This is a genomic window from Bacillus sp. PDNC022 (assembly GCF_016919285.1).
GTDB lineage: Bacteria > Bacillota > Bacilli > Bacillales > Bacillaceae > Bacillus > Bacillus safensis.
This window is the reverse complement of record NZ_CP070345.1, coordinates 1,440,575-1,555,917: the sequence shown is the minus strand read 5'-3', so window position 1 is coordinate 1,555,917 and position 115,343 is coordinate 1,440,575. Positions and strand designations below refer to the sequence as shown.

The window sequence follows — 115,343 nt, the reverse complement described above, 5'->3', positions numbered from 1 at the left end:
AACAGGCAAAATCCTGAAGCAAGAATGGGATGATTAAGCCATGACCAAACCTTACACTTTCATGTGTAAGGTTTTTTCATTGGGACAAACTACGGGAAAGGAGGCGAGAGAATATGAAGAAAAAAGAAGAAGAGCAGACAATGGATCACGCGGAATACGTTCCGCATCCTGATGGAGAAGGATATGCTTTGTTTTTGCATGATTCCTTTCATCTCCTCTCCCAAGAGGATATGAATCAGCCGGAAGAGGAATAAAAAGACATGAAAGGGCGATGACTGAGCTGTCCATCGCTCTTTTTTTAAAAAGTAAGCGAATACATAAGGATACTGGGCATCTTGCTTATTGACATCATTCCGCTTTTTCTGTAATCTCAGTGTGTTAACAATATGAGACTTCGTTAGGTGAGGCTCCTGTATGGAGATACGCTGCTGCCCAAAAATGTCCAAAGACGCCAATGGGTCAACAGAAATCATCGACATAAGGTGATTTTTAATGCAGCTGGATTTTATCCTATGCCATACAGTGCTAAAGCTCTACGATTGAAGGAGCAAGTGTTTATTTTGTCATGCTTACAAAGCGCCTTCATTCGGTTGAAGGTGCTTTTTTATGAGAAAAGGAGGTGTGGGGATGGATCATCCCGATTCGAGACACATAGAGAGTATGTCAAAAGATCAGATTGACGCATCAGATAGAGGAGATCCTGACCCCCGCACATTCTAAGGGATTCGGGCATCTCCTGACTTTGGGGAGGTAACAGCGATGATACAGAACATTACGTACGATGAACTCATTTTAAGAATCATTATTTTATTAAGAGATGGCAAACGCAAAGAATTTAAAAACATTATGGAAGAACTTCAGCCATATGATATGGCCTATTTATTTAAAGAACTTCCAGAAAAACACCGCGGCCGTTTCCTCAGCTTTTTAACAGTCGATAATGTGACGGAAATGATGGGTGAGCTTGAGCGCGAATACCAAGAAATTGTGCTTGAAAAAGTAGGGAAAGACAAAGCCACCTTCGTCACAAACAAGATGGATAACGATGATCTAGCCAACTTGTTTGATGAAATGGATGATGAGCTAAAAGATCAGCTTTTATCAAACATGGAGGCAGAGGAATCAAAGGCCGTCCAGCTTCTCATGAATTATCCTGCTGAGACAGCAGGGCGGATCATGACCAACCGGTACGTATGGATTCCTCAGCATTATACAGTTCAGGACGCAGTTGTAAAGCTGAAAAGCTTTGCTGAAATTGCAGAATCGATCAACTATTTATATGTCATTAACGATCAAAAGCAGCTTGTAGGGGTTCTGTCGTACCGGGATCTCATCTTAGGTGAACCAGATGAAAAAGTGCAGGATCTTATGTTTACAAGAGTTATTGCGGTTGGTGCCTTTCAGGATCAGGAAGAAATCGCAAAGCTGATTGAACGGTATGATTTTCTTGCCATTCCTGTTGTGGAAGAGAACAATGTCCTAGTCGGAATCGTCACAGTCGATGATATCATTGATGTCGTCATTCAAGAGGCAGGAGAAGACTATGAGAAGTTCGCTGCCTCTGGTAAAGATATTACGTTCGACACGCCCGCTTTTGTTGCGGCATACCGCCGTCTCCCATGGCTCATTTTGCTCTTATTCATTGGGCTGATTTCAGGCAGTATTTTAAATTACTTTGAAGATACCCTCCAGCAAGTCGTCGCCTTAGCCTTCTTCATGCCGATGATTGCTGGGATGACAGGGAATACAGGGACACAGTCGCTTGCGGTCGTCATTAGAGGTCTTTCAAAAGAGGAATTAACGAAAAAAACCATTGTGCGCCTGATTTTTAGAGAGCTCCGAACAAGTATTTACATTGGGATTGTTTGTTCCATCATTATTACAGTCGTCGCAATGGTGTGGCAGGGCAATATGATTTTAGGGTTTGTTGTCGGGTCCTCACTTCTTGCTACACTGATTATTGGAACGATGGCAGGTACGATCGTGCCTATTATTTTACACAGATTAAACGTGGATCCGGCTATTGCATCTGGGCCGCTGATTACAACATTGAATGATATTTTATCACTGCTCATCTATTTTGGAATCGCGACAGCGTTCCTCCATACACTTATGTAGCAAGAAGACTGTAAAACATGACGTTTTACAGTCTCAGCGCGCTGACAAACCCTTGCATTCGTTGGTTGTCAGTCCTTGCGTGCCGGTGCTCACGAATGTTCAATTCGCTCCGCTCCGGTACTCATCCTTCCTAGACTTCAAAGGTTTTCAGATCGCGCTGAAAGGTAGACAAAGGACTAAAATAAACATCATTTTACCCTTTTGTCCACAATCTATGACTGTAAAACATGACGTTTTACAGTCTTTTTTTGTATAAAGATTGCATATAGCGCTTCCATCCTTTACATTTTAAGGAGAAGGTGGGAGAGAAACATGAAGAAATTCTTATTCATTTTGATGTGTATGTTTTTGCTGAGTGCATGTCAAAGGGAGGACGAGGGGAAAGACCGGAGGCTAGTGGCTGCAGAGCATATGCTTGAAGCCATCACTGAAGGAAATAAAAGAAAAATGGAAGACGTCTACGTCGAAGGTGCGGTCCCGAGCCCAAATGACATTCTGAAATTGAAAAAAGAATGGGGCATAGACACGCTTTCTTATGAGGACTTTCAATTGGAAGAAGCCAGCATTCACGTGTTCCATGCGAATTATGAAGATGACAATACCGGGAAGAAAAAGGCACTTGCCCTGCGGGTGAAAGAAGATCCAGAAAGAGGCGGTGTGCTAATTGACTTTGTAGGGGTTGTTGAAGGATCTGAGGCATCCTCTAAATAAAAGTCAAAGTATATTTAAAAGGGTAGAAGAGCTGACAGAAATTCGCTCTATCTATCCTCTTTTTATTAATTTACAAAAAATTATCTGTACCGATTACACATTAGTTATACCCATTAACTCCATAAAGTGTGAGAGAGCACTGGTCATATAAGAATCGCGGCGCCTTATAAACACAGTGGGCACTATTCTATGTGGCTCTGGTAATGGGTGACAGGTAAAGCCGCCTTGCATCCGAGATTCAACCATAGATTTTGGTAATACGGTAACTCCCAGCCCGTTTTCGACGCATTTAAGCACGCCCTCTAAAGTACCATATTCCATTACCTTCATAGGAGGATAGCCATTGCTCTCTAGCCATTGCTGCCAACGGGCCAAATAGATGCAATGCGCGAATGACGAGAGCAATGGTTCATGTAAAATTGATTCTACCTGGAATTCCTCTGAGGAGTAGCTTGTAATCAGGACCAGAGATTCGTCCAATACAGGATACTCAATAATTTCCGGATGAAGAATGGGCCCATCTACCAATGCGCCGTCTACCTTGTAGTTGAGAATAGCACTAACCTGATCTACTGTAGGTGCCATATACATACTCAATTCTACTTGTGGAAAATTCTTATGATATTCGGAAAAAATTTTTGGCAATCTTGTAGAAGCGGTTGACTCTATAGATCCAATGTGTAAAGTTCCCCGCGGAGTAGAGGAAAGCTTTACTGCCTCTATTGCTTCTTCGAAATCGTAGAGTAATTTGTTTACATAGGGCAATAGTTCTCGTCCTGCAGGTGTTAACGATATCTTCTTATGATATCGATAGAGAAGGGGAACACCTAATTCTTGTTCGAGACGTTGGATTCGTGCCGTAACATTGGACTGCACATAATTTAACTTCTGTGCAGCTTTTGTGATGCTTTGTTCAATTGCAACGGCTTTAAAAACTTCCAAAGATTTAATATCCAAAATAACTCTCCTTTTTTGCATCACAAATTGTGATTAACTATACACTATTTTTTGATTTTACGTGATCCAATGGAATAAGTAAACTTAATGATATAAGAGGTTGATGCTAAGGAGGATGGTGAGGTAGAGAATTTTATCTAGGAAAAGATAAAACAGACGTTACCAATGAATGAGGAGGGAATCTATTGATTTCAAAGACGAATATTCAAGAGAAATTTTTGCAAATAAATGATTATTGGAATCCTAGAATAAGCGGGGAATTGAACGATTCATACATTAAAATGGTGAAAATTAAAGGTGAATTCATTTGGCATCACCATGATGACGAGGATGAAATGTTTTTTGTATGTAATGGGAAGCTGGTCATCCGCTTCAGGGATAGTGAAGTAGCTCTTAATGAAGGAGAGTTTATTGTGATTCCTAAAGGAGTTGAACATCAGCCAATTGCTGAAGAAGAAGTTCATTTGCTATTAATTGAACCCAAAACGACTCTAAACACGGGGAATGTGATCAATGAACGAACCGTTTCGATTCCTGAACGAATCGATGAACACTAAATCGTTGCACTTAACAGGTGCGTTAGTTAAAAAAGAGGCAGCAATTGCTGTCTCTTTTTCATTAAGCAATTGCAACAATCAATACGAACAAAGCTTTTTTAAAGAGTAAGCGATTCGTTATTTGTTTATCGATTTTTATACCGAAAGTGTGCGTTAATCTGGCCTTCCAGCATTTTTTTCTTAAATTGTCCGCTTTTTAGCGCTTGTTCTTTTTTCTTCATGTCTTTTAAAATTTCAGCTGTCTGCACACCGTCTTCCCGTTTGTTGGCGATGTCCATTAAACGTTCAACATCTGCAAAAGAATATTTCCGTGTGCCTCTTGTTGAGCGCTGGGGGTAGATGAGTTTACGTTCCTCATAATATCGGATTTGCCTGACGGAAAGCCCTGTTAATTCACTGACAATCCCGATTGAAATGACTTTTTTATCTTTATAAGATACATCTTCCTGCGTCATACACTCACCCCTGCAAGTCTTTTCTTCATATTATATAGAACGAGAAGTAAAAAAACCTATCGTTTGTTAGAAAATATAACACAAAAACGAAAAAAATGAAAAAACATGGGAGGAAAGATGACAGGAAGTGTGCAACACACCTTACGACAACATATAATCATGGTGAGTTGACATAGGAGGAGGAGCATATGATGGAGAAAGCACAGATCATACGTATGGCAAAAGAAATCATCGCATTAGATGTGAAGAGGGATGAATTGCTCGAGCAATTCATGCAGGCTGCAGGTCAGAATGCACATGCGCTTCTAAGAGCCATGCAAAATGATTTGTATAAGAAGTCTTCATAAGCACCCGATCCAAATCACTTGATAGGAGGGGATAATCGGTGCGGCGTATATTAAAAGAAGCTTTAGCAAAAGAAAGACATTATTATACGAAGCAGCTATGCTCATTGGGGGTTTACAGCCCTGATACAGCCAAGAACATGACAATTAGTGACTTAAAAAAAGAGTATCATTTCTTTTTCAACAAAACAGAGCGCTATCTGTAAAAATCCCTTGGAATGTGCGTATGTCACATAAAGGGTTCTTTTTTTGTGTTTAATATTATAGCAATATTGAATTTTGTAGAAATTTGGCGAATGAAGTGCAAGAAACTATAGATTCTTTACAGATTATGTTAAAGTGTGTCGCATCTTGATGGTTTGCTGAAAAAGCTTTTTTTCGAGATGATTGTGAAAAATAAGAAGGATTTTAAAAGTTTATATCGAAAACTTATACATAACACGAATGGAGTCACTTATGTGGTTGAAAGGGTTTTCAAAAACGTACTTCTATTTTTTACGAAAGGCTCCAACTGCACCGCAAGACAGCCTTGAAGTTAAAAAAATATTATAAGAGGTAGATATGTGATGAGACTATCGTTTAATGAAGAAGAAGTAGAACGCTCAATGACGCTTTACAAGGTTTTTGCAAGAGCATTTAAAAGCGTTTCAGAACACAGTATTAGAGACAGCAAAGAGCATGGGTTTAATCCAACTGAATTTGCCGTTCTTGAATTACTGTACACAAGAGGTGCTCAAAAGCTTCAGCAAATCGGCTCAAGACTCCTGCTTGTCAGCGGGAATGTGACGTACGTAATTGACAAATTAGAACGAAATGGTTTCATTGAAAGAGAACAGGACCCCAAGGATAAACGGTCGGTTTATGCCCATTTAACGGATAAAGGGCGAAGTTATCTTGACAAGATTTATCCGATCCACTCTCTTCGGATTGCGCGTGCATTCTCTGGTCTGACACGTGAAGAACAAGAGCAATTGATTAGTCTATTGAAAAAAGCAGGTATTCACAGTCAGCATTTATTATTTAGATAAAACGAAAAGGTGCCATTATTGGCACCTTTTTAATTGTTGACAAAGGGCTAAAGTGATCTTAATTTTAGCCCTTTGTCTTCTTCTCAGCTCAGCGTGACAGAAAACCTTTGAAGTCTAGGAAGGACGAGTACCGGAGCGAAGCGAATTAAGCATTCGTGAGCACCGGCACGCAGGACTGACACCGAATGCGAGGGTTTGTCTGCACGCTGGAAGGTGCCATTATTGGCACCTTTTTTATGTGTCCAGATGCGCCGGATAGGCGATGAATTTTTCAATATCGCTTGCTGGCAGCGGCTTGGCATAATAAAACCCTTGCAGGTCGTCACAGCCCTGGGCAGATAATAGCTGGGCCTGTGCAAATGTTTCAACACCTTCTGCTATCACTTCGAGAGATAATTGGTGTCCCATCGCTATAATCGCCCCTGTAATCTGTTCAGACTTTGAATCACTTAAAATATCCTCAATAAAGGATTTATCAATTTTCAGTCGATGAATAGGTAAATCCTTTAAATAGCTTAAGGAGCTGTGGCCTGTGCCGAAATCATCAATACTAATGCGGACGCCAAGCTGTTTCAGCGACGTTAACACCTGTTTGGATTGCTTGATATTGTCCATTGTCATACTTTCTGTGACTTCAAGCTCCAAGAGTGACGGTTTCAGATCGTATTTTTTGAGTGTCAGCTTGATCAAATCAATTAAGTCTTCAGAATTGAATTGTTTCGCAGATAAATTGACAGCCACAGGGATCTTTAGCCCAGCGTCATACCACATTTTTGCCTGCTTTCCAGCTGTATCAATGACCCATCTGCCAATATCGATGATCAGTCCCGATTCCTCTGCCAGCTCAATAAAAGCCTCAGGTGACTTTAAGGAACCATCGGGTCCCTTCATTCTTAAAAGGGCTTCAACCCCAGTCATTTTTCTTGTTTTGGCACTGACTTGCGGCTGGTAGTGAAGGACAAATTGTTCTCTTTGAATAGCATCCCTCAGCTCCAGCTCCCGGTTTAACCTGTCCTCACTCAATCTTTCCATGGATTCGGTAAAGAACTCATATCGGCTTTGCTTATGTTTTTTGGATAAATACATGGCCATATCGGCTTTTCTCATCAGCTCCATCCCGTTTTTGCCATTTTGCGGAGAGATGGCGATCCCAATGCTGATTGATGTAATGAGCTGATGGTTCTGGATGAAAAAAGGACGTTCAAATTGATGGATGATATTTTTAGAAAATTGTTCGATTTTATATGTATCATGATCCATGTGAGGAAAGATCATTAAAAATTCATCACCGCCAAGTCTTGCGATAAAGCCATTGTCCGGTAAACATTGCGTCAGTCTGTTTGCGGCAGCTTTCAGCAGTAAGTCTCCTATGTTATGACCAAGTGCATCATTAATAATTTTAAAACGATTTAAATCCAGAAACAGAACTGCTGTTGATGTTTTTGACTTTTCTTGAGCGGAGAGAACATCATTTAAATGATTGATGCCGTGGCGGCGGTTAGGAAGCTCTGTTAATGCATCATAATGTGCCATCACATGAATTTCTTTTTCTGCAATCCGCTGCTGCGTTAAATCTTTTAAAACAAGATAAATGCTGTCGAGTGAATTGTTCACATGAACAGGTATGTAAGTGACATGGTAATAATAAAAACGATCTGCTGCTTTCAGTTCTGCTTCGCGTGTGGTGGCTTTTTTTGACTGAGAAATAAATTCTTCCCACAAATCAGTCGGCATGACATATTGGCTGACATCATCACCAATCTTAGAATTGCACAACTCTAAGATTTGTTTACCAGAGTCATTTGCAGAAAGAACCTTTCGATCGACAGATAACACGATAATGCCGTCTATATTATGTTTGATGAGTGATTGAAACCGCTGTTCATTTTCTTTCAGCTGATCTGACTGCGTCATGATCCGGTGATCAATATAGGCACCAAAGATCATTAGCGTTTGGACAATAAGTGTCATCAATCCGATGAAAATCGACAGACTGAATGGTGACATTTCAAGAAAACCACCTGCAGCGGCCTGTCCATTTGAATGATAAAACATGGTAGAGGCAGCCATACCAGTATAATGCATGCCTGCTATAGCACCACCCATCAAGATTGAACCAAGGCTCTTTAAAAGATAATTCTTCCGTTTACTTTTAATACGCTCAACACGAAAGAAGAGCATCAATGAAAAGTAGGAGGCAATGGCAGCAATGAAAAATGAAAGAAAAAAGAGGACTGGATCATAGCTGATTGAGACATTGGCCATTGATTCCATTCCAAGATAATGCATGCTGCAAATCGCTGTCCCCATGGTGATTGAACTAATGAGCAGCCGTCTTCTAGAGACCTGCTTTTGAATGCATATTGAAAAAGCAATCAAGGATCCGATAAATGAGGCCAAAATTGATAAAATCAGTAATGATGTATCATATGTAATGCCAACACGCATTTGAAATGCCATCATGCCAATAAAATGCATCGACCATATCCCCATTCCCATGATCATTGCACCAATGACCAGCCATACCTTTTTCTTTGCACCGCTTGACTGTGCTACCCTGCTGGCTATATGAAGAGCTGAGTAGGAGGCGACAGCGGCGACAGCGATTGACAGAAAGACAAGCCATCCATTGTAGCTTCCTGTTAAATGGGTCATGTAAGAAAACCTCCTGTATCTTAAAACAGACATATACTTAATATATCGGATCGAATCGCTTCTGTGTTCACCTTTCCTTCATTTAAATAGAACAATCAACGTTTTTTTCATCCTTCTTTTATAGTAAAATCAAATTTAATGTAAAAAAACGACGAAAAGCGAATCGTTTCTTCGGTTTTATTCGTTTAATATATGGTGTGATTCTAAAAGAGATAGAATCACTCAAATGATTATGTGTGAAAGGGATTGATAAACATCGAAGATTTTATTATTTCTTTAGCTGATGCCTTTAAGAACTTGTCATACTTTGGCATCTTCCTCGCATTATGCATTGAATTTGTACCTGCTGAAGTGGTTTTGCCTCTTGCGGGTTACTGGGTCTCAGAAGGGGACATGGCCTTTATCGGAGTTGTGGCGGCCGGCTCCATTGGCGGCGTGGCTGGCCCTTTGACCTTGTACTGGTTAGGACGTTACGGCGGCAGACCCTTTTTAAATAAATATGGAAAGTACTTTTTTATAAAACCTGAGTCGCTTGATAAATCCGATGCATTCTTTGAGAAGCATGGCGGATTCGTCGCATTCAGCGGCCGGTTTATACCAGGGGTTAGGACGCTTATCTCCATCCCGTGCGGTATTGCCAAGATGAATGTGTGGGTCTTTTGCTTGTATACGTTTTTGGCAATTACACCAATTACGTTTGTGTATGTGTATCTTGGATTTATGCTCGGAGAGAACTGGAAAGAGGTTGGCGCCATCTTAGATCCATATCTTTTACCAATTGGTATCGGTGTTGTGTTATTGTTTGTTCTCTACTTATTGCTAAAACGAAGAAAAAGAAAAACAGAAACGCCAACTGCCTAATCAATGGATCGAAGTGAAAGTCACCTGTTGACAATCGAGTGTCTATTGATTATGATATAAGTAATCTAAATATTCTAAATCCCGCCAAAGGGGAGTAGCGTCCGGTTTTTACCGGAAACAAAGTCGTCATTACATGGACTGATGTTCATCGGCTTTGTTGGCATGATTCTACATATCACATGTCTAGCAAGACCTTTGCCATTACAGGCAAAGGTCTTTTTTGCATTCATAAGCCTTTGTCTGTTGTGGGACAATAGATAAAAACAAGGAGGAATGATGATGGATGCAGCTATAATTTTAGAGTACGGGTGGGTTCTGCTCGTACTGATTGGATTAGAAGGGATTTTAGCAGCTGATAACGCGCTGGTCATGGCAGTGATGGTCAAACACCTTCCGGAAAAACAAAGGAAAAAGGCACTGTTTTACGGACTTGCAGGTGCGTTTGTCATGCGATTTGGTTCTCTGTTTCTTATTTCGTTTTTAGTGGATGTATGGCAAGTTCAAGCCATTGGCGCAATTTATCTTCTTTATATTTCCATTCACCATATTTTAAAATCGCACGTATTTAAGAAAAAGGAAGCTGAAACAAACGTAAAACAAAGCGGCTTCTGGGCAACAGTCGTGAAAGTAGAGCTTGCCGACATTGCTTTTGCTGTAGATTCCATTTTAGCGGCAGTCGCTTTAGCTGTGACACTGCCGGCAACAAGTCTTCCGCAAATCGGTGGACTTGATGGGGGTCAATTTATTGTCATTCTTTTAGGCGGTATCATTGGTCTTGTCATTATGCGATTTGCAGCAACTGTCTTTGTGAAACTGCTCAAAACAAGACCGAGCCTAGAAACAGCAGCATTTGTCATTGTCGGATGGGTAGGGGTGAAGCTTACGCTTTATACACTGTCACATCCAGCCATTGGGGTCGTATCGTCTCATTTTATCCATTCAACATTATGGAAAGTCATTTTCTGGACAGTGCTTCTCGCAATTGCAGCATTTGGCTGGTTTTTATCAAGTCCATCAAGAAAAGGCGGACAGGAAAACGAGGAGAAACAGGAGGTACGCCTAGGAGAGTAGGTTTTTTGAAAGAAATATCATTTCATTTTCATAACACGTATATTACAAATAAGGGGGAGATACCCCCTTATTTCTTTGCTTTTAGACGAAACATTGTAAAGTAGATGGTGACATACATGTCATAATTGAGTAACAGGAAATGAATTCCTCATTTCTTCCTTTGCGCTTCCCTCATAAATTAGCTATCATAAATGAGTAATATAGGGAGAACTGAGGTGAAACCATTGCTTAGCCTTTTGTTTAAAAAAGGAAAGAAAAAGCAAACATTAGAGCAGTCGGCTATCAGTATCCAACAAGGTGATACCGAGCTGCAAAATGCATTAATAGAGCAATACAAACCATTTGTCGCTAAGACGGTTTCATCCGTTTGTAAACGATATATAGATGAAAAAGATGATGAATTCAGCATAGGCTTAATTGCCTTTAATGAAGCGATAGAAAAATACTCTGCCGAAAAAGGAAACTCTCTGCTTGCTTTCGCAGAATTAATTATTAAAAGAAAAGTGATCGATTATATTCGAAAAGAAGCGAGAAATGCGCCAACGGTTCAAATGGACCTGCAAGAAAGTGAGAATGGCGAATACTCTCAAAGCATGATCGAAGCAGAGCTCTCTGCAAATGAATATAGGCGTTTAATTGAACAAGAACATAGAAGAGAAGAGATTGAACATTTTAAAGAACGGTTGAAAGTATACGGTCTCACGTTTCAAGAGCTGCTTGAGCATTCACCAAAGCATGCAGATGCCAGGCAGAATGCCATTAAAGTAGCCCATACACTCGTTGAACACGATGAGCTGAGAACCATTTTATTTCAGAAAAAACAATTGCCCGTCAAACAGCTGGAAAAGCTAGTGGAAGTCAGCCGCAAAACGATTGAGAGAAATAGAAAATATATCATTGCGATGGCGATTATTATGACAGGTGATTATGTGTATTTGAAAGATTACCTTAAAGGGGTGCTTAATTCATGAGAAGAGGCATTATAGTAGAGAAAAACAAAAAATATGTCACGCTGCTGACCCCTGATGGACAATTTCTGCGGACAAAATATGAACAGCAACACTATGAAATCGGCCAAGAAGTGACATTTCCGAATGAATCACGTCTCGAAAGAAAAAGAGCCGGTTTTTTTGACCTGCTTCGTTTACGTCCATTAAATGCAGGAATTTTATCAATTGCAGCGATTATTGTCGTAATTTTTACTATGATGCCATCTTTCTCAAGTCAAAAAGCATATGCATATATGACAATTGACATTAATCCAAGCTTTGAGCTGAAGCTTGATCACAATTATCAAGTGATCGGTGTCACACCGCTGAATAAAGATGCGAAGCAAGTACTGGCGAGTATGAAGGATTTAGAAAAAAACGACATGACCAAAGTCGTGCAGGAAATTATAGATGACTGTGACAAAAAAGGATATGTGAACGACTCTAAAAGTATTTATATTTCAACCGTTTATGAAAACAAGCAGGACAATACATATAAAACAAACGTAAAAAGCAAAATTAACACCATTTCTGGTGAATATCAAAAACGCAATTATAAGCTGGAAACTGTGGAAAGTGACCTGGAAACGAGAGAAAAAGCTCAAAAGGCAGGCATTTCAACAGGAACATATATTAGAAATCAAGAAATGCAAGACAAAGAACATGAAGACATCAAAAAGGATGAAGACGCAGCAGAGGATGATGCTGTGAAGGAAGAAGATCCTAAGAATGATGAAGAACAAGCAGATAAAGACAAACAAGAAGAAGTAAAGACAGACGATAGCGAAGAGATGCAGCCAGATCAAGAGGCTCCTGAAGCTGAGGACAAAGAGCAGAAGGAGGCAGAGAGGGAAGAGCAAGGATCTGTTCAAAAGCCTCAAAAACCTGATGATGAAAGCAAAGACAAAAAGATAAAGGAAGAAAAGGATCCTTCTTTCGATAAAGAGCAAAAAAAAATCACTCAACTGACCCTGACGAAAGAAGAAACTGGAACGGCACATCACGTGGTGATGCAGAAAAACATGCAAAAAAAAACGGCAGGGATCAGAACAATCCGGCCGCTGAACGAAAAAGAGAACATGCAAAGGAAAAAGGGAAAGGTGCACCGTTTCCTTATCGCGAGAACCGGCATGAGCACACATATGAACAATAAAAAACGCCAGAATAGCTCCGGCGTATTTCACCATGTCATTATTTAGATTGATTGCCCATTTGTGATTGAGCCTGTTGAACGAGTCTTTTTGTAATTTCACCGCCAACAGAACCGTTTGCACGTGAGACTGTATCTGAACCGAGAGTGACGCCAAATTCTTGCGCGATCTCGTATTTAAATTGATCTAAAGCTTGTTCTACTCCAGGAACAAGAAGTTGATTTCGATTTGCCATGTCATATTCCTCCTTTCACCTCATGTTTGTTGCGCCTTCTTATTTTGAAAAAAACGGCGTGCAATTATGCTGGCAATTGCTGTACAAAAAAACCAAGGTGATGGAAGTCACCTCGGTTCTTATTTATCCCTTATTCAGCTGCAGCGTATTAAACATCATTTCTTGTGCGGTACTTTGCAAATGAGAAGTAAAGACAGAGAAGACGGTAGAACTGATAATGCCTTTAATCAAATTCCATTGGCTCTTCGTCAATTCTGAAAACTTGTCATGGAGCTTATCTGTCTGCTCTTCGGTTATTTCTCGTAAATTTGTTTCCTTTAATGGAAATTGAGTATGGTGATAAATAAAATCAAGGACGTGCGCATAAGCTTCATAAAAACGGATTGGACTAATAATATCATCTGTTCGATCTGTGATGGTGTTAAATAAGGCAGATAAGATCATACGAATGGCATCGAAGTCAAAAACTGATTTTAAATCCCTGACAATTAATAAAATAACGACCTGATCAATAGAGTACTTCTTGCCAAGCTCCGGATGGCCAATCATATCTTTAATATCACGTTTGATCCAATTTTGAATCGCGGTCGATTTAAGAGAAGTCAGCTCACACAAGTTGCCAAGCTCAACAATTTCATTTGTAGAAAGTCCATGCTCTGATTTTTGCTTCCGTCGTTCAAGCTTCTCAAAAAAAGAAGGGATCTTTATTTCATCATAGTCATGATCCTTGCCATTTTTTACAGATAGTTTTAAAAGCTGAAGCGGAGTCAGATCTCCCTCTCCTTTTAGAGAATACAGAAGTCTTGTCATGTCAATTCTCGTTAATTTAAAAGTAACCATGTTCCACCTCATTTGTACGTCAAAAACGTGATTATTGATCTAATTCAACATCATAGTCTCTTTTTGATGAAAATGCAAAATAAACTAAAAATCAGGCCGGTGCGTCACAATTTGTTCACTTTTCTGCTGGTGCAAATGTCGTAAATATTGAAGTGGCGGGGCTTTAGCCGTTAAGATATACAGAGAAAATGATTCCTTTTTCCTTGCAATTTGAGACGTTTATTTTTATAATTTTATTAATAAGTTCATTTGAACTTAATATGACAGCGGAGGTTATGTATGGGTAAGAGAATATTTCTGTTTATATTAACGAACATTCTTGTTATCACTACGATTGGTATTGTACTGTCGGTTATTAGTGCAGCAACTGGTGTTGGTTCTTATATAGGAGCAGATGGAAGACTTAATATCCTTTATCTTCTTGTATTCAGTGCAGTTGTCGGTTTTGTTGGCTCGTTTATGTCACTTGCAATGTCTCGCTGGATGGCAAAAATGATGATGGGTGTGCGTGTGTTAAATCCTGAAAAGGATTCATTAACATATGATGAGCAGCAGCTTGTTGACCGCGTGCACAGACTTTCAAGAGCAGCAGGCCTTTCTAAAATGCCTGAGGTTGGTATTTATCAATCATCTGAAGTAAATGCATTTGCAACAGGTCCTTCTAAGAGAAGATCACTTGTTGCGGTATCAACTGGATTGCTTCATGAAATGGATGATGCAGCAGTTGAAGGCGTAATCGCCCACGAAGTCGCTCACGTTGCAAATGGTGACATGGTGACGATGACGCTGCTTCAAGGAATTGTCAACACGTTTGTTGTGTTCCTTTCAAGAATTGCGGCATGGATCGCAAGCCGTTTTGTTTCACGTGAAGAGCTTGTGCCGATTGTGCACTTTATCGCTGTGATTGTCTTCCAAATCATTTTCTCTATCCTAGGAAGCCTTGTCGTGTTTGCATATTCTAGACACCGTGAATTCCATGCAGACCGCGGCGGAGCCGACCTTGCGGGTAAAGACAAAATGATTCATGCACTTCGTTCACTTGAGGCGTACACGTCAAGAATCAAAGATGATGATCAAACAGCAGTGGCTACGCTGAAAATCAGCGGTAAACGAAAAGCTTCTCTTTTCTCAACACACCCTGATTTAAACGAAAGAATCAGAAGACTAGAAGCAAAATAAGAAAGAGGAAAAGACATTCTTTTACAGGATGTCTTTTTCTTTTTGATGAAAAAGAAAATAAAGCATAAAATAGCTTTAAAATCATGTCTCTTTTCATTAAAATGATAAAGGTATTCGAAAAGATAGATAAAAGAAGGAATGACAATGAATCCTATAAAAAAGCTAATTGACCGGCTGTCAGCGTTTCAGTTGATTGCCCTTTATTATTTTCTTGCTGTGACCGTATCGTTTATTCTTCTCAGCCTTCCAGTGGCTCATCAAGAGGGAGTCAAATGGACATTCATTGATGCGTTATTCACAGCGGTGAGTGCTGTAAGTGTCACAGGACTGACTGTTGTCGACACCTCACAAACATTTAGTGTGACAGGGATGTGGATCCTTGCGTTTGTTCTGCAAATTGGAGGCATCGGCATTATGACGCTCGGTACCTTCGTATGGCTTGTCATGCGAAAAAGAATTGGAATTAAAGAAAGAAAGCTCATCATGGCAGATCAAAATCAAAGCAATTTATCAGGAATTGTGAAACTAATGAAGCAGGTTTTATATTTAATTTTGCTGATTGAGTTTGTCGGCGGGCTGATTTTAAGCATGTATTTTCTCAAATATTACGATGTGCAAGGAGCTTTCTTACATGGCTTCTTCTCGAGTATTAGTGCGACAACCAATGGAGGTTTCGATATTACAGGGAGCTCTCTTATCCCTTACAAAGATGATTATTTCGTTCAGTTTATTACGATGCTGCTGATTATCTTTGGAGCGATTGGTTTTCCTGTGCTCGTGGAAGTGAAGGATTATTTGTTCAATCAGGACCGAAAGCACGCATCGTTCTCATTGTTTACAAAAATCACAACGCTCACGTTCGGCTGCCTTGTCGTTGTTGGAGCGATTGGAATCTATGCACTTGAAGCCGGGTTTAGCTTTGTAGGGAAAAGCTGGCATGAAATTTTGTTTTATTCTTTGTTTCAATCGACTGCAACAAGAAGCGGGGGGCTGACAACGTTAGATATTACACAGCTGACCGAACCGACGCTTTTATTCTTATGTATGCTCATGTTTATCGGGGCTTCCCCAAGCTCTGTGGGGGGCGGAATTCGGACAACTACTTTTGCCCTTAATTTACTCGCATTGTTTCATTATGCTAGGGGAAATAAGTCCATAAAAATCTTCAAGAGGGAGCTTCATCAAGCGGATATTAATAAATCCCTTATGGTGACCATGATGGCCTTTATTTTGGTTTTTGGCGCTACGTTCCTGTTATCCTTAACAGAGCATAATACACTTCTTGAAAATTTATTTGAAGTTTGCTCTGCTTTCGGAACAACGGGGCTGTCGCTTGGGATCACCTCAGATCTCACTGTCTTTGGTAAATGTATCATCATGGTTGTCATGTTTATTGGACGGATCGGCATTCCAAGCTTTTTATATTTAATAGGCCGAAGAGAAAGCGAAGCAAATTATCATTATCCGAAAGAGCGCGTCATCATCGGCTAAACAGCATTCCATTTGAATGCTGTTTTTTTATTTCCATTATCTAACTGGCTAAATTTTATGCGATGTTCGCAATCTATAGGTAAGAGGTGAACGAGACGTGCTGGATGTGTTATGGAAAGCAATTGTCATGCTGTTAGTTGGTACCTTGCTGCTGAGAATAGCAGGGCCTAAATCCATTAGTCAATTAACTGTACAACAAACAGTGATTATGATTTCAATCGGATCGATTATTATCCAACCCTTTATTGAGCATAATTTACTTGAAACCATATATGCAGCTACCATCTTTATTGTGGCACTTGTCATTATGGAGAAGCTGTCGATACAATCGGATTTTTTTGAAAAATTGCTTTCAGGCAAATCGGTCGTGATTTTACAGGATGGCGAAATGCTTGATCATAAGCTGAAGAAAACAAGGCTCACAAGGGATCAATTTAAAATGCGTTTAAAGCAGCAAGGCATCACTGACATCAGCAGTCTCAAAAAAGCCACGCTAGAAGCCAATGGACAAATTGGCTTTGAGTTAAAACCTGAGGAAAAGCCAGTGACGGTCAAGCAAATGAAGGAACTCCTTGACCAATTAAGAGAAGAACTAAACCTGTCAAAAAAGGACTGAGTGCAGATGAAAAGAAAAGCAGCGAAAAATGAAGCATTAACAAATAATATGACGCCGACAGAAAGCATGGCTCATGATCAAGGACAAACCCAATTTGATGAACAATCAAGAGATCGTCAGGCAAACCGAAATTCTCATAAAGGGAAACAAGGGGGAGCATCTCGTGACTAAGAAGCATATGAAGAGCAAAGAAATGAAGGACCATAAAAAGCCAATGGACCCAGATATTTTAGAAGAGGAATTTGGCAGTGAGCTTGGAGATATTAACAGCAGCAAATGGATTGATACGTTGGTGAAGCCAAAGAAAGATGCTGCATGTCAGCAGAATAAGAAATAGAAAAAAACGATCCAATAAGGATCGTTTTCAGCGTGTAGACAAACCCTCGCATTCGGTGTCAGGTCTGCGCTCCGGTGCTCACGAATGTCAAATTCGCTCTGCTCCGGTACTCGCCCTTCCTAGGGCTGCAAAGGTTTTCTATCACGCTGAAAGGAAGACAAAGGGCTAAAATAAAGATTATTTTAGCCCTTTGTCAACAATCTGAAACGATCCAATAAGGATCGTTTTTTATTTGATATAACTGCTTTGCCTGCCGGTGATCGTTCGCATGAAGTTGTTCATTTTGATTTCAATTACTGGCTGTGCAACGGTTTTGACAAAAGTGCTAGACAGGGTAAAGGTTAACAAAATGGTCAGCAGCAATAAAATGAGTACACTTGCTGCATTTAGTGCCCAGTCATCAAACCAAGTGGTTCTTAGCAGCTTGATCACAAAGCCATGTAATAAATAAACATATAACGTTCTTGTTCCCCATTTTGTAAAGAAGAAACGGCGTGTTGGAACTAATGCAAAGAAGCTGAATGTAGCGCCAAATGCAAGCAAATACCATGCCATTCGTTTCATCGCCGCAATCATTCCTTCATCTCCAAGAGAAGCATACGACTTTGAGCCAAATAAGAAGGAATAATCGAATTCGTAGAAGTAGCAAAACAGGAACACAGCCATTAATACAATAAGTGCTGCAAGTTTTCCTTTGCTTGTACGGATGAATTCAAAATGCTGCTTTTTTAAATAGAATCCAGCTAAAAACATAGGCAAAAAGACAAACGTACGTGATAAGCTGAGTGTATCGCTGATGCTGTCCACATAACCGACAAGTAAAGCAATCGATAAACTGACGATCATCGCCCAGTGGAACGGCAGCTTTGAAAAAGGAATAAGCAGCAAATTCCAAAAGAATAAACTAATTAAAAACCATAAAGACCATTGTGGATCAATTGGATTTAAATTGGTGATGCTTTGATCCTGCAAGACATAATAGTAAACCGAATAGATTACCTGAAAGATTAAATATGGGATGATCAGCTTAACGGCGACTTTTTTCATAAAGCCCGGTTTTCTAAACCCTTTTGCAAAAAAGCCAGAAACTAAAATAAAGGCGGGCATGTGAAAGGTATAAATAAACTTGTATAAATAGAGCATCCAGTCATTATCATGAATGAATGATCGTAACAAATGACCAAAAACAACTAGAAAAATCAGAAGGAATTTCGCATTATCAAAATAACTATCTCGTGAAGATGCCATAACATCACCTTTCCTGCTCGATTTCGAACATAAATGTTCTAAGTGCACTGTTCCCTTATTTGCCTCATTCTAAAATACATTTTTGCTCAATTCGCTATTTGATGTGAAATTGTAGAATGGTTGTAAAAGAAGCGTAAGAAAAGTGAACCGTTATACAATCCTGTCATCCAAATGAAATAAATGAGACAGTCTTCGTGTAAAAAGTTATCTTTTTTTATGAGTCGAATGAAGGAACTATGAAAATATTGTAGAAATATTGTAGAGGAATGAGGCTGGAAAAGGAGTGTAAGAGAATGACTGAAACGCTCGATGGCAATAGGTTAACCCCTGCGGGAGATATCAGAAAATTAGAAAAAGAGAACGAATATTTGCGAACTGAGTTAATGCAGCAAAAAATGCTGTTAAATAAGACGCTCGATGCCATTTTTATATTTGATCAGCACCTCAACATCATCCAAGCCAACGAAGCAACATGCAGGCTTGTACAGACACCGAAAGAAGACCTCCTCAATAAATCCGTTCTAGATTTCCTTTACGGCATCCCGAAAGATAAAATTGAATGCTCACTCGATCTATTTTTTCGAAAAGGTACGTTAAAAAGAGAAATCTCCATTCAGCTGGAAAATGGTGAAACAAAATACATTGAATTTGTCGCAGAGCACGACACCATGAAGCAGCAATATATTGTGGTCATGCGAGATATTTCCTCAAAGAAAATATTAGAACGAGAACGCTCCATGAATGAGCAGCTGTTCAAAGATTTGTTTGATCGAGCCATTGACGGAATGGTCATTTTTGATCAGGATGGCTGCATGATTGATGCGAATCATTCTTTTTGTCAGAGCTTTGAGCTGCAAAAGACTGATTTAACCGATCGCTATTTACATGAATTTGTCGAAGAAGAAAATCTTCCCGCCTTGCAGCACCTTTTAACGTCACTTAAAGAAACAGGAAAAGCAAAAGGAGAGCTTCCTGTTACTCTACAATCTGGCCAGCATAAATTATTCGAACTCACCATTACATCAAATGTGATGAGTGGTTTTTATATGTCCATCATGCGGGATATTACAGAAAAAAGGCTGATGGAAGAGAAGCTGTTAAAAAGTGAAGAACGCTTTAGAGAAATTTTCGAAAATGCAATGGATGCCATCATCATATGGGCGGACGATGGAGAGATTGTGAGAGCCAATGAATCAGCCTGCCGAATTTTTGAATTACCTATGCACTCACTGATTGGCAAAAAACTCACCGACTTTCTCGTCAAATCTGATAAGAGATATAGACCAACAAGAAGACGTTATATCCGGAATCATGAAATAAGGGAAGAGCTTTTGTTCAGAATGGCTAATGGACAGTATAAAGAACTTGAGTTTACATCAAAGCATGCGGTATTAGAAGGGCAGCACTTAACCATTTTACGTAATGTAAGTGATCGAAAAAGAATGGAGCAGGAGCTGCGCGAAAGTGAGCTCAAATTCCGTAAAGTATTTAATGGGTCAATGGACGGTGTTGTTCTTTTTGATAATCAATACCGAATCATTGAAGTCAACCCACCTGCCAGCGAGCTGCTCCAATTGAAGGACGATCATTTAACAGAAATGAATCTTTTCCACATCCTTGCCCCTTATCAAATTGAAAATTTGGCTCAGCCTGCCGAGGCGATGTCATTAGATGAAATGGACAATGAGGTTCCGTTTGTACTGAACCACCCAGATCAGCGTATACTGGAATTCTCTTTTAAACGAAACATTATCCATAATATGAATTTGGCGATCTTTAGAGATGTGACAGAGCGGAAGGAATTAGAAGAGCGGGTGAGAAAATCAGATACCCTTCATGTGGTCGGAGAGCTTGCTGCTGGAATTGCTCATGAAATTAGAAACCCGATGACAGCATTAAAAGGCTTCATTCAGTTGTTAAAAGGAAATATAGAAGGGGAGTATTCGCTCTATTTCAATGTCATCACATCAGAGCTGAAAAGAATTGAATCCATCATCACCGAATTTTTGATTTTAGCGAAACCGCAAGCTATTGTATATGAAGAAAAAAATGTGGTGCAAATTGTGAAAGACACGATGGATCTTCTGCACGCACAGGCGAATCTTGGCAATGTTCAAATGCATCTCAATGTGCTGGATGAGATTCCGCTCATTTATTGTGAACAAAACCAATTAAAACAGGTCTTTATTAACATTTTAAAAAATGCAATTGAAGTCATGCCACGCAAAGGAAATGTCTATGTGAGCATTCAGCGGAAGGGCGAGGAGCATATTGTCATTTCACTGCGTGATGAAGGCTGCGGAATGGCAGAGGATAAGCTAAAGCGTCTAGGTGAACCTTTTTATACAACGAAAGAAAGAGGAACTGGACTTGGCTTAATGGTTAGTTATAAAATTATTGAAGAGCATCAAGGAACCATTGAGGTAGAAAGTGAGGAAGGCGTGGGAACCGTCTTCCATCTCACGCTGCCACTAAGGCAGCAGAAACAAGAAGGAGAGCAGTAACGTGTATTATACCGTCTATCACGCACCCATCGGGGCATTATACATACTAGAAAAGGACGGTGCCATTATCGAGGTGATGTTTGATGATGAACCGTTTTTAGCAAAAAAGCAGGCAGCCAATCTAGAGCAAGCAGATACGCCTGTCTTAAAAGAAGCGAAAAAGCAGCTGGATGAATATTTCAAGGGTGAGCGTCAAGTATTCGATCTCCCGCTCAAGCAAACGGGTTCTCCGTTCCAAGAGCAGGTGTGGGAAGCATTGTCGGCCATTCCATATGGTCAATCAAAAAGCTATGCAGACATTGCAGAAGCGATTGGCAATCCCAAGGCTGTGAGAGCCATCGGACAAGCTAACAGAAGGAATGCATTACCTATTTTTATCCCGTGTCACAGGGTCATTGGAAAAGACCGGTCTCTAACAGGCTATGCAGGATCGAAGACAGACATGAAAGCGGTTCTGCTTGAATTAGAAGGCATCCCATTTGTTCAAAAATAAATCGATTGACCTGTTCCAAATGTTTGTCAAGCGACATATCCTTTTATTAAGCTAAAAAAGTTGGTTGAGGGAAAAAGGAGGGCGCTGGCATGTTTTGGGGCAAAAAAAATAAAATGTATGCCGTTACGTCACTATGTGTCAAAATGAATGTTTTGACGGAAGAACAAAAAAAAGAAATCTTAACAAAAACGAATCAAGAAACAAAAAAGCGCGGTGCTCTTAAATGACAAGAACACGGCGCTTTTTTGCGATCAATGGGAGATGTTTTCGGCGAAAAGAGCATCAATCTCTTCTGCATAGTTTGATGTGATAATTCCCTTTTCTGTAATGATGCCTGAAATGAGATGATGAGGAGTGACATCAAAGGCGGGATTGAATACCTGAACATCGGGCGGTGCAATGGGGACGCCGTTTAATTCCTTTACTTCCAGCGGGTCGCGCTCTTCAATTGGAATATCTGACCCGTCGCGGGTGGATACATCAAAGGTTGAAAGCGGTGCTGCTACAAAAAACGGAATGTTAAAATGTTTGGCTAGAACGGCAAGACCTAACGTTCCAATCTTATTCGCTGTATCTCCATTACGGGCGATACGGTCAGCTCCAACAATGACAGCAGAAATTTGCTTTTCTTTCATCGTATGGGCTGCCATGTTATCTGTAATGAGTGTCACATCCACGCCGCCTTGCATGAGCTCCCATGTTGTCAGACGAGCCCCTTGAAGAACAGGTCGTGTTTCGCATGCATAAATGTGAAGATCAAGATTTTTCTTTTTGGCTAAATAAAAGGGAGCAAGGGCTGTTCCGTACCGACTCGTTGCGATGGAGCCTGCATTACAAATGGTCATGATACGGTCACCTGATTTAAAGAGCTGAAGTGCATTTTGACCGATCTGTCTGCATGTCTCTTCATCTTCAATTTGAATTTGAATGGCTTCATGGACAAGGTCTGTTTTGGCTGCATTCACTGATGCTGCACGTTTAATGCGCTGCAGCAGCCGGTCTAATGCCCAGGCAAGGTTCACAGCGGTTGGACGAGCACTGTTTAAATATTCTTTTATTCGAGTGACTTCTTGTTTAAAAACATCCATTTCTTCTGTCTCAATGGCTTGCGCACTAAGCGCCAGTCCAAAAGCTGCTGTAATGCCAATCGCAGGCGCTCCACGTACTTTTAATGTCACAATCGCATCATACACATCTTCTTTCGTATATAAATGCTCAAATACGGTTTCGGTTGGTAATTTTTGCTGATTTAAAATGTTAATACGGTTTTCTTCCCATTCGACAGAACGGGGGACTTCAAATTCTTTTGACAAAACCCGTCACTCCTTTACAGATGGCTGGAATAATGCGACGAGGTCAGACGCTGTTTCCACTGCATGATATTGTTTGATAAATGTTTTTCCGAGTGTTAGTGCTGCTTTTTTCTGCTGAATTCGTCTAGTTGGTGATGGAATCGCATCAAGATCAGCGGCATGAGCAAGACCAATTGTTCGGCGGACAAGCTCACAGCCGGCAAAGCCTGTCGCTTCTTTTAAAATCCGGTCAAATGTTGTTTCTAAAAAGCTGTCCGATACACTAAATGCTTCAATGCTGTCCTCTTTCCAAGCTTTTGTGAACACTTCTTTGAATGTTGCCCATACATTGACGACATGGTCAAAAAGGTGCTGCTGCTCGTGTTCAATCTCGCGAGATAAAGCATTCAGGAATAGATTGGCGATAAAGTGGCCGATATCGAATCCAAAGGGACCGTAAAACGCGAATTCTGGATCAATGATTTTCGTTTCAGTCTCATTTGCAAAAATACTGCCTGTATGAAGATCTCCATGAACCAACGTTTCAGCTGATGTTAGGAAGATACGCTTCAATTCTGCTGCTTTCGCCTGCACTTCAAGATCTGTCCAAAGCGCTTCTGCTGATTCTCTTAATTCTTCTTCGAAGTCATTTGTTTCACTATCAAAGAAAGGGTCTGTGAAGACGAGTTTTTCTGTGATATCACACAGGTCAGGGTTCGTAAATTGCTTCACAAATTGTTTTTTGATTTTCGGATTTGTAGCAAAGTCAGATGTGTAAAAAAGTGTTTTTCCTAAAAATTCGCCGACATGATCGGATAAATGCGGATATTGTTTTCCGGCAATTAGCCCTTTTCTGACGATTTCTAAGTGTGAGAGATCCTCCATGGCTGTCACTGCAAGAGCTGTATCTGAATAATAGACTGCTGGTACGAGGTGAGGCGTATATTCTGACTGCTTGATCAGGGCGGCACTTTCAATTCTTGCTCTGTCTAATGTAAGCGGCCAGCTCTCCCCAACCACCTTTGCATAAGGCAGGGCTTGCTTGATGATCAATCCTTTTTCTTGTTTGTGATCAAAAATATGAAAGACGTAATTTAAATTCCCGTCACCGATTTCAGTACATGTTAAATGACTGCTTTCTTGGATCAAGCCAAGTCTAATTGCGAGTGCAACTGCCGAGCTTTCTGTTAGTTCTTCATATGATGCCGTAAGTGTAACCAATTGCTTCCCCTCCAAATCATATAAAAAAGCCTCTTTCTCCTGAGAGAAAGAGGCTTGATGGTGTGTATGCTCAAAGCCTCTCTTATCTCTCAGCACATACGTCTGATGGAATTAGCACCGTGCCCTATAAGACAATTGTCTTGGCGCTTTACTTGCTGCGCCCCACTTCACAGTGGTATTAACGGTCGGTTGCTGTTGGGGTCAAAAGGCCAAATCCCTCGCCCAACTCTCGATAAGAGAAATCAATATGTAATTGTTTCGTGTCTATTTGCATTTCTTAATTCAAGATATTATCAGAGCTGCGCTTAACATGTCAATCTTTTTTCAAAATTGCTTTACAATTCATAAAACAATCCATTACAGTGATTGTATTGTCACGTAACTTGAATAGAAGGTGAAGAAATGGAATTCCAGCAATCAGATGTGTTGAAACAATTACCGAAGCAATTTTTTGCGTCCCTTGTCCAAAAAGTGCAGAAAAAAGTGAAGGAAGGGGCAGATATCATTAATTTGGGGCAGGGAAATCCTGATCAGCCAACCCCTCCGCATATTGTAAAAGCCATGCAGGAAGCGGTAGCAAAACCTGAAAATCATCAATACTCCTCATTCCGTGGAACAGCGAAATTAAAAAAGGCTGCTGCCGCCTTTTATGAAAGAGAATATGGCGTTACGCTTGATTCAGAGACGGAGATTGCGATTTTATTTGGCGGAAAAGCAGGGCTTGTTGAGCTGCCGCAATGCCTGCTGAATCCGGGTGATACGCTTCTTGTCCCTGATCCTGGTTATCCTGATTATTGGTCAGGCGCTGTGCTTGCTGGAGCTCAAATGGTAACCATGCCACTTCTTGAAAAAAATGATTTTTTACCTGACTACGATTTGCTGCCTGAGGATGATAAGAAAAAGGCAAAATTAATGTACTTAAATTACCCCAACAATCCGACGGGGGCTACGGCAAGCCGTTCATTTTTTGAAGAAACCGTTAAATTTGCGAAAGATCACAAGCTATGTGTTGTCCATGATTTTGCATATGGCGGCATTGGATTTGATGGAGAAAAGCCGCTCAGCTTTCTGCAAGTAGAGGGAGCGAAAGAGACGGGAATAGAAATTTACACATTGTCTAAAACATACAATATGGCAGGGTGGAGAGTAGGGTTTGCAGCAGGGAATCCGTCTGTTATTGAAGCCATTGAGCTTTATCAGGATCATCTGTTTGTCTCCCTGTTTAAAGCCACTCAAGATGCAGCAGCGGAAGCCCTATTAAGCGATCAAACGTGCGTACAGGTGCAAAATGATCGATATGAGAAAAGGCGAAATGTGTGGATTGCTGCCTGCAAAGAAATTGGCTGGGAAGTTAGTGCACCAAAGGGATCATTTTTTGCTTGGTTAAAGGTGCCAGAAGGATATACATCTGAAGCTTTTTCTGACTTATTATTAGAGAAGGCACATGTTGTTGTAGCGCCAGGTAATGGCTTTGGTCCTCACGGTGAAGGGTACGTGCGAGTAGGACTTCTAACAAGTGAGGAGCGGTTACAAGAAGCTGCTCAGCGCATCGCTGCTTTGAAGCTGTTTGAAAAAAAGCCATTGACAACATAAAAAAATGGTGCGATAATTCAGGCAATATTTAAGAAAATTGAATATTCTTATCAAGAGTAGGCAGAGGGACTAGCCCAATGAAGCCCGGCAACCGACTTCCATGAAGCACGGTGCTAATTCTTGCAGCAAGCGCTGAGAGATAAGATTCGGATGAATGACACGAAACAACCTCTTTAAGGCGCTCATGAAGCACTTGAAGAGGTTTTTTTATTGAATATATGCATGAATGACGCAATCGAAAGGGGATTCCTAGTGAGTGAATTACTGGCAACATACGTATTAACACATCGAGAGGATGAACAAATAAATCGAAAAGCGGAGCAGATCGCGCTTGGTTTAACAGTTGGATCATGGACGGATTTGCCGCAGCTCAAAAAGGAGCAGCTTCATAAGCATAAAGGCAGAGTTGAAAAAGTATCAGAAAAGGCTGCTCCAGCCGAGAATGGTCTTTATCAATCAGAGGTGACCATTGCTTATCCTGAGGCAAACTTTTCAGCTGATTTACCAGCTGTTTTCACGACGATTTTTGGAAAGCTTTCACTAGATGGAAAAGTGAAACTAGTCGATATCCAATTTTCTGAAGGATTTAAAAAAAGCCTGCCAGGACCGGTATTTGGAATTGATGGCATACGCAAAAAGGTGGGCGTGTTTGATCGTCCATTATTGATGAGTATTTTTAAAGGCGTGATCGGCCGTGATATGCAGGATTTAAAAGAGCAGCTCCGTTTACAGGCATTAGGCGGGGTTGACCTCATCAAAGACGATGAAATTTTATTTGAAAGTCCATTAGCTCCGTTTGAAGAGCGAATCAAAGAAGGAAAAGAGATTTTAAAAGAAACTTATGAAGAGACAGGACACCGCACGCTGTATGCTGTCAATTTAACGGGCAGAACCTTTGACCTGAAGGATCGAGCGAGAAAGGCCGCTGAACTTGGGGCAGATGCGCTCTTATTCAATGTCTTTGCTTACGGCCTTGATGTCATGCAAAGCTTAGCTGAGGACCCAGATATTCCACTGCCTATTATGGCGCATCCCGCTGTGAGTGGTGCTTTGACATCCTCTCCTGAATATGGATTCTCGCCTTCTCTTCTTTTAGGCAAATTAAATCGATATGCTGGTGCTGATTTGAGCCTCTTTCCCTCACCTTATGGGTCGGTTGCACTTTCGAAAAAAGATGCCCTTGGAATCTATGAAGCTTGCGTGAAAGAGGATGCGGTTCAAAAAACATTCCCTGTCCCGTCAGCAGGCATTCATCCAGGAATGGTTCCAGTATTGATCAAAGATTTTGGAATTGATCATGTGATAAATGCAGGTGGAGGCATTCACGGACATCCGCGGGGAGCTATCGGCGGAGGGAAGGCCTTTCGATCGATCATTGATGCAGTGATACATGAAGAGTCCATCCAAGATAAGGCGGCTTCCTGCCAAGACTTACAAGCGGCACTTGATCTTTGGGGAAGGGTAGCAGAATAATGAAAAAACCAATTGTCTGTTGTGATTTTGATGGAACGATTACAAAAAATGATAATATCATCCGCATCATGAAACAATTTGCACCGAGTGAATGGGTGAAGCTGAAGGATGGTGTCCTGTCAAAGGAAATCACCATTCAAGAAGGCGTCGGGCAGATGTTTCAATTACTGACAAGTGATCAGAAGGATGCCATTCAATCATTTATTTTAGAGGATACAGAGATTCGAGAAGGATTTAAGCAATTTGTAGATGAGGTAAAAAAAGCAGATATTCCTTTCTATGTACTTAGCGGGGGGATGGACTTTTTTGTCTACCCTATCCTCGAAGGCATTGTCGATCGAGACGATATATATTGCAATCATGCATCATTTGAGGAAGACCATATTCAGATTGAATGGCCGCATGCCTGCGATACGCAATGTCAAAATGGCTGCGGATGCTGCAAGCCCTCAATCATTCGAAAGCTGACTCATAAGAATGACTTCATCATCATGATCGGAGATTCAGTGACCGATGTGGAGGCGGCGAAGCATGCGGATCTTACGTTTGCACGCGACTACTTGCTCAATGAATGTCAAGAACTCGGGCTCGTACATAAGGAGTATGACACATTTATTGATCTACACACGCAATTTGTTCAAATAAAGGAAGTGAAGGAATGGCAGACGCAAAGAGCAAACGCTGGCAGGAACTAGCAGACGTTAAACGGGAACTAGCACAAAGAGACTGGTTTTTCGGAACAAGCGGTAATTTATCGATCAAGGTGTCGGATGATCCAATCACATTTTTGGTGACGGCAAGCGGCAAAGATAAACGAAAAGAAACAAATGAAGATTTTGTGCTAGTGAATGCGGCAGGCCAGCCTCATGATCCGAACGAGCCGCTTAGACCATCAGCTGAAACACTGCTTCACAAGTACGTGTATGAACAGACGAAAGCAGGCTGCTGCCTCCATGTCCATACAATCGATAATAATGTGATGTCAGAGCTGTATGGAGATAAGGGAGAGATTCGTTTTAAAGGCAACGAAATCATCAAAGCGCTTGGTTATTGGGAAGAGGATGCAGAAGTATCGATTCCAATTATTGAAAATCCAGCTCATATTCCGCATCTTGCAGAGCAATTTGCAAAACATTTGACACTAGAGGCGTCATCTGGTGCTGTACTCATTCGCAATCATGGCATCACGGTCTGGGGAAAAACAGCCTTTGAAGCAAAACGAGTATTAGAAGCATATGAATTTTTATTTAGCTATCACTTAAAATTAGCGCTTTATCAACAGCAGCTTGTGAGATAAAAAGGAGGAAAAACATATGGCGACGATTTTGATTCATAACGAAGAGAACACATTACTTGAGAACGAGCAAGAGGTAGCATCATATTTAGAAAACCAAGGGGTCATTTATGAGCATTGGGATATTGAAAAGCTGCCAAACCGTTTATCAGAAAAGTATGATTTAACCGATGAGGAAAAAGACGAGATTTTGACTGTATTCCAAAAGGAAATCAAAAGTATTTCTGAGAAAAGAGGGTACAAAGCGCAGGATGTGATTTCATTATCTGATGCTACACCAAATCTTGATGAGCTGCTCCAAAACTTTAAACGTGAGCATCATCATACAGATGACGAAGTACGTTTTATTGTAAGCGGGCACGGAATCTTTGCTATTCAAGGCAAGGATGGCGTCTTTTTTGATGTGAGACTGAATCCAGGTGATTTAATTTCTGTGCCGCCAAACATTCGTCATTACTTTACACTTCAAGAGGATCGCAAAGTGGTCGCAGTTCGCATATTTGTCACAACTGAGGGCTGGGTGCCAATTTACGAGGAAGAAACGGTTTAATGTTAGAGCTGATCATTCCGCATGAGGCGGAAGATTAGCTTTTTTTTAGGAAATTAGACATAAAATGAGAAAGAAAATAGTTGATTTTGATCTTCTGCATAGGATAAAATTCTGTTTAATCAATGTGTCAGTCCTGTCCAAATTTGAAGTTTACCCCCAAATTTGATTGGGTAAAAGGTCTTTAGGCTGTAAAAAATTAAATAAAATAAGCATATTTAATTTAATTTACAAATAAAGTATAATTTTGGTGTCGGATCATTTTGAGCATAGACAGTCGAAATCATTGCGGGAGCTGAGATCATGAATATTTATGTAAGGAAAGAACAATTGCTGATGTCCATTGATGAGAAGAGAAAACAAATGGTAGAAGCTGCTCAAGTTGAAGGGTACACTGGTGAGACGACAATTAAATATAGTCAAGAACTGGACAACCTGATGAATGAATATCAGCATCTTCTTTTTCATGAGAAACAATCTGCCCCCTCCTTTCATGATCTTGTGTCTCAAATGAGTCTTCTATCTGTGAACCGTCCCTCTTATTGACATAAAAAACCGGTCTTGCATAAGCAAAACCGGCTGGCATCTTCAGCTAGGATGAGTGAGCAGAAGGAAGCATGATCATGACAGTCGTTCCTTTATTCACTTCGCTATGAATATCAATTGTTCCGCCATACATTGAAATGATCCGTTTACACACGACAAGCCCAAGACCTGTGCCTTTTTCCTTCGACGTAATAAAGGGAAGGAAGATGTGTTTTAACATCTCTTCTGGTATGCCTTCACCTGTATCTTTCACTTTAATGATGACATGTTCTTTTTCTGCCTCGATCACAATCTTCAAATGACCGCCGTTTGGCATCGCTTCTAAAGAGTTCTTCGCTACATTTAAAACGACTTGTTTAATATGATCCTTCGTGCAATAAACACCAACATCTTGAATCGTATTGATCTGCAAATCCACTTCAACATTATAAAGGTTCGCCTCAGAGAAAACGATCGGCATGATTTCACTTACAATTTCTTTTACAGAGTTGTTCTGCCATTTTTCTGCCGTTGGTTTTCCTAGTACAAGAAATTCACTGACGATTTGGTTGATCCGTTTAATTTCTTCCTCGATGACAGAAAAATAGAGCTGATCTTCTTCTGAATGATACTTCTTTTGCAAAAGCTGGATAAATCCGCTAATCCCTGTTAATGGGTTGCGAATTTCATGTGCCGTACTTGCTGCGAGGGTTCCGATCAATTCAAGCTTCTGCGCTTCGTTTTGATGACGCTCCTGCTGAGTCTGCCGCCTTAACACGATGTATTGGACAAGTGTGAATAAAATATTTAATAAAATAAAAGCACTGGATAAAGGGATCAGCATCACAGACAGCACTTCACTTGTTGAAGCACGCTGCGGAAAGACCTCCAGCTTCCAGCTGTTTTCATCTAAATATGTAGACACGGTGCTGCCGTTTTCGGATACTGGCTGTGGACCGCTTGTAAACACGACATGTCCATTTTGATTCAGCATCTTAAAATGAAGATCAGGATTCAATACATTCATTATATTTCTTAAATAATCAATTTGAATGGCGGCAACCAGCACATTGGTGACTTCATCGTTTTCATCCAGAACAGGCACACAAATGGAGAGAATCCGCTGTTTAGTAATTCGGCTCACATAGTTGTCTGTGATCACGGTCTGTTTGGTCACTTGAATGCGTTTAAAGTAATCTCTGAATGATAGGTTGATTTTTTCTTTTAACGGGGTGGTGCTTGCTGTTACATTTCCTTTTTTGTCTAGGAGATACAGACCTGAAAAACGAGGTTCTTGTTTATAGATTTTCTCTAGGATGTTTTGTACTTTTTTCGTCTCAAGCGGCTGGTCAAATCCCATGGCAAGGGAAGTTAATCTCGCTTCTGTTTCACTTATTAAATAATTCATTTGATTTTTGTGAATATTTAACATAAGTGTAGCGGTTTGTTTGTTCTTTAAATCAATTTTTTCAGTTTCTTTCTCGTAGATAAAATAACTAATGATTAGGGTTGGAAGCATGACCAAAATAAGGTAAAGCCTGATCTTCTTCCAAAACCCTTTCAGTATACTCATCATTCATCGCTCCAACGTATTACCTAATAGACTTATTATAGCATTGAACCTATCTTTATTACGATGACTTGTGTGATTTTTAAAAAATTAGGTGATTCGTTCTGGTCTCATTTTCGTGCTAAAGATGGATCAAAATGTTGACATTTTACTTATTGTTTATTAATGTCACATTAGTGGGTTGCATTTCATAAAGGATGATAAAAAATGGAAAATTATAATGTTGAAAAATCTTTGAAATTATTTATTGTATTATCACGTGCCTATCGCTCAATTAATCATCACATGAACAAACATATTGTGAAGCACGGGCTGAATCCAACTGAATTTGCTGTGCTAGAATTGCTGTATCATAAAGGTGATCAGCCGCTTCAGCAAATCGGTGATAAGATTTTGCTTGCAAGCGGCAGCATCACGTATGTGGTCGATAAATTGGAGAAGAAAGAACTCCTCAGTCGCAAGGCTTGTGCAGAAGACCGCAGGGTGACATTTGCGCATATTACCAAGCAGGGACGAGCTTTGCTTGATGACATCTTCCCAGATCATGCGAAAGAAATTCATGAGATGATCAGCGTCCTGAGCGAAGAAGAAAAGGATGCCTGCATTGATATGCTCAAACATGTGGGACTGCGTGCAAAGCATTTATATGATCATCAAGAATAAATAAAAAGGAAGCCGCTGGCTTCCTTTTCAGCGCGCAGGCAATCCTTCGCATTCGGTGTCAGTCCTGCGTGCCGGTGCTCACGAATATCGAATTCGCTCTGCTCCGGTACTCGTCCTTCCTAGACTGCAAAGGTTTTCAATCATGCTGAAAAGAAGACAAAGGACTAAAATAGAAATCATTTTAGCCCTTTGTCAACAATCTGTAAAGGAAGCCGCTGGCTTCCTTTTTTATTTCGCTTTTTTCTCAATCGGTAAAATGAGTACTTCTACACGCCGGTTTTTACTTCTGCCTTCTGCTGTATCATTTGAGGCAATCGGTTTGAATTCGCCGTATCCTTTTGTACTAAAGTTCTCTTGGTTTAGATTGCTGTTTTCAAGAAGAATATTTAAAAAGTTTACAGCACGAATGGCGCTTAAATACCAGTTTGATTCAAATTCTGAATTTCTGATCGGTACATTATCCGTATGTCCGCTAATGACAATGTCACGAGCAGGATTAATGACGAGAAGCTTTGAGATTTCTTTTGCTAACGGGACATCCTGAGAGCGAATAACTGCCCGCCCAGAATCAAAGAAGATACTGTCCTCAATCGTAATAAGAAGACCTTCATCTGTAAGCTTTGTTTCGAGCTTGGCACCAAGTTTTTTATTTGCAATGAATGAATCGACCTGCTTTTTGACCTTTGTGAGAACCGCTTGGTCCCTAGCCTTTGCTTTGGCTTCTTCATCTTCTTCCTCGGCTGCTTTTTTTGTCTGGTTGCTGTGCTCAGTTTCTTCCGTGCTTTGCATGCTGGATTGATCCATGACACCAGTACCGCCAGTAAAAACTACATTAAAAGACTTGGCCATTTGTTCATACTTTGCCGCATCAATCGAACTAGATGCAAAAAGCACAATGAATAGGGCGACAAGAAGCGTCAGAAGATCGGCATAAGGGAGGAGCCAAGACTCGTCTACATGGTCCTCATGATCATGTTTTTTCCGTTTCCTAGCCATTTTGCTTTTCTCCTTCTTCAATGACAAGATTTGCACGTTCTTTTGCTGGTAAGTACATGAGAAGTTTTTGTTCAATCACTTTTGGAGATTGACCTTCAAGAACAGAAAGAATACCTTCAATCATAATTAGACGAAGCTTTACTTCTTCCTTTGACTTACGCTTCAGCTTGTTGGCAAATGGATGCCATAATACATACCCAGTAAAAATCCCAAGCAGTGTGGCAACAAAGGCAGCACTGATCGCGTGTCCAAGCTGCTCAATATCTCCCATATTGGCTAGTGCGGCAATGAGCCCGACAACGGCCCCAAGTACACCAAGTGATGGAGCGTATGTGCCTGCTTGTGTAAAGATTAATGCGCCTGATTGATGTCGTTCAGTCATGGCGTCAACTTCTTCTGTTAAGATGTCCCGAATAAATTCGGCGCTTTGGCCATCAACTGCCATGCTTAAGCCATTCTTAAGAAAATCATCATCGACCTCCTCAATGCTAGCTTCTAATGCCAAAAGACCTTCACGACGCGCGATTTGTGCCCAGTTTGAAAATAGTGGGATCATTTCTTGAATCGTTGGAAGTTGATTCTCTTTGAAGATTATACCGAACAATTTTGGTGTTTTTTTAATTTCACTAGATGGGAATGCAATGACAACAGCTGAAATTGTCCCAGCAATAATGATTAATATAGCTGCCGGGTTGATAAGAGCGGTTAGACTCACACCTTTCAAAACCATACCTACACCAAGTGCAATTATTGCTAAAATAATACCTATTAACGATGTTTTGTCCATTATCTCACCAAATCCTTTAACTAACTTTTTCTATAGTTAATATCGGTGTCTTCTAGAAGGGTTTTAGTCTGAATATCAAATTAAGGCAGTTTCTGTGAAGAAATTTTGACGAAAGCGCTTTCTATCTGCGTAAAAAGAAACTCCCTTTCATATAAAGGGAGTCTCCATTTAATCGTTTTGAGCTGGTTCATCTAAATGAAGCAGCTCTTTTAATTTTTCTTCATACATGATTTTGACAAGATCGTAGCTCCAATTCATCATGTGATTCACCTCTTTTTCTTTTATCGTAAAGGAAAAGAGGCGGGGGAGCGTCGGTGTTCAGATGGAACTTAGACGCCGCAACATGATGGAGATGCATATCATCCTGAAGATGTAGTTATCCTTTTTTTACGACGATTTCGTCATGTTCAACATCCACAGTAAATCCAGAAAGCTGCTCCTCTTCAAGCAAGATCTCCGTCATTTGATCTTCAACGTGCTCTTGGATGGTTCTCCGAAGTGGACGAGCACCAAATGCAGGGTGATATCCAAGCTCTGCGATTTTTTCTTTCGCTTCATTTGTGACATGGACTGTTAAATTCTGCTCTTTTAATTGCTCTGACAGCTCATTGAGCAGAAGATCAACAATCTTCACTAAATCATTTCTGTCTAATGAATCAAACTGAATGATGCTGTCAAAACGGTTCAAGAATTCTGGTTTGAAGTAGCTGCTGAGTGAATCAATGAGTGATTGTTCCTCAATCGCTTCTTCTTGATCAGACTGGAAGCCGACCTTGACCGTTTTATCTGCGCTGCCTGCGTTACTTGTCATAATGATGACTGTATCTTTAAAGCTGACCGTTCTGCCTTGGCTGTCTGTTAAGCGGCCATCTTCCATGATTTGAAGGAAGATGTGCTGTACATCTGGGTGTGCTTTTTCGATTTCATCCAGCAAAATGATGCTGTATGGTTTTCTGCGCACTTTTTCAGTCAGCTGGCCAGCTTCATCATGTCCAACGTAACCAGGAGGAGAACCGATGAGTTTGGACACAGAGTGTTTTTCCATGTACTCACTCATATCTAAACGAATGATCGCATCTCTTGAACCGAATAATTCTTCAGCTAACGTTTTAGACAATTCGGTTTTCCCGACACCTGTTGGTCCAACGAAAAGGAAGGAGCCTGTTGGTCTATGTTTCGATTTTAATCCAGCTCTGCTTCTTTTCACGGCTTTGGCCACTTTATCAACCGCATGCTCCTGCCCAATCACTCGTGCTTTTAGACGGACGTCAATTTCTTTCATTTTGGTTTGTTCGTCTGCTTGCAGTTTACCGACAGGAATGCCTGTTTTTTGTTCCACAATGGTCTGAATGTCCTCTGCTGTGACGATATGTTCTTTGTCAGTTGTTTTGTTTTGAAGTCTTGTTTCAATGGCTTCTTCTTCATCGCGAAGCTTCGCTGCTTTTTCATATTGTTCTTCTTTTAGCGCAGCTTGTTTTTCTGCGGCAATTTGCGCTAATCGGTTTGTCAGCTCATCTTCACTTGCTGCATCAATGGAGAGGTTCGCTTTTGAACCAGCTTCATCCATTAAATCAATGGCTTTATCCGGTAAATGACGGTCTTGAATATACCGCGAAGATAATTGAACGCACGCTTTGATTGCTTCATCTGAATAGGTGACACCATGATAGGCCTCGTATTTATCTTGAATGCCTTTTAAGATGTCGATCGCTTCATCTTGTGTTGGCTCATCTACGATGACGGGCTGGAAGCGCCGTTCGAGTGCAGCATCTTTTTCAATTTGGCGATATTCTTTTAATGTCGTCGCACCTACTAGCTGCAGTTCGCCTCTTGCAAGGGCTGGTTTTAAAATGTTTCCAGCATCCATTGATCCTTCTGCAGAGCCTGCGCCCACAAGAAGGTGGATTTCATCTACAAATAAGATGATATTTTTACGGCTTTGCAGTTCTTTGATTAACTGCTTCATTCTTTCCTCAAATTGACCGCGTACACCTGTGTTTGCGACAAGTGAGGAGACATCTAATAAATAGATTTGTTTGTTCTTTAATTTATTTGGCACATCGCCGCTCGCAATTTTCAGCGCGAGTCCTTCTGCGATCGCTGTTTTCCCAACACCTGGTTCACCAATAAGAACAGGATTATTTTTATTTCTTCTATTTAAAATCTCAATGACTCTTGCGACTTCTTCATCACGGCCAATGACTGGATCAATTAAACCAGCATTTGCTCCATCTGTTAAGTTACGGCCAAGCTCATCAAGTAAGCCTTTTTGTTTTGGCTGCTCCCCGTTTGGGGCATGTCCTGCTGGCTGAGAGAAAAATGAACTTCCTCCAAACAGCTGAGGTCCCATTTTCATTTTTGACTGCTCCATCAAAGAGGTGTAGCAGTCTTCACATAAAACCATTTGGCTCCGGGACGAATTCACTTGCATATTCAGGCGAATAGTTGCTTCATTTACTTGACAATGTTGACAACGCATTTGCCATAACCTCCTTAAAATAAAGTTTGACTTTATTTGACCAATGAATGTTAAAGAAAATGGTCTGTTGTTTGACCATCTTTGACTATAGTATACTCTGACCTATTTTGACTTTCAACTGTTTTGCTCAAAGACGATAAAAAATCCTTTTTTGCATTTAATCATGGTTTGTCCTTCTTTTCAAGGAACTTGTCTCATAGGATAAACAAGAGACAATCGAAAGTGATGGGTGCGGAGGGGTCACATGAAACGTTCAAATGAATCCGCTTTTCAGCTTGCCTTTGTATATGTAGGAACAGTGGTTGGAGCTGGGTTTGCGACAGGAAAAGAAATCGTAGAATTTTTTGTTCGTTTTGGCTGGATTGGACTATTAGGAATCCTGATTAGCGGCGTTATTTTTACTGGTCTAGGTGCAAAAATGATGCTGATTTCGAAGCGAATCGAAGCAGAGTCTTATCAAGATATGAATCGTTTTTTATTTGGCACAGCTGCGAGTCGTTATATTAATATTATAATGTTTTTTATTTTACTTGGTGTCACCTCAGTCATGATTTCAGGTGCAGGGGCTATTTTTGAAGAACAGCTTGGTATATCGAAGGAGTATGGGATCTTTTTGACGATCATTCTGAGCGTCATTGTACTCTTTAAAGGTTCAAAAGGGCTATTTGGAGTCAACGTCCTTGTCGTTCCAATGCTGATTTTCTTTTCAATGATCGTGTTTCTTGATTCATTTGTGTTTAGCAGCAGTGAAAGTTATGTTCTTGCGCTGCAAATGGGTGAGGGCGAGTGGATATTATCAGCAGTGTCATATGGTGCCTTTAATTTAGCACTGTCACAGGCAGTGTTAGTACCCGTCGCAAATGAAATGACCTCTGAAGCAGTCATTAAAAAGGGAGCGGTGCTTGGGGGCGTCATGCTGACACTCATTTTGCTTGCTTGCTTTTTATCTCTTTCTTCATTAGATATGCTGGAGGCGTTTGATATCCCAATGGCCCAGGTAGTGTATCAAGTCGCAAACTCCATTCATCTCATTTATCTATTTGTCATCTTCGGTGAAGTTTTTACATCCGTCATAGGCAATTTATACGGGCTGGAGAGACAAGTGAGGGCATATATCCGAATAAACAGCATCTTTACGATATCCCTTATTCTCATATGCTGCTATGTGATTAGTAAAATTGGTTACGGTACACTGATTTCAACGGTTTATCCGGTTTTTGGCTATGTCAGCATCTTTTTTATCCTCTTTCTTTGTCTGAAAAAAGTGCCTGCACCGCTAGATAAGTAAAGAAAGGATAGCCTGTATGAAAAATATGTGGTACACTATCCTCTGTGAAAATTGAACAAAAATCCGTGAAGACGGGAGAGGTTCTAGCAAAACCCTCTATAAAAAACTAAGGACTTGCCGTATCCTTGGATGTGGCATTTTTTATTTTTTATGGCTGGGACACCTCATACACATGTAAAGGTGTCTTTTCTTTTGAGAAAAATAGGGGTTTTTTAGGAGCCTTTCAGATGCAGTGTTGTACGGTTGTACTTATCTGCAAAAGGAGGAGAACAGAAAATGAAAAATGAAAAAGCAGTCGTTGTCTTTAGCGGGGGACAGGACAGTACGACATGTTTATTATGGGCACTGCAACAATTTGAAGAGGTAGAAACAGTGACCTTTCATTATAATCAGCGTCATCAAGAAGAAATTGATGTCGCCAAAAGAATCGCTGACAAATTAGGTGTGAAGAATCATCTATTAGATATGTCTCTTTTGAATCAGCTCGCACCTAATGCTCTAACAAGAGATGACATTGATATTGAGGAAAAAGAAGGCGAGCTTCCTTCCACATTTGTGCCAGGAAGAAACTTAGTGTTCTTATCCTTTGCCTCAATTCTTGCGTATCAAATTGGAGCAAGACATATTATCACAGGAGTTTGCGAGACAGACTTTAGCGGCTATCCAGATTGCCGTGACGAGTTTGTGAAATCTTGCAACGTCACAGTGAATTTAGCAATGGAAAAACCATTTGTGATTCATACACCACTGATGTGGCTGAATAAAGCAGAAACATGGAAGCTGGCAGATGAACTCAATGCGCTGGATTTTGTGAAAAATGAAACGCTCACTTGCTATAACGGCATCATCTCTGATGGCTGCGGGGAATGTCCTGCATGTAAGCTGCGAAAAAACGGCTATGACACTTATATGGAAATGAAGGAGGCAAAATAAATGCTTTCTCAAATCTATCCACAAACCAATCATCCATTTTCATTTGAATTAAACAAAGACATGCATGTATCAGCTGCCCATTTCATTCCGCGAGAAGATGCAGGCGCATGCAGCCGTGTTCATGGTCATACGTACACCATTAATATCACGATTGCGGGAGACGACCTAGATGACTCGGGTTTTCTTGTCAATTTCAGTACATTGAAGAAGCTCATTCATGGGCAGTACGATCACACGCTGCTTAATGATCATGAAGAATTCTCATCAAACGATCCATACGCGATGCCAACCACTGAGGTGGTGGCAAAGACTGTACATGACAAAGTCGCAGCGTATTTATCAACTTTAGCGAACAAGCCGACATGTGTTCAGGTCTTTGTCAGAGAGACACCAACAAGCTACTGCATTTACCGTCCGAAACGAGTTGAGATCAATGGCTAAAGCGATTCCTGTATTAGAAATCTTTGGTCCGACTATTCAAGGAGAAGGAATGGTGATTGGACAAAAAACAATGTTTGTCAGAACGGCTGGCTGTGACTACTCTTGCAGCTGGTGTGATTCCTCCTTTACATGGGATGGCTCAGCGAAGCATGACATTCAGTGGCTTGAGGCAGAAGACATTGTCAAAGAATTAAAAAGAATAGGCGGACAGGCTTTTTCTCATGTCACCATTTCAGGAGGAAATCCGGCGCTTTTAAAACAAATGGAATCCCTCATTGATTTACTGCATGAAGAAGGGATTGATACAGCGCTTGAAACACAAGGGACGATGTATCAGGAATGGTTTTTGAAAATTGATGATTTAACCATTTCTCCTAAGCCGCCAAGCTCGAATATGAAAACAGATTTTACAAAACTAACACGTATCATAGATGAGCTGAAAAACGGAAATAGATTGCATCATGCTAGCCTGAAGGTCGTGATCTTTGACGATCGTGATCTAGCCTATGCGAAGGATGTTCATGCGAAATACCCTGAGCTTCCGTTTTATTTGCAGGTAGGAAATGATGACACGACAACAGCTGATGATACGTATTTATTGACGCATTTATTAAAGAAATATGAAGCGCTCGTAGATCAAGTCGCGCAAGATCCAGACTTAAACCGCGTAAGAGTGCTGCCGCAGCTGCACACGTTATTGTGGGGAAATAAACGAGGCGTATAGAAAGGAAGAGATGACATGACGACAAGAAAACCAGAAGAATTAGAAGGTGTCACGTTACTAGGAAACCAAGGAACCAATTATTTATTTGATTATGCACCACAAGTGCTTGAAACGTTCCCAAATAAGCATACAAATAGAGATTACTTTGTGAAATTCAACTGCCCGGAATTTACATCACTTTGTCCGCAAACAGGACAGCCGGATTTTGCGACCGTTTATATCAGCTATATTCCAAATGAAATCATGGTCGAAAGTAAATCGCTAAAATTATATTTGTTCAGTTTCCGTAACCATGGTGACTTCCATGAGGACTGTATGAACATTATTATGAACGACCTAATTGAATTGATGGACCCAAGGTATATTGAAGTTTGGGGCAAATTTACGCCAAGAGGCGGAATTTCAATTGACCCGTATACGAACTACGGAAAACCTGGGACTAAGTATGAAGAAATGGCATCATATCGTATGATGAACCATGATATGTATCCAGAAACGATTGATAATCGCTAATAAATAGGAAAAGACATGCAGAATGCATGTCTTTTTTGTTGAGATTGAAGCGAATCGATTATAAAAAAAGAGAAGAGTCATGTCACTCTTCTCATACGAATGGGAATAGAACTTGCTAGGACGGCTGGGGGCTACCAGCTCGTAAACATATTATACATGACAGAACGTATGTTTGTAAAGAGGAATCATGCTTTTTTTGCTTAACTCATTTGATGTACGATAAAATAGAGGCAATGAATGATAAACGGAGGCGTTTGAAGTTGGCAAACAAAGAAGAGCGGGCAGAGCAGCTGCTAATGGATCTAAGGGAAGAGCTTCAAATGCTCGAACATCAAAACAAAGAACGGTATAAATGGAGTGCCTCTACATTGCTTGGAGTGATTGCCCTCTTAATTGATAAAGGAGTAATCACACCCGAGGAAGTCGAGATGTACAAGACGAAGGCGGAAATGCAAACCTTTCATATGAAAAAAGATTGATGCTTTCTTCATATGATGTAAGGTAAAAATAAGAAAAGGACATAACAAATTGATAACTCAATTGATATTATGTCCTTACTTCTGCAATTCGTTTTCACAGCATTAAACAAGCTTATACATTAAAACATCATCCCAGTATTCATGATCATTTATTTTAAATTCTTTTATTTTACGTCCTTCTTCTATAAACCCCATCTTTTTGTACAAAGAAATGGCCTTTTGATTTGTAGAGAAAACGGCTAAACTAACCTTTTCAATTGAAGGATTCTTTTCTGCCCAATGTAATAACGCTGTTAGTAACTTTTCCCCTACGCCTAAACCTCTATATCTCTTATGCACCATCAGCCCGAATGAACCCGTATGAGAAGTTCTTTTTCTATTTGATGAATGTTCAAAGGCTATCCATCCAATGACTTTCTCATCAGTTTGAGCAACTATGTACGTCTCGTTTTCATTTTCAATTCTTTTCTGTATCCATTCCCTGTGTTCTAAGAGGGTTTTTTTGTTTTCTTCAGGTGATGTAAGTAGATAATCTGATTCAGCAATAACTGATTTCTGTATTTCTAAAGTCATTTCAGTATCTTCCATTTTTCCAAAACGTACAATGATATCATTGGAATTTTGCATATTAGTTTCTCCTGTCTAGAGCTAATACAGCATCTTATCATTTTTTTTAAATGAAAAAGAAGGGTATTGAAATAGAAATCACCATTTGGTCAAATCGTGATTTACTTTGCTTTATATATACGTATGTACCGATCGTCTGAATTGAGGATTGCAAATTAATGTACGGAGTCTTTGATGATTTTATAGTTTTTATGATTAACGACTGTTAGTGAGTCCAGTTCTAAATCTCTATAGTTGTCCATAATGGTGACGTCCACAATGACAGAGTTTTCATTCACTTTTTCAACTACACCTGTTAAACCATTTCTAAATTCGATCACATTTCCAATTTTTGCAATCTTCAACCGATCCCTCTCCTTTAAAAACAGATTTCATTCCCTATTAAAAAGTATTTTGCAATATTTTCATACCAATGTAAAGGATAAAGACGTTTTTGTTTTGTTTTCGTTGTATGCTTTTCTAACGAATGGTATATTTAATATTTGATCATGGCTGAAAAGGAGCGGTTTTTTTGACTGAAGAACAAATCCTCACAATAATCGAATCTTTACGGAATGGGACGGAAAAACAAGTGACCATCCAAAAAGATGATTTTTTAACGTTTCGTTCTGTTTTGGTGAATCAAGATGATTTTAAACATTTTCGCGGGATCGCCAAACATGGTGGAGATGTTATTTTTGAATATCTTACAGAAGCAAGAAGCTAAAGCTTTTTCTCATTGATGAGAGAAAGCTTTTTTATTTTCATTCTTTTGTCACACTTCAAACCACTCTGATACATATGAAAAGAAAATGTAATAACCCATAATCAGGAGCATAAGGATGATGATAGGTGAAAAAGGGACCTTTTTAAGCGCTAACAATTCCATTTTATGTGCGCTCAACTAGGACATGCCATTTAATGACGGAATTTGGACAGGCATGTAAATCTTTGTGCGTGAAAATAGAATGAGCTCTTGTTAGAGTGGACAAGTATCTTACAGCCTACTTTTGATTAAAGGAGGAAAAAGGCGAATGATTAAAATTCATACAGCTCTTTTTGTCATCCTTATGCTCGTTGCAGCAATGAAGATGGACAATATACAAGAGCAGCAAGGCACATTAAGTCACGAACTTTCACAAGCACCTGTTAAACATCAGCTTTCATATATAGATCAAGATCACGATCAAGTCATCCCGGCATTTTCTGAGGAGAAGCGTCAGCCAAAAGTGAAAATGCTAAGTACGTCAACAGAAGAAAAGTCTTCAAAACCGAAGCAAAAGAAAAAAGTAAAATCTGAATCGACGAATAAGGCAAGCGGCAAACAGTATTCTAATGAAGAAATGGACTTGCTTTCTCGATTGGTACATGCTGAAGCGAAAGGTGAATCTTACGAAGGGAAAAAAGCGGTGGCAAGCGTTGTCTTAAACAGGGTGGAGCATCGTTCTTTTCCTGACAGTGTTAAAGGTGTGATTTATCAGCGAAATGCTTTCCAGCCAGTATCAAACGGAAGTATTCATGATAAGGCAGATCAAGATTCCATTAAAGCGGTGAAGCAGGTAGTAAAAGAGCATGACAGAACAACAAAGGCTATTTATTTTTATAATCCAAAAACGGCAACAGATCACTGGATTCGTTCCCGCAAAATTGTAGAACGCATCGGACGTCACGTATTTGCCGTATAAAGAAAAAGAGCGATCAATGAGATTGCTCTTTTTTTGTCTTCAATTATTAAAATATTTTTTGGACTTGTCTCATAGAATGTGAAAAGAATTTGCTTTAGACAAGGGGAGGCTACATGAATCGATTTGTAAAAGGGGTCATTCTGCTATCTGTCGCAGCTTTTATTGCGGAGTGTATAGAGTTTTTAGTCAATATGATTTTAGCGAGAGAGCTTGGAGAACATGGAATGGGTTTGTATATGAGTATCCTTCCAATCATCATGCTTGTCCTTGTGATCGCCAGCTTAGAGCTGCCAGTCTCCATTTCTAAATTCATTGCAGAATCACATGAGCGTCTCCACAAAAGTATGCTCCGCCATGCCTTTAAAATGACGCTTGTGGTGACAAGTACAACAACAGCTATAGCAGCCATTGTACTGCCTTTCATTCCAGTGTTTCAGTCGTATCATCCGCTTATGAAAGGATTGGTGCTGTCACTTATCCCGATTATTGCCTTTACCTCCATTGCCCGCGGCTATTTTATGGGAAAGCAGCAAATGGGCAGAATCGCTCTAGCCAACATGCTGAAGAAAACGATCCAGCTCATCTGCTTGTTTTTGTTTTTTCATTGGTATTCGTTTGATATTGAAACAGCAGTACTCATCGCCATTGGTGTCATTGTTGCGAGTGATCTTGTCGTCTTTATTTATTTATACTCCCAATACGTCATGGCGAAAAATGCTGTGAATGTCAGGTCTGTTGAATTAAGAGGGATTGATGTGCGAAAGCGCCTATTAGCCGTTTCCATTCCGACAACGGGCATGCGCATCTTTCATGCGATCGCCAATGCGGTTGAACCATTTCTAATCAAAGGAGCGCTCGTTGCAGCAGGCATTTCTGGAACACTTGCTGTTGATCATTACGGCATGCTGGCTGGTGTCGCAATGTCGATCGGTTTTTTCCCAGCGTTTATCGCTCATTCCATCATGATTGTGATGATTCCGAGTGTCTCTGAAGCCTATGCTTTAGGCCAGTATGATCTTGTGAAAAAACGTGTCAGACAGGCGATTCTCATAACGTTTGGATACGGGGTGCCGGCAGTGATGGTGATGTATTATTTTGCTTACCCGCTCACACAGCTCTTTTTTGATTCACCGCAAGCTGCTGTCTATTTACAGCTGCTTTGGCCATACTTTCTATGCCATTTGTTTGTGATGCCATTTCAGGCGTGTTTAATCGGTATGGGGCTCATCAAAGATGTGTTCCTACATAATATATGGGTGCATGTCGTCTCGTTTTCAATGGTGTATTTCCTCGGTTCAATTGAAAGCTTGAATATGATGGGGGTCATTTTAGGGATGAACACAGGCATGCTGCTTTTGACCGCACTGCATTATGCGACCATTTGTAAGGAGCTCGGCGTTTCAATGTTCCTTACATTGAAAAAAGCTTGAATGTCATCATCATCGAGCGGGCAAGCTATAAGAAAACTGGGAAGGAAGATCATGATGAATCGTAAACATCTACCCGCCAGTCTTCTGATGATGACCCTGCTGTTATTTCTAATGAGCGCAGCAGCAGAAGCAAAAGAGCCCGTAATGGCGCCAAGAATAGAGGCTCCAACATTAACTGGTGAAATGCAGATGGTTCCTGCAAAAGGAAAAAAGACCATTTTGCATTTTTGGACAACATGGTGTCCGTCCTGCAAAATGGAACTGCCTGCATTTGAGCAAATCGTGAAAGAAAATCAGAGTGATGTTGACATATTGACCGTGAATTTACTAGGTGCTGAACAAAGTAAACATGCTGTTGCCCAATTTGTGAAAGACAGAAGGTTTACATTCCCGATCCTACTAGATGAACACGGAGAAATGATGAAGAAATATCAAATCATCACCATCCCAACGACCTTTTTGATTAATGAAAAAGGAGAAGTGGTGAAAAATCATGTAGGTCCACTGACGAAAAAACAAATCAAAGAGTGGACAAATTCGTAGAACAAATCCTTTCTGTGAAAGAACCAATTCTGTTGGTTCTTTTTTGTGTTCATTTGCTTTTCATCTGAATACACTGTGCTCAGAAGAAAACGGAACGGTCTATATCAATAATGATAATTATTATCAAAAAGAAATTATAATAATTATTAATTGAAAATTGTTCAGAACCTGTTATAATGAGTTACAGACCAATAAAAAGCTTGAAATAGCAGAAAATATAGATGGAAAAAGAAACGGGCAACGATTGATAATATGAAAATGATTATCAATTAGAGAGGAGAAAACAATCATGAATGAGAATACAGCACTTTATCAAACGACAAATCAAAAGGAATCGAAATGGTCCTTACATAAATGGGCACAGCACGGAGAATTAATTGCAGCAGGTATCTCGGGGATTCTCATTTTAATTGGATGGATTCTAAAGGATCAGAGCATGTGGAGCATTCCTCTTTTCATCCTAGCATTTGTCATTGGAGGTTTTGCAAAGGCGAAGGAAGGAATTGAAGAAACGATTTCGTCAAAGACCTTGAATGTGGAACTTTTAATGATTTTCGCAGCAATAGGCTCAGCTCTGATCGGCTACTGGGCAGAAGGCGCTATCTTAATTTTTATTTTCTCACTGAGTGGTGCGCTTGAAACGTATACGTCAAATAAAAGCAAGAAAGATTTAACAGCATTAATGAGCATTGCACCAGATGAAGCAACTTTAATTGAAGAAGATGGTACGACCATTCAAATCGCCGCTTCATCATTGACACCAGGTGACCGTATTATGATCAAAGCTGGGGAACGCATTGCAGCAGATGGTGTGATTATAAGCGGGAGAACAAGTGTGGATGAATCTGCACTCACAGGCGAATCTGTTCCACAGGAAAAAGGGCAGGGCGAAGACGTATTTGCAGGGACAGTGAACTTAAATGGTTCTTTAACAGTGGAAGTCACTAAACATAATGAAGAAACGCTTTTCCATAAAATTATTAAACTTGTCGAATCCGCTCAAGAAAGTGTTTCGCCAAGCCAAGCATTTATCGAAAAATTCGAAGGTGCCTATGTAAAAGGTGTGCTGATCACCGTCGCGATTTTAATGGTTCTGCCTCATTTTGTACTCGGCTGGAGCATGAGTGAAACCTTCTACCGGGCAATGGTGTTTATGGTCGTTGCTTCACCTTGTGCTCTTGTTGCATCCATTATGCCAGCCGCACTGTCACTGATTTCAAATGGCGCAAGAAATGGGATGCTTGTCAAAGGAAGTGTCTTTTTAGAAAAACTAGGCACAAGCAGTATGATTGCTTTTGATAAAACGGGGACGATTACAAGCGGGAAGCCAGCCGTAGAACAAGTTGTCATGACGAAAGAGCAGGATGAATCAGCTTTTTATCAGGCACTCTATCAAATTGAGAGTCAATCAAACCACCCATTAGCGAAAGCAATTTCTGATATGGCAAAAGAGCACCAAACAGAAAGATCAGTCCATGTCACCATTGAAGAAACCTCTGGATTTGGTGTGAAAGCACAATTAAATGGAGAAACGTGGCGGATTGGGAAGAAAGACTTTGCTGGTAAGGCGTCAATCGACCGTGAGATTGAAGAGACAGGTGATGATCTTTCAGCGCAAGGATACACAGTGGTCTACGTTCAAAAGGGTGAACAAGTCGTTGGCTGCCTTGGTCTTAAGGATCAAATCAGACCTGAAGCCAAAAAAATGATTCAAGAACTAAATGATTTAGGCATCCAAACCGTCATGCTGACAGGAGATCAGCAAAAAACGGCTGAAGCCATTGCGCAGGAAGCCGGTATCCAAACCGTAGTGGCTGAATGTCTTCCAGATGAAAAGGTACATGAGGTCAATCAATTAAAAAAACAAGGTAATTCAATCATCATGGTAGGAGACGGAATCAATGATGCACCAGCGCTCGCCACAGCAGATGTTGGGGTTGCGATGGGCGGAGGCACAGACGTTGCCTTAGAAACAGCAGATCTCATCTTAATGAAGAATAATTTAAATAACCTCACAAAAATGATCCGTCTTTCAAGAAAAATGAATCGAATCATTAAGCAAAATATTATTTTCTCACTAACGGTGATCTGTCTGTTAATTTGTGCGAATTTCTTACAAGTGCTCGATCTGCCTTTTGGCGTCATTGGGCATGAAGGAAGTACGATTTTGGTCATTTTAAATGGTCTGCGTCTGCTTCGTGCATCTTAAATCAATCATCAGGGCGCACTGGTTACATGCCAGTGCGCTTTTGTGCGAAATACAGCAAAAACTGATACAATAGACCAGTAGTAAAACGTGTGAGGAGGATCATGATGAACCGAATGAAGAACTTGTCTTCTTGGCTTAAGAAAGAAGACATTCAAGGTGCATTTATACATACAAAGGAAAATGTGTTTTATCTATCTGGATACTTCACAGAGCCGCATGAAAGAGTGATGGGGCTGTTTGTGTTCCAAGAGGCAGAACCATTTTTTATTTTGCCTAAAATGGAAGTTGAGCAGGCAAAAAATGCAGGATGGTCCGGCGATATCATTGGATATGAAGATCATGAGAATCCATTTGATTTCATTCAATCAGCGATAGAAAAACGAGGTGTTCAAGCGGCACGTCTTGCGATTGAAAAAGAATCGATTCCGCTTCAAAGAGCAGAACAGCTCCAAGATGTCACCGGTGCAGAAACTTTCGTCCGGGCTGAAGAAAAGCTCAATCAGCTCAGACTGATTAAGGATGAATCTGAAATTGCTACACTGAAAAAAGCGGCTGAATTGGCAGATGAAGGTGTGAAAATTGGGGTTAACGCCTTAAAAGAAGGAATTACAGAAACAGAAGTGCTCGCTGTCATTGAATATGAACTAAAGAAAAAAGGCATTCAAGGCATGTCCTTTTCCACCATGGTTCTCTTTGGTGAAAAATCAGGCGAACCTCATGGAAATCCGGGGCAGGCAGCCTTAAAAAAAGGCGATTTTGTATTATTTGACCTTGGCGTCATTGTAGATGGTTATTGTTCAGACATTACAAGAACATTCATTTATCAGGAAGCTTCTGAAAAGCAAAAGGACATCTATCAAACCGTCTTAAATGCAGAAATGGCAGCACTTGAAATGAGTAAGCCAGGCGTGAGAATCGGTGATCTTGATTTAAAAGCTCGCGGACTGATCACAGAAGCAGGGTATGGTGAATATTTCCCTCATCGTCTTGGACATGGATTAGGGGTTTCTGTTCATGAATTTCCTTCTATGAGTCAGGCAAATGACGACCTTCTGCAAGAAGGTATGGTGTATACGATTGAACCAGGAATTTATGTGCCAGGAGTCGGCGGCGTAAGAATTGAAGATGATGTTCTCATTACGGCAGATGGTCCAGTCACCTTAACCAATTATCCGAAAGAGCTGACGATCATCAAGTAATGAAAAAAATCACGATGAACGTCCAGGTCTTGGAAGCGTCATCGTGATTTTTTATCACTCTTCTCGATCCTTATCAACAAAAAAATCATCAATTGATTGAAACGGTTTGATTTTATGTTCTTTTCCTAAAGGATGTAGTGCAAAACGAGCAGAAAACAAAACAGTCATACATAATATAATCCATATGATGAAACCCATCTTGAATTCCCCTTTCCATCCAGTGATTTGTTCAGCTCACATACATCTTAAAGTATGAAACGCTTACCATATCAAGAGAAAGTAGGAGAAAAAATGGCAAACATAAGGGAGATTGCGAAAAGAGCGGGCGTATCTGTGACAACCGTATCACGTGTGTTGAATGAGCATCCTTATGTTAAAGAAGAAAAAAGAGAACGTGTTCTACAAGCGATGGAAGATCTCAAGTATACGAGAAACATTCAGGCGGTCCATTTAGCGAAGGGCTATTCGAATATGCTTGGCATTGTCCTTCCAAACATTGAACACTCTTATTTCAGCACACTCGTCACAGGTATTGCAGAGAAAGCACAGGCGCGCGGTATGCATTTTGCTTTATTTCAAACAGGATATGACCCATTAAAAGAAAAAGAAGCGTTGATGAGTTTAAAAGAACGCCGTGTGGACGGTTTAATATTTTGTTCAAATGCGTTAAGTGATAGGCACATTTTAAAGTGGCAGGAATCAGGACCGATTATATTTTGTCATCCTGCGCCGCACGATCAATGCTCAACTGTGTCGATTGCGCATGATCAAGCATTTAAGGAAGGTCTGCATCATTTGGCGGCATGCGGCCATCAACGAATTGCGATCGTTCTCGCCAGAACAGAAGGAGCGAATAGCGAGTCGCGCCTTCAGGCTTATCAAGACATGATGCAATCGCTCGGGCAGACGATTGATGAGGAATGGATCATCGAAGGGAAGTTATCCCTGCTTGATGGGAAGCAATTATTTGCAGAATGGCAGGAAATGAAAAATCGTCCTACAGCTTTATTCATCACAAATGACGAAGTCTCTGCAGGCTTTTTATTAGAGGCGCAGCGTCATGACATAAAAGTAGGAGAATCACCAGCCATACTCAGCTTTCAAAATAACCAATTGAGTGAGGCTTTGGGGATTTCCAGCATTCATATTCCCCTCAAACAAATGGGGCAGGAAGCGTTTGACTTGTTCGACCGGGCATTAAAGGGAGAGGAATCAGAAAAAAGAATGTTGCCATTTCGCCTGATTGAGCGAACAACAACCGTTTTGAAAAACAATCGTTGACGCACGTTTCATCTGTTTTGTACGATAAGAGGGATTGAATAAGAAGGAGGTGGGGATGTTCATGGAATCCTTCACCGTTGATAAAGCGTTAAATAATAATGTCATCATCGCAAGACACCCTTCTTTGGGCGAAGTGGTTCTGATTGGGAAAGGGATCGGCTTCGGGAAAAAATCGGGGGATCATCTCGATCAAGACGTGTTTGAAAAGATGTTTGTGTTAAAAAACACGAAGGAACAAACAGAATATAAACAACTGCTTCATCATATTGATGAGAACATGATCGAGCTTGCCAATGACATCATTTATCATATACGAAAAAAAATGGGGCAGCGCTTGAATGAACATATTCATGTTGCACTGACTGATCATATTGCGTTTAGTTTTAAGCGGGTGCAGCAAGGCTATGATATCACGAACCCTTTTATGCTTGAGACGCAATCGTTATATCCAAAAGAATACGAGGTCGCAAAGGAAGTCGTTGAACTGATTAACGAGCGGCCAGATGTCGAAACAAAGCTGCCAGAAGGTGAAATTGGCTTTATAGCGCTCCATATTCATTCAGCTTTGACGAATCGGCCTTTATCTGAGGTGAACCGTCATTCGCAGCTGATTACGCAAATGGTCCAAGTCATCGAAGATTCATTTCATATGAAAGTAGACAGAGAAAGTATTCATTATTTACGCTTATTACGCCATATTACGTTTTCAATTGAGCGTATAAAACGGGGAGAATCATTAGAGGAGCCAGAAAAATTGCTTCATCTATTGAAAAATGAATATCCTTTATGCTACAATACTGCTTGGAAAATGATCAAAATTTTGCAGCATGCATTGAAAAAGCCTGTACAGGATGCTGAGGCCGTCTACCTGACACTTCATCTGTACAGATTGACAAATAAAATTTCATAGTTTCCTAGAAACGTGTAACTGATTCGATCAGGCATGAGTGACTTAAGGTAAATACAGGATAAGATCCTGTTATTTGCGCAACCTTATATCACCATGCCTTTTTTTTGCGTTTGAAAGTGAAATGTAAACGGTTAATTATGAAATGTACGTCAGGGAGCAGCCCGAATGTATGTTGTAAGCGAAAACAAAGGAGGTTCAACCAGTGTTTAAATCACTTTTTGGTGTGTTGCAAAAAATTGGACGAGCACTCATGCTTCCAGTTGCGATCCTTCCTGCTGCCGGTATTTTACTTGCACTTGGGAATGCGATGCAAAATCCGCAGCTGATTGATGTAGCTCAATTTTTAAGCAATGATACGATTCAGCTTGTTGCAAGTGTCATGGAGAATGCGGGGAACATCGTCTTCTCGAATCTTCCGCTTTTATTTGCTGTAGGGGTTGCCATCGGTCTTGCCAATGGAGACGGAGTGGCAGGGATTGCCGCTATCATCGGTTACCTTGTCATGAACGTAACGATGAGTGCCGTATTAATGGCCAACGGATCTATTCCATCCGATTCAATCAAATTGGCTAAGTTCTTTAAGGAAAGCCATCCAGCATATGTAAATATGCTCGGCATACCGACCTTGTCTACCGGCGTTTTTGGCGGGATTATTGTCGGGGTATTAGCGGCTTATATGTTTAATAAATTTTACAAAATTGAGCTCCCGCAATATCTTGGCTTCTTTGCTGGTAAGCGTTTTGTTCCAATCGTCACTTCTATTTCAGCACTTATTTTAGGGCTTTTAATGCTAGTCATTTGGCCGCCAATCCAAGGTGCATTGAACTCATTTTCAACAGGACTGCTTGCAGCAAATGAGCCGCTGGCTGCCTTTGTATTCGGTGTCATTGAACGCTCATTAATTCCGTTTGGTCTGCACCACATATTCTATGCACCATTCTGGTATGAATTTTTTAGCTATAAGAGCTTATCAGGAGATATTATCCGTGGTGACCAGCGTATCTTCATGGCGCAAATCAAAGATGGTGTTCAGCTGACAGCTGGTACATTCATGACAGGGAAATATCCATTCATGATGTTCGGTCTTCCAGCAGCAGCTCTTGCGATTTACCATGAAGCAAAACCAAAGAATAAAAAGCTAGTAGCAGGAATTATGGGATCAGCGGCCCTTACTTCTTTCCTAACAGGGATCACTGAACCACTTGAATTCTCATTCTTGTTTGTTGCACCGATATTATTTGCGATTCACTGTGTATTTGCTGGATTATCCTTTATGATAATGGATATTCTAAACGTGAAAATCGGGATGACCTTCTCAGGAGGGTTAATCGACTTCTTCCTATTTGGTATCCTGCCGAATAGAACCGCTTGGTGGCTTGTCATTCCAGTAGGTCTCGTACTTGCAGTCATTTACTACTTCGGATTTAGATTCGCCATTCGTAAATTTAATCTGAAAACGCCAGGCCGCGAGGATGAAGCAGCAGACGGAGCAAGTGAGGCGAAGTCTGAAAAAGGTAATGACTTGCCTTATGAAATCCTTGAAGCAATGGGTGATCAAGAAAACATTAAGCACCTTGATGCTTGTATTACGCGTTTACGTGTCACTGTTAATGATCAGAAGAAAGTGGACAAAGACCGCTTGAAAAAGCTTGGCGCTTCAGGTGTTCTCGAAGTAGGGAACAACATCCAGGCAATCTTCGGTCCGCGCTCTGATAATTTAAAAACACAAATGCAAGATATCATTGCAGGCCGCACGCCTCGTCCAGCGAAAGACCCTTCTGCAAAAGAAGAAGTCAGCCAGCAGGTCGAAGAAGTCATTGCAAAGCCGCTTCAAAATGAACAAGGTGAAGAAATTTTTGCTTCACCAATTACAGGGGAGCTTCATCCAATTACAGATGTACCAGATCAAGTATTCTCAGGGAAAATGATGGGTGACGGTTTCGCTATCTTGCCAACAGATGGAACGGTGGTTTCACCGGTAAGAGGGAAGATTTTAAATGTGTTCCCAACGAAACACGCTATTGGCCTGCAATCTGATGGTGGGCTTGAAATTTTGATCCACTTCGGAATTGATACGGTCGGCCTCAAAGGAGAAGGATTTGAAGCATTTGTACAAGAGGGAGATCAAGTAGAAATCGGTCAAAAACTTTTAGAGGTTGATATTGATATAATTAAGACTGAAGTACCATCTTTGATGACACCAATTGTATTTACCAACTTAAGTGAAGGACAATTTATTGACCTTCAAGAATCCGGTGAAATTAAAGCTGGACAAGAAAACATCATGAAAATTTCAAAATAATTTTCATAACTGCCGTTCTTGTTAGATGACAAGCTCGGCAGTATGATATAATATTGTGGATGTATTAATTGTATAAAAAGGAGATTGATAAAAATGGCTCAACAAACATTCAAAGTAACTGCAGATTCTGGAATTCACGCACGTCCTGCAACAGTTCTTGTACAAACTGCTAGTAAATATGATGCTGATATCAACTTAGAATATAATGGTAAAACAGTGAACCTGAAATCTATTATGGGTGTAATGTCTCTAGGAATTGCGAAAGGTGCTACAATCACAATCTCTGCTTCTGGTTCTGATGAAAATGATGCACTTGCTGCGCTTAAAGACACAATGAAAAGTGAAGGCCTAGGCGAGTAATGCAACAACTGAAAGGAATCGGTGCTTCAGCAGGCGTTGCGATTGCAAAAGCATATCGTCTGGAAGAACCAGATTTAACAGTTCACCAAAAAGACATCAACGATCCAGAGACAGAAGTGAAGCGTTTTGAAGAAGCAATTCATGTTTCTAAACAAGAACTTGAAGCAATTAAAGAACATGCGCTAAAAGAGCTTGGCCAAGACAAAGCAGATATCTTTTCTGCCCACCTTCTTGTGTTAAGTGATCCTGAACTGCTAAGCCCAGTAAAGGATAAAATCAAATCTGATAAAGTAAATGCTGAATTTGCTTTAAAAGAAACAGCGACAATGTTTGTCACAATGTTCGAAGCAATGGACAATGAATACATGAAGGAACGTGCAGCGGATATTCGCGACGTAACGAAACGTGTGATTGGACATTTGCTTGGCGTTGACATTCCAAACCCAAGCATGATTTCTGAAGAAGTCATCATCATTGCTGAAGATTTAACACCTTCTGATACTGCTCAGCTGAACAGACAATTTGTCAAAGGATTTGCGACAGATATCGGCGGTCGTACTTCTCACTCAGCGATCATGGCAAGATCTATGGAGATTCCAGCAGTTGTTGGGACAAAAGAAGCAACAAAAACGGTGAAAAACGATGATCTGATCATTGTGGATGGTATTACTGGAGACGTCATCATTCAGCCTTCTGAAGATGAAGTGAAAGCGTATCAAAAAAAGCATGAAGACTACTTAGCTCAAAAAGCGGAATGGGCGAAACTTGTTGACCAGCCAACGGTTACAAAAGACGGCGTTCACGTAGAGTTAGCTGCAAATATCGGAACACCTGAAGATGTAAAAGGTGTACTTGAAAATGGCGGCGAAGCAGTTGGATTGTACCGTACTGAATTTTTATACATGGGCAGAGAGCAGCTTCCTACAGAAGAAGAGCAGTTCGATGCGTATAAAACAGTTTTAGAGAAGATGGAAGGGAAAGCAGTGGTTGTCCGCACACTAGATATTGGTGGCGATAAAGAACTTCCTTACTTGCAGCTTCCAAAAGAAATGAACCCGTTCCTAGGGTATAGAGCTATTCGCCTTTGCCTGGAAGAACAGGAGATTTTCAGAACACAACTACGCGCATTACTTCGTGCGAGTACATATGGAAACTTGAAAATCATGTTCCCTATGATCGCGACGTTATCAGAATTTAGAGAAGCTAAAGCCATTTTACTTGAAGAAAAAGAAGCATTGGTTGCCGCTGGTACAGACGTTTCTGATTCCATTGAAATCGGAATGATGGTAGAAATTCCATCAACGGCTGTGATCGCAGACCAATTTGCAAAAGAAGTAGATTTCTTCAGTATTGGAACGAATGATTTGATTCAATACACAATGGCTGCTGATCGAATGAACGAACGAGTGTCTTATCTTTACCAGCCTTACAACCCAGCGATTTTACGTCTTATTACGCTTGTGATCGAAGCAGCGCATAAAGAGGGTAAATGGGTCGGCATGTGCGGTGAGATGGCAGGAGATGAAATCGCAATCCCGCTTCTACTTGGATTAGGATTAGATGAATTCTCAATGAGTGCAACATCCATTCTTCCAGCTAGAACGCAGCTAAGCAAGCTTTCTAAGGAAGAAGCGGCATCATTTAAAGAGCATATTTTATCACTTAGCACAACAGAAGAAGTGGTTGATTTCGTTAAGAAAACATTTCAACAAAACTAAGTGAATGAAAACCAGACAGGTGAAACTGTCTGGTTTTTTTGTCGAATTTTATCATATTGAGTCATATTGGGCAGTGAGAAGGGTACCCTATAATTAAAAATGGAGGTGACCAGATTGCCTTTCTCAGACTATAAACCGGGTGATCAAGTATATGTGATTTATCGAAATCCACATGCTGCAAACGTAGCACAAATTAAAGAAGCAGAAATTGTTTCACATCCATACAACGAAGAAGAGCTCGCTCTATTTTTACTTGAAACGTATCATCCACTAGCACCTGATGATGCTGTGTTTCCAACATATGAAGAAGCAGAAGCTCTTTATCAAGACTTGTTTGAATAAGGGAGATTTTAGAAAGGATAAAAGCCATCCTGTGAGGTTAAAGTAACGGTATGAAAACCTTAATGGTAAGGATGTGCTAAATATGATCAAACCTTTCGTTCCCCAGCTTGTTTACATTGAACCCCGGGCGCTAGAGTACCCGTTAGGACGAGAGTTGAAGGAAAAGTTCGAGGGTATGGGAATCGAAATAAGAGAAACGACCTCACACAACCAAGTAAGAAATATTCCGGGCAAAAATGACTTGCAAAAGTATCGTAACGCGAAGTCAACGCTTGTCATTGGTGTGAGAAAGACGTTGAAATTTGACTCGTCTAAACCATCTGCAGAGTATGCGATCCCATTTGCAACAGGATGTATGGGGCATTGTCATTATTGCTATTTGCAAACAACAATGGGAAGTAAGCCTTACATTCGAACGTACGTCAATGTAGAAGAAATATTAGATCAGGCTGAGCAGTACATGAACGAGCGAGCGCCAGATATCACAAGATTTGAAGCATCATGCACTTCAGATATCGTAGGAATTGACCATTTGACACACACACTCAAACGAGCGATTGAATACTTTGGACAGACTGACCTTGGAAAGCTTCGCTTCGTCACGAAATTCCATCATGTCGATCATCTGTTAGATGCAAAGCATAATGGCCGGACAAGATTCCGTTTTAGTATCAATGCCGATTATGTCATTAAATATTTTGAACCCGGCACATCACCGCTAGATCAGCGGATTGAAGCGGCTGTTAAGGTCGCAAAGGCAGGCTATCCTCTTGGCTTTATTATTGCCCCAATCTACATCCATGAAGGCTGGCAGGAAGGGTATAAAGTTCTTTTTGAAAAGCTTGATGCAGCTCTTCCTGAAGATGTGAGAAACGATATCACCTTTGAAATGATTCAGCATCGCTTTACAAAACCAGCAAAGCGTGTGATTCAAAAAAACTATCCGAAATCAAAATTAGAATTGGACGAAGAAAAAAGAAGATACAAATGGGGAAGATATGGAATAGGTAAATATATCTATCAAAAAGATGAGGAACAAGAACTAAGAAAGACTTTAGAGTCATATATAGATCAGTACTTTCCTTCTGCAAAAATTGAATATTTTACTTGAAACAAGCCTATATGGCTTGTTTTTTCTATTTAAATTTTTTTACAACTATTGAATGCGGTATCATTTTGCCGATATATAAATTAAGGTGTGAAAGTAGATGTAGGGGTGATGAGATGTTTAAGAAACTTCAAGTGAGAATAGCTGTTTTCATCTCAGTTATTTTAATTTTAACCGTCGTGGCTGTTCAAGTGGGTTCTAACATAGTGTTAAGACCACTTATTGAACGAGATGCAAAAACCACCGCAGCAGCAACGGCAGAAAGCCTGAAAGACATTATTACAGAAAAGCTTGATAATTACGGCAATACCATTAACAAAGTAGCAACAGGTAAAATGACTGAAGAATTTGCGCAAAAACAAACAAAGCAAACACTGGATTTTGAAAAAAGTGCACTAAAAAACTTGCAGGAACAGGATAAACTCGTCTCGTTTGCCTATATTGGAACAATTGACGGCAAAATGCTCGGCTTCCCAGAGTTTGATCTTGGCGAAGGGTATGATCCATCTAAACAAGGCTGGTTTAAACAAGCAGTCGAAAAGCCTGATCAGGTTGTTTGGACAGATCCATATGTTGATGAAGCAACGAAAAAAGTGATTGTCTCCGCCACGAAGGCGATTGTCAAAAATGGAAAGGTCATTGGGGTCGCTGGACTTGATTTGAAGCTGTCCTCTATTCAAACTTATATAAATGAACAAGAGATTCCTTATAAGGGGACCGCTTTCTTAGTTGATGGTACAGGCACCCTTTTGGCGCATCCAACAGATCAAGGAAAAAACATATCAAAGGTCGCCTCTGTGAAAAAAGCGCTCGACAACTCAGGTGTTGATGACAGCAAAGAACTGACGGTCATATCTAAAATCAAAGAAGCCGATTGGACGGTTGGTGTCAGCTTTGAGAAAAAGCAACTGCTTTGGATTACAGAACAAATGAATCAAATAAGCATCATTATATCTGTTATTGCCATTATTCTTGCGATGATCCTCAGCTTCTTATTGGCAAGAAGTATCACTACACCAATCAAGCGTCTAATAGGGCATGTGCGTAAGGTGTCAGAAGGCGATTTAACAAGTACGCTTGAAGTGAAATCCCAAGATGAAATTGGTTTCCTCACGAAAAGCATTAATCAAATGACCGAGGATATCAGGGAGTTAATTGAAAAAGTGAAAGGGGCTTCAGATCAAGTTGTGAAATCAGCGGATGAAGTGACCCACATTTCAAATGAGACTTTGCTGTCTAGCGAACAGATTGCAACGGCCATTCAAGAGGTGGCAACAGGAGCGACTAAGCAGGCATCAGATGCAGAAACGATTAATGAAAAATCAGAGCATTTGTATGAGAAAGTACGCCATATGGGTGAGCTCGCTTCACAAATGCAAACCAACTCAAAATCATCTGAAGATGCAAGCTATAAAGGACTTGATGCACTTGGTGTGCTCGTCCAAAAATCAGCACAAGCAAACGAAGAATCGAAAAAGGTAGAGCAAATGCTGCTAGACCTTGAGCATAAAACGAAAAATATTGAAAACGTCGTAACCGCCATCTCTGAAATCTCGGATCAAACGAATTTACTTGCACTGAATGCAAGCATTGAAGCAGCGAGAGCAGGAGAAAGTGGACGAGGATTTGCTGTAGTTGCAGAAGAAGTGAGAAAGCTTGCTGAACAATCTGCGCAGTCAACAAAACACATTAGTGAAACCGTCAAACTCATTCAAGATGAATCGAAAAAGGCGGCTGAAGCGATGACAACAGCAAGTAAAATGAATGAGGAACAAGGTGCCGCCATCAATGCAACAGGTGAGGCACTCAGCAGCATCACAATGGAAATGCAGGCACTTGTCGGTTCAATCGACAGCATTCATACACAGATTAATGAAATGACAGAAGAACAGCAGAAGATGAGTGACTCCATTCAAAGCATTGCTGCCATTTCAGAAGAATCTGCAGCCTCAGCTGAGGAAGTGCATGCGTCTACAGATGAACAAGTTCAAGTGTTAGAAAGAACGAAAACCTCAACTGAAATGCTCAACGAATCAAGCCAGGCACTGCGTCAGGCGGTTGATCGATTTAAGGTGTAAGAGCGGAAAGGAACCTTGCGACATGAGCAAGGTTCTTTTTGTATGATAAAATAAACTAGAGGAGGTGTTGACATGGATGTCAATCTAACTGGAAAAAAAGCATTGGTAGCTGCAAGCAGTCAAGGTATCGGAAAAGCGATTGCCTTTGCTCTAGCAAAAGAGGGAGCAGATGTGATGCTCTCGGGAAGACATGAACAGAAGCTGAAAGAAACAGTCAACGAGCTTTCTCCGCTTGTCAAAGGACAGTTGACTTATCAAGTATGTGATGTATCTGACGCCGGGCAAATCAAGGCGCTTGTTCAAGCGGCGGCTGGTGATGAGAAGTGTCTAGACATTCTTGTGAACAATACAGGCGGGCCTAAAACAGGAACGCTTGACACCTTAACAGATGAAGATTGGATCGAATCATTTCAACTTCATTTACTCAGCTATATTCGATTATTAAAAGAGGCATTGCCTTATTTGAAAAAACGCGGCGCACGTGTGTTAAATATTGCGTCAATGTCAGTGAAAGAACCGATACCGGGCTTGATGCTGTCGAATACATTTAGACCGGCCATTGCAGGCTGGACAAAAACAGCTGCTCAGGAGTTTGCAAAGGATGGTATTTTGATCAATACGTTAGCACCTGGAAAAATTGAAACAGACCGTGTTAAACAGCTGGAAAAGCACCGCGCACAAAAAGAGCATCGAACGGTTGAAGAAATCAAAGCACAGGCTGAACGAGCGATCCCGCTTGGCCGTTACGGACAGCCAGAGGAATTTGCAACATATGCAGCGTTTCTTTTATCAGAAGCCAATACATATATGACAGGTCAAACACTGATCATTGATGGTGGATTGACAAAGTCTCTTTAAGGAGGAACAAGTGATGGCACAAATCAAATCAGTTGGTTTTATTGGAATCGGTGTAATGGGACGCAGCATGGCAGGACATTTAATGGATGCAGGCTATGAAGTTCTCGTTTATACAAGAACGAAAGCAAAAGCAGACGCATTGATTCAAAAAGGGGCGTCATGGAAGCCGGCAGTAAAGGACATTGCAGAAAGTGCAGATGCCGTCATCACAATGGTGGGATATCCATCGGATGTAGAAGAGATCTATTTAGGTGAAGATGGGCTTGTGGCACATGCCGCGCCTGGAACATATCTCATTGATATGACGACATCGAAGCCTCAGCTTGCAAAAGAAATTGAGTTGAAAGCGAAGGAAAGAGGTGTATTTGCATTAGATGCACCTGTATCAGGCGGAGACATAGGAGCCAAAAATGGCACGCTGGCCATTATGATCGGCGGAGAAAAGTCAGCCTATGAAGCCTGTCTGCCGCTATTTGAGCAAATGGGTGAAAACATTCAATATCAAGGACCGGCAGGAAGCGGTCAGCATACAAAAATGTGTAACCAAATTGCCATCGCAGCGGGAATGGTCGGTGTCGCAGAGGCAATGGCTTATGCCGAAAAATCAGGGCTTGATCCAGAGCAGGTACTCAAAAGCATCACAACAGGTGCAGCCGGAAGCTGGTCCTTGTCAAACCTTGCACCAAGAATGCTGAAAGGTGATTTCGAGCCAGGGTTTTATGTGAAGCATTTTATCAAGGATATGGGCATTGCACTTGAAGAAGCAGAGCTGATGGGTGAAGAAATGCCAGGGCTCTCACTTGCGAAGTCACTTTATGAAAAGCTGAGCGAACAGGGCGAAGAAAATAGCGGGACCCAAAGTATCTATAAATTATGGGTCAAATAAAAAACTACCCCGCCTAGCTGGGACAGTTTGTAGCTTTAAACTAACCCACAAAACAAACTAAAAACCTGTCCAAATAGGGACAGGTTTTTTTGATATTATTTTCCGATGAATTGCTGCGTCCAGTAGTTGCCTGATTTCACATAACCAACACCGATATGTGTATAGCTTTTGTTTAAAATGTTCGCTCTGTGGCCTTCACTGTTCATCCATGCTGTCACAACTTCTTGAGGAGATCTTTGACCTTGGGCAATGTTTTCACCTGCTGATTTGTAAGTGATACCGAATTGCTTCATTTGATCAAATGGAGATCCATAAGTTGGGCTTGTATGAGAGAAATAGTTTTTATCTTTCATATCTTGAGATTTTGCGCGAGCAGATTTGCTTAATTTAGAATCAACAGAAAGTGCCTTTAAGCCTTGTTTTGCACGCTCTTTATTTGTAAGCTCAACCACTTCTTTTTCAAATGCATTTAAGCTGCTGTCAGCTTTTGATGCTGTTGTGTCTTTTTGGTCAGCTTTTGTGTTGCTGTTGTTGTTTGTATTTTCTTTTGCTGGAGTGCTTGGTTTAGAAGCAGTTGGTTTTTTCACTGATTCTTGTTTTTGTTCTTGTTTTGCTTTGTTTACTTCTTTCACTACTTTTGTTCCAGTAACAGGTTGACCGCTTTTGATCAGTTTGTTTAATAGAGCTTCGATCTCTTTTTGATTCGACTTGCTTAGCTTGTTTACATCTGAAGAGATATGTAATTTTGCTGCTAGTGTATGAAGATCAATGGCTTGATGCTGTACATTTATCACTTGTTTCAGGTTAAGCTCCTTCGCATCAGCTGAATGTCCTCCAGTGAAAGTGATGAGTGCAGCAGCTGTCAGCGCTGAAAAAAAGAATGATTTCTTCTTCATATTGTAACTCCTCCTAAAATCTTTGTTTTGTTTTCTCACAAAAAATCATACCATGGACTTTTTGTTATAAACGTACCAGCATCCTCCATTGACAATGCCAGTTTGTCATTTTTGTTAAAGTCATAGTATGAGCCGCTTCATATCAAAGGATAGGGAATTCTTCCATTTAAAGAAAACGACACAAACATACCAATATTTTAAAGTGTTAGTATATTTTTTTGCAGATTAGGGATTGACAGCTTTTTTTCACTCGTTTCGCTGTAACAACTATTACAAAAGTGTTACAATAATGAGTGGTAATTGTAAAAGATTGAAAAGGATGAGAGGAGCTACATAAGTGGGAGAGAAACAGCATCAAGGTGCTGCCGAGCAGAAAAAAATTAAGCGCCGGAACGCCTGGAGGATTAATCTCTTTTTCTTCGCTGTATTTAGTTTATTTGCTGGACTTGTGATCAAGCTTGGTGTGCTGCAAATCGTCAATGGTGAAGATTATAAAAAGCAAGCCAACCGAACAGAGGTCAAAACAGCATCATACCCGTCTCCAAGAGGAAAAATGTATGACGCGAGAGGAAGAGTCGTCGTTGATAACGAAAGTGTACCTGCCATCGTTTATACATCAGAAAGCGGTGTGAAAGCGGAGGATAAGATTAAGGTAGCAAGAAAACTTGCGACTTATATAAAAATGGATACTGATTTTTTGAGAGAGCGTGACATTCGAGATTTTTGGCTGGCGAGCCATCCGAAAGAAGCGGATAAACTCCTTTCAAAAGCGGAGAAAAAAGATATCGATGCAAAGGATGTCTATCCGCTTCAAGTAGAGCGTGTCCCAAAGAAAGAAGTCAAAGCGATCGAAAAGGATGCAGAGGAAAAAGCTGTTGCAGCGATCTACCGTAGATTTACAGGCGGATATGCCTTTGAGCCCCAAATCGTGAAGGCAATGAACCCAAACGAAGAGAAAAAAGGGGACGAAAAAGTTGCTTTACTCGATGAAACGAAAGAATCAAAACAGACTTCATCCGTAAGCCTGACATATGAAGAAATTTCACTTGTCTCAGAGCATCTTGATGAACTGCCTGGTGTGAACGTCATCAACGACTGGACAAGAAAATATCCGTATAAAAAGACCCTTTATAATGTACTTGGCGGTGTGACTACACCAGAGCAAGGAATCATTAAAGAACGTGAAGATTACTATATGGCAAGAGGCTACTCCCGAAATGACCGGGTAGGAAAGAGCTATTTAGAATATCAGTACGAGGATTTTCTAAACCCTGAGAAAGCGACCGTTCAATATACACAGGTTGGCGGGAAGCTGCTCGATGAAATCAAGCGGACAGAAGGACGAAGAGGACTTGATCTTGCGCTGACATTTGATATGGAGCTGCAAAAGGAAATCGACAAAATCGTGGAATCAGAGCTTAGATCCGCCAGCGCGAGAAACTATATGATGGATCGTGCCTTTGTCGTTATGATGGACCCTCACACGGGGGATGTTCTCGCGATGTCGGGCAAGAAAATGGACGGCAGAGACGTCACAGATTATGCGATCGGAACATTTACGACGCAGTACGAAATGGGCTCTGTTGTCAAAGGAGCCACTGTCCTCTCTGGTTATCAAGACGGAATGTCACACAACCAAGCCTATATGGATACACCGCTCTACTTTGCAGGAAGTAATGGAAAACCGAAACAGTCTTACAAAGTTCTTGGATGGGTTAACGACATTCAAGCACTCCAAAAAAGTTCCAACGTCTACATGTTCCAAGTAGCGATGAGAATGGCGGGTATCACCTATCAAAAGGATGGTCCGTTACCAGCAAGGCCTGAGCACTTACAAAAAATGAGAAACTACTATGCGCAATTCGGTCTTGGCGTGAAAACGGGGATCGATCTGCCGCAGGAATCAAGCGGGATGCAGACGCATCCTAAGACGGTCGGCGGACTCTTGCTTGATGAAGCAATTGGTCAGTATGACACGTATACACCGCTTCAAGTGGCGCAATACATGTCGACGATCGCCAATGGAGGCAGCCGTATTCAGCCAAGAGTAGTGAAAAGTGTTCATCTTCCAACGAAGAAGGATGAAGTAGGCCCAGTCGTAAAAAAATATGAGCCGAAAGTGTTGAACACGATTAACAACTCGAAAGCAGATATTGACCGCGTAAAAACGGGACTGAAAATGGTCACATCAACAGGCGGAACTGCCGCTGGCCGGTTTGGTCAGCATGATGTTGCAGGAAAAACAGGTACAGCGCAAACGTTCTACTATGGTGCCAACCGCAGCTGGTGGGGAAATAGAACGTACAACTTAACCTTTGGAGGATATTATCCTTCTTCTAATCCAAAGGTGGCGTTTAGTGTCGTGACACCTTATGTCTCAGATAAAGATCCTGTTATTAAAAACATCCCAAGTAAAATAGTGGATAAGTACGTTGAATTACAAAAGAAATATGAAAAACAATAAACCGCAGGGAGCACAGCAGCAAAAAGTGCTCCCTTTTTGCTGAAAATATGGACGTTTCCCTCGATGACAGAAGGAAAATACGGGTTTTCTAGCGAATGTTTTTTATACATCAATCTAAGGACAACCCTAAAAAATGAAAAGGAGGGTCGGACGACGATGGAACAACAAATGAAAGATTCGAATCAATTGTATTCGAACATCGATTTACATGCCGTTCTTTCTTCTAATGGCCGCTTTCTCTACATTTCTTCCAACTGTAAGCAGCTTTTGCTTTATGAACAAAAGGATTTACTAGGGTGTTTTTTGAAAGACTTTGTTCATACCGAAGATCAATTTCTCGTCGAAAGTTATTTTTACAATCAGCACATGCTAGAGGTTTGCCACTTTAGACTGCTAAGAAGTGATCTGACAGCTGTATGGATCGAAGCAAGCATTGACTTTGTTGCTTGCGATGGGTTAGACAACGAAGTAAGTAGAGAAATGATCCTGAAAATGAGGGTGCTGGATACTGAGCCCCAAAAAGCAGCATTTCAAGCAGCATCAAAAGTAGCAGAACAGTCGTTAGGCAGTCTGCCGGCTTTCCAAAATGTCAGTGAAGCTGAACAATTGATTGCCGTGCTGCCAAATCCGTTATGTATTACGACTTTAGGGAAAATTGTGTATGCGAATGATGCGATGCTGCAATTAATGGGGGTAAGTGCAAGAGATGACATGATCGGCAAGTCCGCGTTTGATTTTATTGCTGAAGAGTACCATGATATTGTCAGAAGCCGAATAACAAGGCTGCAGCAAGGCCTTCCAGTCGGAATGATTGAACAGATATGGAAGCGTAAAGATGGGAGCAGTATTCATATTGAGGTAAAGTCGTCACCGACGATTTATCAAAATCAGCGGGCAGAGCTTTTACTGCTAGTTGACATCTCATCCCGTAAAAAGTTCCAAACCGTTCTTCAAAAAAGCCGGGAGAGGTATCAGCTGCTCATTCAAAACTCCATTGATACGATTGCGGTTATCCATGATCACAAGTGGGTATTTATGAATGAATCAGGCATTAAATTATTTGAAGCCGAGCATTACGATAAATTAATAGGAAAGGATATCTTTCATCAAATCCATTCCTGTGATCAGCAGAAGGTCAAAAAGAGCTTATCTCGTATTATTGAAAGAGCATCAGATTCTGAGATTGTCACGATGAGCTGTCATACGTTTAAACATAAGCTGATTTATACAGAAATGGTATGTATCCCAACTACATTTTTTGGAGAAACAGCGGTTCAAATTATTTTAAGAGATATATCCGAACGTAAGCAGACAGAAGAGCTCATGCTCCGCTCTGAAAAATTGTCGATCGCAGGTCAATTGGCGGCTGGCATTGCACATGAAATCAGAAACCCATTGACCGCCATCAAAGGCTTTTTGCAGCTCATCAAACCGAAAACAAAAGATCGCGATCAGTACTTCGAGATTGTATTCTCTGAGCTAAGCCGAATAGAAATTATATTGAGTGAGCTGCTAATGCTGGCAAAACCGCAGCAAACGGCATCGATGCAGACGCTTGATTTGAAAAAAATCATCAGCGAAGTCACGGCACTGTTAGAAACACAAGCGAACTTAAATGGCATTTTAATGAACACAAGTGAGATAGAGGAAGGTCTCCTGATGAATGGGGATCAAAATCAGCTCAAGCAAGTGTTTATCAATTTAATCAAAAATGCTGTAGAATCCATGCCGGACGGAGGAAAGGTAGACATCATGGCCAAAGCAGAAAGTGATGGAATACTTGTCACGATTCGTGATGAAGGAGTCGGCATTCCAGAATCGGTTATGAAGCGGATTGGAGAGCCCTTTTTAACCACAAAGGAAAAAGGAACTGGACTTGGCCTCATGGTGACATTTAATATTTTAGAAAATCATAACGGGACGATCCGTGTGGATAGTCAGCCTGAAAAGGGCACCGTATTTCACATCACGTTTCCTGCAAAATAAAAACAACGGCAAGAGAGCCGTTGTTTCAATCTAGCGAATGTATGGAACGTTTTTCAAGTACAAATTGTTCTAGCCGGTCAAGTCCTTCTTTCAGCGTTTCAAGTGAATAAGCATAAGACAGGCGCACATACCCTTCGCCGAGTGGAGAGAAAGCCGAGCCTGGTACGACCGCAAGTCTTGTACTTTCTAACAGCTCCATGCAAAAATCAAAGGAACTCATCCCAAACGATTCAATGGATGGAAAAATATAAAAAGCGCCAGAAGGTTTAATCACCGGAAGCCCCATAGAAATGAGCCGATCATATACATAATCGAGTCTTTTCTTATATTGCTCTCTCATGATCAGTGCATCATCTACACCATTTGTCACAGCTTCAAGTGCCGCCTTTTGTGAGACAGCCGAGGCACAAGACACGTTATATTGATGTACTTTTAATACATGTTTAGCAATTGGAGCTGAAGCGAATAAAAATCCAATTCTCCATCCAGTCATGCTATGAGATTTTGATAGTCCATTGATGACAATGGTCTGTTCTTTTAAGAAAGAGGCAATTGAATGATGCGGCCGGTCAAATGTCAGCTCGCTGTAGATTTCATCGGATAAAATAAAGATGTCTTTTCCTTCAAGGAGCTGGGCAATTTCTTTCAATTCTTCTTCTGAAAGTGTGACACCAGTCGGATTTGAAGGGTAAGGAAGAACCACACACTTTGTCTTTTCTGTTAACGCATCCTCAATCAGCTTGGCATTCAATTTAAAGCCAGCATTCGTTGTGTCGATATGTACGGGCATGGCACCACACATTCGAATGATCGGTTCATAGCCGGGGTAGACAGGTCCAGGTAAAATGACCTCGTCGCCTTCTGTCAAAATGGTCCGAAACGCAGCATCAATTGCTTGACTTGCACCTGTTGTCACAATGATTTCTGTCTCTGCATCATAATCAAGATTCACTTTCTTCTTGATATAATGCTGGATCGCTTGTCTTAGCTCTATGAAACCAGCATTGTGAGTGTACGAGGTGAAATTCTCGTCAATGGCTGTTTTGGCAGCTGTTTTGACATGATGCGGCGTATAAAAATCGGGCTGGCCTATCGTCAATGAAACGACATCCTCATATGACGATACGAGATTTGAAAATGTTCGAATGCCTGAAATTTCAATATCCTTAACTCTTGGATTCAGCAAATGCTCCATTTCTCATCACCTTAAAAATTTATGTTTTTATCCTATTTTACCATTCACTGCATAAATGTCACCTGCGAAAGGCACTGGATATCGTTATATGTAGTCTATTCTCCTATCCATCACCGCATGAGTGATATATTGAAGAAAGAGCAACATTTATTATAGCGTAACCTCAAGAGAAAATACAGGCTGTGATGAAGATGATTAGAAAACGGCAAAACTGCGTAAACTGAAAGAACGTGAGAATCAGGGTCATGGGAATGGCTCTCATAGACATACGATCTCCTAAAGGAGGACGATAGATGGAACAATCAGCGAAGACATCGAAAATCGCGTTTCTATCCGTGCTGAGCAACACTTTTGTTGTCATCTTAAAAATCATTGTGGGTCTATTAACTGGATCTGTTGCGGTGTTATCAGAAGCCATTCATTCGTTTCTCGATTTAATGGCGTCGTTTATTGCATTTATTTCTGTTCGTATTTCAAGAAAGCCAGCAGATTCTAAACATCCTTATGGACATGGAAAAGTTGAAAATATTTCTGGAACGATTGAGACCCTGCTAATTTTCGTTGCTGGTATTTGGATTATATACGAATGTGTTCACAAACTAATGCATCCTGAGCCAGTCAAGCTGCCTGTGCTTGGCATTGTGGTCATGCTGCTAGGCGCTCTTATCAATTTTGTTGTATCGAGGGTTGTGAACAAAGAGGCTGAGCGAGTACATTCAGTCGCCATGAAATCAAATGCACTGCACCTTTTAACGGATGTATTTACGTCACTAGGGGTGGCAGTCAGTTTATTGCTTGTGGCATTAACTGACTGGTATTTCCTAGATCCGATCATTGGAATGGTTCTGGCCCTCTTTATTATGCGTGAAGCGTTTAAACTCATGAAGGAAGCCTTCCCGCCGCTTGTTGATGCTCGATTAACGCCAGAGGAAGAACAGTCAATTGAAGCGATCATTCAAGGATTCAGTCAAGAATTCATTGAATATCACGACTTTCGAACAAGGCGGTCTGGTGCAGAGGAATATATTGATTTCCATTTGATTGTAAATGGAAAGACAACGATTGAAGATGTTCACCAATTATGTGATCGAATTGAAGAGAAGATTCAGCTGGAATTTCCGCATGCACAAATCTTTATTCATGTGGAACCTGAAAGTGAAAGAAGCGCACAAACGTAAAAAAGGCGATCAACCTATTTTCAGGTTGTATCGCCTTTTTTTACGCTTCATCTATGAAATGAAATCAATATCCATAAGCAGTATCGTAGTCTTCATACCAAGAGATATAAGCTGTGTCATCATTTGACAAACCATGCTTCATATCTAAAAAATCAGCCTCGCAAATATCTTCAATTACAGTCATTTCGTTGTTCTTTAATAATACGACAGTTCCCATCATGAACACCTTTCTTTAAAAAATCCTTGACTATTGTACCATTTGAAGAATCATTGTCAACAGAAGAATGGAAACAAGACGAAAATATCACAAAATGTTAAAAAATCAGGAGGTAAAAGAACTAGAAGTGCCATGATTTTCACAAATTTTCAGTATTTATTCACATAAATCGCTTAGATCAAACTGATCTAAAATGTATGTAAAAGTGTAAAGCTCCATTGATCTTGCTATATTCATAGGATATAATAACGAATGATTATAAGAAATTTATAGAAAACATACATAATAAAGGAGAAATAGGATGGAAACCAACATAACAGAACCACACATTCAAGAAAAGAAGCATCCTGAGCTAGCAGGTGTAGGCTATCGTTTTCTTGCACACCTTTTGGACGGTATCATTATCGGAGTACCAATTGCTTTTATCATGTTTATTTTGGCGTCAGTCTTTTTTATCTCAAGCCCAGAGGCAGCAATGATGATGGATGACGACAGTTATTACTATTCTTCAACTGTCATAACGGATGAGGAATGGGAAGCTATTATGGGACTGATCTTTTTCTATATAGGAGCAATCTTGATGGGTACCGTGGTGACATGGCTTTATTATGCCATCATGGAATCATCAAAATTGCAAGGAACACTTGGAAAGATGGCTCTCGGCATCAAAGTAACAAAAGTCACAGGCGAAAAGGTCACATTCGGACGTGCAACTGGCCGTTTCTTTGCAAAAGGCTTTTTGTCTCCGATCTTATATATTGGCTATATCATTGCCTTTTTCACAGAGAAAAAACAAGCACTTCACGATTTGATTGCAAGTACAATTGTTGTGAAGAAATAATGAAAAAAGCACCTCTGCTATATGGTAAGAGGTGCTTTTTTTCATAGATTGCTTGTATGGAAAAGGGAAACAGCACATAAAATAGAATGATAGTGAAAAATGAGGCAGGGAAGGGAGACAATCGATTGAGAACAGGAAAAAAGATCGCACAGAAAAAAGGGGCAGGCTTCGGGCTGTTTTTGACAGCACCTGTGCTGGCCTGGGCGTTGTATGATTTTGCAAATACGATCTTTTCATCAAATATGATCACCATTTTCTTCCCATTTTACTTGCAGGAAACAATCGGGGACAGTGCGAGAATGGACCAGATCGCCAGCACCTTTATTTCTTATGCAAACGCACTAGCCAGCTTTTTTCTCGTCATTTTTACACCTTTATACGGAGTGCTGATTGATCGTACAGGAAAAAAGAAACGCTACATTACGGTGTTTACGTTCATATGTATTGCTTGTACGTTGATGATGGGGATTTTTGCTGGGATTGATTTCTCAAGTGAATGGTTTGGGCTGCCTGTTTCTTTATTGGTCGTGGTCACCTTGTTTGTGATCGCAAAGTTTTTTTATCATTCTAGTCTGGTTTTCTACGACACCATTTTGCCCGATCTTGGGACAAAGGAAGAAATCCCGCTTATTTCTGGATTTGGTATCGCCGTCGGCTATTTAGGAACACTTGTCGGTCTCTCTGTTTATTTACTTGTCGGCAATGACCAGTTTCATGAAGCATTTATTCCGACAGCCCTTTTATTCCTTCTCTTTTTTCTACCCTTTCTCTTTTTTGTAAAAGATCCTCATCCGCTGCCTCTACAAGAGAAAAAGGCGTCTTTTTTCAGCGGGTATAAAGAGATTATTCACACGTTTAAAGAGATGAAAAAGTACAAGCCAGCTTTTATCTTTATGATTGCTTTCTTTTTTATGAATGATGCTTTACAAACAGCGATTGCGATGATGGCTGTTTATGCCAAAATCATCATTGGCTTTACCGCTGGGCAATTTATTTTGCTCTATCTTGTGTCGACCATTTCAAGTATCATTGGCTCCTTTTTGTTTGGATATATTACAAAAGCGATAGGGGCAAAGCGATCGATTACAGTCGTTTATGTCATTTTAATTGCTGCGCTGATTCTGGCTGTGACAGCGACAACCGAATGGGTCTTCTGGGTAGCGGGCAGTTTATTCGGAATTTCACTTGGCGCAAGCTGGGGGGCATCACGAATCTTGATTATTGAACTGACACCGAAGGAAAAGCGAGGACAGTTTTTTGGCCTCTTTGCATTCTCAGGGAAGGTATCTTCCATTATCGGGCCCATCATTTATGGCTCAGTTACCCTGCTGTTTGCAGAGCACGGAAATCTCGCAAGCCGCCTCGCACTAGGGGCTTTGCTCATCCTTGCAGCGATAGGACTTGTGATTCATCAATTCGTTCGAGAGAAAGCGTAAAGAAACGTCAACTTTTTACCTATGCTGCCGATATAAAAAGTACAATCTTATATTGAAGAATAGAGGGATTTCCGTGGCTTTAAACAAACAAGAAATTTTACTTGACTCTGGTACCAATGAATTGGAAATTGTGAAGTTTGAAATTGGTTCAAATCAATTCGGCATTAACGTCATGAAAGTAAGAGAAATCATTCAGCCGGTTGAGGTGACGGTTGTACCGCACTCTCACCAAGATGTAGAAGGAATGATTAGTTTACGAGGCGAGATTTTACCAGTCATCAATCTATTTTCCTTTTTTAATGTCGAGTCAGATCAGTCAGAACAAGAGAAATATATTGTGACTGAATTCAACCAACGGAAATTTGTGTTCCATACAGGAACGGTATCACAAATTCACCGCGTCAGCTGGGAAGAGATTGAGAAGCCGACTGCACTCAATCAAGGGATGGACCGTCATTTAACGGGCATCATCAAGCTTGATGAAAAAATGATTTTCCTTCCAGATTACGAAAAAATCATTTATGATATTGAATCCGCTTCTGGTGTTGATACGTATCATATGTTTGACGGTGAGAAAGACGAGAGAAGAACAGGGAAGAAACTGTATGTCGTTGAAGATTCTCCGCTTCTCATGCGTTTATTAACAAATGAATTAACCGAAGCAGGCTATAAAAACATTGTGACCTTTGAAGATGGCAAACAGGCATATGATCATGTCATGGATCTTGTCAGCAAAGGAATCAGTGTTACAGAAGAAATTGATATGATCATTACGGATATTGAGATGCCTAAAATGGATGGCCACCGGTTAACAAAATTGCTCAAGGACAATCCTTTAACAAATTCCATTCCGATTCTTATCTTCTCTTCGTTAATCACTGAAGATTTGCGTCATAAAGGGGAAACGATCGGTGCAGATGATCAAATCAGTAAACCAGAAATTCATCAGCTGATTGAAAAAGTCGATCATTTTATTATCTAAACAAAAAAACCACTCATGCCGAGTGGTTTTTTTCTGTTTAAAAATAACTTTCCCCGAGTCGTTTGAAGACGGGCTTTGTGTAATGTGATTTTTGTTTTGTGGCGGCAGGTTTTTCTTTTAAACCGACATACGTTTGAAGTATTTGCTTTGCTCGGTTTAATGACATATTCGCTTTCGGATTGCGATATGATTGATTTAAATTTCCTAAGTGTGGCAAAAATTCGAAGTCTTCTTTAGTTGGTGGCAGGTGAAAATAATAATCTCCAATTTCAATCAGCACGTCGGACTGTTGTTGACTATACTTGGGATTGTTAGAGAAATGTAGGCCCACTTTTCTTCCTTTACCTTCTTGTAATAGTTTTTGCAGCGCTCGTTTTTTCAAAAGATAAAGAAACTTGGGGTTTGGTGCGGTTTTAGCATGGCGGTTAACAGTATAAATGGCTTTTGCGATGTTTTCTGCTGTAGGTTCTATGTCTTTAGTATGAGCATAATCGTCCATTTTTTCTCTCCTTTGTCTTTCGTCTTCCTGTGCTTAGTATAAATTATACGTTTTTATTAGTAAATTGCAAATAGAGATATTGTAAAAAGAAAACCTTTGGTATAAAGGGATTAGGGAGGGTTAAAAATTTTGTGTGTTCGAATTCCCCCAATACTTCCTCAAAAATTTATAAATTCATCGCCTCTTCAAAAACTTTAACTGATTCTATTTCTGTTGATTTTTGAACGGTAAATTTTTTAAAATTGTGTTTTTCGGTAACAGATTGACAGCACGAAGGAGATGTCAGAGGAACAGGCAATATGAAGTTGCTCGGCATTTTTAAAGTTACAAATTTGGAGGGATCAGCAGTAATACAGCAAGCCTTTTGCGGCAGGTTTACTACTACACCGAATAAAGGCGTTTAGAGGCTTTAACAGGGGAAACTTGGTTATACGGTTAGGTGAAAGGTGATATGATTGTAAAAAGGAGGTAATATAATGACATTCAAAAAAGCGTTTAATATAGGTTATCTTGTTTTGCTTTTATCTTTTATTGTCGTGTATTTCTTGCTTCCAGTCGATCAATTATTTACAGCAATTATGATCCTTACCGTATTATTTGGAATATATCAATTAATGATTTTCAAGAAACTAAAAGAACAAAAAAAGTAATAAAAAACGCCCTAGTCTTCATTAGACGGGAGCATTGAAACTTAAGCCATTGATTGCAATCCTTATAATAGTGGGAGTATGAATCACAATCGGTTATTTTGCATTAAACACAAAACCACGATAAGAGGTCATACCTCAAGTATCGGTTATGATAAATTCCAGTATAAAAAGCCCTTTTCGGGGGCTTTTTTATTTGAATATCTTTTTCGTGCCGGATACATTTTCGCAGCACACCGCAAGATATGTTTTCACAATCGCATTCTTTTAAGCGACGTTTACGGCCAGTCAGATTGAAATCAATTAGTAAATTGCAAATAGAGTTATTGTAAAGAGCGCTCGGATTATCATCGCTTGTATTTACAATAGCCATTTATGATGGGGCTAAAACACCTTCTGCATTTTAGCAAGCACGCTAGCTGTTATTATTTTTCTCTACCCATTTAATCTGGAGAGAATCAGTTTGTTTTAATTTTCTATATGCTAAAGGTGTCGTATTTTTTATTCTTTTAAACAAATTGATAAAATAGCTTGTGCTGTTGAAGCCTACTTGGTAGGCGATTTCTGTGATATTGAGATCCGTTTCTTGAAGCAGGATGAGGCTTTGCTGAATTCTATATTCATTTACATAATGCATGGGTGATTTCTTTAAGATGTCTTTAAAGTATCTGCAGCATTCTGAGCGGCTAAGCTGTCCTGCACGAGCAATATCTTGGAGAAGGATCTTCTCATGATAATGCTGATGAATCCAATTCAGCATGTGTTTCATCCGTTCATTTTTATCGTGTTTACGCGCATCATGTTTCATTTGAAAACCATTTTGTAATAAGCTTTTCCAAATGGTGATGAGCTGAATATTGAGTTCAAGTTCATAATAGACTGGAGTTTCATCGATTAATTGTTGAATGGTTTGAATACATTGATAAATATGCTTTGGCCAGTGATCTTTTTGGTTGAGTAAAATATATGGTGTCTGGCTCGCATGCATATATGGATGGACAAATGTGGTGAATAATTCATTCGCTGTGATGAAATGAGGAGAGACATTTAAACAAACATAAGTACATGCCGTCTCATGCGCATCTTTTGCCATATGCAGGCAGCCACTATTGATGAAGATGCCATCTCCTTGCTTCAAATATACCGTCTTTTCATTGATGTGAAACTCAGCTTCACCCTCTAAAATAAAGACAAATTGAAATTCGCCATGCCAGTGAAGAGGAATATAGCCGCTTCTATGATGACGAATTTTCGTATGATAAAGAGCAATGGGCCATGTTGTCGTGGAATGCTCCGTTAATTCTTTCAGGTTGTAGTCAATCAGAAAATGATGGTTGTGCATGATTCTCCTCAATATTCTTTTATTTTTATGTTCAATTGATATATCAATATGTAACAAAGTGAACTACTATCAACTATATTATCATGATTTGTTAAGAATTGAGGAGAATGAAAATGAATAGGAGAAAGGGCATTTTACTTGTACTCATAGGCGCCATCTGCTGGGGAGTAGGAGGAACGATTTCACAAAAATTGTTTCAGCAATATGGGATTGATGTCAATTGGCTTGTGACGGTCCGGCTGCTCGTTTCAGGGGGATTGCTTTTATTTGTTCATGTTATGACAAAAGAAAAAACACACCTGATTGGCGTGTGGAAAAAGAAGAGGACAGCGATGCAAGTCCTTCTATTTGGATTAATGGGGATGCTGGCTGTTCAATATACTTATATGGCATCCATTCAACATGGAAATGCTGCCGTGGCAACGCTGCTGCAGTATACAGCCCCTGTCATGATTATCGTGTATTTGGTCATTCGCAGGCAATCAATCTTCACTAGAAGAGATCTGGTCACAGTGGTATTGGCTTTAGCGGGTATGTTTTTCTTATTGACGAATGGTTCTATTTCAACATTAACCGTTCCATTTGTGGCAGTGATGTGGGGAATACTATCAGCTGTGGCGCTCTCGTTTTATACGTTATATCCAATCAGCCTGTTAAAACAATTCGACTCTCTAGTGGTTGTCGGATGGGCGATGCTTATAGGAGGAGGCGCCCTTAGCTTGATCCATCCTCCATGGAAGGTTAATCTCACTCATTTACCTTTTGAAGCGTATGTCTATTTATTGTTTGTGGTCATATTTGGAACGATGATCGCGTTTTGGTTTTACATAGAAAGTTTGCAATACTTATTACCAAAAGAGTCAAGCTTAATTGGCAGTGTTGAGCCCCTTGCAGCAGTCGTCACGACTGTTTTCTGGTTAAAAGAGCCATTCGGTCTTTTCCAGTGGATAGGGACAGCTTGTATTGTCTATATGATTTTATTCTTGGCATTGTATCAGCCGAAAAATGAGAGGGATGGGTGTTAAACAATTGGAGGAATGATAAGAAGAATTGACTGAATGAAATATAAATAAAGTGAACTATTAGTTCATGATAACTACCTATTTATTAAAATGGGTAGTTTCTCAAATGATATTTTTTTATATGTAAGCAGGATGAATTATTTTGTATGAATAGAATAAGCGCAATAAAAACAACCATTAAAGTCGGTTTCATTCGTCATTTGTTTGGCTTCATCAATGGCGCTTTTACCATTCATGTGCAGGCCAATCAACGTACGGCTTGCAGCATCACCTAAAAATGCACAATCTTCTGTATGTACAACAAACTGTCCTTGTTCATTTTTTGTATGAATAAAATAGTAACTTTTTAGCATTTCTTTCACCTCCAACCTGACTATCCTACTATAAAATGCTTAAAGATGTAAAGGAATTTTATTGTGAAAAACAAGAAAAAATGGATCAACAAAACGAGAGGTGCTAAATGGATGGAGGGGTTAGTGAAGCGAGGTATATGTGATTTATTTATGCATGTTCAAGCAGTTTCTATCAACATAGGAAATGACATGAAGCACGTTTCAGCCATGAAAAAAGGACTTTCCTTAAAAGAAAGTCCTTTTTCCTTATTGAATTCCCTGACCCTTTAGTTCACGCTGCACATCTAAGTCGGCAGCTTCTCTGCTGAACTTTGGCAGTGTAATGAAGTAGAAAAGGAAGACGAGTAAAATAATAAAGCCCATTCCGTAATAAATATAAGAAACATTAGTGATGAGTTTTGGAAATAATACAGCAATCAGACCTAATGTCATCGATTGAGCAAACATAGTAAGCGGATCAACCCATCCTGACACACGGCCCATCAGGCGAGGGTGGACGATTCTAGGCAGCCAGCCGCCAATGACAATGTTGACTGGCCCAATGCATGTACCAATCACAAATGATGTGACATAAAATAACCATAATGTATGAGTAGACCCAAGGACAAAAATCAGAATTCCTGCGACCAGAATTGGAATCGACATGAGATATTGCATCTTTACCTTTTTAGCGAGGACAGAGCCCATCAAGCTTCCAACGAGCAGTCCTGCACCAATTGCAATGGTAAAGAAGGATGTATGCAGTTCAAAATGGTCTGGTGAAAGTCCATATTTCATTGTAAACATAGGAAGAACGGCAAATGCGCCATTGACTAGACCGAAAACAAAAAAGCCAAAAATTAATGAAGCCAATAATTTGTTTTTTAAAATATACAGAATGCCTTCTTTAAAATCTTTCAGAGACGTTTTGATGGTCATACCTCTCCAGCCAGCTTGTCCATTTGGCTGACGCGCTTCAATTGGAATGTTACATGAACGAATCAGGATGCCTGAAATAATAAAACTGATCAAATCAATCGTAATCGCACCGTGAAGTCCAATTGTCTTATACATAATGGCACCGATTCCAACGCCAAACACCATAAATAAACTAAACAGCATTTGATTTAAACCAGCGGCTTTTGCATATTGATCTTTATTTAAAATGGCCTGAACGAGAGAGGCTTCAGCTGGATAGAAGAACTTCGTAATGGCACTTCGAATAAACAAGATCAAGAAAATAAGTGGCAGTGAATTAAAATAAATAACGATGAATAATACAATCGTCAGCCCAGCTCGTATCCAATCACAATTCTCTGCGACTTTTTTACGATCAAAACGGTCTGCAACCACACCGACCATAAAAAAGACAAAGACGGTAGGAAGAGAATACATGAGCTCAGCCAATGTGGCGTATGCGGGCTGATGACTAAAATGGTCGAGCAAATAAAAGGCAAACGCCATGTTGCCTACTGTTGTCCCCATTTGCGAAGCAAGTGCTGCAAAAAAGAGACGAACAAAATTTCTGTTTTTAAAAATATCCATAAATACGCTCCTTAACCTGAAGATCCCACTTAATATCATATAAAATTTTAACCATTCGTACAATTGATTTCTTCTACTGGCTAATGGTCACAGGTGTTCCGTTTGGAACGAGTGAAGCAAGTTCGATGACATTCTGATTGTACATGCGAATGCATCCTCTAGAAACAGCTTTACCAATTGAAGACGGGTTATTCGTACCATGAATGCCGTAATGAATTTTCGAGAGGCTCAGCCAATAAGCGCCAAATGGACCTCCTGGGTTTGGCTGTCTGTTGACAATATAATAAGAACCTGTCGGTGTCATATTTAAAATTTTCCCAGTTGCAATCGGATACGAACGAATAAGCTGTGATCCAGAAAACAAAATGAGACGTTTCGTTGAAATCGAAACAAAGATGCGGTAAGGGATCGTACTAGGATCCGGCAAACCGGGAATGATGATGACCTCATTTTGTTCCGGCTCGCGAGCTTGAAGTGACGGATTTGCAGCCTTTAAGGCAGCTGTTGTTGTTCGGAAATCAATCGCTATAGAAGCAAGGGTTTCCCCGCTTTTCACTGTGTATCGCAGCACCAAAGCACACTCCTTTTACTTAAATAAAAGAAGCCATGATGCCGTCACTTGACATACTATATGGACGGAATCAGGCCCAGTAAGGTTTCTCCTAACATTTGTCAAGAGAAAGATCTTTGATTATACATATGCAGGAGAGGGCGGTTTGGCTTCTGTTTACACGCGAGATGTGAAGGTGAAAAAGGTTAACTCGGGTTTGGCTAAAAATCGAAGCGGCAGACGCGTTGTCCCGAGTCCGCGGTTGACATAGATGCGGTGCTGATAGCTTCCGTATAAACCTTCTACATATGTATGGCCGTAAGGTGCCGTGAGAATCGGTCCATAGAAAGGAAGCTGCACTTGACCGCCATGCGTATGTCCGGAAAGCTGCAAGTTAATGGGTGTTGTTTTCAGCTCTAGTGCGGCATCAGGCTCATGGACGAGCAGTAACGTAAATAAATCAGATGATACTTCCCGTTTGATCAAATCGTAATCAGGCACGCTCATCATGAGATCATCCAGTGCAGCAATCTGAATATGCGAATGGTCTTTTTCTAATAGAAACACATCATTTTTACATAACGTAAATCCACAAGCCTCCATTGTTTTCTCATAAAGTTCCACGCCAAATGGTCCGTAGTCATGATTTCCGTAGATAGCGAGCTTACCGAACGGAGCATGAAGCTTATTCAAATAAGCCTTCGCTTTTTCATGCTCTTCAGGGGATGCTTGAAAATCAACGAGATCACCTGTGAACACAATGAGATCTGGAGATGCAGCATTGATTTTCTGGACGATGGCTTCTAAATCCTTCGCAGGAAATGTATCACTTAAATGAACGTCACTAAATTGGGCTATTTTAAACTGGTCAAATGAAGCTGGAAGCTGAGCATCTTGAATGGTCAGTGACACGGTATCGATCATGCGCGGTTCAATGTACCTGGCATATCCATATCCACAACTTGTAGCCAAAAAGCCGAGAATACTCGCACCAGCTGCTCCTTTTAAAAATTGTCTGCGGGAAAGCTGCTTCATATAAGACTCCTTTATAAATAAAATTAAGTATAGCATCATATTTGGATAATCTCCCATATGGTGCACCGAGGGTCAATCATGATATGATAGACAACAATGAATGAATAGTCATTCAAACAACACAAAGGGGGAGAACAAATGACGAAGCAAACAGTGATTGTCACAGGGGGATCAAGCGGTATGGGGAAGGCAATGGCTGCCCATTTGGCAGCTGAAGGCTGGAATGTTGTGATTACTGGTAGAACAGAAGAGACGCTGGAAAAGGCGGCAAAAGAAATGAAGCAGGAGGGTGGATCGGTCGCTTACTTCCAAATGGATGTGCGAAACCCAGATGATGCGGACCAAATGGTCAAGTTTGCGGTGGATACATTTGGTGATGTCGATGCCCTCATTAACAATGCAGCAGGAAATTTTTTAGTGCCAGCAGAAAAACTGTCACCTAATGGCTGGAAGGCTGTCATTGATATTGTGTTAAATGGTACATTTTTTTGCAGCCATGCAGTGGGCAATTACTGGATTCGTCAAAAGAAAAGGGGAAGTATGATTAACATGGTGGCCACCTATGCATGGGGTGCTGGTGTAGGAGTGGCGCATTCGGCGGCAGCAAAGGCCGGCGTGCTCTCCCTGACTCGAACGCTTGCTGTTGAATGGGGGAAGCAATATCGAATTCGCGTCAATGCCATCGCACCAGGCCCAATCGAGAGAACAGGCGGTGCAGATAAACTATGGGAATCTGAAGAGGCAGCGCAAAGGACATTAGATAGTGTTCCTATTGGCAGACTGGGCACACCTGAGGAAATTGCAGCGCTTGCGAGCTTTTTATTGTCGGAGCATGCGTCTTATATAAATGGAGATTGTATCACGATGGATGGGGGACAATGGCTCAACCAATCACCATTTTGATTGACGATGTAAGACCTGCTTTTGATGTGGTATAATCACACAAAGAGAGAAGCAGGTGATGAAAATGGTCGATCCATTGGATATTTTAACGAATATTGAAGATGTTTTCCCGCACTATCAAGCAATATTCAGTGCGGAAGAGCAAAAAGTGATAGGCTATGAGATTCTAGGAAGAATGAAGCTTGAGTCAGAAACGGTCAGCCTAGGCTCCTTCTTTACGGATTCATCTATTCCTGACGAATATAAATTGGAAGTAGATCACAAAGTATTGACGCAAGCACTTGATCACTTCACAATAGCAGATGACGATTTGCTCATTTTTATTAATCATGATGCCAATATCCTCATGCTGGATCATGGAGAAAGCTTTTTAGAACTTTTAAAGGAATATGAAGCAAGGGGCATTCAGCTTAACCGATTTGTTATTGAGTTTGCAGAGCATACGTTTAGCGGCGACATTGAACAGCTATACCATACGTTAACGTATTATCGTACATATGGGATTAAAATCGCCGTTTCAAATATAGGAAAAGAAAGCAGTAATCTGGACCGGATTGCCTTGCTTTCACCTGATTTATTAAAAATAGATTTACAGGCATTAAAGGCATCGGCGCCATCTCCTTCCTATGAATATGTCTTGTACAGCATTTCATTGCTTGCAAGAAAAATAGGAGCTGCCTTAATTTATGAGGACATAGAAGCGAATTTCCAGCTGCAGTATGCATGGAGAAATGGCGGGAGATATTTTCAAGGGTTCTATCTTCATGAGCCTTCAGGAGAATTAATTGACCGAAGCTACAGAAAAGAGCAGCTTAGAGAAGAATTCCAGCAATTTATTGCCCACGAGAAAAAGAAGCTGCAAGCTGTCTACGAACATTCCGAAACATTTTATAAACGAATTCATCAAGCTGTTACGACTTTAAAGAAATCGTGCAGCACAAATGATGAGCTCATTCAAAAACTGGCACTTGAACTAACAGATTGCAGCTTTCGGATTTATATGTGTAATGAAGAAGGCTTTCAAATCACTGGAAATGTGTTTAAAAAAGAAGCAGAATGGCAGTTTCAGCCGGAGTATATAGAAAAAAACTGGAGCTGGCGCCCTTATTTCCTAGCAAATATTCTTCAAATGAGAATTAGCGGAAAAGGATTTTTTAGTGATATTTACAGTGACTTAGAAACGGGTGAGAGGATACGTACGTTTTCTTATCCTTTAGAGGGAGATATGTATTTGTTTATAGACCTTCCGTATGCCTATTTATATGAGCAAGATGGATTAATTTGAAGGCACAGCTGAAGACAAACCCTCGCATTTGTTGTCAGTCCAGCGTGCTAGTGCTCACGAATGTACAATTCGCTCAGCTCCGGTGCTCGTCTTCCTAGACTTCAAATGTTTTCTATCAAGCTGAAATGTAAACAAAAGGAATTTTAGCCTTTTGTCAACAATCTGAGCAGCCTTGCAGGCTGCTTTTTTTGATAGAAAAAAGAAATAAAAAATGGTTGACAATGAAACTGATAATCATTATCATTTAGTTATAGAGAGAAGCTACTCTCTGTTCCCCAACCCCTCTATCAGATCAAGATCCAAAAAACTTGGCGCTACCCCCGCCAAGTTTTTTTTGTGCTTCAATCTTTCCCTTCATGCATAGGACATCCCAAACTCTCCATACATCTTAAGTGATGATAGTTAGACGGTAGGAGGGAAACATCATGATCAAACGTGACACGCGGCTGCTCATTGATTTGCCAAGGCCAGATCACCCAGATGCAAATGGTGCAGCTGCTGTGCAAGAATTACTCGGCGGAAAATTCGGTGAAATGTCCACATTAAATAATTACATGTTTCAATCCTTTAACTTTAGAGGAAAACGAAAACTTAAACCGTTTTATGACCTCGTATCCAGTATTACGGCTGAAGAATTCGGTCATGTCGAGCTTGTGACCACAGCCATCAATCTTATGATTACAGGAACCACACATGGCGGGGATCCAGATACGACGCCGATGAAGGCAGCTGTCGATAAACGAAATACACAGCATTTTATTCAAACAGCTCAAACAGGCTATCCGTTTGATTCAATGGCAAAACCTTGGACCGGAGAGAATGTGTTCTCAAGTGGCAACCTTATTCTTGATCTTCTCCATAATTTCTTTCTTGAATGTGGAGCTCGTACGCACAAAATGCGCGTATATGAAATGACGGACCATCCTACTGCAAGAGAGATGATCGGTTATTTGCTTGTCAGGGGCGGTGTGCATGTTGTGGCATATGCAAAGGCACTTGAAGTCGCTACAGGAGTAGATGTTGGGAAGATGCTGCCAATCCCAAATCTCGACAACAAATACTTTGATTCAGCGAGGAAATTTGAAGACCAGAATGTTCATACAAAGCTGTATACATTTAGTGATACGGACTACAAGGATATCAATAAAATTTGGAAAGGCAGCCACCCGATTGATGGAAAGCCGCTGACAGTCATTGAGGGCACCCCGCAAGGTGCACCTGTGCCAGATTATAGAGAATTACCGGAAGAGTTTGCTCCGGGCATTTCTAAAGAAGATTTTGATGAAATTGCTAAACGGCTGATGAGATCGGCCGGTTTATAAAAATCAAAGTGCATGAGATGAGAAAAAAGACTCAAACTAAAAAAACAGATTCTTTTTCTTTTTTTGAATTCAAGAGGAAAAATATCATCTGAGAACACTTTATGGTATGATGCTTTGTAGGACTTGTGTATAATCAATACGGGTTCATCTTGAGTTGTTTTTTTGAAAGGAGTCTTTTTTTAGAATGTCACAATTAATGGGTATCATTACAAGGCTGCAAAGTCTTCAAGAGACAGCAGAAGCTGCAAACGAGCCGGCACAGCGTTATTTCGAAGTGAACGGTGAGAAAATCTGTAGTGTTAAGTATTTCGAAAAGAATCAAACGTTTGAATTGACTGTTTTTCAACAAGGGGATAAGCCAAATACTTTCCCATTTGACAACATTGATATGATTTCGATTGAGATTTTTGAGCTTTTACAATCCTAAGCTGAATCGTATGAAATGTTTTTTCTGAGGATTCCTTCGTTTATTGCGGCAGCATACATGTATCATCATAGATGAGATGTACAAATGGAAGATGATCAATCAGCGCATTTTTCGGATAAGAGACCATTAAAAAGGAGTTCCTTTCTGTGAGTGATTCTTTTTTCTACAATCTTTCTGAAGACTATTTAGCGTTTTCTGATGTCGTCATGAGAATGAAAGACTTTATACGAAAAGACCCTAGATCCGCCTATGTGTTATCAATTGGTACGGACTCTCAGGTCAATCAAAATGTCACAACATTTATGATTGCAATTCATCTCCACCGGATTGGCAAAGGAGCATGGGGCTGTCTCACACAACAAGTGATCAAGAGGCCTGTGCAAAGTCTTAGAGAAAAAATTTCATTAGAGACAGCGTTTAGCCAAAAGGTATGTGCAGACATCCTTGAGGGGCCTTTAACAGAACTGATGGATTTGCTTCTTCCGTTTGCTGAGGAAGGGGCAGACCTTCGTTTTGAAGCCCATCTGGATATTGGTAAAAAAGGAAGTACGAAAGAGCTGATTCAGGAAATGACCGGAATGATCACAGCTATGGGAATTGAAGCAAAAATAAAACCCGACTCATATGCAGCATTTTGCTATGCCAATCGATATACAAAATAAATTCCGTCATTTTTCTCCAAACCTTGTCGAAACGTGCGGTTGACGATTCGATTCTAGTTCCTTATTCTAGCTGTATAGAGAGGAAGCAGACATTCAAAAGCCTGCTAATCAATATAAAAGCATATATGAAACAGGGGGCCTGATGTTGAATGAGCGTCATCGAAAATCGTTTTAATGAAGAAGAGAAAAAGCTATTATTAAACGTATTGCTGAATCAGGAATATGCTGTCGAATTACTAAGCAGTGAGATCAATGATATAGAATGTGGAACAAAAAATGTCGACGACAATACGTATAAGCAATTGATCACATTGTATGACAGAGTAAGGTTTGAGAATTAATATTGGTTTAACATTCTATTAGATACTCGGGGGCTGAGTATCTTTTTTATGCAGAAAAAATCTTTCGACAAAATTCGTTTTAGTTTATGCTTAATCATAAAGGGGAATGTATGATTGATGATTGAGAGAAAAGGGGTCGAAGAAACATGATAGAGATAGAACCGACTCAATTGCTTGAGTCAACAGTAGCCGAGCATATGATTGATGCAGATAAAGTGGCACATGTTCAAATTGGAAATAACCTTGAGCATGCCCTATTGGTTCTAACAAAAACAGGATATACAGCCATACCGGTATTAGACGCTTCTTATCGTTTACACGGGTTAATCGGAACGAATATGATTATGGATAAAATCTTCGGTTTAGAACGTATCGAATTCGAGAAACTGGACCAGTTGAAGGTTGAAGAGGTCATGCTGACGGATATTCCGAGACTCAAAACAACAGATCCTGTACTAAAAGGCGTTCACGCTGTGACGAATAATGGATTTGTTTGTGTAGAAAATGAGGAGCAGGTCTTTGAGGGCATTTTTACTCGACGAGTTGTATTAAAGCGCTTAAATGAGGTCATTCATTCCGCGAAAAAATGAGCTGCAGCCCAGCTTATTTTTTTTGCCTTCATAAGTTAAAATTTATATAATGGCTATATAAAATAAGAAAAACTTATAGAGAGAAAGGGGACGCCCATGCAGCTTCAGGAGTTACATATGCTTGTTGTGCTAAGTGAAGAATTGAATATGAGAAAGGCTTCAGAGCGGCTCTTTGTCTCTCAGCCAGCTTTATCTCAAAGATTGCAGACGATTGAAAAGGAATGGGGAACCAAAATCTTTTTTCGTTCACAAAAGGGGCTGACCGTGACCTCAGCAGGTGAACAGATTATCCAATTTGCAAAAGAGGTAACGGTTGAACAGGATCGAGTGAGAGAACGAATTGATGAACTTGAGGGTGACATTCACGGTACACTCAAGCTTGCGGTGGCGTCGATTATTGGACAGCACTGGCTGCCAAAGGTGTTAAAGCGGTATGTCGAAAAATATCCAAATGCCAAGGTGTCACTCGTTACCGGCTGGAGTAGTGAAATGCTCAAAAGCTTGTATGAAGACCATGTGCACATAGGAATTATTCGCGGCAACCCTGATTGGAAGGGGACAAAGGAATACTTGATGACAGATCATTTATATTTAGTCGATTCCGTGATCAAGGACGTAGATGAATTAATCAAGACGGAGAGGCCATTTATCCAATTTAAAAGCGACAGCACATATTATCAGGAAATCCAGCACTGGTGGCACCAAAAATTTAAAGTGTCTCCAAAGCAGACGATTCTAGTGGACCAAATTGAAACATGTAAACAAATGGCCTACCACGGCATCGGCTACGCCATTTTGCCTTCTGTTACCTTATATGACCACGAAAAAAGTGTATATAAAACACCGCTTGTTGATGTGAACGGAGAGCAAATCGGCCGTGACACATGGCTGCTAGGCTATGAAGCGTCTTTTCAGTTAAAACAGGTGCAAGCTTTTGTCGGTGTGGTTAAAGAAATGCTTGAAAATGATGCGGTGTAAGTACCTTCTTGGAATAGGGAGGTACTTTTTTTTATGAAATCATTTGACAATGAAAATCATTATCATTTAAAGTGTACATATAATAATTGAAAATGATTATCATTTAGATGAGGTGACCGATAGATGAAAGCACTAATTACATTTGCGAGTATGTCTGGAAATACGGAAGATATGGCAGCGATCTTAAAGCAAGCACTTGAAGGAAAAGGGATCGATACAGAGATGATGGAGTTTGATGATACGAACGCAGAGGATCTTTCCTCATACGATTACGTATTTATTGGTTCTTATACGTGGGGTGATGGAGATTTGCCTTATGAAGCAGAGGATTTTTATGAAGAGGTCTCTTCGCTTGAACTTAGTCACATCAAAGCAGCTGTGTTTGGATCTGGTGATTACAGCTATCCGAAGTTTTGCGAGGCCGTCCATACATTTCATGACATGCTGAAATCAACGGGTGCATCTGTTTTTCCTGAAACATTAAAAATGGAGCTTGCACCGGATACAGATGAAGATGTGGCGTGCTGTCAGGAATTTGCTGCGAGCTTTTTAACGTGGGCCGCTTTGTCTGAGAAACGAGTTGAAAATCATGTTTCATAAAGGAGCAACGGCCGTTGCGGCATCTAAAAATGGTGGATACTTTGTTGCTGTAAAACGTGAAGGTATTTTTCACTATAGTGTAGAGAGCGGATGGAAGCAGCTTTTTAAGCTCAAGCATAAAATCCATGCCATCAGCTATATTGGTCCTTATTTATTCGGTGTTGGTGAAAATGGCACAGTGATTAGATCAGGAGATGAAGGGAGTACATGGGCGTTATCTTCATTTCCAACAAATGCAGTCGTCTGGTCTATTACAGGACGCAAAGATGGTTTTGTATGTGCACATGGAAAACATAGTATCTATGTGTCAAATGATTTCGGAATTTCCTGGGAAATTATGAAGCCGTTTGCTCATGTGAATCATCCGCCGGTCATTCGTTCTCTATGTGCTGCTGGTAATCACCTTTATATTGGAACGCAGATTCATGAGGTTCACGGAGGAATATGGGTGTATGACTTGCAGAGTGAACAGATTTTTCTTCTAAACAGAGAGGAGCACCGAATGACAGCTTCTATGCTGCTCTGTCACGAACATCTTCTTGTATGTGCATTAGGTTCAAAAAAAGGCAAAAAAGGATCTGTTCAAATTTTAGATTTACATACAAATATCCTGCATGATATTCAATCACAGGCTTTTGCTAGAGAAGAATCATTTTTGGATGTGTCAGAGGATAATGGCATTGTGTATGTGACCACCTCACAAGATGAACACGGTTTTTCTAAAGTGTATCAGCTTGATATTGAGCAAAAAGAGCTCAAATGGTTTGATACGATCAAAGGACACGGTTTTCGTGTAGCCAATCAAAACGAAAACTTTTTCTGTGCAGGTTTATATGAAAGTAAGTTTGTCAGGCCATATGAGGAGCCTGCATTGATTCATTGATAAGGAGGAAGAAAAAGTGACAGAAAAGGTTTTATTGGTGTATGCCACGATGTCTGGGAATACAGAAGCGATGGCAGATTTAATTGAAAAAGGTATAACGGAAGCAGGAGCCAGCGTAGACCGGCATGAAGCGATGGATATTGATGCCGAGCTGCTCAATGATTACTCGCACATTATGTTAGGGGCGTATACATGGGGAGATGGCGATCTTCCGGATGATTTTATTGATTTATATGAAGAAATGGAAGAGCTTGATTTAACGGGAAAAGCATTTGCAGTATTCGGTTCTGGCGATACATCTTACGAACATTTTTGCGGAGCTGTTGACCTAATTGAAGAAAAAGTGAAGGAGCTTGGCGGTGACATTGTCCTGCCATCCGTTAAGATTGAGCTGAATCCAGAAGGAGAGGAAGAAGACGAATTAATTTCTTTTGGCAAACAATTTGTTCAGCTTCATCAGCAAGAAGCGGGATAATCGGTCCCGCTTGTTTTATTTTCCATTGTAGAGATGACTCTTTCACTTGTCATTAAAACTCTCCTTTGGTACAGTAATGAAGTATAAATTAAGAGGAGGACATACATACATGAAACAGATGGACGCTAATGAAATTATTTCATTTATTCAAAATAGTACAAAATCAACACCTGTCAAAGTCTATATTAAAGGTGACTTAGAAGGTATTGAGTTTGGTGAACATGCAAAAACATTCATCACAGGAAACACTGGAGTTGTTTTCGGTGAGTGGAGCGAAATTCAGGAAACTCTAGCATCAAACAAAGACAAAATTGAAGATGTTGTCGTGGAAAATGACCGCCGCAACTCTGCAATTCCGATGTTAGATTTGAAAAACATTAAAGCTCGTATTGAGCCAGGTGCCATCATTCGTGACCAAGTTGAAATCGGTGATAATGCAGTCATTATGATGGGTGCTTCTATTAATATCGGTTCTGTGATCGGCGAAGGTACGATGATTGATATGAACGTGGTGCTTGGCGGCCGTGCGACAGTAGGTAAGAACTGTCATATCGGTGCTGGATCTGTTCTTGCAGGTGTCATTGAGCCGCCGTCCGCTAAACCAGTTGTTGTAGAAGATGATGTTGTCATCGGTGCGAACGCTGTTGTTCTAGAAGGTGTGACAATTGGTAAAGGTGCAGTAGTAGCTGCCGGTGCAATCGTTGTGAACGATGTAGAGCCTTACACAGTTGTAGCAGGTACACCTGCAAAGAAAATCAAAGACATTGATGAAAAAACAAAAGGTAAAACTGAAATCAAACAAGAACTGCGTCAGCTTTAATTCTTATAATTCGCAGCTGAAGACAAAGACGTGGATGAGATATCCACGTCTTATTCGTATAGAAGAAAGGAAGCGAGTTCACTTGTTAAATCGTGAGCAATTAATATCCATTCGAAGAGATTTACACCAAATCCCTGAGCTTGGTTTCCAAGAATTTAAAACACAAGCGTATCTCATTGAGCATCTGGGCACCTATTCAAAAGATCGAATTGAGATTGAAACGTGGCGAACTGGCCTTTTTGTAAAAGTGAAAGGAACAAATCCAACGCGCGTATTTGCTTATCGTGCAGATATGGATGGACTATCTATTCCTGAGGAAACAGGGTATCCTTTTGAATCTATGCATGAAGGAAAGATGCATGCATGTGGACATGACCTTCATATGACCATTGCACTTGGTATCATTGATCATTTCGTTCATGAACCGATTAAAGAGGATGTATTATTTATCTTCCAGCCGGCAGAAGAAGGCCCAGGCGGTGCCGAACCAATGCTTGCAAGTGATGTTCTCAAAAAATGGACGCCAGACTTTATTACAGCGCTGCATATCGCACCTGAATATCCTGTTGGAACAATTGCTACAAAGCCGGGGCTGTTATTTGCCAATACGAGTGAGCTTGTAATTGATCTTGAAGGAAAAGGCGGACACGCTGCATATCCTCATTTAGCAAATGATATGGTTGTTGCTGCAAGTGCACTTGTAGGTCAGCTGCAATCGGTCATTTCGCGTAATGTCGATCCTCTTGATAGTGCGGTCATTACAGTCGGCACGATTACCGGTGGAACGGCTCAAAATATTATTGCGCAGCATGCAAAGCTTGACGGTACCATTCGCACACTTTCGCCAGAGTCTATGGACAAGGTGAGAAAACGAATTGAAGCACTGGCAAAAGGGATTGAAATTGGCTACGAATGCAAGGCAACCGTTCGATATCCTTCATCTTATTACGAAGTGGACAATTCAAAGGATTTGACAGAGGAATTTATGTCATATGTAGCCGAAGAAGGACTTGCGAATGTGATTGAATGCAGAGAAGCGATGACAGGAGAAGATTTTGGATACATGCTGAAAAAATATCCCGGCTTCATGTTTTGGTTAGGTGTCAATTCAGAATACGGCCTGCACCATGCAAAGCTCCAGCCTGATGAAAACGCGATTGAAACAGCTGTGAATGTGATGACGGCTTATTTTAAAAAGCAAGCTGGAGAATGAATAATCGAGCTGCCTCCTGTACACCTTATGAACAGGAGGTGTTCTTGATTATGACAAGAATTGGTGTAGAACAATCTTTATCCGATGTAGAAGAACTATTGAAGCAAAAAGGGTATGATGTTGTACGTATTCAAAATGAACAGCAAATGGATCAGTGTGACTGTTATGTCGTCACAGGACTAGATTCAAATGTTCTTGGCATTTCAGACACAACAACAAAGGCATCTGTTATTACAGCATCAGGTATGACGGCTGATGAAATTTGCCAAGAAGTAGAACAGCGTGTTCAATAAAACAAGAAAAAGAACCGGTAGATTATGATCCCGGTTCTTTTTGCTCTTTTTCTATATCGAGTACTTCTTTCATTTTTTTGCGCAAGATTCGTTCTACCCGCCATTGCTCCATTGTTTCAGTTTTCGCTATGATGCGCAGAACAAGGGAAGAAGAACCGAACGCCTCTACGCCGACAACTTGAGGACCTTCAATAATTTGAGGAGTTTCCTCCCGCACTTCATCACAGGCAGCTTGAAGGGCTGTGATCATTTGATCCACATTTTCATCTGGTGACAGCTCAATATCAACGAGTGCCTGCATCGTTCCTCTTGAATGATTGCTCACATTCAGTATGCTGCGATTTGGAATGAAATGAAGGGTGCCGTCAAAGCTTCGAAGCTGCGTGGTCCTTAGTCCAATTTGTTCGACAATCCCATCAAAGCCAGCGACTGTTATATATTCTCCTACATCAAATTGTTTTTCCAATAATATAAAGAATCCGGTCACAATATCACTCACTAACCCTTGAGCGCCAAAACCGATCGCAAGTCCCACAACACCTGCACCTGCAAGCAAAGCGGTCGGGTTATAATGAAATAAGTCGAGGATCATCACAACTAGAATAAAAATCAATAAGTAGGCGAAAATATTTAACGTCAGACTTTGCAGTGTCTGAGCTCTTGATAAAGAGACTTCATGCTTTTCAGCGAAAGTTGAATAGGCGCGCTTAATCATCTTGTTTCCTATCGCTCTGATGATAAAGTAAATGGCAAAAATGGCGACTAGTTTTAGCAAAATCATACTGCTATTGAGGATAATGGAAACCCAATCTACTTGTTGAAATACTCTCATAATCTTCAAAACCTTTCTATGTATGCTCTAAAAGAGAAGCTAATCATTTGTTCCCTTATGCAAGTCATGTTAAACTTTTGTTAAGTGGAGCAGGAAATTGTGACAAATCGTTAATTAAATTTATTATTAATTAATATTGACTAAAAATCGCATAAGTATTATAATTGTAATTGTGAAGTTATTAACTAAATGAGAATTTTAAGTTTTGATTCTCATTTTATATACAGCTAAGAAGCCTGTATAAAGATATTATTTTTTGGAGGGATTTACATATGGCAGAGCGTTTTGTAGGAAAACAAGCTCCACGTTTTGAAATGGAAGCAGTACTTGCTAACAAGGAATTTGGTAAAGTAAGTTTAGAGGAAAACATGAAGAATGACAAATGGACAGTTCTTTTCTTCTATCCAATGGATTTCACATTTGTTTGCCCAACTGAAATTACAGCAATGAGCGATCGTTATGATGAGTTCGAAGATTTAGATGCAGAAATCATTGGTGTATCTACTGATACAATCCACACGCACCTTGCTTGGATCAATACAGACCGTAAAGACAATGGTCTAGGAGAATTAAAATACCCGCTAGCTGCTGATACAAACCACACAGTATCTAGAGAATACGGCGTTTTAATTGAAGAAGAAGGAATTGCTCTTCGCGGTTTATTCATCATTAACCCAGAAGGCGAACTTCAATACCAAACAGTATTCCACAACAACATCGGTCGTGATGTAGATGAGACATTACGTGTTCTTCAAGCATTACAAACTGGTGGACTTTGCCCAGCGAACTGGAAACCTGGACAAAAAACACTTTAATTGATAGCTGAAGAAACAGGAGGGTCTAACTAATGTTAGACCTTTTTGTTTCGACACATACAATGGATGGAGGCGCTTCATAATGAAATTACGTCAACCAATGCCAGAACTAACTGGTGCAAAAGAATGGTTAAATGGAGAAGTAACAAAAGAAGATTTGATTGGTGACAAACCAACATTGATTCATTTCTGGTCAGTCAGCTGTCATCTTTGTAAAGAGGCAATGCCTCAAGTCAATCAATTCCGTGATGAATACAAGGATCAACTAAACGTTGTGGCAGTTCATATGCCTCGTTCAGAAGATGACCTAGATCTAGAAAAAATCAAAGAAGTTGCGAAAGAGCATGAAATCACGCAGCCAATCTTTGTGGACAGTGATCATCACTTAACAGAAGCCTTTGAAAACGAATATGTACCCGCATATTATGTATTTGATAAAACAGGTGCATTGCGCCACTTCCAAGCTGGCGGAAGCGGAATGAAAATGCTTGAAAAACGTGTCAACCGAGTGCTTTCTGAGTCTGAAAAGGCTGCAGAATAGGCTTCTCTCCCCCATTAATGGGGGTTTTTTCATGGGCAAAAATAGGCGGCATATTGCACTGGACGAGCTTTTATGTAGGTGTTATTCCTAAGAAAAGAGAAAATGAGGGAGTTTATTAAAAAATATCCCTGAAACAAAAAGGTATAATGACCTATTTACATTTTTGTTTTGAAATGAAAATGTAAAGATTTTAACTTTTTACTATTCAGAACGTTTTTGCACAAAAGAAATTTCAGTTAGGTAAATAACTATATAAATCAAGTAGTATAAGCGTTTATTCAATTTTTTTACAATATTTTAAGGTTTGTCAAAAGCCTATAGTGGCAATGAAATGGGTGCCGATTTTTCCTCTTTGGCAAAATTTTAGTTGAAAATACCTATCTGTTAGCAAACTGTAAAATGATAAAAAAATAGTTGATAAAATTAGTTTTCTAATCTAATATTTACTATAGAATATTTTTTATATGATGAGGGGGAAATCCATTGTTTAATGAGAGGGAAGCGTTACGTTTACGATTGGAACAATTAAATGAGGCAGAAGTAAAGGTCATCCGTGAATATCAAATTGAGCGAGATGCGATTTATGCAAAATTAAGAGAATTAGACCGTCAAGGAACAGGTCTAGTGTCAGATACAAAAAAAGAAGTGCGTACAGAGAGAAAGACGGATTCACTCCCTGTATTAGCTGAGCTTGCTGCGCAAGAAATGAGAAGCTACCAGCAGCCGGCACAACCACAATCATCTTCTTTAGGAACAGGACAGCTAAACGGTGCACCTGTAGGTATTCCTGAAGGATCGACAAGACGCAGAAGAGGCACAGCCCGCCCTGGTTCAAAGGCAGCGAAGCTTCGTGAAGCTGCGATTAAAACGTTAAAGCGTCATAATGCAGCGATTAAAAGCTCAGAGCTTCAAAAAGAGATCGAAAAAGAGAGCGGTCTTGAAATCCCAAATATGACAACGTTTATGCAAAGTTTAATTAAAATGTACCCTGAAGTGAAGAAGCCTTATCGCGGACAGTATATTTTAGAAGGCGACATTCAAACAGAAGACGAATAAATAAAAAACTGCTGGGCGTAAAGCCAGCAGTTTTTTATTTCGAGAATTACTTCTTTTGATCAACTGTATAGACAATTTTGCGTTCCTTAGGCAGGTGATCACGCTGTTTTTTGAAGCCGTCGATTTTGACTGTCATGACCTCTCCATTACGCTGCACTGCATCGACTTGTTCCTGAAGTGTTTGAACTTGTTCGTTGAGTTTCTTCAAGATCGGTTCGATTTCTTCTGTCGTTTGCAGGATGCGGTCTCGTGAGAATGGCTGTGCATTTGTTTGTGCTGACTGGTCAATATCAGCAAAATGAGAGGCGATCCATTCTTCGCTTTCTGCTAACTGTTTTTGATAGCTTGTGAGCGTTTCGTAAAAAATCGCTTCTTTTGCTTTTTCAATTTGCAGTAATTTCTCCTGTGTTTCATAAAAACGCTCTTGAAGGTGTCTGACGCCTTCCTGTAATACATGGAGATCTGCGTTTTTATCCCCCAATGTTTGCTGCAGCTTCTCAATCACAGCGGATAAAGTATTTCCTTTTTTCTCCTCTTTTGCAAGTCGTTTATCTTGATCCTCTATCCGTTCATTTAATTGTTGGGAGATTTCTTTATATTTGACAACTTTCAAATGCAGCCTGTGTTTTTCTTCGGTTTCTTTTCTTCTATGATAGGTTTCCTTTTGCAGCATCTCGTGAAGAAGGACAATTTTATGTAATAATTCTGATTTGCTGTAGGAGAGATTCTGTATTTTTGAGGCAGCATCATGTTGATCATTGGTCATTTCATCCAATTGTTGTTTTAATTGCGTGAAATTCTTTTTCATCTCATGATATTCTTGAGTTAACTTCTTATTTTTAGAATACGTATATGAGGACTGTAAATCAGAGATCATTTGTTGATATTTGGCAGTTTCAGCTTTTAAGTATAAATTCTCTTGAGATAAATCATGGAATAGGGGAGAAGCATTGCGCCTGTTCATCGATAGACCCTCCTTATTCATGTTACCAATAAAGTATGCGAAAGGAGTGCGATTAGAACAACCATGTCAAAGGAGGCCTTAGGGGATGCACGTAGTGAATGTAATTTTAGCTGGAGGAGCTTCCAGACGCTTTGGAGAGCCAAAAGCAAGTCATATGTATCAAGGGAAACCATTATATGAGCATGTGAAAGAGCAGCTTTTAGAAGGGCAGACGGTCATCATCAGTCATCCATCACTTCTTTCTTTTTTCAAAGCAAGTGGTGAACAAAGTGTGTGGTTAGATGATGACGAGGTGCGTGGATGCGGACCACTTGCTGGCATATATACGGCGATGCAAAAGCAAGAAGCAGATTGGTATTTAGTGACGGCATGTGACATGCCTTTCATACGGAAGGAAACAGCGGAAGTGTTATCGTCTTATTGCAGCGAGCACGCAGACGCCATCATCCCGCTTGTTCAGGGCAGATTACAGCCTTTATTTGCGCTTTATCACCGCCGTTCTCTGCCGTTTATCCGCGCGTGTTTAAAGGAGAATCAATTTGCCGTCAAGGACTTGCTTCAAAAGCTTCATGTGCGCATCGTTTCAGAAGAAGAACTAAACGTGACATCAGACGAATTTCGTAATATCAATAAAAGAAGCGATTTACCTGAAAACGGTATGATATGATACATAAAAAACGGTGAGGAGAGAACAGCATTGAATGACCGATATTCAAGACAAATCTTGTTCCCTCCGGTTGGGGAAAAAGGACAGCATGCGCTGGCTGAAAGTCATGTTCTGATCGTTGGAGCAGGTGCACTTGGTACCGCCTCTGCGGAAGGGCTTGTCCGGTCCGGCATCGGTACGCTGACGATTGTCGATCGTGATTATGTGGAATTTTCAAATTTACAGCGGCAGCAGCTGTACACGGAACATGATGCAAAGGCACATGTGCCAAAAGCAGCTGCGGCAAAAAAACGTCTCGAGCAGATCAATCATGAAGTGACCATACACGCTCTGATTGAAGATGCAGGGGCGGAGCTGTTAAGGCCGTTATTCCAGAGAGCAGATATCGTCATTGATGCAACTGATAATTTTGAGACAAGAATGGTCATGAATGATTTATCTCTAGAAACAAAGACGCCGTGGATATATGGCGCTTGTGTGAGCAGTCAGGGGATGTATATGACCATATTGCCAGATAAAACGCCATGTTTATCATGTGTGTTCACGGCAATGCCCGTTGGCGGCTTGACGTGCGATACAGCGGGGATTATTTCACCTGCCGTTCAAATGGTTTCTGCTTATCAGCAAACAGAGGCACTCAAATATTTAACAGGGCATGAAGAGCATATCGAGCGAAAATTTGTCACGTTTGATCTTTGGCAGTCCACATCATTTAAAATGGATTTATCTCGCACTAAAGAAAAGAACTGTCCAACTTGCGGCACGGTAAGAACCTATCCTTATTTACATGACCAGCGTAAAAAATCCACGGTCCTTTGCGGACGTGACACCGTTCAAATTGTTTCAAAGGATTTAGCAAAACTATCATTTCAGCATATGAAAGAGCGGCTCTCATCTATATGTGAGGTGGAAGTGAACGACTTCTTAATCCATGTACGATACGAAAATTATCGGATGGTCTGTTTTAAAGGAGGACGTGCATTAATCCATGGGACAAATGATGAAAAAGAAGCCAATTCATTACTAGCAAGACTGCTAGGGATATAGGAGTGAAGTGTGATGGAAAGACGGCAGCCAATACCAGTAGAAGAGGCCATAAAGAAAGTTCACCAATACGAAAAACATGGAGAAATAGAATGGGTCCCTTTAAAGGATAGCCTTGGACGGTTTATTGCAGAAGATATTTTGGCAGACCATGATGTTCCGGCATTTGATCGTTCTCCTTATGATGGCTTTGCACTTCGGGCAGAAGATACAAAAGAAGCGTCAAGTGCGCATCCAGTTGAATTCGAGGTCATTGATCATATTGGTGCAGGAATGGTCTCAGCAAAAACCATCGGTCCCTTTCAGGCTATCCGTATTATGACAGGGGCAAAAATTCCAAATGGAGCAAATGTCGTCATCATGATCGAACTGACGAAGGCTTTCGAAAAAGACGGCAAATCATTCATGTCACTGAAAAGACCGCTGAAAAAGGGAGACAATATTTCTCGTCAAGGAGAAGAGGTACTCAAAGGAAACGTGATGGTCAAAAAAGGAACAGACGTCACTTCTGGCGTCACAGCTCTATTAGCGACATTCGGATATGCGGTAGTGCCAGTTGTCAAAAAACCGTTGATTGGCATTATCTCAACGGGCACAGAGCTTCTTCAAGTAAGTGATGCCATGGTGGACGGCAAGATTAGAAATAGTAATCTTAGTACGGTCTATGCGCAGGTACTTGAGGCAGGAGCTGAGCCGCTTGATTTAGGCGGAGTCTCCGATGATTTTGACAAAAGTTATCATGCAGTAAAAGCAGCCATAAGTAAGGTAGACATTCTGATCACAACAGGCGGTGTGTCAGTGGGTGATTTTGACTTTCTGCCTGCCATTTATGAAAAGCTGGGAGCCAAGGTCCTGTTTAATAAAGTAGCCATGAGACCTGGAAGTGTGACGACTGTTGCTGTAATGCCAAATGGTCAATTGCTGTTTGGGCTGTCCGGAAATCCTGCTGCCTGTTTTGTGGGCTTTGAATTATTTGTGAAGCCGATCATTTATAAATGGTATATGAAAGAAAATCCGTTTCCTGCTTTTGCTGAGGCGAAACTCACACATGATTTTCCAAAAGCCAATCCGTTCACTCGATTTGTCAGGGCTGCCCTTCAATTCACTGGCAGTCAGATCAGTGTGACTCCTACAGGTCTTGATAAATCAAGTGCAGTGACCTCTATTGCAGAGGCTGACTGTTTCATCGTGCTGCCTGGGGGAACAAGAGGTTTTCAAGCAGGTGATCAAGTTGATATTCTGCTGTTTCAGCACAAAGGCGGTGGTTCCTCGTGCTGGATGACAAATTAAGCATATTACAGGTGGTCGGTTATCAAAATAGCGGCAAGACTACCTTGATCGAAAAGCTATGTCAGCTGGCTGAACGTGAAGGGCTGAAGCTAGGCTGCTTTAAACACCATGGACATGGCGGGACACCAGATCGTCTTTTCAAAGAAAAAGATACCGATCGATATGTACAAGCAGGTGCATATGCCGCAGGTGTTGAAGGAGAGGGTGAATTTCACTTTTCGATGCAGCACATCACGTTAGAGCAGCTGCTCAACATGTGTCAGCATCTTCCGTTAGACGCTGTGCTCATAGAGGGGTACAAACAGGCGCCTTATCGCAAAATCGTTTGTGTAAAGAATGAAGAGGAGCTTATTGACCTTTCGACACTTTCTAATTTACAAGCAGCTATTTATTTTTCTCAAGAGGACCAATTAATCAAAAATTACCCGTTTCCTGTGTTTTCAGCTTTTGATAAGCGCGGGATGACATTTGCTTTTCACTTATTGAAGGGAGGCGGCGCGTTTTGAGCGAACTTTTTAAAATAACAAAAACGCCGATTGAGGTAAACGAATTGATTCAGCATGTGACAAGACGAAAGGCAGGAGCGATTACGACGTTTATCGGGACGGTCAGAGAATGGACAAATGGCAAGAAAACATTGCGTTTAACGTACGAAGCATACATACCAATGGCAGAAAGCATGCTAAGGCAGATTGGACAAGAAATAAAGAATCGGTGGCCTGACGCTGAAGCAGCGATTGTGCACCGAATTGGAACACTTGAGATAACGGATATTGCTGTTGCGATCGCCGTTTCGTCTCCTCATAGGAAGGCTGCCTATGAAGCCAATGAGTATGCCATTGAACGAATCAAGGAAATCGTTCCCATTTGGAAAAAAGAATATTGGGAAGACGGAGAGGCCTGGATAGGTGATCAGCTTGAAACGGTTTCATATCCAGAAGGTAAACCTAGCAATCTTCAACTTGCAGAGAAAGAAGGTGATCAGCATGATTAATGTATTATTGTTCGCCGGCCTTGCTGAGAAGGCCGGTAAACAACAAATCATCATTCAAAAAGATCAAACAACGGTTGATGAGATTAAAATAGAATTACAGGAGGTATATGGTGTTGATGCTGCACAAAACGTGATGGTTGCAGTCAACGAAATATATACGAGGGAAAATGCTGAAGTGCGTAGCGGGGACACTGTTGCACTCATTCCTCCTGTAAGTGGTGGATAATAGATATTAGAGGATTTGGTTATGGCCACCCGGCTGTAACCAATTTTTTATGTGTGAAAAGTTTGTAGAGGTATTTGGGTGTGATCTTCGTAAATAAAACATCCCCTTCTTGCTTTAGAAATGTGAGGGTCGAGCTGCTGAATGAGATCATACAATTCGCTGATTCGTCTCACATTGAAATCTGTTTGGGCTTGAAGCTGTTCCTTTAATTCCTTTGTGCTCACAATGCTTCCCTTTTTCTCTTTAATAATATCTACACATCTTGCGGCGTAGTATATTTTGTCATTAGAAGGTCTGCTTTCTTTCATATCAAGTAATTTGAGTTCATGATAAATCGATTCTCGTTCCTTTCGAAAGTATTGCCATGCTTCTTGTTCCTTTTCATACAGTAAAATCAATTGCATTTTCAATTTTTCTCTTAACATTCACTTGACTCCATTTCCACTATCATTTAACCTACCTCTATTTTACATTATATGAAAAAATAACTTTTGATCAAGTAAAATCCTTTTATTTTTAATTTTTTAATATGAAAGTATTGATACTAAAGGCTTATTTGTTCTGTAAAAGAAACCAATCATAGTCCTATAAAGCCGGGATTTGTCGAAATTACTAGGATTATTTTAACAAAAAATTGTTGTGTCTATCTAAGACCATGCGAATCCAAAAGAAAAGGATATTTATTCCGAAAGACATATTGTTTACTTAATAAAATGTTTTGAATTCAATAAAAGCACGATTCTTGATATGAATATGGTTGGACCAAGGGGGCATTTGAAGAGTTTCATTCGTGAAAATAGAATAATAGATAAAAATTTTTCTCAAGAAAAATAAGAAAATCAAATGATCGGTCACTTATTGGCAATCTTTTGATAAAATAGAAAGAAAAAGAGCGTCATTATGCGTTTACATACTTGTTTGACATGGAGAGGATGACATTTGATGAATGAAAACATGCAAAAACCTACGATCATTGGAGTGAGTACAAGACCATCAGAGCACCTGAAAAGAGTATGGGAAAATCCAGTTGTTTGGTGGCCATTATCTTGTGTACTTCTTTTAACAGTCGTTGTGACTTATTTGTCTGAGCTTGTAAATAAGGGAATGTGGGCAGATTTAAGCTTGCCGGTACCTGTTGTTTATGTGGTGACGCTTATTGGTCTGGTCTTTGGGATTGTCATCAATGCTGCTATATATAAGTTCATCGTATTTTTAGCGAAAGGTGATGCATCATTTCGGCAGCTGTTTTCAGCGGTCCTGTTCATTACTCCCGTTACGATCATTGGGACGATTATTTCTCATTTCGCAGTAATCTTTTTTCATGTTCCAAAAGACATCACGGTTACCTCGTTAAACGCGCTCATTCGAATTTCTGGTCCATGGCATGCGGTGTTAGCCAATATTGATCTATTTGTGATCTGGAATCTTGTTTTAACAGGCTTTTTATTCATCAAAGTGGGGCGTATATCACCGAGAATTTCTTGGGTGATTATAGGCGTCTTTTATATCTTATCGTTAATTTTTCAATATGTAGGAACAGCAATTAACATATCAGTAAGCTGGGGGTAGAAGGTTTTTATGAGAAAGAAAATCATCATCGGATCTATTTTAATTATTGTGATTGGGCTATTTATTGGATTTAATATTGCGAAAAACCAAGCAAAACCTGCTTCTACAGCAGCGATTAAAACAGTCAAACTCACGTCAAAAGAAATCACATCTACGGTGATGACACCCGGGACACTTTCATTCTCTGAAGAGCAGTTTATCTATGAAGAAGAGGAAAAGGGGAAATTGAAGGGAATTGCTGTGAAAGAAGGGGAAAAGGTAAAGGCTGGAACGCCGCTTCTTACATATGAAAATAAGGAACTGGAGCTTGAGGAGCAGCAGCAAGCGCTAGCCGCTGAGTCAAGTACATTAAAACTGGAACAATTGCAAAATAGGCTGAGTGAATTAGATGAGAAAAAAGCAGGCGGATCTGAAGCTAATGCCAAAAGCGAGCGAGATCAGCTTCAATTAGAAATGAAAGCGGCTGAATTAGAACAAAAGCAAGCAGAGATCAGCCAAGAAAAAGTAAAGGCGCAAATAGAAGATTTAACCGTACATAGTAAAATTGATGGAACAGTGATTTCCATTGAGCAAGAGGCCGGGGCAGGGGGGCCGGAAGAAAGGCAGCCGGTCATCCATATTGGTAATGAGAAAAAAATGATCGTGCGGGGTTTGATCTCAGAGTATGATGCCATAAAAATCAAAAAGAAACAAAAAGTGAAGGTAACGTCTGATGTCATTCGCGGGAAGAGCTGGCAAGGAGTCGTGAAAAAAGTGGGCGCTGTTCCTGTCCAGACAGCAGCTGAATCAACTTCGAGCGATCAAACGGTTCAATATCCTGTTGAAATTGAAATAAAGGGAAAGAAACCTGAGGCGAAACCTGGTTTTAAAATGATCATGGAAATTGAAACAGATAAGCGCCAAGCGCAAACGATTCCTGAAACAGCAGTAAAAAAAGAGACTGATGGACAATACGTTTATGTTGTTCGAAAAAATGTACTGAAAAAAGTAAAAGTGGTCATAGGGGAAACGTCAGGTCATGATCTTGAAGTGACAAAAGGTGTCAAGGCAGAGGATCAAATCATTGTTCATCCAACAGATGACATGTATGACGGAATGGAAGTGAATGCTGAATGATTCAGCTTTCCAACGTGACAAAAAGCTATGAGGTCGCACACGAAACATTTGATGTATTAAGTGACATGAATCTTGTCATTGAAAAAGGCGAGTATATGTCCATTATGGGCCCGTCCGGCTCTGGAAAGTCAACATTAATGAATATTATTGGCTGTTTAGACCGCCCGACGAAAGGACATTATCATTTTCAAGGTACAGAGCTGTCAGCAGCAAAGGATCAAGAACTCGCGGTCATTCGAAATCAATCCATCGGATTTGTTTTTCAGCAATTTCACCTGCTGCCAAGGTTAAATGCGAGGCGCAATGTGGAACTGCCGATGATTTACGCTGGGATCAGCCAAAAGGAAAGAAAAGAACGTGCGGAATTGGCACTTGAAAAGGTTGGTTTGGCAGATCGAATGAAACATATGCCAAGTGAGTTGTCAGGAGGACAAAAGCAAAGGGTGGCAATTGCACGAGCGATTGTCAATAAACCTCAGCTTATTTTAGCAGATGAACCGACTGGTGCTCTCGACTCAAAAACAAGCATCTCAATTATGGAACAGTTTACACAGCTGAATGAGGAAGGGACAACGATTGTGCTTGTCACCCATGAAGAAGAAATAGCTGCGTATACAAATCGGACGGTCGTTGTGAGAGATGGACGGCTTGTTGAAGATAGATGGATACAAGGGGACGCTATGAATGAAACTCTTTGAAAATATCAAAATAGCGCTGAATTCGGTTTTAGCTCATAAATTACGTTCTATTTTAACGATGCTTGGGATTATTATTGGTGTTGGATCAGTCATTGCAGTCGTGGCGATTGGTCAAGGCGGTGAGCAAATGTTAAAAGGATCGATTTCAGGTCCAAACAATACCATTGATATGACATATACGCCTTCTGACGAAGAGTTAAATGCAAATCCAAATGCCTTATTCGAAGCCGCATTTACTGAGGAAGACATAAAAAGCATTAGGACAATCAACGGGGTGAAGCAGGTCGCCTCCTCGACTGCACAAGGAATGCAGCTGAGATTTCAAGATACGACAGTTGATGCGACAGTTAACGGTATAAATGAAGGGTATACGGATGTACATTCATTACAAATCGCAGAAGGACAGAATTTAAGAGATATTGACTTTAGAAGCGGCAGAAGAGCTGCCCTCATCTCAGATGGCTTACAAAAAGAACTATTCAACGGACAAAAGGCATTAGGCAAACTGATTTGGATGAACGGACAACCAGTTGAAGTCATCGGTGTTCTAGCAAAACAGAAAGGGATGTTTTCATTTGATATGAATGAAATATATGTTCCATTTGCGATGCTCACTTCCACATTTGGTATGAATGAATATGATAAGTTGTCTATTCAAATCGCACATGCGGATCAAATGAAGGAAGTAGGAAAAAGTGCGGCTGCCTTATTAAATGAAAATCATCATACAGAAGATGCTTACGAAATGATCAATATGGAAGAAATCGCAGAAGGAATCGGTCAAATAACCTCCGTTATGACAACAATCATCGGCTCAATAGCCGGAATCTCTTTACTTGTCGGCGGCATCGGTGTGATGAATATTATGCTCGTTTCTGTGACAGAGAGGACAAGAGAAATCGGTATTCGAAAGGCGATGGGCGCAACAAGGGCTCAAATTCTCGTTCAGTTTTTAATTGAGTCTGTCGTTTTAACACTCATCGGCGGGCTGATAGGGATCGCACTTGGTTTAGGCGGTGCTTCGTTAGTATCACTTTTTGCCGGCTGGCCGTCACTCGTATCTTGGCAAGTAGTATCGGGAGGCGTACTGTTTAGTATGCTCATTGGTATTGTTTTTGGGTTGATTCCTGCGAATAAAGCAGCGAGATTAGATCCCATTGAATCGCTCAGATATGAATAATTCGAAGAAGAAGAATGCATACAAACGGTTTACATTTGCCTTCATTACTCATCAAAAGCTTTTATGCAAATCGCATAAAAGCTTTTTTTAGTTCGATTGAATGAAATAAAAAATGATAGAAATGCTAATATCATGACTTTCATCATTAATGTCACATATTTTTCAGTTTACAAATGGTACATATAAAGGTAAGATGACCATGGTGAAAGATTTTGATAGTTATTGAATGTATTTGATTGTTTTGTATTGATAATGTTGAAAAAAGCGATTACAATAAAGGTGCGCGCAAAATGAATACGTTTTCAAAAGGGGTGTTTTCGTGTTAACACCAGAAAGACATCAACTCATTATCGACAGCTTAGAAGAAAATGATGTCATTAAAATACAGGACTTAACGATGATGACGGATGCGTCTGAATCTACAATTAGAAGAGATTTATCAGCCCTTGAAGAAAAAGGATTTCTGAAAAGGGTTCATGGGGGAGCAGCCAAGATTTCGAGTATTCGCCTTGAACCAGATGTATTTGAGAAATCTGCCAAAAACCTTCAAGAAAAGTCATTAGTAGCAGAGGCAGCGGCATCTCTTTTAAAACAAGGTGACTGTATTTATTTAGATGCTGGTACAACCACACAGCAAATGATTGAATATATTGATCCAGATCAAGATATTGTCGTGGTGACAAACGGTGTGATGCACATTGAAGCACTCATGAGAAAAGGCATTACCTTTTACTTGATAGGCGGATCAGTGAAACATCGAACAGGAGCCATGGTGGGAGCCGCAGCTTTGACAGCGATGGAAAATTATCGTTTTGACAAAAGCTTTGTTGGGACAAACGGCATTCATCCTGAGGCGGGTTTTACAACACCTGATCCAGAAGAAGCGCTCATGAAAAAAAGAGCCATGAAACAGGCGAAAAAAACCTATATCTTATCAGATGCCTCGAAGTTTGGCGAAATATCGTTTTCAACCTTTGCTAGTTTACAGGAAGCCACCATTATCACAAACGACGCAAAAGAGGATTCATTCGATAATTACCATGAAAAAACGGTTATAAAGGTAGTGAAAACATGATTTATACAGTTACTTTAAACCCATCAGTTGATTACATCGTACACGTGGAGGATTTTGCAGTCGGCGGTTTAAATCGTTCAACCTATGATCAAAAATATCCAGGTGGTAAAGGAATCAATGTCTCAAGGCTATTAAAACGTCACGGTGTTGAATCAAAAGCACTTGGATTCATTGGTGGATTTACAGGCAAATATATTCAAGATTTTCTACAGAACGAACAATTACAAACAGCCTTTCACGAGGTGTCAGAAGATACAAGAATCAATGTGAAACTAAAAACAGGTGAAGAGACAGAAATCAACGGACTCGGCCCATCTATTACTGAAGCGCAATTTGAGTCGTTTCTATCTCAATTTTCTTCATTGACTGAAGGAGATGTCGTTGTTTTAGCTGGCAGCATTCCTTCTTCATTACCTCAAAACACATATGAGCGTATTGCTGAAGTTTGCAAAGAGCAAGGTGTAAGAGTTGTTCTTGATATTTCTGGTGAAGCGTTAAAAAAAGCAGCAGATATGAAACCATTCTTAATGAAGCCAAATCACCATGAGCTGGGTGAAATGTTTGAGACGAGTATTTCATCAGCAGCAGAAGCAATTCCTTATGGGAAAAAGCTGTTAGAACAAGGTGCTGAACATGTCATCGTATCTATGGCTGGAGATGGCGCCCTTTTATTCAGTAAAGAAGGAATCTATCAGTCCAATGTTCCAAAGGGAACGCTCGTTAATTCAGTTGGAGCAGGGGATTCAGTCGTTGCAGGGTTTTTAGCCGGCGTTTCAAAAGGTCTTTCAATTGAAGAGTCATTTAAGCTTGGTGTCACGTCAGGAAGCGCAACAGCTTTTTCTGAGGAGCTTGGCACAAAAGAGCTTGTCGACACACTATTACCACAAGTAAAAGTCACACGTATTTAAAGGAGGAGTCATCATGAAAATTACAGAACTACTCACGAAGCATACCATTAAGCTTCAATTAGACAGCCAGCAGAAAGAAGCAGTCATTGAAGAACTGGTCACTGTTTTAGATACAGCCGGCAAGTTAAATGATAAAGAGGGCTACAAAGAAGCTGTGATCAATCGTGAAAAACAGAGCTCTACCGGTATTGGCGAAGGAATTGCCATCCCGCATGCTAAAACAGCAAGTGTAAAAGAGCCTGCCATTGCATTTGGCCGCTCAACTGCTGGTGTAGATTATGAATCACTGGACGCGCAGCCGAGTCATCTTGTCTTTATGATTGCCGCAACTGAAGGCGCAAACAATACGCACTTAGAGGCACTTTCTCGTTTATCCACACTTCTTATGCGTGAAGAAATTCGAAAGCAGCTCCTTGAAGCGGCGACTGAAGATGAAATCATTGAGATCATCAATACACATGATCAAGACGATGAAGAAGAAGAGGAAGTTCAAGAGGAGCCGGCTGCAGAAGGAAAGCCTGCTAAAATTTTAGCAGTAACAGCTTGCCCGACCGGCATTGCACATACATTTATGGCAGCAGATGCTTTAAAAGAAAAAGCAAAAGAAATGGGCATTGACATTAAAGTTGAAACAAATGGCTCTGGTGGTATTAAACATGCCCTTACAGCAAAAGAAATTGAAGAAGCGCCAGCCATCATTGTGGCAGCGGACAAGCAAGTTGAAATGGAACGCTTTAAAGGCAAACATGTCATTGAAGTGCCTGTAACAGCTGGTATCCGCCGTCCGCAGGAATTGATTGAAAAAGCAATCAATCAAGATGCACCGATTTATAAAGGTTCAGGCGGCAGTTCTTCAAAAGACGAAAATGAATCATCTGGCAAAGGAAGAAGCGGATTTTACAAGCACTTAATGAGTGGTGTAAGTAACATGCTTCCATTTGTTGTCGGAGGCGGTATCCTTGTTGCAATTTCATTCTTCTGGGGGATTAACTCAGCAGATCCTAAGGACCCTTCATTTAATTCATTTGCAGCTGTATTAAAAGGAATTGGCGGAGACAATGCGCTTGCCTTGATCGTTGCTGTATTAGCTGGATTTATTGCCATGAGTATTGCAGATCGCCCAGGTTTTGCACCAGGTATGGTCGGTGGATTTATGGCGTCAGCAGCAGGTGCAGGGTTCCTAGGCGGGCTGATTGCTGGTTTCCTAGCTGGTTATATCGTTGTGCTGCTCAAAAAAGTATTCACATTCGTACCGCAGACACTCGACGGGATTAAACCAGTTCTGCTCTATCCATTATTCGGTATTTTCTTCACAGGCATTATCATGCACTATATTGTCAACACACCAGTGAAAATGGTGATGGACGGATTAACACATTGGCTTGAATCATTAGGTACTGGAAACCTTGTCTTAATGGGTATTATTTTAGCTGGTATGATGGCAATTGATATGGGTGGCCCAATTAACAAAGCGGCTTACACATTTGGTCTTGCCATGATTGCTGCTGGCAACTATGCACCGCATGCTGCGATTATGGCAGGCGGAATGGTTCCACCACTAGGTATTGCACTTGCAACAACGATCTTTAGAAATAAGTTCTCAAAACGTGACCGTGAAGCAGGGATTACATGTTACTTCATGGGAGCTGCCTTCATCACGGAAGGGGCGATCCCGTTTGCGGCGGCAGATCCTCTTCGTGTCATTCCTTCAGCTGTTATTGGTGCAGCAGTTGCTGGCGGATTAACGGAATTCTTTAGAGTGACGCTTCCTGCACCGCATGGCGGACTATTTGTTTTCTGGGTAACAAATCATCCAGTTCTTTATATCATCAGCATCTTAATCGGTGCCGTTGTGACAGCGATTTTACTGGGTATTTTGAAAAAACCGGTTCAACAAGAAGCGTAATGCAGAAGAGAAGCATCGTAAAAAACGGTGCTTCTTTTTGTTTAATCATCAGTGAATTAGGAAAAAATATCTAATTAGATGGTTGTCTTGTGAATTTTTAAATGACATATGATAAAGTAAAGTTATTCAATTCACGTTTTATGTCTTTTAGTAGAAAGTCTTAGGAGGAAGCAGTATTTTGAACGAAGAAAACAAACAAAACGAAAATGAAATTCAATCTGATGCGAAGCAAGCCAAAACAGAGAAGAAAAGTTCACTGTTTGAATGGATCAAAGCCATTTTAATTGCACTTGCGCTCGTCTTGCTCATCCGTACATTTATATTTGAACCGTATGTAGTGGAAGGAGAGTCAATGGAGCCTACACTTCATGATGGGGAAAAGCTGTTTGTCAACAAAACCATTAACTATCTCGGTGGTGTGAAACGCGGTGACATTGTGATTATTAATGGAAAAGATGGTCAGAAGATTCATTATGTCAAACGATTGATCGGCCTTCCAGGTGATACGATTGAAATGAAGGATGATACGCTTTACATTAACGGTAAAAAAGTAGATGAGCCTTATTTAAAAGAGAACAAGGCGCATGCGAAAGAGTATGAAGTGCATTTAACTGGAGATTTTGGTCCAGTGAAAGTACCGAAAAACGATTACTTTGTAATGGGGGACAACAGACTGAATTCCATGGACAGCAGAAATGGACTTGGCCTCATTGAAAAGGATCGGGTTGTCGGGACATCAGAATTTGTTTTCTTCCCATTTGGCGACATTCGACAGACAAAATAAAAGCACCTTCTCGTGGGCAAGAGAAAGGTACTTGAACGAGCGACCCTTACAGAAGGGTCGTTTTTAATTTGGCGTGAGCACTGAAACAATGATCACAATCGCAAGAACAGAAACGAACACAGATCCGGTAATGGCTAAAACGGATCGAAACAATCCGATCTTTTGATTTTCTTTGCCCCGCTTTTGTAAAAAACGTTTGGAAAAGATGTGGACCAGTGTGTAAATGAGGACAAGCCCAATATAAAGGCCAAAGTCCTTCGCATTAAAACCTGTTGCAGATAAATAAATGCCCATAAAGAAAATCAATAAACAGTATTCCATCAGTGTGAGTAATCTCAAATCGCACGAACTCCTTCAATCAATCATTCCTGTTTATTATACCATAATAGACAAAAAGCCTTCGTTCTTAGCGAGAGACGTTTCTATCAAGCGTTATTCATGTTATACTTCATAATGATGAATGAGTGATGGAGGATTAATAAATGATTGCAGTAAATAACGTTAGTTTGCGCTTTGCTGATCGTAAACTATTTGAAGAAGTAAATATTAAATTCACTCCTGGCAACTGCTACGGATTAATTGGTGCCAATGGAGCTGGTAAATCAACGTTCCTAAAGATTCTTTCTGGAGAAATTGAAGCTCAAACGGGCGATGTTCATATGAGTCCTGGTGAGCGTTTAGCGATTTTAAAACAGAACCACTTTGAATACGAAGAGTTTGAAGTGTTAAAAGTCGTCATCATGGGTCACAAACGTCTATATGATGTGATGCAGGAGAAAGATGCGATCTATATGAAACCTGATTTCTCAGATGAAGACGGGATTCGTGCAGCGGAGCTTGAAGGTGAGTTTGCTGAATTAAACGGCTGGGAAGCTGAAAGTGAAGCAGCGATCCTATTAAAGGGTCTTGGCATTCCTGAAAGCCTTCAATCGAAGAAAATGTCTGAGCTTGGCGGTTCAGAAAAGGTAAAAGTTCTTTTAGCTCAAGCTTTATTTGGTAAGCCTGACGTTCTTCTTCTTGATGAGCCAACGAACCACTTGGACTTACAAGCGATCCAGTGGCTTGAAGAGTTCCTCATTAACTTTGAAAATACCGTCATCGTTGTTTCGCATGATCGTCACTTCTTAAACAAAGTATGTACACATATTGCGGACCTTGATTTCGGGAAAATCCAAGTATACGTCGGTAACTATGATTTTTGGTATGAGTCCAGCCAGTTAGCGCTGAAACTAAGCCAAGAAGCAAATAAGAAAAAAGAAGAACAAATTAAGCAGCTTCAAGAATTCGTTGCCCGGTTTAGTGCGAACGCTTCTAAATCGAAGCAAGCGACATCAAGAAAGAAATTGCTTGATAAAATCTCTTTAGACGACATTAAGCCGTCTTCACGTAAATATCCGTATGTTCATTTTGCGCCAGAGCGTGAAATCGGAAATGATGTTCTTCAAGTAGAAGGTCTATCAAAAACAATTGATGGTGTAAAAGTACTGGATAACGTCAGCTTTATTATGAATCGCGAAGATAAAATTGCGTTCTTAAGCCGTAATGAGCTTGCTGTGTCCACTTTATTTAAAATCCTTGCTGGTGAAATGGAGCCAGACAGCGGATCATTTAAATGGGGCGTCACAACGTCACAAGCCTTTTTCCCGAAAGACAATAGTGAATACTTTGAAGGGAACGACGTTGATCTTGTTGATTGGCTTCGTCAATATTCTCCGAATGATCAAAGTGAAAGCTTCCTGCGTGGTTTCTTAGGACGTATGCTTTTCTCTGGGGAAGAAGTGAAGAAAAAAGCAAGTGTCTTATCAGGAGGAGAAAAGGTTCGTTGTATGTTATCAAAAATGATGCTGTCTGGAGCGAATATTTTGCTGCTGGATGAGCCAACGAACCACTTAGACCTAGAATCCATTACAGCGCTGAATAACGGCCTCATGAGCTTTAAAGGAGCTATGCTCTTCTCATCTCATGACCATCAGTTTGTTGAAACAGTCGCAAACCGGATTATCGAAGTGACGCCAAATGGTATCGTTGATAAACAAACAACATATGATGAGTTCTTATCAGATCAAGATATCCAAAAAAGACTCGAAGAGCTGTACGCATAACAAAAAAAGACATCCTATGGATGTCTTTTTTGATTAAATCGCCCAGTTTCCATTTCGGAAGATCGGTTCGCGTTTCCCGTCTTTTGTGATTCCGTCAATATTCATTTCCTTTGAACCAATCATGAAATCAACGTGTGTAATACTGCTGTTCACACCCGCTGCATCCAATTCTTCTCGTTTCATCTCTTTTCCACCTTCGATATTAAACGCATATCCACTGCCGATGGCAAGGTGGTTTGATGCATTTTCATCGTAAAGTGTATTGTAATAAAGAATATTTGAGTTAGAAATTGGTGAATCATCTGGTACGAGGGCAACCTCACCTAGATAATGAGAGCCTTCATCTGTTTCAACGAGAGATTTCAAAATATCTTCGCCTTCTTTTGCTTTCACATCCACAATCCGGCCATTTTCAAAGGTTAATGAAAATTCATCAATGATGTTTCCAGCATAGCTGAGCGGCTTTGTGCTTGAGACTGTCCCGTTTACACCGTCTTTTTTCGGTACGGTAAAGACTTCTTCTGTCGGCATGTTGGCCATGAAGGAGACGCCGCGTTCACTTACGCTGCCAGCACCTACCCAAATATGCTGCTCTGGAAGCTCGATCGTTAAGTCTGTGCCTGGTGCTTCATAATGAAGCTTGTGATAGTGGCGTTCATTGAGTATTTTGACCTTTTCATTTAATGACGCATCGTGATTTTTCCAAGCTTCAACAGGATCTGCTTGATCAGCGCGTGCGACTTTAAAGATTTGATCCCACAATAAAGTGACAGCCTCTTCATCTGTATGATCAGGGAAAATCTTTTTCGCCCATTCTTTTGATGCAGCGCCTACGACCGTCCAAGCCACTTTGTCTGATTGAACGTACTGGCGATATGTATGAAGGGCGGATCCAGCGGCTTTTTGCTGTGCAGCGATTTTTTTCGAATCAATGCCCCGCAGAAGGTCAGGGCTTTCTGACAAGATCGTGATAAAAGCGCCGCCGCGTTTTGCGATGGTTTCCATCATCTGTGCTTCCCATTCTGGGAATTGCTCAAACACATCTTGCGGTGCATGTTCATATTTTAAACGAGCAAGAATACCATCACTCCAGCGGATATGTACATTTTTCGCCCCGCGCTCATACGCATGTTTCGCGACAAGACGAACAAGGTCTGCAGATTCAGTAGATGCAGATACGACGACTTCTTGTTCTTTTTGAACATTCACACCAACTTCAACGATGGTCTTTGCATATTGATCTAGTTGTTTTTCAAATGAACTCATAAAAACCCTCCTTTAGTCATGTTCATCATATCAGATTTAAGACCGAAAAGGAAAATGGGGAGCACGCTTAAAGCCAAAATAAAAAAGCCGCGTTCGTGCGGCTTTTTTAGCGGTTCAGTTGTTTCACAGGCTGTGCATTAGAAGGCGGCATATGTGAAAACGACAAGCTCATTCCTCCTAAAATAATACCCGTTAAAATGACTGTGACAACGACCCGTTTACCTAAATCAAGCAACATGTTCTTCCTCCTTCACGTTTATCCATTTCTCACAATATGATCGAAATGACGAAAAAAGAAGTAGAACAAGAAGATTATTTTAAAGTTTTTTGCAATTTGTCGATCACTTCTAATGAACGGCCTGTTCCAATTGCAACAGATTCAAGTGGATTGGCTGCAATATGAACTGGAACAACAATCTCTTGAGAAAGCCATTCTTGTATTCCATTTAAAAGAGCACCGCCGCCAGTTAAAATAACGCCGCGGTCTACAATATCCCCGCTTAGCTCTGGAGGGCTGTCCTCTAATGTAGCACGAATTGCTTCTAAAATATGAAGAAGTGATTCGCGCATGGCGCCTTGAATTTCATGAGAGACAAGTGTGATCGTTTTTGGCAGACCTGTCACAAGATCACGCCCGCGCACTTCTAATGATTCAGGCTCATGCTCAATAAGACCATACCCAATTTCCATTTTCACCTGCTCGGCAGTCCGTTCGCCGATTAATAGGTTATATTTCTTTCTGACAAACGTAATGATATCTTCATCCAGCTGATCGCCGCCAATTCGGATCGAATGACAAGAGACAACGCCGCCAAACGAAATGATCGCAACTTCTGTTGTTCCGCCGCCAATATCGACTACAACGTTCGCAACAGGCTCGTCTACCGGAAGATCAGCCCCGATTGCAGCTGCAACAGGTTCTTCAATTAAATGCACATGTTTTGCTCCGCAGTTTTTCACAGCATCGCTGATCGCGCGGCGCTCAACAGCCGTTGAACCAGAAGGTGTACATACAACGACAGTTGGCTTTCTGAAGGTAAACCCGATATTTTTTCCTGCTTTTTTCATGATTTGTTTAAGTAAATCTGTTGTCATATCATAATCAGCGATGACACCGTCTTTCATCGGACGGATCGCAACAATTTTCCCAGGTGTTTTCCCGATCATTTCTTTTGCTTCTGATCCGACGGCAAGTACAGTCTTTGTTTCTGTATCGACTGCCACGACGGACGGTTCATTTAAAATAATTCCCTTATTTTTACTATAAACCAATATGTTAGCTGTTCCTAAATCAATTCCAATTTCGGCATTTTGAAACATGTTTTCACCCAATCTCTATTTTTGCTGTTTTAAACAATTTTACATTTAAAAGTTCAGAGGGTTGATGACATTTGTGGGGGTTTGTGATGACCTTGAAATGAATCTGTAAAATTCAAGTATCATTTTGACAATCATAATAAATTTTCCCTTTGTTTTTTCTTTTATGAAAAAAATTTTTATCGAGGAGAAACCTTTTAAGAATCTCTTACGTCTACGATATATCAATTGGTGAAAAACAGATTGATCTTGAGCTAATGAAAGAAAGAGGGAACGAAATTGAAATCTATCGGAGTCGTAAGAAAAGTAGACGAACTAGGGCGTATTGTCATGCCAATCGAATTGAGAAGAGCACTTGATATCGCTATTAAAGACAGTATGGAATTTTTTATAGATGGAGATAAAATCGTCTTGAAAAAATATCAGCCAGAGGGTGTTTGTCTCATGACTGGTGAGATTACATCAGAGAACCATGAATACGGAAATGGTCAAATTACATTAAGCGCTGAAGGCGCAGAACTGCTGTTAAAAGAGCTGCAAGAAGCTCTTCAGCAGTAATCAAAATAGCCTGCTCTCTTCCTTTGTGCTGAGAACAGGCTATTTTTCTTTAAAAAAGTTCCTTAAAAATGCCCCATCTCCCTCAAAAAATAAGTGGAAAATGGTACAATTGACAAAGAATCTCAGGGCGGCAGGTGGAATCATTTGAACAAAACATATCAAGTACGGATCATGTTATCTGTTCTTGCATTTATCTTAATCTTAAGCTGGGATTTCTTTTATTATCTAGGCGGCTATCAAATTAATTGGCCGCTCGATCTAGCCTTTACAGTTGTTGTGTTAGCAGGGATCTGGGTTGTCTCAGGTTATGTAGACCGTTTGAATTTACTGGTGTCAGACCTAAATAAGAGAGAAAAAGAAGCACACGAACTGACAGAGCGGCTGAATCGAATTACAGATAACTTGCAAGAAATCGTCTTTGAAACAAATGAAAAAGGGCAAATCATTTTCTTAAATCAAGCATGGAAACAAATGACCGGCTATGACATAGATGAATGTCTAGGTACGATGTACAATCAGTACTTTGATCAAGAAGAAAGAGTTATTCAGCATTTGTCATCTGTCATCCAAGAGCATAAGGATTCAGGACGGATCGAGCTGCAGCTTCTTCACAAAGAAGGAAAGAAAGTATGGGGAGATGTACATTATAAGCTCTACTTTGATGAGAAGCACCAGTTTACTGGAGGCATTGGAACAGTTGCAGATATTACTAAACAAAAGCTGGCAAAGCTTGAGCTTGAAAGATCAAATCAACAATTGCAAATGCAGGCGCAAAAGCTGGCCGTTGCAGGACAAATAGCCGCTGGAATCGCTCATGAAGTCAGAAATCCGCTGACCTCAGTAAACGGCTTTTTGCAGCTGATGAAAACACAATATCCTGAAAGAACCGATTATTTTGACATTATCTTTTCCGAAATTAAACGGATTGATTTTGTTTTAAGTGAGCTGCTTGTGCTGGCAAAGCCGCAGTCGGTCCATTTTCAAGAAGTTCAGCTTCATGGATTGTTAGAGCAGGTCATTACATTGCTAAAAACGAATGCAGTCCTTTCGAATATTGATCTTAAACAGCCTTTTAAAAAGCAGGATGCCGGTGTTATATTAGCAGACGCTAACCAAATGAAGCAGCTGTTCATTAATTTAATCAAAAATGCCATTGAGGCAATGCCCGAAGGCGGAAGCATATACATATCAACAGAAAAATTGATGAACGAATGGAAAATTACCATTCAAGATGAAGGAAAAGGGATGTCTGAGGAGGATATTCAGAGAATATATGATCCTTTCTTCTCCACGAAAACAGAAGGGACGGGGCTTGGTCTCACCATCTGTGCAACGATTTTAAAAGATCACCATGGTAGAATGGATGTGTCTAGTGAGCTGGGTAAAGGTACAGCTTTTCATATCTATTTACCTGTGTGTCAAAAAAGCAGACAGCAGCAAGGCGAGAGGGCGTGATTTCATGACAATGAAAGCTTTATTTGTATATGGGACGCTTCTGCAGCATGAAGGGCACCATGAGAAGTATATGAAAGAAAGCAGACCATTAGCTAAATCAGCTTGGATCAGTGGCAGAATCTATGATACAGGTCATGGGTACCCTGCGTGCGTTCCTGAAGAAAAAGGCACAGTATATGGAGAATTGTACGAGGTAACCACAAGCACGTTGAATAAGATAGATTTACTTGAGGAAGGGTATGACAAGCAGGTGGTCGATGTCATGACAGACCAAGGGCCGGTGGCGGCTATTACATACACTTTACCAAAGCAGAAAGCATCATCGCTGAAGGAGATCGAGAGCGGCTGCTGGAAGGAATATAGAATGTGGCAGCAGAAGCCGGCATCCTTCTATTATTTTGCCTATGGCTCCTGTATGGATGATGCAAGATTTAAACTGGCGGAGGTCGATCATTATTTTAAACAAATTATCGGGGGCGGTGCACTGAACGGCTTTACAACTAGATTTACATTGGTGAGACCTGATGGATCTAGAGCCGATATGGTAGAAGATGGCGGAGAAACAGAGGGCGTTTTATATGAGGTTCCTTTTGATGCCATTCGATATTTGTACAAACGAGAAGGTGTATATGAGGGCACATATCGTCCAGCTTTTGTCGATGTCAAAATAGGTGATCAAATATATGTGGACTGTTTAACCTTTCTTGTTCTTCAAAAGAGCGAAGAAATTGCTCCGCCAGGTCATTACCGCAGTGAAATTGAAAAAGGAGCAGATCTTTACTTAAGTGAAGCGTTCCGCAAAAAAATTCGCTCGCATATGGATTCATTAATCAAACCGTAGTAAAATGCATGGTAAGTGAGATAAAAGGAGTCTGAACATGAAAAAGGAATATGCAGTCATTGGTCTTGGACGCTTTGGCGGAAGTATTTGCAAGGCGCTGAGCGAAGAAGGACTTGAAGTCATGGCCATGGATATGAATGAAGATCGAGTGAACGAATACGCGAAAATTGCCTCACATGCGGTCATTGGTGATTCGACGGACGAATCTGTTTTAAAAAATCTCGGCATTCGCAATTTTGACCATGTCATCGTTGCGATTGGTGAAAACATTCAGGCCAGTATTTTAACGACGATCATGCTGAAAGAGCTTGGCGTTAAAATGGTCACAGTAAAAGCGCAAAACGATTACCATGAAAAGGTGCTAAATAAAATTGGAGCTGATCGCATCGTTCATCCAGAGCGGGACATGGGCAGACGAATTGCACATAAAATCATCTCCAACAACGTATTAGATTATCTTGAGCTGTCAGATGAGTACAGCCTCATTGAAATCGTTGCAAACAGCAGGCTTGCAGGGCATTCTCTTCTAGATCTCGATATTAGAGCGAGATATGGCATTAATATTGTGGCGATAAAGCGCGGAAAAGAAGTGATTGTTTCACCGCTCGCAGATGAAATGATTCAAAAAGAAGATATTCTGATTGTCATTGGGGCAGTTGCCGATATCGGACGCTTTGAAAAACGTGAAATGCAGAACGATTATTAAACACTCCTAGGCGGGGTGTTTTTTTATATGATTGTGTACACATGAGGTGGACAGTGAAGAGGAAAGAAGACATTAAAAAGGACTGGTTTGTTCTGAAATAAAAGCAAAAATCAATCATCATATTTTTCGTGCAATTACCACTATTCAGAAATAAAAATCAGTCTTTTTATCTGGTTGATTTTCTCTAAATGTCATTGACTGGGCAAACAGATTCGTTTACGATAAGAAACATTATATTGTTTACTTGGAGGAGGCAGTGTCGTTGGATAAGGAGCTTTTCAGACATCAAATTGAAGTAGCT

The 115,343-nt window shown here is 40.5% G+C and carries 124 protein-coding genes, 2 pseudogenes and 5 riboswitches (2 of these 131 running past the window's edge); of the genes and pseudogenes, 95 read left to right on the top strand and 31 right to left on the bottom strand.

The features are described from left to right. From JVX94_RS08105 to JVX94_RS08090, 4 genes are all read left to right on the top strand, one after another. Positions 1-37, top strand: partial view of a PepSY domain-containing protein gene (locus JVX94_RS08105; RefSeq protein ID WP_048238680.1) — the 3' end only. 482 nt of this gene lie to the left of the window's left edge; 37 of the gene's 519 nt are visible here — the last part of the coding sequence; its start codon lies off the left edge, out of view; its stop codon occupies positions 35-37. A gap of 76 nt (positions 38-113) precedes the next feature. Beyond that, entirely contained in the window at positions 114-254 is a 141-nt protein-coding gene (locus JVX94_RS08100; protein ID WP_003212346.1) for a hypothetical protein, read from the top strand. Between the two features lie 132 nt (positions 255-386). Then, a riboswitch (M-box (ykoK) riboswitch) is annotated at positions 387-551 on the top strand. A 208-nt stretch (positions 552-759) separates the two neighbouring features. Continuing rightward, positions 760-2,118 carry a magnesium transporter gene (gene mgtE / locus JVX94_RS08095; protein ID WP_205185176.1) on the top strand — a complete coding sequence of 453 codons (1,359 nt, stop codon included), beginning with the start codon at positions 760-762 and terminating at the stop codon, positions 2,116-2,118. Positions 2,119-2,430: 312 nt separating this feature from the next. Continuing rightward, positions 2,431-2,829 carry a hypothetical protein gene (locus JVX94_RS08090; protein ID WP_095408313.1) on the top strand — a complete coding sequence of 133 codons (399 nt, stop codon included), beginning with the start codon at positions 2,431-2,433 and terminating at the stop codon, positions 2,827-2,829. A gap of 93 nt (positions 2,830-2,922) precedes the next feature. Here the strand turns inward: JVX94_RS08090 and JVX94_RS08085 are convergent, their stop codons facing one another. Then, positions 2,923-3,786: a LysR family transcriptional regulator gene (locus tag JVX94_RS08085; protein ID WP_095408314.1), complete on the bottom strand. Its 864-nt coding sequence runs from the start codon at positions 3,784-3,786 to the stop codon at positions 2,923-2,925. A 185-nt stretch (positions 3,787-3,971) separates the two neighbouring features. Between JVX94_RS08085 and JVX94_RS08080 the strand changes: the two genes are divergently transcribed. Continuing rightward, complete coding sequence (locus tag JVX94_RS08080; protein WP_205185173.1) at positions 3,972-4,343, top strand: cupin domain-containing protein; 372 nt, start codon at positions 3,972-3,974, stop codon at positions 4,341-4,343. Between the two features lie 125 nt (positions 4,344-4,468). Here the strand turns inward: JVX94_RS08080 and JVX94_RS08075 are convergent, their stop codons facing one another. Then, positions 4,469-4,798: a MerR family transcriptional regulator gene (locus JVX94_RS08075; RefSeq protein WP_024424656.1), complete on the bottom strand. Its 330-nt coding sequence runs from the start codon at positions 4,796-4,798 to the stop codon at positions 4,469-4,471. A 191-nt stretch (positions 4,799-4,989) separates the two neighbouring features. Here JVX94_RS08075 and JVX94_RS08070 point away from each other — a divergent pair, with 191 nt between their 5' ends. The 3 genes from JVX94_RS08070 to JVX94_RS08060 all read left to right on the top strand — a co-directional run bounded on the left by JVX94_RS08070 (position 4,990) and on the right by JVX94_RS08060 (position 6,170). Then, entirely contained in the window at positions 4,990-5,145 is a 156-nt protein-coding gene (locus JVX94_RS08070; RefSeq protein WP_095408316.1) for a hypothetical protein, read from the top strand. Positions 5,146-5,183: 38 nt separating this feature from the next. Then, positions 5,184-5,348 (top strand): hypothetical protein, encoded by a 165-nt coding sequence (locus JVX94_RS08065; protein WP_048238687.1) that lies wholly within the window; start codon positions 5,184-5,186, stop codon positions 5,346-5,348. A 357-nt stretch (positions 5,349-5,705) separates the two neighbouring features. Beyond that, positions 5,706-6,170, top strand: coding sequence for a MarR family winged helix-turn-helix transcriptional regulator (locus JVX94_RS08060; RefSeq protein ID WP_095408317.1), 465 nt, complete (start codon positions 5,706-5,708; stop codon positions 6,168-6,170). Between the two features lie 234 nt (positions 6,171-6,404). Here the strand turns inward: JVX94_RS08060 and JVX94_RS08055 are convergent, their stop codons facing one another. After that, on the bottom strand, positions 6,405-8,825 hold the full coding sequence (locus JVX94_RS08055; RefSeq protein ID WP_205185170.1) for a bifunctional diguanylate cyclase/phosphodiesterase: 2,421 nt from the start codon (positions 8,823-8,825) through the stop codon (positions 6,405-6,407). Positions 8,826-9,071: 246 nt separating this feature from the next. On the opposite strand from JVX94_RS08055, the gene JVX94_RS08050 reads away from it, so the two are divergent. From JVX94_RS08050 to JVX94_RS08035, 4 genes and pseudogenes are all read left to right on the top strand, one after another. Next, positions 9,072-9,686, top strand: coding sequence for a DedA family protein (locus JVX94_RS08050; protein WP_039178042.1), 615 nt, complete (start codon positions 9,072-9,074; stop codon positions 9,684-9,686). A gap of 77 nt (positions 9,687-9,763) precedes the next feature. After that, positions 9,764-9,934, top strand: a riboswitch (yybP-ykoY riboswitch). A 31-nt stretch (positions 9,935-9,965) separates the two neighbouring features. After that, positions 9,966-10,757 (top strand): TerC family protein, encoded by a 792-nt coding sequence (locus JVX94_RS08045; protein WP_144470300.1) that lies wholly within the window; start codon positions 9,966-9,968, stop codon positions 10,755-10,757. Between the two features lie 215 nt (positions 10,758-10,972). Then, positions 10,973-11,728: an RNA polymerase sigma factor SigI gene (gene sigI / locus JVX94_RS08040; protein ID WP_048238693.1), complete on the top strand. Its 756-nt coding sequence runs from the start codon at positions 10,973-10,975 to the stop codon at positions 11,726-11,728. Then, a pseudogene (locus JVX94_RS08035) lies at positions 11,725-12,899 on the top strand (anti-sigma factor domain-containing protein). Before sigI ends, JVX94_RS08035 begins: the two are co-directional and overlap by 4 nt. A 38-nt stretch (positions 12,900-12,937) precedes the next feature. Here JVX94_RS08035 and JVX94_RS08030 read toward each other — a convergent pair. Both JVX94_RS08030 and JVX94_RS08025 read right to left on the bottom strand, forming a co-directional pair. After that, complete coding sequence (locus JVX94_RS08030) at positions 12,938-13,132, bottom strand: alpha/beta-type small acid-soluble spore protein (protein WP_024424662.1); 195 nt, start codon at positions 13,130-13,132, stop codon at positions 12,938-12,940. Positions 13,133-13,255: 123 nt separating this feature from the next. Then, positions 13,256-13,972, bottom strand: a complete 717-nt coding sequence (locus JVX94_RS08025) for a DUF1836 domain-containing protein (RefSeq protein WP_095408321.1) — start codon at positions 13,970-13,972, stop codon at positions 13,256-13,258. A gap of 279 nt (positions 13,973-14,251) precedes the next feature. On the opposite strand from JVX94_RS08025, the gene htpX reads away from it, so the two are divergent. The 5 genes from htpX (at position 14,252) to JVX94_RS08000 (ending at position 17,595) form a co-directional block, all read left to right on the top strand. Next, positions 14,252-15,151, top strand: coding sequence for a protease HtpX (gene htpX, locus JVX94_RS08020; RefSeq protein ID WP_024424664.1), 900 nt, complete (start codon positions 14,252-14,254; stop codon positions 15,149-15,151). A gap of 144 nt (positions 15,152-15,295) precedes the next feature. Then, on the top strand, positions 15,296-16,642 hold the full coding sequence (locus tag JVX94_RS08015; protein ID WP_080780797.1) for a TrkH family potassium uptake protein: 1,347 nt from the start codon (positions 15,296-15,298) through the stop codon (positions 16,640-16,642). Positions 16,643-16,739: 97 nt separating this feature from the next. Continuing rightward, positions 16,740-17,258, top strand: a complete 519-nt coding sequence (locus tag JVX94_RS08010) for a DUF421 domain-containing protein (protein ID WP_095408322.1) — start codon at positions 16,740-16,742, stop codon at positions 17,256-17,258. Between the two features lie 6 nt (positions 17,259-17,264). After that, the gene (locus JVX94_RS08005) at positions 17,265-17,429 is read left to right on the top strand and encodes a hypothetical protein (RefSeq protein ID WP_087975542.1); all 165 of its coding nucleotides are present in this window, start codon (positions 17,265-17,267) and stop codon (positions 17,427-17,429) included. Then, positions 17,422-17,595 (top strand): hypothetical protein, encoded by a 174-nt coding sequence (locus tag JVX94_RS08000; RefSeq protein ID WP_166644678.1) that lies wholly within the window; start codon positions 17,422-17,424, stop codon positions 17,593-17,595. Before JVX94_RS08005 ends, JVX94_RS08000 begins: the two co-directional genes overlap by 8 nt. A gap of 228 nt (positions 17,596-17,823) precedes the next feature. Here JVX94_RS08000 and JVX94_RS07995 read toward each other — a convergent pair whose 3' ends face one another. After that, positions 17,824-18,843 carry an acyltransferase family protein gene (locus JVX94_RS07995; RefSeq protein ID WP_205185168.1) on the bottom strand — a complete coding sequence of 340 codons (1,020 nt, stop codon included), beginning with the start codon at positions 18,841-18,843 and terminating at the stop codon, positions 17,824-17,826. Positions 18,844-19,136: 293 nt separating this feature from the next. On the opposite strand from JVX94_RS07995, the gene JVX94_RS07990 reads away from it, so the two are divergent. From JVX94_RS07990 to JVX94_RS07980, 3 genes are all read left to right on the top strand, one after another. Beyond that, complete coding sequence (locus JVX94_RS07990) at positions 19,137-21,347, top strand: PAS domain-containing sensor histidine kinase (protein ID WP_205185165.1); 2,211 nt, start codon at positions 19,137-19,139, stop codon at positions 21,345-21,347. Position 21,348: 1 nt separating this feature from the next. Beyond that, positions 21,349-21,840, top strand: coding sequence for a methylated-DNA--[protein]-cysteine S-methyltransferase (locus tag JVX94_RS07985; protein WP_095408326.1), 492 nt, complete (start codon positions 21,349-21,351; stop codon positions 21,838-21,840). A gap of 89 nt (positions 21,841-21,929) precedes the next feature. Beyond that, a complete protein-coding gene (locus JVX94_RS07980) occupies positions 21,930-22,067 on the top strand; it encodes a hypothetical protein (RefSeq protein WP_205185162.1) in 138 nt (45 codons plus the stop codon). Between the two features lie 24 nt (positions 22,068-22,091). On the opposite strand, the gene mtnA is transcribed toward JVX94_RS07980, so the two are convergent. Then, positions 22,092-23,153, bottom strand: coding sequence for an S-methyl-5-thioribose-1-phosphate isomerase (gene mtnA, locus JVX94_RS07975; RefSeq protein WP_095408327.1), 1,062 nt, complete (start codon positions 23,151-23,153; stop codon positions 22,092-22,094). Positions 23,154-23,159: 6 nt separating this feature from the next. Further along, on the bottom strand, positions 23,160-24,353 hold the full coding sequence (gene mtnK / locus JVX94_RS07970; RefSeq protein WP_205185159.1) for an S-methyl-5-thioribose kinase: 1,194 nt from the start codon (positions 24,351-24,353) through the stop codon (positions 23,160-23,162). Between the two features lie 80 nt (positions 24,354-24,433). Then, a riboswitch (SAM riboswitch) is annotated at positions 24,434-24,591 on the bottom strand. 164 nt (positions 24,592-24,755) lie between these two features. On the opposite strand from mtnK, the gene JVX94_RS07965 reads away from it, so the two are divergent. The 6 genes from JVX94_RS07965 (at position 24,756) to JVX94_RS07940 (ending at position 29,806) form a co-directional block, all read left to right on the top strand. Continuing rightward, positions 24,756-25,946, top strand: a complete 1,191-nt coding sequence (locus tag JVX94_RS07965) for a pyridoxal phosphate-dependent aminotransferase (RefSeq protein WP_095408328.1) — start codon at positions 24,756-24,758, stop codon at positions 25,944-25,946. A gap of 44 nt (positions 25,947-25,990) precedes the next feature. Then, positions 25,991-26,092: riboswitch (SAM riboswitch) on the top strand. Between the two features lie 106 nt (positions 26,093-26,198). Then, complete coding sequence (gene mtnW, locus JVX94_RS07960; protein WP_205185156.1) at positions 26,199-27,419, top strand: 2,3-diketo-5-methylthiopentyl-1-phosphate enolase; 1,221 nt, start codon at positions 26,199-26,201, stop codon at positions 27,417-27,419. Next, entirely contained in the window at positions 27,419-28,114 is a 696-nt protein-coding gene (locus JVX94_RS07955; protein ID WP_205185153.1) for a 2-hydroxy-3-keto-5-methylthiopentenyl-1-phosphate phosphatase, read from the top strand. The genes mtnW and JVX94_RS07955 overlap by 1 nt, the downstream gene beginning before the upstream one ends. Further along, positions 28,078-28,716, top strand: a complete 639-nt coding sequence (locus JVX94_RS07950) for a methylthioribulose 1-phosphate dehydratase (RefSeq protein WP_205185150.1) — start codon at positions 28,078-28,080, stop codon at positions 28,714-28,716. The genes JVX94_RS07955 and JVX94_RS07950 overlap by 37 nt, the downstream gene beginning before the upstream one ends. A 16-nt stretch (positions 28,717-28,732) precedes the next feature. Continuing rightward, complete coding sequence (locus JVX94_RS07945; protein WP_095408332.1) at positions 28,733-29,263, top strand: 1,2-dihydroxy-3-keto-5-methylthiopentene dioxygenase; 531 nt, start codon at positions 28,733-28,735, stop codon at positions 29,261-29,263. A gap of 300 nt (positions 29,264-29,563) precedes the next feature. Then, positions 29,564-29,806 carry an aspartyl-phosphate phosphatase Spo0E family protein gene (locus tag JVX94_RS07940; RefSeq protein ID WP_034322108.1) on the top strand — a complete coding sequence of 81 codons (243 nt, stop codon included), beginning with the start codon at positions 29,564-29,566 and terminating at the stop codon, positions 29,804-29,806. Between the two features lie 46 nt (positions 29,807-29,852). Here JVX94_RS07940 and JVX94_RS07935 read toward each other — a convergent pair whose 3' ends face one another. Next, entirely contained in the window at positions 29,853-31,358 is a 1,506-nt protein-coding gene (locus JVX94_RS07935) for a sporulation kinase KinD (RefSeq protein ID WP_197197785.1), read from the bottom strand. 204 nt (positions 31,359-31,562) lie between these two features. On the opposite strand from JVX94_RS07935, the gene mhqR reads away from it, so the two are divergent. Continuing rightward, entirely contained in the window at positions 31,563-32,018 is a 456-nt protein-coding gene (gene mhqR, locus JVX94_RS07930; protein ID WP_205185147.1) for a MarR family transcriptional regulator MhqR, read from the top strand. 228 nt (positions 32,019-32,246) lie between these two features. Here mhqR and motB read toward each other — a convergent pair whose 3' ends face one another. From motB to JVX94_RS07915, 3 genes are all read right to left on the bottom strand, one after another. Next, on the bottom strand, positions 32,247-33,014 hold the full coding sequence (gene motB / locus JVX94_RS07925; RefSeq protein WP_205185144.1) for a flagellar motor protein MotB: 768 nt from the start codon (positions 33,012-33,014) through the stop codon (positions 32,247-32,249). Further along, the gene (gene motA, locus JVX94_RS07920) at positions 33,007-33,801 is read right to left on the bottom strand and encodes a flagellar motor stator protein MotA (protein ID WP_111291313.1); all 795 of its coding nucleotides are present in this window, start codon (positions 33,799-33,801) and stop codon (positions 33,007-33,009) included. The genes motB and motA overlap by 8 nt, the downstream gene beginning before the upstream one ends. A 376-nt stretch (positions 33,802-34,177) precedes the next feature. Next, a complete protein-coding gene (locus JVX94_RS07915; RefSeq protein ID WP_205185141.1) occupies positions 34,178-36,280 on the bottom strand; it encodes an ATP-dependent Clp protease ATP-binding subunit in 2,103 nt (700 codons plus the stop codon). Between the two features lie 244 nt (positions 36,281-36,524). Between JVX94_RS07915 and JVX94_RS07910 the strand changes: the two genes are divergently transcribed. The 6 genes from JVX94_RS07910 (at position 36,525) to JVX94_RS07885 (ending at position 40,658) form a co-directional block, all read left to right on the top strand. Next, positions 36,525-37,568: a YkvI family membrane protein gene (locus JVX94_RS07910; protein ID WP_095408337.1), complete on the top strand. Its 1,044-nt coding sequence runs from the start codon at positions 36,525-36,527 to the stop codon at positions 37,566-37,568. A 71-nt stretch (positions 37,569-37,639) separates the two neighbouring features. Further along, a riboswitch (PreQ1 riboswitch) is annotated at positions 37,640-37,684 on the top strand. Between the two features lie 160 nt (positions 37,685-37,844). Then, positions 37,845-38,501: a 7-cyano-7-deazaguanine synthase QueC gene (queC, locus tag JVX94_RS07905; protein WP_024424683.1), complete on the top strand. Its 657-nt coding sequence runs from the start codon at positions 37,845-37,847 to the stop codon at positions 38,499-38,501. Beyond that, positions 38,502-38,942, top strand: coding sequence for a 6-carboxytetrahydropterin synthase QueD (gene queD, locus JVX94_RS07900; protein ID WP_095408338.1), 441 nt, complete (start codon positions 38,502-38,504; stop codon positions 38,940-38,942). After that, positions 38,935-39,666: a 7-carboxy-7-deazaguanine synthase QueE gene (gene queE / locus JVX94_RS07895; RefSeq protein ID WP_203129726.1), complete on the top strand. Its 732-nt coding sequence runs from the start codon at positions 38,935-38,937 to the stop codon at positions 39,664-39,666. Before queD ends, queE begins: the two co-directional genes overlap by 8 nt. Before the next feature lie 15 nt (positions 39,667-39,681). Then, positions 39,682-40,179: a preQ(1) synthase gene (gene queF / locus JVX94_RS07890; protein WP_003211403.1), complete on the top strand. Its 498-nt coding sequence runs from the start codon at positions 39,682-39,684 to the stop codon at positions 40,177-40,179. Between the two features lie 260 nt (positions 40,180-40,439). Continuing rightward, entirely contained in the window at positions 40,440-40,658 is a 219-nt protein-coding gene (locus tag JVX94_RS07885; protein ID WP_120207154.1) for a hypothetical protein, read from the top strand. Positions 40,659-40,760: 102 nt separating this feature from the next. Here JVX94_RS07885 and JVX94_RS07880 read toward each other — a convergent pair whose 3' ends face one another. Beyond that, positions 40,761-41,285: a GNAT family N-acetyltransferase gene (locus JVX94_RS07880; protein ID WP_205185138.1), complete on the bottom strand. Its 525-nt coding sequence runs from the start codon at positions 41,283-41,285 to the stop codon at positions 40,761-40,763. Positions 41,286-41,440: 155 nt separating this feature from the next. Further along, entirely contained in the window at positions 41,441-41,629 is a 189-nt protein-coding gene (locus tag JVX94_RS07875) for a YkvS family protein (protein ID WP_003211747.1), read from the bottom strand. Positions 41,630-41,796: 167 nt separating this feature from the next. Between JVX94_RS07875 and JVX94_RS07870 the strand changes: the two genes are divergently transcribed. From JVX94_RS07870 to JVX94_RS07845, 6 genes are all read left to right on the top strand, one after another. Continuing rightward, a complete protein-coding gene (locus JVX94_RS07870; RefSeq protein WP_039178090.1) occupies positions 41,797-41,991 on the top strand; it encodes a hypothetical protein in 195 nt (64 codons plus the stop codon). Positions 41,992-42,298: 307 nt separating this feature from the next. Further along, entirely contained in the window at positions 42,299-42,949 is a 651-nt protein-coding gene (locus tag JVX94_RS07865; protein ID WP_044331914.1) for a cell wall hydrolase, read from the top strand. 113 nt (positions 42,950-43,062) lie between these two features. After that, a complete protein-coding gene (locus JVX94_RS07860; protein ID WP_048238742.1) occupies positions 43,063-44,379 on the top strand; it encodes a polysaccharide biosynthesis protein in 1,317 nt (438 codons plus the stop codon). Between the two features lie 54 nt (positions 44,380-44,433). Then, complete coding sequence (gene stoA / locus JVX94_RS07855) at positions 44,434-44,922, top strand: endospore biogenesis thiol-disulfide oxidoreductase StoA (protein WP_111291319.1); 489 nt, start codon at positions 44,434-44,436, stop codon at positions 44,920-44,922. Between the two features lie 289 nt (positions 44,923-45,211). Further along, positions 45,212-47,131 carry a heavy metal translocating P-type ATPase gene (locus JVX94_RS07850; protein ID WP_205185135.1) on the top strand — a complete coding sequence of 640 codons (1,920 nt, stop codon included), beginning with the start codon at positions 45,212-45,214 and terminating at the stop codon, positions 47,129-47,131. A gap of 104 nt (positions 47,132-47,235) precedes the next feature. Beyond that, entirely contained in the window at positions 47,236-48,330 is a 1,095-nt protein-coding gene (locus tag JVX94_RS07845; RefSeq protein WP_111291321.1) for a M24 family metallopeptidase, read from the top strand. Between the two features lie 54 nt (positions 48,331-48,384). Here JVX94_RS07845 and JVX94_RS07840 read toward each other — a convergent pair whose 3' ends face one another. Further along, complete coding sequence (locus JVX94_RS07840) at positions 48,385-48,528, bottom strand: hypothetical protein (protein ID WP_162842493.1); 144 nt, start codon at positions 48,526-48,528, stop codon at positions 48,385-48,387. Positions 48,529-48,621: 93 nt separating this feature from the next. Here JVX94_RS07840 and JVX94_RS07835 point away from each other — a divergent pair, with 93 nt between their 5' ends. From JVX94_RS07835 to JVX94_RS07790, 11 genes and pseudogenes are all read left to right on the top strand, one after another. Continuing rightward, a complete protein-coding gene (locus tag JVX94_RS07835; RefSeq protein WP_095408347.1) occupies positions 48,622-49,611 on the top strand; it encodes a LacI family DNA-binding transcriptional regulator in 990 nt (329 codons plus the stop codon). A gap of 55 nt (positions 49,612-49,666) precedes the next feature. Further along, entirely contained in the window at positions 49,667-50,521 is an 855-nt protein-coding gene (gene glcT / locus JVX94_RS07830; RefSeq protein ID WP_111291323.1) for a glucose PTS transporter transcription antiterminator GlcT, read from the top strand. A 202-nt stretch (positions 50,522-50,723) separates the two neighbouring features. Continuing rightward, positions 50,724-52,823 (top strand): glucose-specific PTS transporter subunit IIBC, encoded by a 2,100-nt coding sequence (gene ptsG / locus JVX94_RS07825; RefSeq protein WP_205185132.1) that lies wholly within the window; start codon positions 50,724-50,726, stop codon positions 52,821-52,823. Between the two features lie 93 nt (positions 52,824-52,916). Next, a complete protein-coding gene (locus tag JVX94_RS07820) occupies positions 52,917-53,183 on the top strand; it encodes a phosphocarrier protein HPr (protein WP_003211078.1) in 267 nt (88 codons plus the stop codon). Beyond that, on the top strand, positions 53,183-54,901 hold the full coding sequence (ptsP, locus tag JVX94_RS07815; RefSeq protein ID WP_095408350.1) for a phosphoenolpyruvate--protein phosphotransferase: 1,719 nt from the start codon (positions 53,183-53,185) through the stop codon (positions 54,899-54,901). The genes JVX94_RS07820 and ptsP overlap by 1 nt, the downstream gene beginning before the upstream one ends. A gap of 114 nt (positions 54,902-55,015) precedes the next feature. Continuing rightward, complete coding sequence (locus JVX94_RS07810; protein ID WP_003211490.1) at positions 55,016-55,243, top strand: transcriptional regulator SplA domain-containing protein; 228 nt, start codon at positions 55,016-55,018, stop codon at positions 55,241-55,243. An 82-nt stretch (positions 55,244-55,325) separates the two neighbouring features. Continuing rightward, positions 55,326-56,354, top strand: a complete 1,029-nt coding sequence (gene splB / locus JVX94_RS07805; RefSeq protein ID WP_048238754.1) for a spore photoproduct lyase — start codon at positions 55,326-55,328, stop codon at positions 56,352-56,354. An 11-nt stretch (positions 56,355-56,365) separates the two neighbouring features. Further along, positions 56,366-57,490 (top strand): annotated as a pseudogene (locus JVX94_RS19760) (cache domain-containing protein); the annotation flags it as partial. Continuing rightward, on the top strand, positions 57,482-58,429 hold the full coding sequence (locus tag JVX94_RS19755; protein ID WP_420869385.1) for a methyl-accepting chemotaxis protein: 948 nt from the start codon (positions 57,482-57,484) through the stop codon (positions 58,427-58,429). The pseudogene JVX94_RS19760 and the gene JVX94_RS19755, both read left to right, overlap by 9 nt. 72 nt (positions 58,430-58,501) lie before the next feature. Continuing rightward, positions 58,502-59,287, top strand: coding sequence for an SDR family oxidoreductase (locus JVX94_RS07795; RefSeq protein ID WP_205185130.1), 786 nt, complete (start codon positions 58,502-58,504; stop codon positions 59,285-59,287). A 13-nt stretch (positions 59,288-59,300) separates the two neighbouring features. Further along, complete coding sequence (locus tag JVX94_RS07790) at positions 59,301-60,173, top strand: NAD(P)-dependent oxidoreductase (protein WP_111291326.1); 873 nt, start codon at positions 59,301-59,303, stop codon at positions 60,171-60,173. A gap of 95 nt (positions 60,174-60,268) precedes the next feature. Here the strand turns inward: JVX94_RS07790 and JVX94_RS07785 are convergent, their stop codons facing one another. After that, a complete protein-coding gene (locus JVX94_RS07785; RefSeq protein ID WP_025092342.1) occupies positions 60,269-61,069 on the bottom strand; it encodes a CAP domain-containing protein in 801 nt (266 codons plus the stop codon). Positions 61,070-61,406: 337 nt separating this feature from the next. On the opposite strand from JVX94_RS07785, the gene JVX94_RS07780 reads away from it, so the two are divergent. Further along, positions 61,407-63,533: a peptidoglycan D,D-transpeptidase FtsI family protein gene (locus JVX94_RS07780; protein WP_144470339.1), complete on the top strand. Its 2,127-nt coding sequence runs from the start codon at positions 61,407-61,409 to the stop codon at positions 63,531-63,533. Positions 63,534-63,689: 156 nt separating this feature from the next. Next, on the top strand, positions 63,690-65,519 hold the full coding sequence (locus tag JVX94_RS07775) for a PAS domain-containing sensor histidine kinase (RefSeq protein WP_144470341.1): 1,830 nt from the start codon (positions 63,690-63,692) through the stop codon (positions 65,517-65,519). Positions 65,520-65,544: 25 nt separating this feature from the next. Here JVX94_RS07775 and JVX94_RS07770 read toward each other — a convergent pair whose 3' ends face one another. Next, positions 65,545-66,714: an aminotransferase A gene (locus JVX94_RS07770; protein ID WP_203129732.1), complete on the bottom strand. Its 1,170-nt coding sequence runs from the start codon at positions 66,712-66,714 to the stop codon at positions 65,545-65,547. Positions 66,715-67,007: 293 nt separating this feature from the next. Here JVX94_RS07770 and JVX94_RS07765 point away from each other — a divergent pair, with 293 nt between their 5' ends. Continuing rightward, on the top strand, positions 67,008-67,892 hold the full coding sequence (locus JVX94_RS07765; protein WP_095408357.1) for a cation diffusion facilitator family transporter: 885 nt from the start codon (positions 67,008-67,010) through the stop codon (positions 67,890-67,892). A gap of 64 nt (positions 67,893-67,956) precedes the next feature. Here JVX94_RS07765 and JVX94_RS07760 read toward each other — a convergent pair whose 3' ends face one another. Continuing rightward, entirely contained in the window at positions 67,957-68,109 is a 153-nt protein-coding gene (locus tag JVX94_RS07760; protein ID WP_162842519.1) for a hypothetical protein, read from the bottom strand. Between the two features lie 301 nt (positions 68,110-68,410). Here JVX94_RS07760 and JVX94_RS07755 point away from each other — a divergent pair, with 301 nt between their 5' ends. The 3 genes from JVX94_RS07755 to JVX94_RS07745 all read left to right on the top strand — a co-directional run bounded on the left by JVX94_RS07755 (position 68,411) and on the right by JVX94_RS07745 (position 71,368). Next, complete coding sequence (locus JVX94_RS07755; RefSeq protein WP_024424707.1) at positions 68,411-68,950, top strand: RDD family protein; 540 nt, start codon at positions 68,411-68,413, stop codon at positions 68,948-68,950. 86 nt (positions 68,951-69,036) lie between these two features. Next, positions 69,037-70,386, top strand: coding sequence for an MFS transporter (locus JVX94_RS07750; RefSeq protein ID WP_481748188.1), 1,350 nt, complete (start codon positions 69,037-69,039; stop codon positions 70,384-70,386). 73 nt (positions 70,387-70,459) lie between these two features. Further along, on the top strand, positions 70,460-71,368 hold the full coding sequence (locus tag JVX94_RS07745) for a chemotaxis protein (RefSeq protein ID WP_095408359.1): 909 nt from the start codon (positions 70,460-70,462) through the stop codon (positions 71,366-71,368). A 37-nt stretch (positions 71,369-71,405) separates the two neighbouring features. Here the strand turns inward: JVX94_RS07745 and JVX94_RS07740 are convergent, their stop codons facing one another. After that, positions 71,406-71,867 (bottom strand): YkyB family protein, encoded by a 462-nt coding sequence (locus JVX94_RS07740; protein WP_008356877.1) that lies wholly within the window; start codon positions 71,865-71,867, stop codon positions 71,406-71,408. Positions 71,868-72,343: 476 nt separating this feature from the next. Here JVX94_RS07740 and JVX94_RS07735 point away from each other — a divergent pair, with 476 nt between their 5' ends. Continuing rightward, entirely contained in the window at positions 72,344-72,517 is a 174-nt protein-coding gene (locus JVX94_RS07735; protein ID WP_186318630.1) for a hypothetical protein, read from the top strand. 412 nt (positions 72,518-72,929) lie between these two features. Here JVX94_RS07735 and JVX94_RS07730 read toward each other — a convergent pair whose 3' ends face one another. After that, the gene (locus JVX94_RS07730; RefSeq protein WP_205185124.1) at positions 72,930-73,856 is read right to left on the bottom strand and encodes an AraC family transcriptional regulator; all 927 of its coding nucleotides are present in this window, start codon (positions 73,854-73,856) and stop codon (positions 72,930-72,932) included. A gap of 113 nt (positions 73,857-73,969) precedes the next feature. Between JVX94_RS07730 and JVX94_RS07725 the strand changes: the two genes are divergently transcribed. Continuing rightward, entirely contained in the window at positions 73,970-74,881 is a 912-nt protein-coding gene (locus tag JVX94_RS07725) for a DMT family transporter (protein WP_205185121.1), read from the top strand. 134 nt (positions 74,882-75,015) lie between these two features. Here JVX94_RS07725 and JVX94_RS07720 read toward each other — a convergent pair whose 3' ends face one another. The 4 genes from JVX94_RS07720 to JVX94_RS07705 form a co-directional block, all read right to left on the bottom strand. After that, positions 75,016-75,231: a hypothetical protein gene (locus tag JVX94_RS07720; RefSeq protein ID WP_075622942.1), complete on the bottom strand. Its 216-nt coding sequence runs from the start codon at positions 75,229-75,231 to the stop codon at positions 75,016-75,018. 246 nt (positions 75,232-75,477) lie between these two features. Continuing rightward, complete coding sequence (locus JVX94_RS07715; protein ID WP_240193812.1) at positions 75,478-76,755, bottom strand: MFS transporter; 1,278 nt, start codon at positions 76,753-76,755, stop codon at positions 75,478-75,480. 73 nt (positions 76,756-76,828) lie between these two features. Next, positions 76,829-77,326 carry a L,D-transpeptidase family protein gene (locus JVX94_RS07710; RefSeq protein ID WP_095408361.1) on the bottom strand — a complete coding sequence of 166 codons (498 nt, stop codon included), beginning with the start codon at positions 77,324-77,326 and terminating at the stop codon, positions 76,829-76,831. Positions 77,327-77,482: 156 nt separating this feature from the next. Beyond that, on the bottom strand, positions 77,483-78,340 hold the full coding sequence (locus tag JVX94_RS07705) for a metallophosphoesterase (protein ID WP_203129738.1): 858 nt from the start codon (positions 78,338-78,340) through the stop codon (positions 77,483-77,485). Between the two features lie 138 nt (positions 78,341-78,478). On the opposite strand from JVX94_RS07705, the gene fadH reads away from it, so the two are divergent. The 14 genes from fadH to JVX94_RS07635 all read left to right on the top strand — a co-directional run bounded on the left by fadH (position 78,479) and on the right by JVX94_RS07635 (position 89,132). Beyond that, positions 78,479-79,243 (top strand): 2,4-dienoyl-CoA reductase, encoded by a 765-nt coding sequence (fadH, locus tag JVX94_RS07700; RefSeq protein ID WP_111292462.1) that lies wholly within the window; start codon positions 78,479-78,481, stop codon positions 79,241-79,243. A gap of 64 nt (positions 79,244-79,307) precedes the next feature. Then, complete coding sequence (locus JVX94_RS07695) at positions 79,308-80,528, top strand: EAL domain-containing protein (protein ID WP_205185118.1); 1,221 nt, start codon at positions 79,308-79,310, stop codon at positions 80,526-80,528. A gap of 425 nt (positions 80,529-80,953) precedes the next feature. Further along, the gene (locus tag JVX94_RS07690) at positions 80,954-81,850 is read left to right on the top strand and encodes a manganese catalase family protein (RefSeq protein ID WP_041084994.1); all 897 of its coding nucleotides are present in this window, start codon (positions 80,954-80,956) and stop codon (positions 81,848-81,850) included. 184 nt (positions 81,851-82,034) lie between these two features. Further along, positions 82,035-82,277 (top strand): YkuJ family protein, encoded by a 243-nt coding sequence (locus tag JVX94_RS07685; protein ID WP_003212254.1) that lies wholly within the window; start codon positions 82,035-82,037, stop codon positions 82,275-82,277. A gap of 146 nt (positions 82,278-82,423) precedes the next feature. Further along, the gene (locus tag JVX94_RS07680; RefSeq protein ID WP_205185115.1) at positions 82,424-82,939 is read left to right on the top strand and encodes a ribonuclease H-like YkuK family protein; all 516 of its coding nucleotides are present in this window, start codon (positions 82,424-82,426) and stop codon (positions 82,937-82,939) included. A 149-nt stretch (positions 82,940-83,088) separates the two neighbouring features. Then, a complete protein-coding gene (gene abbA / locus JVX94_RS07675; protein WP_003210802.1) occupies positions 83,089-83,280 on the top strand; it encodes an antirepressor AbbA in 192 nt (63 codons plus the stop codon). A gap of 146 nt (positions 83,281-83,426) precedes the next feature. After that, positions 83,427-83,870 carry a cyclic-di-AMP-binding protein CbpB gene (gene cbpB, locus JVX94_RS07670; RefSeq protein ID WP_048238791.1) on the top strand — a complete coding sequence of 148 codons (444 nt, stop codon included), beginning with the start codon at positions 83,427-83,429 and terminating at the stop codon, positions 83,868-83,870. Positions 83,871-83,966: 96 nt separating this feature from the next. Next, entirely contained in the window at positions 83,967-84,848 is an 882-nt protein-coding gene (locus tag JVX94_RS07665; protein ID WP_024424721.1) for a transcriptional regulator CcpC, read from the top strand. Between the two features lie 123 nt (positions 84,849-84,971). After that, complete coding sequence (locus JVX94_RS07660; protein WP_111292467.1) at positions 84,972-85,448, top strand: flavodoxin; 477 nt, start codon at positions 84,972-84,974, stop codon at positions 85,446-85,448. After that, positions 85,438-86,331: a WD40/YVTN/BNR-like repeat-containing protein gene (locus JVX94_RS07655; RefSeq protein ID WP_111292468.1), complete on the top strand. Its 894-nt coding sequence runs from the start codon at positions 85,438-85,440 to the stop codon at positions 86,329-86,331. Before JVX94_RS07660 ends, JVX94_RS07655 begins: the two co-directional genes overlap by 11 nt. A 16-nt stretch (positions 86,332-86,347) precedes the next feature. Further along, a complete protein-coding gene (locus JVX94_RS07650) occupies positions 86,348-86,806 on the top strand; it encodes a flavodoxin (RefSeq protein WP_039178158.1) in 459 nt (152 codons plus the stop codon). A 109-nt stretch (positions 86,807-86,915) separates the two neighbouring features. Continuing rightward, on the top strand, positions 86,916-87,626 hold the full coding sequence (dapD, locus tag JVX94_RS07645; RefSeq protein WP_095408367.1) for a 2,3,4,5-tetrahydropyridine-2,6-dicarboxylate N-acetyltransferase: 711 nt from the start codon (positions 86,916-86,918) through the stop codon (positions 87,624-87,626). Between the two features lie 34 nt (positions 87,627-87,660). After that, positions 87,661-88,839, top strand: a complete 1,179-nt coding sequence (locus JVX94_RS07640) for an N-acetyldiaminopimelate deacetylase (RefSeq protein ID WP_205185112.1) — start codon at positions 87,661-87,663, stop codon at positions 88,837-88,839. 50 nt (positions 88,840-88,889) lie between these two features. Continuing rightward, a complete protein-coding gene (locus JVX94_RS07635; RefSeq protein WP_024424725.1) occupies positions 88,890-89,132 on the top strand; it encodes a YkuS family protein in 243 nt (80 codons plus the stop codon). A gap of 22 nt (positions 89,133-89,154) precedes the next feature. Here JVX94_RS07635 and JVX94_RS07630 read toward each other — a convergent pair whose 3' ends face one another. Continuing rightward, complete coding sequence (locus JVX94_RS07630; RefSeq protein WP_095408368.1) at positions 89,155-89,964, bottom strand: mechanosensitive ion channel family protein; 810 nt, start codon at positions 89,962-89,964, stop codon at positions 89,155-89,157. A 272-nt stretch (positions 89,965-90,236) separates the two neighbouring features. Between JVX94_RS07630 and ahpA the strand changes: the two genes are divergently transcribed. The 3 genes from ahpA to rok all read left to right on the top strand — a co-directional run bounded on the left by ahpA (position 90,237) and on the right by rok (position 92,376). Next, positions 90,237-90,779 carry a biofilm-specific peroxidase AhpA gene (gene ahpA / locus JVX94_RS07625; protein WP_003211758.1) on the top strand — a complete coding sequence of 181 codons (543 nt, stop codon included), beginning with the start codon at positions 90,237-90,239 and terminating at the stop codon, positions 90,777-90,779. 82 nt (positions 90,780-90,861) lie between these two features. Beyond that, positions 90,862-91,320 carry a TlpA family protein disulfide reductase gene (locus tag JVX94_RS07620; protein WP_024424727.1) on the top strand — a complete coding sequence of 153 codons (459 nt, stop codon included), beginning with the start codon at positions 90,862-90,864 and terminating at the stop codon, positions 91,318-91,320. A 483-nt stretch (positions 91,321-91,803) separates the two neighbouring features. Continuing rightward, positions 91,804-92,376 carry a transcriptional regulator Rok gene (gene rok, locus JVX94_RS07615; RefSeq protein WP_024426871.1) on the top strand — a complete coding sequence of 191 codons (573 nt, stop codon included), beginning with the start codon at positions 91,804-91,806 and terminating at the stop codon, positions 92,374-92,376. 46 nt (positions 92,377-92,422) lie between these two features. On the opposite strand, the gene JVX94_RS07610 is transcribed toward rok, so the two are convergent. Continuing rightward, positions 92,423-93,340: a coiled-coil domain-containing protein gene (locus JVX94_RS07610; RefSeq protein ID WP_095408369.1), complete on the bottom strand. Its 918-nt coding sequence runs from the start codon at positions 93,338-93,340 to the stop codon at positions 92,423-92,425. Between the two features lie 85 nt (positions 93,341-93,425). Here JVX94_RS07610 and JVX94_RS07605 point away from each other — a divergent pair, with 85 nt between their 5' ends. Genes JVX94_RS07605 through moaD form a run of 6 tightly spaced genes read left to right on the top strand, consistent with a single transcriptional unit; the run spans position 93,426 to position 97,561 of the window. Next, positions 93,426-94,007 (top strand): molybdenum cofactor guanylyltransferase, encoded by a 582-nt coding sequence (locus JVX94_RS07605; protein ID WP_144470358.1) that lies wholly within the window; start codon positions 93,426-93,428, stop codon positions 94,005-94,007. Between the two features lie 30 nt (positions 94,008-94,037). Then, complete coding sequence (locus JVX94_RS07600) at positions 94,038-95,054, top strand: thiazole biosynthesis adenylyltransferase ThiF (protein ID WP_205185109.1); 1,017 nt, start codon at positions 94,038-94,040, stop codon at positions 95,052-95,054. A 9-nt stretch (positions 95,055-95,063) separates the two neighbouring features. After that, the gene (locus JVX94_RS07595) at positions 95,064-96,341 is read left to right on the top strand and encodes a molybdopterin molybdotransferase MoeA (RefSeq protein WP_205185107.1); all 1,278 of its coding nucleotides are present in this window, start codon (positions 95,064-95,066) and stop codon (positions 96,339-96,341) included. After that, positions 96,323-96,847 carry a molybdopterin-guanine dinucleotide biosynthesis protein B gene (gene mobB, locus JVX94_RS07590; RefSeq protein WP_095408683.1) on the top strand — a complete coding sequence of 175 codons (525 nt, stop codon included), beginning with the start codon at positions 96,323-96,325 and terminating at the stop codon, positions 96,845-96,847. Before JVX94_RS07595 ends, mobB begins: the two co-directional genes overlap by 19 nt. Beyond that, positions 96,844-97,335 (top strand): molybdenum cofactor biosynthesis protein MoaE, encoded by a 492-nt coding sequence (locus tag JVX94_RS07585; protein WP_205185104.1) that lies wholly within the window; start codon positions 96,844-96,846, stop codon positions 97,333-97,335. The genes mobB and JVX94_RS07585 overlap by 4 nt, the downstream gene beginning before the upstream one ends. Further along, positions 97,328-97,561, top strand: a complete 234-nt coding sequence (gene moaD / locus JVX94_RS07580; RefSeq protein ID WP_039178180.1) for a molybdopterin converting factor subunit 1 — start codon at positions 97,328-97,330, stop codon at positions 97,559-97,561. The genes JVX94_RS07585 and moaD overlap by 8 nt, the downstream gene beginning before the upstream one ends. 47 nt (positions 97,562-97,608) lie before the next feature. Here the strand turns inward: moaD and JVX94_RS07575 are convergent, their stop codons facing one another. Beyond that, on the bottom strand, positions 97,609-97,986 hold the full coding sequence (locus tag JVX94_RS07575) for a Rok-like winged helix domain-containing protein (protein ID WP_048238818.1): 378 nt from the start codon (positions 97,984-97,986) through the stop codon (positions 97,609-97,611). Positions 97,987-98,503: 517 nt separating this feature from the next. Between JVX94_RS07575 and yknW the strand changes: the two genes are divergently transcribed. From yknW to lepB, 8 genes are all read left to right on the top strand, one after another. After that, a complete protein-coding gene (gene yknW / locus JVX94_RS07570) occupies positions 98,504-99,130 on the top strand; it encodes a YknW family membrane protein (protein ID WP_095408375.1) in 627 nt (208 codons plus the stop codon). Positions 99,131-99,139: 9 nt separating this feature from the next. Then, positions 99,140-100,246, top strand: a complete 1,107-nt coding sequence (locus JVX94_RS07565) for an efflux RND transporter periplasmic adaptor subunit (protein WP_205185102.1) — start codon at positions 99,140-99,142, stop codon at positions 100,244-100,246. Beyond that, positions 100,243-100,944 (top strand): ABC transporter ATP-binding protein, encoded by a 702-nt coding sequence (locus JVX94_RS07560; protein ID WP_095408377.1) that lies wholly within the window; start codon positions 100,243-100,245, stop codon positions 100,942-100,944. Before JVX94_RS07565 ends, JVX94_RS07560 begins: the two co-directional genes overlap by 4 nt. After that, positions 100,931-102,124, top strand: coding sequence for an ABC transporter permease (locus JVX94_RS07555; protein ID WP_205185100.1), 1,194 nt, complete (start codon positions 100,931-100,933; stop codon positions 102,122-102,124). The genes JVX94_RS07560 and JVX94_RS07555 overlap by 14 nt, the downstream gene beginning before the upstream one ends. 319 nt (positions 102,125-102,443) lie before the next feature. After that, on the top strand, positions 102,444-103,199 hold the full coding sequence (locus tag JVX94_RS07550; RefSeq protein WP_039178192.1) for a DeoR/GlpR family DNA-binding transcription regulator: 756 nt from the start codon (positions 102,444-102,446) through the stop codon (positions 103,197-103,199). Continuing rightward, on the top strand, positions 103,196-104,107 hold the full coding sequence (pfkB, locus tag JVX94_RS07545; protein WP_205185097.1) for a 1-phosphofructokinase: 912 nt from the start codon (positions 103,196-103,198) through the stop codon (positions 104,105-104,107). The genes JVX94_RS07550 and pfkB overlap by 4 nt, the downstream gene beginning before the upstream one ends. Positions 104,108-104,120: 13 nt before the next feature. Then, positions 104,121-106,013 (top strand): PTS fructose transporter subunit IIABC, encoded by a 1,893-nt coding sequence (locus JVX94_RS07540; RefSeq protein ID WP_048238830.1) that lies wholly within the window; start codon positions 104,121-104,123, stop codon positions 106,011-106,013. Between the two features lie 211 nt (positions 106,014-106,224). Next, positions 106,225-106,797: a signal peptidase I gene (gene lepB / locus JVX94_RS07535; protein WP_029706712.1), complete on the top strand. Its 573-nt coding sequence runs from the start codon at positions 106,225-106,227 to the stop codon at positions 106,795-106,797. 63 nt (positions 106,798-106,860) lie between these two features. On the opposite strand, the gene JVX94_RS07530 is transcribed toward lepB, so the two are convergent. Continuing rightward, positions 106,861-107,136, bottom strand: coding sequence for a hypothetical protein (locus tag JVX94_RS07530; RefSeq protein WP_095408381.1), 276 nt, complete (start codon positions 107,134-107,136; stop codon positions 106,861-106,863). Between the two features lie 143 nt (positions 107,137-107,279). Here JVX94_RS07530 and JVX94_RS07525 point away from each other — a divergent pair, with 143 nt between their 5' ends. After that, positions 107,280-108,899 carry an ABC-F family ATP-binding cassette domain-containing protein gene (locus tag JVX94_RS07525; RefSeq protein ID WP_041084974.1) on the top strand — a complete coding sequence of 540 codons (1,620 nt, stop codon included), beginning with the start codon at positions 107,280-107,282 and terminating at the stop codon, positions 108,897-108,899. A 33-nt stretch (positions 108,900-108,932) separates the two neighbouring features. Here the strand turns inward: JVX94_RS07525 and JVX94_RS07520 are convergent, their stop codons facing one another. The 3 genes from JVX94_RS07520 to mreBH all read right to left on the bottom strand — a co-directional run bounded on the left by JVX94_RS07520 (position 108,933) and on the right by mreBH (position 111,485). Next, positions 108,933-110,165, bottom strand: a complete 1,233-nt coding sequence (locus JVX94_RS07520; RefSeq protein ID WP_095408383.1) for an aminopeptidase — start codon at positions 110,163-110,165, stop codon at positions 108,933-108,935. Positions 110,166-110,271: 106 nt separating this feature from the next. Continuing rightward, positions 110,272-110,403: a protein YkpC gene (locus JVX94_RS07515; RefSeq protein WP_003210922.1), complete on the bottom strand. Its 132-nt coding sequence runs from the start codon at positions 110,401-110,403 to the stop codon at positions 110,272-110,274. Positions 110,404-110,477: 74 nt separating this feature from the next. Beyond that, a complete protein-coding gene (mreBH, locus tag JVX94_RS07510) occupies positions 110,478-111,485 on the bottom strand; it encodes a rod-share determining protein MreBH (protein WP_024424745.1) in 1,008 nt (335 codons plus the stop codon). Between the two features lie 276 nt (positions 111,486-111,761). Between mreBH and JVX94_RS07505 the strand changes: the two genes are divergently transcribed. The 5 genes from JVX94_RS07505 to ade form a co-directional block, all read left to right on the top strand. After that, positions 111,762-112,040: a transcriptional regulator AbhA gene (locus JVX94_RS07505; RefSeq protein WP_017359400.1), complete on the top strand. Its 279-nt coding sequence runs from the start codon at positions 111,762-111,764 to the stop codon at positions 112,038-112,040. 144 nt (positions 112,041-112,184) lie between these two features. Next, on the top strand, positions 112,185-113,495 hold the full coding sequence (locus JVX94_RS07500; protein WP_205185094.1) for an ATP-binding protein: 1,311 nt from the start codon (positions 112,185-112,187) through the stop codon (positions 113,493-113,495). A 4-nt stretch (positions 113,496-113,499) separates the two neighbouring features. Beyond that, a complete protein-coding gene (locus JVX94_RS07495) occupies positions 113,500-114,336 on the top strand; it encodes a gamma-glutamylcyclotransferase family protein (RefSeq protein WP_205185092.1) in 837 nt (278 codons plus the stop codon). A gap of 37 nt (positions 114,337-114,373) precedes the next feature. After that, the gene (locus JVX94_RS07490) at positions 114,374-115,042 is read left to right on the top strand and encodes a potassium channel family protein (RefSeq protein ID WP_008345123.1); all 669 of its coding nucleotides are present in this window, start codon (positions 114,374-114,376) and stop codon (positions 115,040-115,042) included. 262 nt (positions 115,043-115,304) lie between these two features. Beyond that, positions 115,305-115,343 carry the start of an adenine deaminase gene (gene ade, locus JVX94_RS07485; protein WP_205185090.1) on the top strand. It continues 1,692 nt past the right edge of the window, so only the first 39 of its 1,731 coding nucleotides appear in the window; the start codon lies at positions 115,305-115,307; its stop codon lies beyond the right edge, outside the window.

What these genes read in the sequence shown, in the direction of transcription:
- JVX94_RS07770 (WP_203129732.1), bottom strand. Translation starts at nt 66,714, where the DNA reads ATGGAGCATTTGCTGAATCCAAGAGTTAAGGATATTGAAATTTCAGGC.
- queE (WP_203129726.1), top strand. Translation starts at nt 38,935, where the DNA reads ATGGCTAAAGCGATTCCTGTATTAGAAATCTTTGGTCCGACTATTCAA.
- JVX94_RS07845 (WP_111291321.1), top strand. Translation starts at nt 47,236, where the DNA reads ATGAACCGAATGAAGAACTTGTCTTCTTGGCTTAAGAAAGAAGACATT.
- JVX94_RS07760 (WP_162842519.1), bottom strand. Translation starts at nt 68,109, where the DNA reads ATGGGAACTGTCGTATTATTAAAGAACAACGAAATGACTGTAATTGAA.
- cbpB (WP_048238791.1), top strand. Translation starts at nt 83,427, where the DNA reads ATGATAGAGATAGAACCGACTCAATTGCTTGAGTCAACAGTAGCCGAG.
- dapD (WP_095408367.1), top strand. Translation starts at nt 86,916, where the DNA reads ATGAAACAGATGGACGCTAATGAAATTATTTCATTTATTCAAAATAGT.
- JVX94_RS07630 (WP_095408368.1), bottom strand. Translation starts at nt 89,964, where the DNA reads ATGAGAGTATTTCAACAAGTAGATTGGGTTTCCATTATCCTCAATAGC.
- JVX94_RS07740 (WP_008356877.1), bottom strand. Translation starts at nt 71,867, where the DNA reads ATGGACGATTATGCTCATACTAAAGACATAGAACCTACAGCAGAAAAC.
- JVX94_RS07785 (WP_025092342.1), bottom strand. Translation starts at nt 61,069, where the DNA reads ATGAAGAAGAAATCATTCTTTTTTTCAGCGCTGACAGCTGCTGCACTC.
- JVX94_RS07725 (WP_205185121.1), top strand. Translation starts at nt 73,970, where the DNA reads ATGAATAGGAGAAAGGGCATTTTACTTGTACTCATAGGCGCCATCTGC.
- JVX94_RS08005 (WP_087975542.1), top strand. Translation starts at nt 17,265, where the DNA reads ATGAAAAGAAAAGCAGCGAAAAATGAAGCATTAACAAATAATATGACG.
- JVX94_RS07940 (WP_034322108.1), top strand. Translation starts at nt 29,564, where the DNA reads ATGAATATTTATGTAAGGAAAGAACAATTGCTGATGTCCATTGATGAG.
- mhqR (WP_205185147.1), top strand. Translation starts at nt 31,563, where the DNA reads ATGGAAAATTATAATGTTGAAAAATCTTTGAAATTATTTATTGTATTA.
- JVX94_RS07750 (WP_481748188.1), top strand. Translation starts at nt 69,037, where the DNA reads ATGATAGTGAAAAATGAGGCAGGGAAGGGAGACAATCGATTGAGAACA.
- JVX94_RS07995 (WP_205185168.1), bottom strand. Translation starts at nt 18,843, where the DNA reads ATGGCATCTTCACGAGATAGTTATTTTGATAATGCGAAATTCCTTCTG.
- JVX94_RS07735 (WP_186318630.1), top strand. Translation starts at nt 72,344, where the DNA reads ATGACATTCAAAAAAGCGTTTAATATAGGTTATCTTGTTTTGCTTTTA.
- motA (WP_111291313.1), bottom strand. Translation starts at nt 33,801, where the DNA reads ATGGACAAAACATCGTTAATAGGTATTATTTTAGCAATAATTGCACTT.
- JVX94_RS07950 (WP_205185150.1), top strand. Translation starts at nt 28,078, where the DNA reads ATGGCAGACGCAAAGAGCAAACGCTGGCAGGAACTAGCAGACGTTAAA.
- JVX94_RS07915 (WP_205185141.1), bottom strand. Translation starts at nt 36,280, where the DNA reads ATGCGTTGTCAACATTGTCAAGTAAATGAAGCAACTATTCGCCTGAAT.
- JVX94_RS07820 (WP_003211078.1), top strand. Translation starts at nt 52,917, where the DNA reads ATGGCTCAACAAACATTCAAAGTAACTGCAGATTCTGGAATTCACGCA.
- JVX94_RS08100 (WP_003212346.1), top strand. Translation starts at nt 114, where the DNA reads ATGAAGAAAAAAGAAGAAGAGCAGACAATGGATCACGCGGAATACGTT.
- JVX94_RS07635 (WP_024424725.1), top strand. Translation starts at nt 88,890, where the DNA reads ATGACAAGAATTGGTGTAGAACAATCTTTATCCGATGTAGAAGAACTA.
- ptsP (WP_095408350.1), top strand. Translation starts at nt 53,183, where the DNA reads ATGCAACAACTGAAAGGAATCGGTGCTTCAGCAGGCGTTGCGATTGCA.
- JVX94_RS07515 (WP_003210922.1), bottom strand. Translation starts at nt 110,403, where the DNA reads ATGTTGCTTGATTTAGGTAAACGGGTCGTTGTCACAGTCATTTTAACG.
- JVX94_RS08055 (WP_205185170.1), bottom strand. Translation starts at nt 8,825, where the DNA reads ATGACCCATTTAACAGGAAGCTACAATGGATGGCTTGTCTTTCTGTCA.
- JVX94_RS08015 (WP_080780797.1), top strand. Translation starts at nt 15,296, where the DNA reads ATGAATCCTATAAAAAAGCTAATTGACCGGCTGTCAGCGTTTCAGTTG.
- JVX94_RS07640 (WP_205185112.1), top strand. Translation starts at nt 87,661, where the DNA reads ATGAGATATCCACGTCTTATTCGTATAGAAGAAAGGAAGCGAGTTCAC.
- JVX94_RS07880 (WP_205185138.1), bottom strand. Translation starts at nt 41,285, where the DNA reads ATGCAAAATTCCAATGATATCATTGTACGTTTTGGAAAAATGGAAGAT.
- queD (WP_095408338.1), top strand. Translation starts at nt 38,502, where the DNA reads ATGCTTTCTCAAATCTATCCACAAACCAATCATCCATTTTCATTTGAA.
- ahpA (WP_003211758.1), top strand. Translation starts at nt 90,237, where the DNA reads ATGGCAGAGCGTTTTGTAGGAAAACAAGCTCCACGTTTTGAAATGGAA.
- JVX94_RS07935 (WP_197197785.1), bottom strand. Translation starts at nt 31,358, where the DNA reads ATGAGTATACTGAAAGGGTTTTGGAAGAAGATCAGGCTTTACCTTATT.
- JVX94_RS07715 (WP_240193812.1), bottom strand. Translation starts at nt 76,755, where the DNA reads ATGGATATTTTTAAAAACAGAAATTTTGTTCGTCTCTTTTTTGCAGCA.
- JVX94_RS07495 (WP_205185092.1), top strand. Translation starts at nt 113,500, where the DNA reads ATGACAATGAAAGCTTTATTTGTATATGGGACGCTTCTGCAGCATGAA.
- JVX94_RS07490 (WP_008345123.1), top strand. Translation starts at nt 114,374, where the DNA reads ATGAAAAAGGAATATGCAGTCATTGGTCTTGGACGCTTTGGCGGAAGT.
- fadH (WP_111292462.1), top strand. Translation starts at nt 78,479, where the DNA reads ATGACGAAGCAAACAGTGATTGTCACAGGGGGATCAAGCGGTATGGGG.
- JVX94_RS08030 (WP_024424662.1), bottom strand. Translation starts at nt 13,132, where the DNA reads ATGGCAAATCGAAATCAACTTCTTGTTCCTGGAGTAGAACAAGCTTTA.
- queF (WP_003211403.1), top strand. Translation starts at nt 39,682, where the DNA reads ATGACGACAAGAAAACCAGAAGAATTAGAAGGTGTCACGTTACTAGGA.
- JVX94_RS07775 (WP_144470341.1), top strand. Translation starts at nt 63,690, where the DNA reads ATGGAACAACAAATGAAAGATTCGAATCAATTGTATTCGAACATCGAT.
- JVX94_RS07655 (WP_111292468.1), top strand. Translation starts at nt 85,438, where the DNA reads ATGTTTCATAAAGGAGCAACGGCCGTTGCGGCATCTAAAAATGGTGGA.
- JVX94_RS08075 (WP_024424656.1), bottom strand. Translation starts at nt 4,798, where the DNA reads ATGACGCAGGAAGATGTATCTTATAAAGATAAAAAAGTCATTTCAATC.
- JVX94_RS07690 (WP_041084994.1), top strand. Translation starts at nt 80,954, where the DNA reads ATGATCAAACGTGACACGCGGCTGCTCATTGATTTGCCAAGGCCAGAT.
- JVX94_RS07720 (WP_075622942.1), bottom strand. Translation starts at nt 75,231, where the DNA reads ATGCTAAAAAGTTACTATTTTATTCATACAAAAAATGAACAAGGACAG.
- JVX94_RS07575 (WP_048238818.1), bottom strand. Translation starts at nt 97,986, where the DNA reads ATGTTAAGAGAAAAATTGAAAATGCAATTGATTTTACTGTATGAAAAG.
- stoA (WP_111291319.1), top strand. Translation starts at nt 44,434, where the DNA reads ATGAATCGTAAACATCTACCCGCCAGTCTTCTGATGATGACCCTGCTG.
- JVX94_RS07525 (WP_041084974.1), top strand. Translation starts at nt 107,280, where the DNA reads ATGATTGCAGTAAATAACGTTAGTTTGCGCTTTGCTGATCGTAAACTA.
- queC (WP_024424683.1), top strand. Translation starts at nt 37,845, where the DNA reads ATGAAAAATGAAAAAGCAGTCGTTGTCTTTAGCGGGGGACAGGACAGT.
- JVX94_RS07565 (WP_205185102.1), top strand. Translation starts at nt 99,140, where the DNA reads ATGAGAAAGAAAATCATCATCGGATCTATTTTAATTATTGTGATTGGG.
- JVX94_RS07620 (WP_024424727.1), top strand. Translation starts at nt 90,862, where the DNA reads ATGAAATTACGTCAACCAATGCCAGAACTAACTGGTGCAAAAGAATGG.
- splB (WP_048238754.1), top strand. Translation starts at nt 55,326, where the DNA reads ATGATCAAACCTTTCGTTCCCCAGCTTGTTTACATTGAACCCCGGGCG.
- JVX94_RS08025 (WP_095408321.1), bottom strand. Translation starts at nt 13,972, where the DNA reads ATGGTTACTTTTAAATTAACGAGAATTGACATGACAAGACTTCTGTAT.
- mgtE (WP_205185176.1), top strand. Translation starts at nt 760, where the DNA reads ATGATACAGAACATTACGTACGATGAACTCATTTTAAGAATCATTATT.
- JVX94_RS07605 (WP_144470358.1), top strand. Translation starts at nt 93,426, where the DNA reads ATGCACGTAGTGAATGTAATTTTAGCTGGAGGAGCTTCCAGACGCTTT.
- JVX94_RS07980 (WP_205185162.1), top strand. Translation starts at nt 21,930, where the DNA reads ATGTTTTGGGGCAAAAAAAATAAAATGTATGCCGTTACGTCACTATGT.
- JVX94_RS07840 (WP_162842493.1), bottom strand. Translation starts at nt 48,528, where the DNA reads ATGGGTTTCATCATATGGATTATATTATGTATGACTGTTTTGTTTTCT.
- JVX94_RS07540 (WP_048238830.1), top strand. Translation starts at nt 104,121, where the DNA reads ATGAAAATTACAGAACTACTCACGAAGCATACCATTAAGCTTCAATTA.
- JVX94_RS07705 (WP_203129738.1), bottom strand. Translation starts at nt 78,340, where the DNA reads ATGAAGCAGCTTTCCCGCAGACAATTTTTAAAAGGAGCAGCTGGTGCG.
- JVX94_RS07790 (WP_111291326.1), top strand. Translation starts at nt 59,301, where the DNA reads ATGGCACAAATCAAATCAGTTGGTTTTATTGGAATCGGTGTAATGGGA.
- JVX94_RS08070 (WP_095408316.1), top strand. Translation starts at nt 4,990, where the DNA reads ATGGAGAAAGCACAGATCATACGTATGGCAAAAGAAATCATCGCATTA.
- JVX94_RS08090 (WP_095408313.1), top strand. Translation starts at nt 2,431, where the DNA reads ATGAAGAAATTCTTATTCATTTTGATGTGTATGTTTTTGCTGAGTGCA.
- JVX94_RS07520 (WP_095408383.1), bottom strand. Translation starts at nt 110,165, where the DNA reads ATGAGTTCATTTGAAAAACAACTAGATCAATATGCAAAGACCATCGTT.
- yknW (WP_095408375.1), top strand. Translation starts at nt 98,504, where the DNA reads ATGAATGAAAACATGCAAAAACCTACGATCATTGGAGTGAGTACAAGA.
- moaD (WP_039178180.1), top strand. Translation starts at nt 97,328, where the DNA reads ATGATTAATGTATTATTGTTCGCCGGCCTTGCTGAGAAGGCCGGTAAA.
- motB (WP_205185144.1), bottom strand. Translation starts at nt 33,014, where the DNA reads ATGGCTAGGAAACGGAAAAAACATGATCATGAGGACCATGTAGACGAG.
- JVX94_RS07755 (WP_024424707.1), top strand. Translation starts at nt 68,411, where the DNA reads ATGGAAACCAACATAACAGAACCACACATTCAAGAAAAGAAGCATCCT.
- JVX94_RS07850 (WP_205185135.1), top strand. Translation starts at nt 45,212, where the DNA reads ATGAATGAGAATACAGCACTTTATCAAACGACAAATCAAAAGGAATCG.
- JVX94_RS19755 (WP_420869385.1), top strand. Translation starts at nt 57,482, where the DNA reads ATGACCGAGGATATCAGGGAGTTAATTGAAAAAGTGAAAGGGGCTTCA.
- htpX (WP_024424664.1), top strand. Translation starts at nt 14,252, where the DNA reads ATGGGTAAGAGAATATTTCTGTTTATATTAACGAACATTCTTGTTATC.
- JVX94_RS07795 (WP_205185130.1), top strand. Translation starts at nt 58,502, where the DNA reads ATGGATGTCAATCTAACTGGAAAAAAAGCATTGGTAGCTGCAAGCAGT.
- abbA (WP_003210802.1), top strand. Translation starts at nt 83,089, where the DNA reads ATGAGCGTCATCGAAAATCGTTTTAATGAAGAAGAGAAAAAGCTATTA.
- JVX94_RS07695 (WP_205185118.1), top strand. Translation starts at nt 79,308, where the DNA reads ATGGTCGATCCATTGGATATTTTAACGAATATTGAAGATGTTTTCCCG.
- JVX94_RS07910 (WP_095408337.1), top strand. Translation starts at nt 36,525, where the DNA reads ATGAAACGTTCAAATGAATCCGCTTTTCAGCTTGCCTTTGTATATGTA.
- JVX94_RS07660 (WP_111292467.1), top strand. Translation starts at nt 84,972, where the DNA reads ATGAAAGCACTAATTACATTTGCGAGTATGTCTGGAAATACGGAAGAT.
- JVX94_RS07730 (WP_205185124.1), bottom strand. Translation starts at nt 73,856, where the DNA reads ATGCACAACCATCATTTTCTGATTGACTACAACCTGAAAGAATTAACG.
- JVX94_RS07610 (WP_095408369.1), bottom strand. Translation starts at nt 93,340, where the DNA reads ATGAACAGGCGCAATGCTTCTCCCCTATTCCATGATTTATCTCAAGAG.
- mreBH (WP_024424745.1), bottom strand. Translation starts at nt 111,485, where the DNA reads ATGTTTCAAAATGCCGAAATTGGAATTGATTTAGGAACAGCTAACATA.
- JVX94_RS07555 (WP_205185100.1), top strand. Translation starts at nt 100,931, where the DNA reads ATGAAACTCTTTGAAAATATCAAAATAGCGCTGAATTCGGTTTTAGCT.
- glcT (WP_111291323.1), top strand. Translation starts at nt 49,667, where the DNA reads ATGTTCATGGAATCCTTCACCGTTGATAAAGCGTTAAATAATAATGTC.
- JVX94_RS07865 (WP_044331914.1), top strand. Translation starts at nt 42,299, where the DNA reads ATGATTAAAATTCATACAGCTCTTTTTGTCATCCTTATGCTCGTTGCA.
- JVX94_RS07965 (WP_095408328.1), top strand. Translation starts at nt 24,756, where the DNA reads ATGGAATTCCAGCAATCAGATGTGTTGAAACAATTACCGAAGCAATTT.
- JVX94_RS07945 (WP_095408332.1), top strand. Translation starts at nt 28,733, where the DNA reads ATGGCGACGATTTTGATTCATAACGAAGAGAACACATTACTTGAGAAC.
- JVX94_RS07665 (WP_024424721.1), top strand. Translation starts at nt 83,967, where the DNA reads ATGCAGCTTCAGGAGTTACATATGCTTGTTGTGCTAAGTGAAGAATTG.
- JVX94_RS07685 (WP_003212254.1), top strand. Translation starts at nt 82,035, where the DNA reads ATGTCACAATTAATGGGTATCATTACAAGGCTGCAAAGTCTTCAAGAG.
- JVX94_RS07560 (WP_095408377.1), top strand. Translation starts at nt 100,243, where the DNA reads ATGATTCAGCTTTCCAACGTGACAAAAAGCTATGAGGTCGCACACGAA.
- JVX94_RS07765 (WP_095408357.1), top strand. Translation starts at nt 67,008, where the DNA reads ATGGAACAATCAGCGAAGACATCGAAAATCGCGTTTCTATCCGTGCTG.
- JVX94_RS08045 (WP_144470300.1), top strand. Translation starts at nt 9,966, where the DNA reads ATGGATGCAGCTATAATTTTAGAGTACGGGTGGGTTCTGCTCGTACTG.
- pfkB (WP_205185097.1), top strand. Translation starts at nt 103,196, where the DNA reads ATGATTTATACAGTTACTTTAAACCCATCAGTTGATTACATCGTACAC.
- JVX94_RS07835 (WP_095408347.1), top strand. Translation starts at nt 48,622, where the DNA reads ATGGCAAACATAAGGGAGATTGCGAAAAGAGCGGGCGTATCTGTGACA.
- JVX94_RS07955 (WP_205185153.1), top strand. Translation starts at nt 27,419, where the DNA reads ATGAAAAAACCAATTGTCTGTTGTGATTTTGATGGAACGATTACAAAA.
- JVX94_RS07860 (WP_048238742.1), top strand. Translation starts at nt 43,063, where the DNA reads ATGAATCGATTTGTAAAAGGGGTCATTCTGCTATCTGTCGCAGCTTTT.
- JVX94_RS07990 (WP_205185165.1), top strand. Translation starts at nt 19,137, where the DNA reads ATGACTGAAACGCTCGATGGCAATAGGTTAACCCCTGCGGGAGATATC.